The sequence below is a fragment of the Guptibacillus spartinae genome (assembly GCF_028610625.1).
GTDB classification, from domain to species: Bacteria; Bacillota; Bacilli; order Bacillales; family Guptibacillaceae; genus Guptibacillus; species Guptibacillus spartinae.
Window position 1 is genome coordinate 115,344 of the sequence record NZ_JAQQWU010000005.1, and the last position, 114,014, is coordinate 229,357.

Annotated in this window: 132 protein-coding genes, 2 pseudogenes and 2 riboswitches (1 of these 136 only partly in view); of the genes and pseudogenes, 36 read left to right on the top strand and 98 right to left on the bottom strand. The window is 41.3% G+C overall.

The features are described from left to right. Positions 1–368 precede the first annotated feature (368 nt). The 5 genes from PQ511_RS10945 to PQ511_RS10965 all read right to left on the bottom strand — a co-directional run bounded on the left by PQ511_RS10945 (position 369) and on the right by PQ511_RS10965 (position 4,512). Positions 369–956: a YdcF family protein gene (locus tag PQ511_RS10945; RefSeq protein WP_273851937.1), complete on the bottom strand. Its 588-nt coding sequence runs from the start codon at positions 954–956 to the stop codon at positions 369–371. Between the two features lie 220 nt (positions 957–1,176). Then, positions 1,177–2,088 carry an ABC transporter substrate-binding protein gene (locus tag PQ511_RS10950; RefSeq protein WP_273851938.1) on the bottom strand — a complete coding sequence of 304 codons (912 nt, stop codon included), beginning with the start codon at positions 2,086–2,088 and terminating at the stop codon, positions 1,177–1,179. A gap of 19 nt (positions 2,089–2,107) precedes the next feature. Beyond that, the gene (locus PQ511_RS10955) at positions 2,108–2,845 is read right to left on the bottom strand and encodes an ABC transporter permease (RefSeq protein ID WP_273851939.1); all 738 of its coding nucleotides are present in this window, start codon (positions 2,843–2,845) and stop codon (positions 2,108–2,110) included. Positions 2,846–2,849: 4 nt separating this feature from the next. Beyond that, a complete protein-coding gene (locus PQ511_RS10960; protein ID WP_273851940.1) occupies positions 2,850–3,842 on the bottom strand; it encodes an ABC transporter ATP-binding protein in 993 nt (330 codons plus the stop codon). A 16-nt stretch (positions 3,843–3,858) separates the two neighbouring features. Next, entirely contained in the window at positions 3,859–4,512 is a 654-nt protein-coding gene (locus PQ511_RS10965) for an ABC transporter permease (protein ID WP_273851941.1), read from the bottom strand. A gap of 472 nt (positions 4,513–4,984) precedes the next feature. Between PQ511_RS10965 and PQ511_RS10970 the strand changes: the two genes are divergently transcribed. Continuing rightward, entirely contained in the window at positions 4,985–8,017 is a 3,033-nt protein-coding gene (locus tag PQ511_RS10970) for an efflux RND transporter permease subunit (protein WP_273851942.1), read from the top strand. A gap of 141 nt (positions 8,018–8,158) precedes the next feature. Next, the gene (locus tag PQ511_RS10975; protein ID WP_273851943.1) at positions 8,159–8,689 is read left to right on the top strand and encodes a YceI family protein; all 531 of its coding nucleotides are present in this window, start codon (positions 8,159–8,161) and stop codon (positions 8,687–8,689) included. Between the two features lie 49 nt (positions 8,690–8,738). On the opposite strand, the gene PQ511_RS10980 is transcribed toward PQ511_RS10975, so the two are convergent. Then, positions 8,739–9,143, bottom strand: coding sequence for a VOC family protein (locus PQ511_RS10980; protein WP_273851944.1), 405 nt, complete (start codon positions 9,141–9,143; stop codon positions 8,739–8,741). 138 nt (positions 9,144–9,281) lie between these two features. Between PQ511_RS10980 and PQ511_RS10985 the strand changes: the two genes are divergently transcribed. Continuing rightward, positions 9,282–9,836: a CBO0543 family protein gene (locus PQ511_RS10985; RefSeq protein WP_273851945.1), complete on the top strand. Its 555-nt coding sequence runs from the start codon at positions 9,282–9,284 to the stop codon at positions 9,834–9,836. 9 nt (positions 9,837–9,845) lie between these two features. Here PQ511_RS10985 and PQ511_RS10990 read toward each other — a convergent pair whose 3' ends face one another. Further along, positions 9,846–10,394: an STM3941 family protein gene (locus PQ511_RS10990; protein WP_273851946.1), complete on the bottom strand. Its 549-nt coding sequence runs from the start codon at positions 10,392–10,394 to the stop codon at positions 9,846–9,848. Between the two features lie 139 nt (positions 10,395–10,533). Here PQ511_RS10990 and PQ511_RS10995 point away from each other — a divergent pair, with 139 nt between their 5' ends. Then, positions 10,534–11,661, top strand: a complete 1,128-nt coding sequence (locus PQ511_RS10995) for a GerAB/ArcD/ProY family transporter (RefSeq protein WP_273851947.1) — start codon at positions 10,534–10,536, stop codon at positions 11,659–11,661. Between the two features lie 14 nt (positions 11,662–11,675). On the opposite strand, the gene PQ511_RS11000 is transcribed toward PQ511_RS10995, so the two are convergent. Continuing rightward, positions 11,676–11,960 (bottom strand): LysM peptidoglycan-binding domain-containing protein, encoded by a 285-nt coding sequence (locus PQ511_RS11000; protein WP_273851948.1) that lies wholly within the window; start codon positions 11,958–11,960, stop codon positions 11,676–11,678. A gap of 245 nt (positions 11,961–12,205) precedes the next feature. Continuing rightward, a riboswitch (cyclic di-GMP riboswitch) is annotated at positions 12,206–12,288 on the top strand. An 11-nt stretch (positions 12,289–12,299) separates the two neighbouring features. Here PQ511_RS11000 and PQ511_RS11005 point away from each other — a divergent pair. The 3 genes from PQ511_RS11005 (at position 12,300) to PQ511_RS11015 (ending at position 14,157) form a co-directional block, all read left to right on the top strand. Then, a complete protein-coding gene (locus PQ511_RS11005) occupies positions 12,300–12,935 on the top strand; it encodes an HD-GYP domain-containing protein (protein ID WP_273851949.1) in 636 nt (211 codons plus the stop codon). Positions 12,936–12,987: 52 nt separating this feature from the next. Then, on the top strand, positions 12,988–13,155 hold the full coding sequence (sda, locus tag PQ511_RS11010; RefSeq protein WP_273851950.1) for a sporulation histidine kinase inhibitor Sda: 168 nt from the start codon (positions 12,988–12,990) through the stop codon (positions 13,153–13,155). 159 nt (positions 13,156–13,314) lie between these two features. Next, positions 13,315–14,157 carry an aldo/keto reductase gene (locus tag PQ511_RS11015; protein WP_273851951.1) on the top strand — a complete coding sequence of 281 codons (843 nt, stop codon included), beginning with the start codon at positions 13,315–13,317 and terminating at the stop codon, positions 14,155–14,157. 212 nt (positions 14,158–14,369) lie between these two features. Here PQ511_RS11015 and PQ511_RS11020 read toward each other — a convergent pair whose 3' ends face one another. Continuing rightward, positions 14,370–14,918 carry a 2'-5' RNA ligase family protein gene (locus PQ511_RS11020; protein WP_273851952.1) on the bottom strand — a complete coding sequence of 183 codons (549 nt, stop codon included), beginning with the start codon at positions 14,916–14,918 and terminating at the stop codon, positions 14,370–14,372. A 148-nt stretch (positions 14,919–15,066) separates the two neighbouring features. Between PQ511_RS11020 and PQ511_RS11025 the strand changes: the two genes are divergently transcribed. Continuing rightward, the gene (locus PQ511_RS11025) at positions 15,067–15,624 is read left to right on the top strand and encodes a DJ-1/PfpI family protein (RefSeq protein ID WP_273851953.1); all 558 of its coding nucleotides are present in this window, start codon (positions 15,067–15,069) and stop codon (positions 15,622–15,624) included. 32 nt (positions 15,625–15,656) lie between these two features. Here PQ511_RS11025 and PQ511_RS11030 read toward each other — a convergent pair whose 3' ends face one another. The 5 genes from PQ511_RS11030 to PQ511_RS11050 form a co-directional block, all read right to left on the bottom strand. After that, complete coding sequence (locus tag PQ511_RS11030) at positions 15,657–16,163, bottom strand: GNAT family N-acetyltransferase (protein WP_273851954.1); 507 nt, start codon at positions 16,161–16,163, stop codon at positions 15,657–15,659. Between the two features lie 28 nt (positions 16,164–16,191). Next, a complete protein-coding gene (locus PQ511_RS11035; protein ID WP_273851955.1) occupies positions 16,192–16,479 on the bottom strand; it encodes a hypothetical protein in 288 nt (95 codons plus the stop codon). A gap of 107 nt (positions 16,480–16,586) precedes the next feature. Further along, complete coding sequence (locus PQ511_RS11040; RefSeq protein WP_273851956.1) at positions 16,587–17,003, bottom strand: DUF4181 domain-containing protein; 417 nt, start codon at positions 17,001–17,003, stop codon at positions 16,587–16,589. A gap of 23 nt (positions 17,004–17,026) precedes the next feature. Next, the gene (locus PQ511_RS11045; RefSeq protein ID WP_273851957.1) at positions 17,027–17,329 is read right to left on the bottom strand and encodes a hypothetical protein; all 303 of its coding nucleotides are present in this window, start codon (positions 17,327–17,329) and stop codon (positions 17,027–17,029) included. Between the two features lie 93 nt (positions 17,330–17,422). Further along, the gene (locus tag PQ511_RS11050) at positions 17,423–17,605 is read right to left on the bottom strand and encodes a hypothetical protein (RefSeq protein ID WP_273851958.1); all 183 of its coding nucleotides are present in this window, start codon (positions 17,603–17,605) and stop codon (positions 17,423–17,425) included. A gap of 379 nt (positions 17,606–17,984) precedes the next feature. Between PQ511_RS11050 and PQ511_RS11055 the strand changes: the two genes are divergently transcribed. Further along, entirely contained in the window at positions 17,985–18,683 is a 699-nt protein-coding gene (locus tag PQ511_RS11055; protein ID WP_273851959.1) for a YetF domain-containing protein, read from the top strand. Between the two features lie 31 nt (positions 18,684–18,714). On the opposite strand, the gene PQ511_RS11060 is transcribed toward PQ511_RS11055, so the two are convergent. The 18 genes from PQ511_RS11060 to PQ511_RS11145 all read right to left on the bottom strand — a co-directional run bounded on the left by PQ511_RS11060 (position 18,715) and on the right by PQ511_RS11145 (position 34,791). Then, positions 18,715–19,062, bottom strand: coding sequence for a DUF4260 domain-containing protein (locus PQ511_RS11060; protein ID WP_273851960.1), 348 nt, complete (start codon positions 19,060–19,062; stop codon positions 18,715–18,717). Next, the gene (locus PQ511_RS11065; protein ID WP_273851961.1) at positions 19,055–19,495 is read right to left on the bottom strand and encodes a carboxymuconolactone decarboxylase family protein; all 441 of its coding nucleotides are present in this window, start codon (positions 19,493–19,495) and stop codon (positions 19,055–19,057) included. The genes PQ511_RS11060 and PQ511_RS11065 overlap by 8 nt, the downstream gene beginning before the upstream one ends. A gap of 38 nt (positions 19,496–19,533) precedes the next feature. Then, entirely contained in the window at positions 19,534–20,094 is a 561-nt protein-coding gene (locus tag PQ511_RS11070) for a DUF4256 domain-containing protein (RefSeq protein WP_273851963.1), read from the bottom strand. Positions 20,095–20,114: 20 nt separating this feature from the next. Continuing rightward, entirely contained in the window at positions 20,115–20,750 is a 636-nt protein-coding gene (locus tag PQ511_RS11075) for a lysozyme inhibitor LprI family protein (RefSeq protein WP_273851964.1), read from the bottom strand. Between the two features lie 35 nt (positions 20,751–20,785). Then, entirely contained in the window at positions 20,786–21,295 is a 510-nt protein-coding gene (locus tag PQ511_RS11080; protein WP_273851965.1) for a DNA topology modulation protein, read from the bottom strand. A gap of 292 nt (positions 21,296–21,587) precedes the next feature. After that, a complete protein-coding gene (locus PQ511_RS11085) occupies positions 21,588–22,946 on the bottom strand; it encodes a DUF2254 domain-containing protein (RefSeq protein ID WP_273851966.1) in 1,359 nt (452 codons plus the stop codon). Between the two features lie 247 nt (positions 22,947–23,193). Beyond that, entirely contained in the window at positions 23,194–23,790 is a 597-nt protein-coding gene (locus PQ511_RS11090) for a hypothetical protein (protein WP_273851967.1), read from the bottom strand. 14 nt (positions 23,791–23,804) lie between these two features. After that, on the bottom strand, positions 23,805–25,106 hold the full coding sequence (locus tag PQ511_RS11095) for a S41 family peptidase (protein WP_273851968.1): 1,302 nt from the start codon (positions 25,104–25,106) through the stop codon (positions 23,805–23,807). Between the two features lie 35 nt (positions 25,107–25,141). After that, positions 25,142–25,453 (bottom strand): hypothetical protein, encoded by a 312-nt coding sequence (locus tag PQ511_RS11100; protein WP_273851969.1) that lies wholly within the window; start codon positions 25,451–25,453, stop codon positions 25,142–25,144. A 110-nt stretch (positions 25,454–25,563) separates the two neighbouring features. Then, complete coding sequence (locus tag PQ511_RS11105; protein WP_273851970.1) at positions 25,564–26,010, bottom strand: hypothetical protein; 447 nt, start codon at positions 26,008–26,010, stop codon at positions 25,564–25,566. A gap of 156 nt (positions 26,011–26,166) precedes the next feature. Beyond that, positions 26,167–26,727: a GNAT family N-acetyltransferase gene (locus PQ511_RS11110; protein WP_273851971.1), complete on the bottom strand. Its 561-nt coding sequence runs from the start codon at positions 26,725–26,727 to the stop codon at positions 26,167–26,169. 14 nt (positions 26,728–26,741) lie between these two features. Further along, complete coding sequence (locus PQ511_RS11115; RefSeq protein WP_273851972.1) at positions 26,742–27,233, bottom strand: GNAT family N-acetyltransferase; 492 nt, start codon at positions 27,231–27,233, stop codon at positions 26,742–26,744. A gap of 21 nt (positions 27,234–27,254) precedes the next feature. Then, positions 27,255–27,416, bottom strand: coding sequence for a hypothetical protein (locus PQ511_RS11120; protein ID WP_273851973.1), 162 nt, complete (start codon positions 27,414–27,416; stop codon positions 27,255–27,257). Between the two features lie 251 nt (positions 27,417–27,667). After that, positions 27,668–28,402: a YqcI/YcgG family protein gene (locus PQ511_RS11125; protein ID WP_273851974.1), complete on the bottom strand. Its 735-nt coding sequence runs from the start codon at positions 28,400–28,402 to the stop codon at positions 27,668–27,670. Positions 28,403–28,464: 62 nt separating this feature from the next. Further along, the gene (locus PQ511_RS11130) at positions 28,465–29,316 is read right to left on the bottom strand and encodes a dimethylarginine dimethylaminohydrolase family protein (protein WP_273851975.1); all 852 of its coding nucleotides are present in this window, start codon (positions 29,314–29,316) and stop codon (positions 28,465–28,467) included. 179 nt (positions 29,317–29,495) lie between these two features. Then, complete coding sequence (locus tag PQ511_RS11135; protein ID WP_273851976.1) at positions 29,496–32,657, bottom strand: DEAD/DEAH box helicase; 3,162 nt, start codon at positions 32,655–32,657, stop codon at positions 29,496–29,498. 472 nt (positions 32,658–33,129) lie between these two features. After that, positions 33,130–34,428 carry a DUF5050 domain-containing protein gene (locus PQ511_RS11140; RefSeq protein WP_273851978.1) on the bottom strand — a complete coding sequence of 433 codons (1,299 nt, stop codon included), beginning with the start codon at positions 34,426–34,428 and terminating at the stop codon, positions 33,130–33,132. 12 nt (positions 34,429–34,440) lie between these two features. Further along, positions 34,441–34,791 (bottom strand): hypothetical protein, encoded by a 351-nt coding sequence (locus PQ511_RS11145; protein WP_273851979.1) that lies wholly within the window; start codon positions 34,789–34,791, stop codon positions 34,441–34,443. A gap of 157 nt (positions 34,792–34,948) precedes the next feature. Between PQ511_RS11145 and PQ511_RS11150 the strand changes: the two genes are divergently transcribed. Further along, a complete protein-coding gene (locus tag PQ511_RS11150; RefSeq protein WP_273851980.1) occupies positions 34,949–36,181 on the top strand; it encodes an MFS transporter in 1,233 nt (410 codons plus the stop codon). A gap of 51 nt (positions 36,182–36,232) precedes the next feature. Here PQ511_RS11150 and PQ511_RS11155 read toward each other — a convergent pair whose 3' ends face one another. The 22 genes from PQ511_RS11155 to PQ511_RS11260 form a co-directional block, all read right to left on the bottom strand. Then, entirely contained in the window at positions 36,233–37,240 is a 1,008-nt protein-coding gene (locus PQ511_RS11155; RefSeq protein ID WP_273851981.1) for a hypothetical protein, read from the bottom strand. Then, entirely contained in the window at positions 37,241–38,098 is an 858-nt protein-coding gene (locus PQ511_RS11160; RefSeq protein ID WP_273851982.1) for an ABC transporter permease subunit, read from the bottom strand. It abuts the gene before it with no gap. A gap of 209 nt (positions 38,099–38,307) precedes the next feature. Further along, positions 38,308–40,017 (bottom strand): ABC transporter ATP-binding protein, encoded by a 1,710-nt coding sequence (locus PQ511_RS11165; RefSeq protein WP_273851983.1) that lies wholly within the window; start codon positions 40,015–40,017, stop codon positions 38,308–38,310. A gap of 178 nt (positions 40,018–40,195) precedes the next feature. Next, positions 40,196–41,410, bottom strand: coding sequence for a multidrug effflux MFS transporter (locus tag PQ511_RS11170; RefSeq protein WP_273851984.1), 1,215 nt, complete (start codon positions 41,408–41,410; stop codon positions 40,196–40,198). Positions 41,411–41,575: 165 nt separating this feature from the next. Next, complete coding sequence (locus tag PQ511_RS11175) at positions 41,576–42,403, bottom strand: MerR family transcriptional regulator (RefSeq protein ID WP_273851985.1); 828 nt, start codon at positions 42,401–42,403, stop codon at positions 41,576–41,578. A 125-nt stretch (positions 42,404–42,528) separates the two neighbouring features. After that, positions 42,529–43,740, bottom strand: coding sequence for a Bcr/CflA family efflux MFS transporter (locus tag PQ511_RS11180; RefSeq protein WP_273851986.1), 1,212 nt, complete (start codon positions 43,738–43,740; stop codon positions 42,529–42,531). 336 nt (positions 43,741–44,076) lie between these two features. Beyond that, a complete protein-coding gene (locus tag PQ511_RS11185) occupies positions 44,077–44,931 on the bottom strand; it encodes an SDR family oxidoreductase (RefSeq protein WP_273851987.1) in 855 nt (284 codons plus the stop codon). 148 nt (positions 44,932–45,079) lie between these two features. Continuing rightward, entirely contained in the window at positions 45,080–45,364 is a 285-nt protein-coding gene (locus PQ511_RS11190; protein ID WP_273851989.1) for a hypothetical protein, read from the bottom strand. 16 nt (positions 45,365–45,380) lie between these two features. After that, positions 45,381–45,548, bottom strand: a complete 168-nt coding sequence (locus PQ511_RS11195; protein ID WP_273851990.1) for a hypothetical protein — start codon at positions 45,546–45,548, stop codon at positions 45,381–45,383. A 24-nt stretch (positions 45,549–45,572) separates the two neighbouring features. Next, positions 45,573–45,800, bottom strand: a complete 228-nt coding sequence (locus tag PQ511_RS11200; RefSeq protein ID WP_273851991.1) for a hypothetical protein — start codon at positions 45,798–45,800, stop codon at positions 45,573–45,575. 1 nt (position 45,801) lies between these two features. After that, positions 45,802–46,050 carry a hypothetical protein gene (locus tag PQ511_RS11205; protein WP_273851992.1) on the bottom strand — a complete coding sequence of 83 codons (249 nt, stop codon included), beginning with the start codon at positions 46,048–46,050 and terminating at the stop codon, positions 45,802–45,804. A gap of 129 nt (positions 46,051–46,179) precedes the next feature. After that, on the bottom strand, positions 46,180–46,368 hold the full coding sequence (locus PQ511_RS11210) for a DUF4083 family protein (protein ID WP_273851993.1): 189 nt from the start codon (positions 46,366–46,368) through the stop codon (positions 46,180–46,182). 1 nt (position 46,369) lies between these two features. Continuing rightward, positions 46,370–46,543 (bottom strand): hypothetical protein, encoded by a 174-nt coding sequence (locus tag PQ511_RS11215; protein ID WP_273851994.1) that lies wholly within the window; start codon positions 46,541–46,543, stop codon positions 46,370–46,372. Between the two features lie 131 nt (positions 46,544–46,674). After that, the gene (locus PQ511_RS11220) at positions 46,675–47,190 is read right to left on the bottom strand and encodes a DinB family protein (protein ID WP_273851995.1); all 516 of its coding nucleotides are present in this window, start codon (positions 47,188–47,190) and stop codon (positions 46,675–46,677) included. A gap of 143 nt (positions 47,191–47,333) precedes the next feature. After that, positions 47,334–48,074: a coenzyme F420-0:L-glutamate ligase gene (locus PQ511_RS11225; RefSeq protein ID WP_273851996.1), complete on the bottom strand. Its 741-nt coding sequence runs from the start codon at positions 48,072–48,074 to the stop codon at positions 47,334–47,336. A gap of 35 nt (positions 48,075–48,109) precedes the next feature. Further along, a complete protein-coding gene (gene fosB, locus PQ511_RS11230; RefSeq protein ID WP_273851997.1) occupies positions 48,110–48,532 on the bottom strand; it encodes a metallothiol transferase FosB in 423 nt (140 codons plus the stop codon). A 12-nt stretch (positions 48,533–48,544) separates the two neighbouring features. After that, positions 48,545–49,489: an MBL fold metallo-hydrolase gene (locus tag PQ511_RS11235; RefSeq protein WP_273851998.1), complete on the bottom strand. Its 945-nt coding sequence runs from the start codon at positions 49,487–49,489 to the stop codon at positions 48,545–48,547. 23 nt (positions 49,490–49,512) lie between these two features. Further along, positions 49,513–49,920, bottom strand: a complete 408-nt coding sequence (locus PQ511_RS11240) for a GNAT family N-acetyltransferase (RefSeq protein ID WP_273851999.1) — start codon at positions 49,918–49,920, stop codon at positions 49,513–49,515. Further along, complete coding sequence (locus PQ511_RS11245) at positions 49,883–50,473, bottom strand: cysteine hydrolase family protein (RefSeq protein WP_273852000.1); 591 nt, start codon at positions 50,471–50,473, stop codon at positions 49,883–49,885. Before PQ511_RS11245 ends, PQ511_RS11240 begins: the two co-directional genes overlap by 38 nt. Positions 50,474–50,809: 336 nt before the next feature. After that, positions 50,810–50,977: a hypothetical protein gene (locus PQ511_RS11250; RefSeq protein WP_273852001.1), complete on the bottom strand. Its 168-nt coding sequence runs from the start codon at positions 50,975–50,977 to the stop codon at positions 50,810–50,812. 95 nt (positions 50,978–51,072) lie between these two features. Continuing rightward, positions 51,073–52,422 carry a sensor histidine kinase gene (locus tag PQ511_RS11255; RefSeq protein ID WP_273852002.1) on the bottom strand — a complete coding sequence of 450 codons (1,350 nt, stop codon included), beginning with the start codon at positions 52,420–52,422 and terminating at the stop codon, positions 51,073–51,075. 24 nt (positions 52,423–52,446) lie between these two features. Continuing rightward, on the bottom strand, positions 52,447–53,130 hold the full coding sequence (locus tag PQ511_RS11260) for a response regulator transcription factor (RefSeq protein ID WP_273852003.1): 684 nt from the start codon (positions 53,128–53,130) through the stop codon (positions 52,447–52,449). Between the two features lie 159 nt (positions 53,131–53,289). Between PQ511_RS11260 and PQ511_RS11265 the strand changes: the two genes are divergently transcribed. Beyond that, the gene (locus PQ511_RS11265) at positions 53,290–53,655 is read left to right on the top strand and encodes a PepSY domain-containing protein (protein WP_273852004.1); all 366 of its coding nucleotides are present in this window, start codon (positions 53,290–53,292) and stop codon (positions 53,653–53,655) included. Between the two features lie 18 nt (positions 53,656–53,673). Here the strand turns inward: PQ511_RS11265 and secD are convergent, their stop codons facing one another. From secD to PQ511_RS11280, 3 genes are all read right to left on the bottom strand, one after another. Further along, positions 53,674–54,927 (bottom strand): protein translocase subunit SecD, encoded by a 1,254-nt coding sequence (secD, locus tag PQ511_RS11270; protein WP_273852005.1) that lies wholly within the window; start codon positions 54,925–54,927, stop codon positions 53,674–53,676. Between the two features lie 37 nt (positions 54,928–54,964). Next, positions 54,965–55,147, bottom strand: a complete 183-nt coding sequence (locus tag PQ511_RS11275; protein WP_273852006.1) for a hypothetical protein — start codon at positions 55,145–55,147, stop codon at positions 54,965–54,967. 72 nt (positions 55,148–55,219) lie between these two features. Continuing rightward, positions 55,220–56,161 carry an alpha/beta hydrolase gene (locus tag PQ511_RS11280; RefSeq protein WP_420541691.1) on the bottom strand — a complete coding sequence of 314 codons (942 nt, stop codon included), beginning with the start codon at positions 56,159–56,161 and terminating at the stop codon, positions 55,220–55,222. A gap of 148 nt (positions 56,162–56,309) precedes the next feature. Between PQ511_RS11280 and PQ511_RS11285 the strand changes: the two genes are divergently transcribed. Beyond that, a complete protein-coding gene (locus PQ511_RS11285) occupies positions 56,310–57,206 on the top strand; it encodes an ArsR/SmtB family transcription factor (protein ID WP_273852008.1) in 897 nt (298 codons plus the stop codon). 759 nt (positions 57,207–57,965) lie between these two features. On the opposite strand, the gene PQ511_RS11290 is transcribed toward PQ511_RS11285, so the two are convergent. From PQ511_RS11290 to PQ511_RS11315, 6 genes are all read right to left on the bottom strand, one after another. Then, complete coding sequence (locus PQ511_RS11290; protein WP_273852009.1) at positions 57,966–58,127, bottom strand: YvrJ family protein; 162 nt, start codon at positions 58,125–58,127, stop codon at positions 57,966–57,968. A 73-nt stretch (positions 58,128–58,200) separates the two neighbouring features. Beyond that, positions 58,201–58,419 carry a DUF2922 domain-containing protein gene (locus PQ511_RS11295; protein ID WP_166000532.1) on the bottom strand — a complete coding sequence of 73 codons (219 nt, stop codon included), beginning with the start codon at positions 58,417–58,419 and terminating at the stop codon, positions 58,201–58,203. A gap of 37 nt (positions 58,420–58,456) precedes the next feature. Then, complete coding sequence (locus PQ511_RS11300; protein ID WP_098442650.1) at positions 58,457–58,675, bottom strand: DUF1659 domain-containing protein; 219 nt, start codon at positions 58,673–58,675, stop codon at positions 58,457–58,459. A 164-nt stretch (positions 58,676–58,839) separates the two neighbouring features. Further along, entirely contained in the window at positions 58,840–59,679 is an 840-nt protein-coding gene (locus PQ511_RS11305; protein ID WP_273852010.1) for an aldo/keto reductase, read from the bottom strand. An 80-nt stretch (positions 59,680–59,759) separates the two neighbouring features. After that, the gene (locus PQ511_RS11310; protein WP_273852011.1) at positions 59,760–60,311 is read right to left on the bottom strand and encodes an NAD(P)H-dependent oxidoreductase; all 552 of its coding nucleotides are present in this window, start codon (positions 60,309–60,311) and stop codon (positions 59,760–59,762) included. Positions 60,312–60,685: 374 nt separating this feature from the next. After that, a complete protein-coding gene (locus tag PQ511_RS11315) occupies positions 60,686–62,053 on the bottom strand; it encodes a sulfatase-like hydrolase/transferase (protein ID WP_273852012.1) in 1,368 nt (455 codons plus the stop codon). 212 nt (positions 62,054–62,265) lie between these two features. Between PQ511_RS11315 and PQ511_RS11320 the strand changes: the two genes are divergently transcribed. The 3 genes from PQ511_RS11320 (at position 62,266) to PQ511_RS11330 (ending at position 65,976) form a co-directional block, all read left to right on the top strand. Then, on the top strand, positions 62,266–63,744 hold the full coding sequence (locus tag PQ511_RS11320; RefSeq protein WP_273852013.1) for a flavin monoamine oxidase family protein: 1,479 nt from the start codon (positions 62,266–62,268) through the stop codon (positions 63,742–63,744). A gap of 206 nt (positions 63,745–63,950) precedes the next feature. Then, entirely contained in the window at positions 63,951–65,396 is a 1,446-nt protein-coding gene (locus PQ511_RS11325) for an alanine/glycine:cation symporter family protein (protein WP_273852014.1), read from the top strand. Positions 65,397–65,625: 229 nt separating this feature from the next. Beyond that, positions 65,626–65,976 carry a glyoxalase superfamily protein gene (locus PQ511_RS11330; RefSeq protein WP_273852015.1) on the top strand — a complete coding sequence of 117 codons (351 nt, stop codon included), beginning with the start codon at positions 65,626–65,628 and terminating at the stop codon, positions 65,974–65,976. Positions 65,977–66,009: 33 nt separating this feature from the next. Here PQ511_RS11330 and PQ511_RS11335 read toward each other — a convergent pair whose 3' ends face one another. Together PQ511_RS11335 and PQ511_RS11340 are read right to left on the bottom strand one after the other, a co-directional pair. Next, positions 66,010–66,489, bottom strand: coding sequence for a site-2 protease family protein (locus tag PQ511_RS11335; RefSeq protein WP_273852016.1), 480 nt, complete (start codon positions 66,487–66,489; stop codon positions 66,010–66,012). A gap of 323 nt (positions 66,490–66,812) precedes the next feature. Then, positions 66,813–67,556 (bottom strand): SDR family NAD(P)-dependent oxidoreductase, encoded by a 744-nt coding sequence (locus PQ511_RS11340; protein WP_273852017.1) that lies wholly within the window; start codon positions 67,554–67,556, stop codon positions 66,813–66,815. Positions 67,557–67,711: 155 nt separating this feature from the next. Here PQ511_RS11340 and PQ511_RS11345 point away from each other — a divergent pair. The 6 genes and pseudogenes from PQ511_RS11345 to PQ511_RS11370 all read left to right on the top strand — a co-directional run. Then, positions 67,712–67,987 (top strand): annotated as a pseudogene (locus tag PQ511_RS11345) (NIPSNAP family protein); the annotation flags it as partial. A 54-nt stretch (positions 67,988–68,041) separates the two neighbouring features. Further along, positions 68,042–68,437 (top strand): NUDIX hydrolase, encoded by a 396-nt coding sequence (locus PQ511_RS11350; protein WP_273852089.1) that lies wholly within the window; start codon positions 68,042–68,044, stop codon positions 68,435–68,437. Between the two features lie 127 nt (positions 68,438–68,564). Then, positions 68,565–68,747: a hypothetical protein gene (locus tag PQ511_RS11355; protein ID WP_273852018.1), complete on the top strand. Its 183-nt coding sequence runs from the start codon at positions 68,565–68,567 to the stop codon at positions 68,745–68,747. A 17-nt stretch (positions 68,748–68,764) separates the two neighbouring features. Next, positions 68,765–69,193, top strand: a complete 429-nt coding sequence (locus PQ511_RS11360; RefSeq protein ID WP_273852019.1) for a hypothetical protein — start codon at positions 68,765–68,767, stop codon at positions 69,191–69,193. A 303-nt stretch (positions 69,194–69,496) separates the two neighbouring features. Then, on the top strand, positions 69,497–71,026 hold the full coding sequence (locus PQ511_RS11365) for a BCCT family transporter (protein ID WP_273852020.1): 1,530 nt from the start codon (positions 69,497–69,499) through the stop codon (positions 71,024–71,026). A 145-nt stretch (positions 71,027–71,171) separates the two neighbouring features. Then, entirely contained in the window at positions 71,172–71,948 is a 777-nt protein-coding gene (locus tag PQ511_RS11370) for a 3-hydroxybutyrate dehydrogenase (protein ID WP_273852021.1), read from the top strand. A gap of 64 nt (positions 71,949–72,012) precedes the next feature. Here PQ511_RS11370 and PQ511_RS11375 read toward each other — a convergent pair whose 3' ends face one another. Next, positions 72,013–73,302 carry a GntP family permease gene (locus tag PQ511_RS11375; protein WP_179886138.1) on the bottom strand — a complete coding sequence of 430 codons (1,290 nt, stop codon included), beginning with the start codon at positions 73,300–73,302 and terminating at the stop codon, positions 72,013–72,015. Positions 73,303–73,640: 338 nt separating this feature from the next. Between PQ511_RS11375 and PQ511_RS11380 the strand changes: the two genes are divergently transcribed. The 3 genes from PQ511_RS11380 to PQ511_RS11390 are packed head-to-tail and all read left to right on the top strand — an operon-like array spanning position 73,641 to position 75,965. After that, a complete protein-coding gene (locus PQ511_RS11380) occupies positions 73,641–73,880 on the top strand; it encodes a FeoA family protein (protein WP_273852022.1) in 240 nt (79 codons plus the stop codon). Beyond that, positions 73,867–74,613 carry a FeoB small GTPase domain-containing protein gene (locus PQ511_RS11385; RefSeq protein ID WP_273852023.1) on the top strand — a complete coding sequence of 249 codons (747 nt, stop codon included), beginning with the start codon at positions 73,867–73,869 and terminating at the stop codon, positions 74,611–74,613. Before PQ511_RS11380 ends, PQ511_RS11385 begins: the two co-directional genes overlap by 14 nt. Further along, on the top strand, positions 74,565–75,965 hold the full coding sequence (locus PQ511_RS11390) for a nucleoside recognition domain-containing protein (RefSeq protein WP_420541686.1): 1,401 nt from the start codon (positions 74,565–74,567) through the stop codon (positions 75,963–75,965). Before PQ511_RS11385 ends, PQ511_RS11390 begins: the two co-directional genes overlap by 49 nt. Positions 75,966–76,063: 98 nt before the next feature. Here the strand turns inward: PQ511_RS11390 and PQ511_RS23735 are convergent, their stop codons facing one another. Both PQ511_RS23735 and PQ511_RS11395 read right to left on the bottom strand, forming a co-directional pair. Continuing rightward, the gene (locus PQ511_RS23735) at positions 76,064–76,384 is read right to left on the bottom strand and encodes a DUF4306 domain-containing protein (RefSeq protein ID WP_420541687.1); all 321 of its coding nucleotides are present in this window, start codon (positions 76,382–76,384) and stop codon (positions 76,064–76,066) included. Between the two features lie 145 nt (positions 76,385–76,529). After that, a complete protein-coding gene (locus PQ511_RS11395) occupies positions 76,530–77,570 on the bottom strand; it encodes a zinc-binding dehydrogenase (protein WP_273852091.1) in 1,041 nt (346 codons plus the stop codon). Positions 77,571–77,695: 125 nt separating this feature from the next. Between PQ511_RS11395 and PQ511_RS11400 the strand changes: the two genes are divergently transcribed. Beyond that, entirely contained in the window at positions 77,696–79,084 is a 1,389-nt protein-coding gene (locus PQ511_RS11400; RefSeq protein WP_273852024.1) for an amino acid permease, read from the top strand. Between the two features lie 128 nt (positions 79,085–79,212). Then, positions 79,213–79,728 (top strand): hypothetical protein, encoded by a 516-nt coding sequence (locus PQ511_RS11405; RefSeq protein WP_273852026.1) that lies wholly within the window; start codon positions 79,213–79,215, stop codon positions 79,726–79,728. 44 nt (positions 79,729–79,772) lie between these two features. Here PQ511_RS11405 and PQ511_RS11410 read toward each other — a convergent pair whose 3' ends face one another. The 3 genes and pseudogenes from PQ511_RS11410 to PQ511_RS11420 all read right to left on the bottom strand — a co-directional run bounded on the left by PQ511_RS11410 (position 79,773) and on the right by PQ511_RS11420 (position 83,323). After that, positions 79,773–81,152, bottom strand: a complete 1,380-nt coding sequence (locus tag PQ511_RS11410) for a Glu/Leu/Phe/Val family dehydrogenase (protein WP_273852028.1) — start codon at positions 81,150–81,152, stop codon at positions 79,773–79,775. A gap of 150 nt (positions 81,153–81,302) precedes the next feature. Further along, positions 81,303–82,286 carry a Gfo/Idh/MocA family protein gene (locus PQ511_RS11415; protein WP_273852029.1) on the bottom strand — a complete coding sequence of 328 codons (984 nt, stop codon included), beginning with the start codon at positions 82,284–82,286 and terminating at the stop codon, positions 81,303–81,305. A gap of 140 nt (positions 82,287–82,426) precedes the next feature. Beyond that, a pseudogene (locus PQ511_RS11420) lies at positions 82,427–83,323 on the bottom strand (acetamidase/formamidase family protein). Positions 83,324–83,721: 398 nt separating this feature from the next. Between PQ511_RS11420 and PQ511_RS11425 the strand changes: the two are divergent. Next, the gene (locus PQ511_RS11425) at positions 83,722–85,143 is read left to right on the top strand and encodes an alkaline phosphatase (RefSeq protein ID WP_273852030.1); all 1,422 of its coding nucleotides are present in this window, start codon (positions 83,722–83,724) and stop codon (positions 85,141–85,143) included. Between the two features lie 65 nt (positions 85,144–85,208). Then, positions 85,209–85,892, top strand: coding sequence for a DUF4352 domain-containing protein (locus PQ511_RS11430; protein WP_273852031.1), 684 nt, complete (start codon positions 85,209–85,211; stop codon positions 85,890–85,892). 155 nt (positions 85,893–86,047) lie between these two features. On the opposite strand, the gene PQ511_RS11435 is transcribed toward PQ511_RS11430, so the two are convergent. From PQ511_RS11435 to PQ511_RS11465, 7 genes are all read right to left on the bottom strand, one after another. Continuing rightward, complete coding sequence (locus tag PQ511_RS11435) at positions 86,048–86,221, bottom strand: hypothetical protein (protein ID WP_273852032.1); 174 nt, start codon at positions 86,219–86,221, stop codon at positions 86,048–86,050. Between the two features lie 71 nt (positions 86,222–86,292). Next, positions 86,293–86,490, bottom strand: coding sequence for an IDEAL domain-containing protein (locus PQ511_RS11440; protein WP_273852033.1), 198 nt, complete (start codon positions 86,488–86,490; stop codon positions 86,293–86,295). 166 nt (positions 86,491–86,656) lie between these two features. Next, positions 86,657–86,860 (bottom strand): hypothetical protein, encoded by a 204-nt coding sequence (locus tag PQ511_RS11445; RefSeq protein ID WP_273852034.1) that lies wholly within the window; start codon positions 86,858–86,860, stop codon positions 86,657–86,659. A 5-nt stretch (positions 86,861–86,865) separates the two neighbouring features. Then, a complete protein-coding gene (locus tag PQ511_RS11450) occupies positions 86,866–87,234 on the bottom strand; it encodes a nuclear transport factor 2 family protein (RefSeq protein ID WP_273852035.1) in 369 nt (122 codons plus the stop codon). A 26-nt stretch (positions 87,235–87,260) separates the two neighbouring features. Next, positions 87,261–87,743, bottom strand: a complete 483-nt coding sequence (locus tag PQ511_RS11455; RefSeq protein ID WP_273852036.1) for a hypothetical protein — start codon at positions 87,741–87,743, stop codon at positions 87,261–87,263. 43 nt (positions 87,744–87,786) lie between these two features. Then, positions 87,787–87,981: a hypothetical protein gene (locus PQ511_RS11460; protein ID WP_273852037.1), complete on the bottom strand. Its 195-nt coding sequence runs from the start codon at positions 87,979–87,981 to the stop codon at positions 87,787–87,789. A gap of 174 nt (positions 87,982–88,155) precedes the next feature. Beyond that, entirely contained in the window at positions 88,156–89,583 is a 1,428-nt protein-coding gene (locus PQ511_RS11465) for a sodium/glutamate symporter (protein WP_273852038.1), read from the bottom strand. Between the two features lie 301 nt (positions 89,584–89,884). Here PQ511_RS11465 and PQ511_RS11470 point away from each other — a divergent pair, with 301 nt between their 5' ends. After that, positions 89,885–90,637, top strand: a complete 753-nt coding sequence (locus PQ511_RS11470; RefSeq protein ID WP_420541692.1) for a Cof-type HAD-IIB family hydrolase — start codon at positions 89,885–89,887, stop codon at positions 90,635–90,637. Positions 90,638–90,725: 88 nt separating this feature from the next. On the opposite strand, the gene PQ511_RS11475 is transcribed toward PQ511_RS11470, so the two are convergent. After that, positions 90,726–91,268, bottom strand: coding sequence for a FixH family protein (locus PQ511_RS11475; RefSeq protein ID WP_273852040.1), 543 nt, complete (start codon positions 91,266–91,268; stop codon positions 90,726–90,728). Between the two features lie 248 nt (positions 91,269–91,516). Between PQ511_RS11475 and PQ511_RS11480 the strand changes: the two genes are divergently transcribed. Both PQ511_RS11480 and PQ511_RS11485 read left to right on the top strand, forming a co-directional pair. Next, a complete protein-coding gene (locus PQ511_RS11480; RefSeq protein WP_273852041.1) occupies positions 91,517–91,939 on the top strand; it encodes an excalibur calcium-binding domain-containing protein in 423 nt (140 codons plus the stop codon). A gap of 68 nt (positions 91,940–92,007) precedes the next feature. Beyond that, the gene (locus PQ511_RS11485; protein ID WP_273852042.1) at positions 92,008–92,655 is read left to right on the top strand and encodes a class D sortase; all 648 of its coding nucleotides are present in this window, start codon (positions 92,008–92,010) and stop codon (positions 92,653–92,655) included. Positions 92,656–92,725: 70 nt separating this feature from the next. Here PQ511_RS11485 and PQ511_RS11490 read toward each other — a convergent pair whose 3' ends face one another. Together PQ511_RS11490 and PQ511_RS11495 are read right to left on the bottom strand one after the other, a co-directional pair. Next, positions 92,726–93,670, bottom strand: coding sequence for a ribose-phosphate diphosphokinase (locus PQ511_RS11490; RefSeq protein ID WP_273852043.1), 945 nt, complete (start codon positions 93,668–93,670; stop codon positions 92,726–92,728). A 264-nt stretch (positions 93,671–93,934) separates the two neighbouring features. Beyond that, positions 93,935–94,432: a DUF1648 domain-containing protein gene (locus tag PQ511_RS11495; protein WP_273852044.1), complete on the bottom strand. Its 498-nt coding sequence runs from the start codon at positions 94,430–94,432 to the stop codon at positions 93,935–93,937. Between the two features lie 146 nt (positions 94,433–94,578). Here PQ511_RS11495 and PQ511_RS11500 point away from each other — a divergent pair, with 146 nt between their 5' ends. After that, positions 94,579–95,430 (top strand): STAS domain-containing protein, encoded by an 852-nt coding sequence (locus PQ511_RS11500; RefSeq protein ID WP_273852045.1) that lies wholly within the window; start codon positions 94,579–94,581, stop codon positions 95,428–95,430. Positions 95,431–95,469: 39 nt separating this feature from the next. Here PQ511_RS11500 and PQ511_RS11505 read toward each other — a convergent pair whose 3' ends face one another. From PQ511_RS11505 to PQ511_RS11535, 7 genes are all read right to left on the bottom strand, one after another. Beyond that, complete coding sequence (locus PQ511_RS11505; RefSeq protein WP_273852046.1) at positions 95,470–96,435, bottom strand: aldo/keto reductase; 966 nt, start codon at positions 96,433–96,435, stop codon at positions 95,470–95,472. An 83-nt stretch (positions 96,436–96,518) separates the two neighbouring features. Then, a complete protein-coding gene (locus tag PQ511_RS11510; protein ID WP_273852047.1) occupies positions 96,519–96,950 on the bottom strand; it encodes a GNAT family N-acetyltransferase in 432 nt (143 codons plus the stop codon). Positions 96,951–97,038: 88 nt separating this feature from the next. Next, positions 97,039–97,842 (bottom strand): ABC transporter ATP-binding protein, encoded by an 804-nt coding sequence (locus tag PQ511_RS11515; RefSeq protein WP_420541688.1) that lies wholly within the window; start codon positions 97,840–97,842, stop codon positions 97,039–97,041. 18 nt (positions 97,843–97,860) lie between these two features. Beyond that, positions 97,861–98,862, bottom strand: a complete 1,002-nt coding sequence (locus tag PQ511_RS11520; RefSeq protein ID WP_273852049.1) for an NAD(P)/FAD-dependent oxidoreductase — start codon at positions 98,860–98,862, stop codon at positions 97,861–97,863. 12 nt (positions 98,863–98,874) lie between these two features. After that, the gene (locus PQ511_RS11525) at positions 98,875–99,909 is read right to left on the bottom strand and encodes a FecCD family ABC transporter permease (protein WP_273852050.1); all 1,035 of its coding nucleotides are present in this window, start codon (positions 99,907–99,909) and stop codon (positions 98,875–98,877) included. Further along, the gene (locus tag PQ511_RS11530) at positions 99,909–100,961 is read right to left on the bottom strand and encodes a FecCD family ABC transporter permease (RefSeq protein ID WP_273852051.1); all 1,053 of its coding nucleotides are present in this window, start codon (positions 100,959–100,961) and stop codon (positions 99,909–99,911) included. The genes PQ511_RS11525 and PQ511_RS11530 overlap by 1 nt, the downstream gene beginning before the upstream one ends. 63 nt (positions 100,962–101,024) lie before the next feature. After that, positions 101,025–101,981, bottom strand: coding sequence for an iron-hydroxamate ABC transporter substrate-binding protein (locus PQ511_RS11535; protein ID WP_273852052.1), 957 nt, complete (start codon positions 101,979–101,981; stop codon positions 101,025–101,027). A 330-nt stretch (positions 101,982–102,311) separates the two neighbouring features. On the opposite strand from PQ511_RS11535, the gene glnA reads away from it, so the two are divergent. Continuing rightward, positions 102,312–103,634 carry a type I glutamate--ammonia ligase gene (glnA, locus tag PQ511_RS11540; RefSeq protein ID WP_273852053.1) on the top strand — a complete coding sequence of 441 codons (1,323 nt, stop codon included), beginning with the start codon at positions 102,312–102,314 and terminating at the stop codon, positions 103,632–103,634. Between the two features lie 66 nt (positions 103,635–103,700). Here glnA and PQ511_RS11545 read toward each other — a convergent pair whose 3' ends face one another. Further along, entirely contained in the window at positions 103,701–103,871 is a 171-nt protein-coding gene (locus PQ511_RS11545) for an aspartyl-phosphate phosphatase Spo0E family protein (protein WP_273852054.1), read from the bottom strand. A 202-nt stretch (positions 103,872–104,073) separates the two neighbouring features. Continuing rightward, a riboswitch (purine riboswitch) is annotated at positions 104,074–104,174 on the top strand. Between the two features lie 69 nt (positions 104,175–104,243). Here PQ511_RS11545 and PQ511_RS11550 point away from each other — a divergent pair. Both PQ511_RS11550 and PQ511_RS11555 read left to right on the top strand, forming a co-directional pair. Further along, positions 104,244–105,536 carry an NCS2 family permease gene (locus PQ511_RS11550; protein ID WP_273852055.1) on the top strand — a complete coding sequence of 431 codons (1,293 nt, stop codon included), beginning with the start codon at positions 104,244–104,246 and terminating at the stop codon, positions 105,534–105,536. Positions 105,537–105,671: 135 nt separating this feature from the next. Continuing rightward, a complete protein-coding gene (locus tag PQ511_RS11555; RefSeq protein ID WP_273852056.1) occupies positions 105,672–106,103 on the top strand; it encodes a hypothetical protein in 432 nt (143 codons plus the stop codon). A 47-nt stretch (positions 106,104–106,150) separates the two neighbouring features. On the opposite strand, the gene PQ511_RS11560 is transcribed toward PQ511_RS11555, so the two are convergent. After that, on the bottom strand, positions 106,151–106,690 hold the full coding sequence (locus tag PQ511_RS11560; protein ID WP_273852057.1) for a flavodoxin family protein: 540 nt from the start codon (positions 106,688–106,690) through the stop codon (positions 106,151–106,153). Between the two features lie 141 nt (positions 106,691–106,831). Between PQ511_RS11560 and PQ511_RS11565 the strand changes: the two genes are divergently transcribed. Beyond that, entirely contained in the window at positions 106,832–107,710 is an 879-nt protein-coding gene (locus tag PQ511_RS11565; RefSeq protein WP_273852058.1) for a LysR family transcriptional regulator, read from the top strand. 75 nt (positions 107,711–107,785) lie between these two features. Here PQ511_RS11565 and PQ511_RS11570 read toward each other — a convergent pair whose 3' ends face one another. From PQ511_RS11570 to PQ511_RS11605, 8 genes are all read right to left on the bottom strand, one after another. After that, entirely contained in the window at positions 107,786–108,028 is a 243-nt protein-coding gene (locus tag PQ511_RS11570; protein ID WP_273852059.1) for a hypothetical protein, read from the bottom strand. Next, complete coding sequence (locus PQ511_RS11575) at positions 108,025–108,216, bottom strand: hypothetical protein (RefSeq protein WP_273852060.1); 192 nt, start codon at positions 108,214–108,216, stop codon at positions 108,025–108,027. Before PQ511_RS11575 ends, PQ511_RS11570 begins: the two co-directional genes overlap by 4 nt. 16 nt (positions 108,217–108,232) lie before the next feature. After that, complete coding sequence (locus tag PQ511_RS11580) at positions 108,233–108,499, bottom strand: hypothetical protein (RefSeq protein ID WP_273852061.1); 267 nt, start codon at positions 108,497–108,499, stop codon at positions 108,233–108,235. Positions 108,500–108,749: 250 nt separating this feature from the next. Next, on the bottom strand, positions 108,750–110,213 hold the full coding sequence (locus PQ511_RS11585) for a glycoside hydrolase family 32 protein (RefSeq protein WP_273852062.1): 1,464 nt from the start codon (positions 110,211–110,213) through the stop codon (positions 108,750–108,752). A 39-nt stretch (positions 110,214–110,252) separates the two neighbouring features. Then, positions 110,253–111,095, bottom strand: a complete 843-nt coding sequence (locus PQ511_RS11590; protein WP_273852063.1) for a carbohydrate ABC transporter permease — start codon at positions 111,093–111,095, stop codon at positions 110,253–110,255. A 2-nt stretch (positions 111,096–111,097) separates the two neighbouring features. Continuing rightward, complete coding sequence (locus tag PQ511_RS11595) at positions 111,098–111,973, bottom strand: carbohydrate ABC transporter permease (RefSeq protein ID WP_273852064.1); 876 nt, start codon at positions 111,971–111,973, stop codon at positions 111,098–111,100. Between the two features lie 63 nt (positions 111,974–112,036). Next, complete coding sequence (locus tag PQ511_RS11600) at positions 112,037–113,320, bottom strand: ABC transporter substrate-binding protein (RefSeq protein ID WP_273852065.1); 1,284 nt, start codon at positions 113,318–113,320, stop codon at positions 112,037–112,039. 210 nt (positions 113,321–113,530) lie between these two features. Then, positions 113,531–114,014: the 3' end of a LacI family DNA-binding transcriptional regulator gene (locus PQ511_RS11605; RefSeq protein WP_273852067.1), read on the bottom strand. The gene runs 485 nt beyond the window's last position; 484 of the gene's 969 nt are visible here — the last part of the coding sequence; its start codon lies beyond the right edge, outside the window — the gene reads right to left on this strand; its stop codon occupies positions 113,531–113,533.

Below are 114,014 nucleotides of genomic sequence, written 5' to 3' on the forward strand. Positions count from 1 at the left end.
TCTAGAAGAAAGTATTTAAAATCCATTAAATAATGAAGAGTTATGTCCATTTTAGAAACATTGGTTTCTTCAAGAACCACGCAGCATCTATTTCTTTTTCTCCATCTTCAATTTTCCTCCTATCAAATTACTTAGTCCTTTATAAGGATTCTTCAATTTCACACATTAATAACTTATCCATACCTTTGTTATAAGTCATAAAAACATTATAACCCTGCACGCTATCCCGTCTTTATAAAGTAAACGTTCCGATTGAATAGAACAATGAATCTTCTTGAATTGCCCCGTTAGTTGAATAACCACCAATTCTGCCTATATCTTTTTTTACTGAAACAGAAACATTTGCACACTTCTTAATGGAGTAAGTTTCATTGTCTTCCCTTATAAAAACGCAAATAAATGATGAACATCTGTATGTATATGTAAACGTAAATGATTCCTAATCCTATGACGAATTCTTTCGGCACTTTCGACTTTTCCAATGTATGATCAATTCCTAACCGAAACGCATATGAACTAGCTTTTCGCAAATGCCAAGGTGAGGTGACTATTACCGCTTTTTTCAGACCTCTCTCGTGCATGATTTCTCGTGATTTCACCAAATTTTCATAAGTGCCCCTCGCTTTTGTTTCTTGTATGATTTGGCTACCATCTACGCCTAATTCCACTAAGGCACTTGCCATGATTTCTGCCTCAACATGGTTATTTGCGACAGATGCCCCCGAACAAATAATGACTTCAGCAATTCCAGTGTGATAGAGATCTGTTGCTTTATTGATTCGTTCTCGTAAAATTGGAGTCATGCGCCCATCCTTTTTTGCGGGATAACCAAGTACAATCATTGCATCTCTTTTTTGCCCATGATTATAACCCGCTTTGTTAAAATGCTTTCGAATAACTATAACCCACGCCATAAAGCATATAAAAATCAAACCCAAAATATACAAGCCTATCATTTTACATTTCTCCTCTGACATTCTTTCTACCAATCGACAGATAATTTACTTTGTATTAGGTGCACATCGGATTTAATAACAATCATTTTTCCAACTAAACTTCCCAATTATGGAAGAAACACTCCTCTCTCTACAATACCATAATCAGTAAATCAAACCTCATCCCGTTAAGATATAAAAAATGCCCTGTGTCAATGCACAGGACATTTCGAACTTCATTTTATTCTTCCACCAATCCATTCTCCACAAGCCAATCATGGGCAACTACCGAAACGCTATTTCCTTCAATGTCTACTTTGTAATTCAATTCGCGCATGATGTCACTGTTTAGCTTTTCTCCTAAACGCGCTGTGATTTCTTCGACTTCTGGATATTTTTCGTAGACGTCCTCGTTAATGCTTACAGCTGCACGGTAGGGCGGGAAGAATGATTGATCGTCTTTCAGCGTCACAAGATCATATTCTACGATCGTTGCATCGGTTTCAAATGCGACCGATACATCCACCTGTTCGTTATCCAGAGAGCGCTGGGTAAGACCAAGATCCATAAGTTTAATTTGATTGGAACCGAATTCAAAGCCGTACGTTTCCTCAACGCCCGGTAAGCCGTCAGGACGGTTGGCAAACTCCGCATCTGAAGCCATCGTTAGCTCGCCAGGGTGTTCATTGACATACTTAGCGAGATCACTGATCGATTCGATGCCTAGCTCATTCGCCTGCTCTTTTCTCATCGCAAGCGCATACGTATTGTTGACATTTGACATGTTCATCCAGTGGATATCATTGTTTTTGGCGTCCAGTTCTTTTACCTTTTGAAAGGCTGCTTCTGGATCTGCAATCGGTTCTTCTCCCATGTATGTAATGAGGGCCGTACCCGTGTATTCCCACATCATATCAACCTGACTATTTTCAAGTGCTTTTCGAACAACCGTACTTCCGAGGTTGTTCATTTGCTTTACATTAAAGCCTTCTTCTTTCAGAAGAAAAGCAGTCATTTCTGAAAGTAAATATTGCTCCGTAAAATTTTTCCCTCCTACGGAAATCTGTTTCCCCCCGATTCCTACACTTGAACACGAAGCCAGCATGGAAAGGACGAGAATGATTCCGATGAGACGTAACAGCTTATTTTTCATACAAATCCCTCCCTACATCCTACGTTTCTTGTGGTGGCTTGGAACCTTTTGGAACGATTTTACGCTCAAGCAATCGAAGTAAGTAATCAACAAAAATGGCTAATAAGGTAACTGGAATGGCACCTGAAATTAAGTACCCGTTATCAAACAGCTGAATCCCTGTAAAGATCCATACGCCTAGTCCTCCGCCTCCTACTACATAAGCAAGCGCTGCTGTACCGATGTTTAAGACAACCGCTGTTCGAATACCCGCGAGAATGGAGTAAGATGCGTTCGGCAATTCAATTCGAAAAAGGATTTGAATTGGCTTCATGCCCATCCCTCTTGCGGCGTCGATTAAGTTCTCATCAATGGAATCAATTCCCGCCACCGTATTCCGATACATCGGAAGGAGTGAGTATATAAACAGCGCGAAGACAGCCGTTTTAAAGCCGATTCCTAAAATACTAATCATAAGGGCGAGGACAGCCAAACTTGGAATCGTTTGGCCAAGGTTTACCGTATTGGAAACGATCCACTCTGCTCGTCGAAAGCTTCTACGCGTCACGAGTATACCGACTGGTAGTGCGACAACGACAGCTAAAAGTGAAGACACGAGAACAAGCTGCAGGTGCTGTTTCAATAAGTGAAGAAACGTACCTGACTCGCTAAAAATATAGTCAAAATAGCTATTGCTAATTGCCCAAATAAAGAACACAGCAACGAGCGCATAGACGAGAATACTGACAATCCGACTCATTATTTTTTTCTTATTCATTTCCTCACCCTTTCTGTACCAGGGTAGGCTTTGCCTTGATTTCAAAGTGAAGGTACTTTTGAACAAGATCAATTGTAATTGCACCAAGTCGATGATCATCATCATCCACAACAATCACCTGATCCGCTTCTTGATTGAGGAGCATCGATAATGTATTTCGTAAATCGTGACGAATATGAATGGTGATCGTATCTTCAATCGTCTCATCTACGTTCACAAGCCCAATCACCTCTTGAAGGTCTTTAATCGTATGAAGACTTAAGCTCTTAATCGCGCGGTCTTTGCCAAAGAATTCTCTTACGAATTCGTTTTTAGGACGGACGAGCATCTCTGATGGCGTATCGTATTGCATCACTTCTCCACCACGTAACAACACAATTTTGTCAGCCATTTTAATCGCTTCATCAATATCGTGGCTAACAAATAGAATGGTTTTCTTCACTTCACGTTGGATTTGTAGAAATTCATCCTGAATCTTTTCACGAATAATAGGATCAAGCGCGCCAAACGGCTCATCCATCAGCATAACAGGTGGGTCAGCAGCTAGTGCACGAATAACCCCGATTCGCTGTTGCTGTCCTCCGGAAAGCTCATGAGGATACCGTTTCCCAAATTTCTCTCCGCTTAGACCGATCATTTCCATCAACTTATTAAAACGCTCGCGTTTTTCTTTCTTTTTCCATCCTAATAAATCAGGTACGATCATGACGTTCTCTTCAATCGTCATGTTTGGAAAAAGGCCGTTACTTTGAATGACATAGCCGATCTTTCTACGCAATGCAATCTGATCGAGGGACATCGAATCTTCCCCATCAATGGTAATGCTCCCATCAGAAATCGTTTCCAGACGGTTCACCATGCGAAGCAATGTTGTTTTCCCGCACCCAGATGGCCCTAACAATACGACAATGTTTCCTTTATCAACGGTGAAATCTACACCGTTTACAGCGGTTACGCCGCCCTCATAGGTTTTCGTTGTTTGATCAAATGTAATCATTTCTTCACCTCACTCCTTAGTTCGCAATGCTTTTTGGTGTATAGCGTTTTTGAATAAATAGCAAAATGCCATCGGCAATCATCGCCAGAATCGCCACCGCAATGGAGCCACTAATGATTAAGTAGTTATCTCCCCTTGAAATGCCCTGCGTGATCAAAACCCCAAGACCACCTGCGCCAATATAAGCTGCAATGACACCAATCCCGATATTCAAAACAACGGCTGTTCGAATGCCTGCCATAATAATTGGAAAAGCATTTGGAATTTCAACACGTAGCAGGCGCTGACTTGTTTTCATGCCAAGTCCTTTCGCCGCATCTCTCATTTCCGGACTAACATTTTTAATTGCGGTATATGTATTGCGTATAATCGGGAGCTGTGAATACAGAACCAGTGCGACAAATGCTGGCACAAACCCGATTCCCTGATTGACAATTGAAAAGACCGGAATCATGATACCGAATAAAGCGATACTCGGAATCGTTAGCATAACAGAAGCAATCTGCAATACTGTCTCTGCTAAATAATCATTTGTCGTTAAATAAATGCCAAGCGGAACGCCAATCATTAAGGCTACTAGAATGGCTAGGCCAACTAAAATCGTGTGCTCAATGGCTAAATCAAAGATTCGAGGTGCGTTCACCTCAAGAAACTTCATCCATTTGTCCAATAGGATTGCCTCCTTCTTATTTTTTCTCTTACATGCTGCAAGCTCATCCATATTAATTTCGTATTTTAGAAGTGGACTATATGTGTTTACCCTATTACTAAAGTACTAATCCCGTTTATTCTGAAAATGAGTAATTTTCTGTGTCAAAACATCTCCCATGTGTCGTGATATTGGCTAAAATCTGATTTTAATGGCCAAGATCGAAATTTATTGTCCAAACTGTGATTATATTGTCCAAAATTCCACTTTATTAGCCAACATCCAAAAGAAGCCGCGAAGCATATGTTTAGATCCCTTCGCGTACAATGTTCTTTGTAGTACAGTAGCCCCGACCGGCATCTACGTCTCGAGACCTAGTTAAACTTTAGACCGGGGACTGCTGTGGTTTCCAAGTAAATACAGTAAATTGAGTATGTACGAGGACGGCGTTTCAAAGCGGACTCACTATTTTAAGGAAACCGGGGGAAACTGTATGACTTCAATAACAAATTGGGCATTTAGAAACAAGGCTGCAATGACATTGTTTATTATCATTACACTGTTAGTCGGGGTGGTTAGCTACTTTCTCTTGCCAATGGAATTTTTGCCTGAAGCGGATAACCCGCAGGTAACGGTTGTCACACTTGGTCAGGGATATGACGCTGGGTCGATGACGTCTTCCGTCACAGAGCCTGTGGAACAAGCAGTGGCATCGATCAATGGGAAAACATCGGTGCTTTCAACTACTGGGGAAGGATTTTCGCAGATCGTTATTAACTTTGATGCCAAAACGAATATGAAAGAAGCGAAAAACAATGTGCAAGACGCTCTTTCCTCTCTTTCCTTTCCTGAAGGTGTTGGGAAGCCACAGGTATCGCAACTGAACACAACGATGATTCCAGTTGGGCAAGTGTCCATCACGTTTGAAGATGGGTTATCAAAAGCAAATATTGATCAAGTGAATGAAACATTTAAACCTCTGTTTGAAAATGAAGAGAGCTTATCAGCTGCAAGCATTGTTGGCGATAGCGGCTCTCGCATTCAAATTAATCTTGATGAAGAGAAGCTGACCAAACTTCAAATTCCAGTGAATGCGGTAATGGGTGTTCTTCAGGGACAAAACGTTTCCGCTACTGCCGGAAGTAGTAACATCGATGGTCAGAAAAGCACAATTACGGTCACGGATAATCTTACATCGATTGACGCACTGAAAAATTTACCCATTCCTCTCCAAATTCCAGATGCGCCAGAAGTTCAACTTAAGGATATTGCATCTGTCGAGGAGGTTAAATCCGAAAAAATGATCGCGCGTGTTGACGGAAAAGAAGCCGTCGCAGTTGTCCTTTTTAAAGAAAGTGACGCCAGTGCGGTTACGGCTGGAAATGAAGTGGAAGAAACAGTCAAAAAAATCAATAAAGATTATCCTTCCGTAGAAGCGACGACGCTTTTTACAACAGGTGATATGGTGAAAAATTCAGTTACAAGCATGGCTCGTGAAGTTGGGCTTGGCGCCCTGTTTGCTACGCTCGTCATTCTGTTATTTCTTCGGAAATTTAAACCGACACTCATTACGGCAATTTCAATTCCGCTCTCACTGGCTATTACGCTCCTTCTTCTCTGGCTATCAGGCGTAACTTTGAATATCTTAACGCTTGGCGGAGTGGCAGTAGCGGTGGGACGTCTCGTCGATGATAGTATCGTTGTCGTAGAGAACATTTTCAGGCGCAGTCAAAATGAAAAACTTTCAAAACAAATGGTGCTAGAAGCAACAAAGGAAGTATCCCGTGCTATTACCTCTTCGACCCTTATTACCGTTGCGGTATTTTTACCAATGGGACTTGTAAACGGATCGCTTAAAGCTTTTCTGCTTCCATTTGGACTTACTGTAACGTATTCTTTGCTTGCTTCATTACTAGTTGCTTTAACGGTCGTTCCGCTCTTAAGCAGAGTGATGTTAAAGAACACAACCTTGCCAGCACACAAAACACCTGATCGCTACCTAGGCGTCTTGCGCTGGTCGCTCAATCATAAATTTGTCCCTATTTTGCTAGCGGTACTCGTCTTCGGTGGCTCGATTGCCCTTTACATGACGATGCCAAAAGCAGCTACCGGTGCAAATGATGCTTCCATGGTATCTGTCAGCATGGTCTTTCCAAGCGCCACTCCTGAGGAAACAAAGCAGGATCGTATGGTGGATTTTGAAAAAACGCTAGCTGACTTTGAAGGTTATGATCATATGATTACGCAATATGGATCAAGCGAAGCAGATGCCCAGTACGGCCAGGTAAGCGATCCAGATACCGTTAACTACACGTTCATCATGAAAGAAGATGCGGATGCGGAGACATTTATCGATCAAGTTAATGAGGCGAAAAAGGATGAAAAGAACGTAACAATTGAAGCGAGTCCTTCATCCATGTTTGGCGGGTCTTCCAACTCTTCCATTACGTATGATGTGGTTGGAAACAATGCGAATGAAATTCTAACCGCTTCTGATCAATTGATGGAAGAAATGAAAGAAGTGGACGGTGTCCAGAAAGTTTCAAGCAACCAGGATAAAACCTCTCCCGTCTACACGATTCAAGTAAACACGGAAAAAGCCAATGCCCAGCAGACAGCCATGCAAATTCGAAGCCTGGTTAGTCCTCAGCCAATCGGGTCCATTGAGCTGAAAGAACAACAAACGCCAGTCTTTATTCATGCTGGAATTGATCCGGACTCGCTTTCGGAACTGAACGATCTTACACTCGCAACCGCAAATGGGGTTGTCCCACTTTCCCAAGTTGCATCCATTACGAAAGAAGAAAAGCCGAGCACGGTTCTTCATAAAGATGGGGATTTGTATGCGAGAATTACAGCAGAAGTTACACCTGAAAAACTTTCAGTTATTGCACAAGATATTGATGAAAAAGTACAGGATCTTGATTTACCAAGTAGCATCACGCTTGATACAGGCGGTGCTTCACAGCAGCAGGCTGATGACTTTAAAGATCTTGGCATCACCATGTTAGCTTCCATATTAATCGTCTACTTAATTATGGTGCTCACTTTTAAAACGCTTCGCGCACCACTTGCGATCCTCATGACACTTCCACTAGCCTCCATTGGAGCTGTGCTAGGTTTGCTCATTTCCGGTGTTCCGGCAGATGCTACCGCACTAATTGGCGCATTAATGCTCATCGGAATAGTTGTTACAAACGCCATCGTGTTAATTGATCGCGTGAAACAAAATGAAGAAACGATGATCATTCGTGACGCCATTATGGAAGCTTGTAGCACGCGTCTTCGTCCGGTCATTATGACAGCGATCGCCACCATTTGTGCGATGCTTCCACTCTTATTCGGTCATGCTGAAGATGGCAGTCTTGTCTCAAAATCTCTTGCAGTTGTTGTTATTGGTGGACTTTCAGGAGCTACGGTCCTGACACTTGTGATCGTGCCTGTGTTTTACGAATTGCTTTATTTTAGAAAATCAAAAAAGCAGCGTAAGCATGACATCGTTGTCGATGAAAAGGTCGCCAATTAGCAACTCTCCCACCGTATCCGGTCCAGGATACGGTGGTTTCTTCGACAAATATCTCGAAATAAAACATCTTGACTTCAAGATAAAAATGAGATATCTTTAATTCATACTAAAAAGCACACATTCTTGAGGAGGAATTTTATTATGACAACTTTAACACTTGATCAGGTTCACAGCAGTTTAGATTTTCAAATTAAGCATATGATGGTTTCAAAAGCAAAAGGGGAATTTACGAACTTTAACGTTGATTTCACTGGCGATCTAAATGATCTTACAGCTGCAAGCATTAAAGTCACTATACCAGTAAAATCGATCAACACAGGTAATGAAGACCGTGACGCTCACCTTCGCTCTGGTGATTTCTTTGAAGCAGATCACTATCCAAACATGGTGTTTGTTAGTAAGTCTATTACGAAGAAATCTGATGATGAATATGTCGTTACAGGCGACTTTACAATAAAAGGGGTTACGAAAGAAGAAACCTTTACTGTTGAATATAACGGTAAATCGAAAAGCCCATTAGATGGAAGCACTGTTGCCGGCTTTGATGTTTCTGGGAAAATCAACCGTGAAGCATATGGCATGACTTACAATGCAGCGATAGAAACTGGCGGTTTCTTGCTTGGCAAAGATGTTAAGTTTGAAGGTAACTTCGAATTTGTTGTGGCTGAATAAAAATCAACCTCATCCCACTTATAAAGGGATGAGGTTTTTCATTGTCTAGTTAGCCTTCTTCGCCCATATGCATCACTTCCCATAGATGTCCATCAACATCCTGAAAGCTCCAGCTGTACATAAAGCCGTGATCCATAACGTCATTTGAGGGCTTACCACCGGCAATGATCGCACGACGGACAATCTCATCCACTTCATCACGACTTTCTGCTGAAATCGCCATAATGACCTCTGTAGAAGAATTTGCATTCACAAGCTCTTTGTCAGTAAAGGTTTGAAAGAACTCTTCAACGAGTAGCATCACAAACGTATTCTCATTGAGGATCATGCATGTAGCATTCTTATCAGTAAATTGCGGATTGAATTCAAAACCTATTTCATTGAAAAATGTGATGGATCTCTCAAGATCCTTCACTGGTAAGTTAACAAACACCTGCTTCGCTGTTCGAACCATCTTATCACCTCTAATAAGGAATATAGCATGTTAATTCTCTACTGACTCCACACTTTCCTTTTCGTATGTAAAAGTTTCTTTAAACTGTAATAGCCAGACCTCCATCGTTAAATACTACCTGTAAAGGAGGTCTTCATCATGGATCGCGAGAAGCAATTTGAGCACATCGTATCGTTAAAAAAGGAACTGGAGAGTACGACAATTCAGTACTGGCGCCAGTTCTCTGACTATAGCACGTGGCAATTCTGGGTCATCTTAGCGATGCTCATTATCCCTTTGATCGTACTGTTTCTGTTTATTGACCGTAAGAAAATCTTTCTTCTCGGTTTTTTTGGTTTTTCCGTTCACGTTCTCGCTGCCTATTTAGATGCTTTAGGAGTACGAAAATCCTGGTGGGATTATCCTTATATCGCCATCCCACAACTGCCATCAAGCGTTAGTATCGACGCTTCTTTCATTCCAGTTTGTTTTGTTTTTCTCTATCAGTGGTGCCTAAATAAGGAGAAAAATTATTGGCTATATGGAACGCTTTCAGCCATTGCATTTACATTTATCTTTAAACCACTGTTAATTGGCTTACACTTATTTGAGCTATATACGAACTGGTTCGTCTTGTTAGCTGCCTATTTATTCGTCATTTATGCTGCAAAATTATTGACCGATCTCTTTATTAAGCTGTCAGAAAGGGCATAGAATTTGTTTTCATGCTCTTTCGTCATTGTAGTGCTTATCTTCTTCAACGATTTCGAGAATCCCCACTCTTTTTTCTAGCTCTTCAAGAAGAAGCTCCTTTTCCTTTAAATGAGAAAAAACAATATTATAGCGAGGATATCCCATCTTTACACTCATTCGGGAAAGTTTTGCTACCTTTTTAGGCATGAGGCTTGCGTAACGCTCTTCATCCTTTAAAACTAATCCAATAAACGTATTACTTTCAATCTGATAAGGAAGACAGCCTTCAATATCTTCCCATGGAAAGGTAATCTTTTCTGATGGTACAACGTAAAGTTGTAAAGATTCGGGTGTCATCACAACATGAGGTTCACCGGTCATTAGTTTCTTTGCATGCATCGTAAGAAAGAATAGAAAAAAAACGCCACAAATGAGCAAAATTAAGGCAATGAAGAAGCTTCCTTCTTCAAATAGAACATAGGAAAAGTACACTCCCGCTCCTCCAAATAACAAACTTCCAATCGTTAATAGTAGTAATCTCCCTTTTGATTCATAAAACGATATTGTTGCATCTTTCACTACTTCTCCTCCTCTAAAAGGTAAATTTACCTTTTTATACCCCTGTTCCATGCAACTAAATCCATTATTTTCTAAATAATAGAAACGGAAATAGCCAATGAATCGCATGTTTTGATCGATGCTGGGGATAGTAGTAGTAATGGCGGGACGGATCGGAGATGGAGTAGAGATGAAAACGAGCCAGCAAATTAATTCTGTTCAATTTCTCTTTATCATTTTCCAGACACAAGTGGGTGTAGGCATCCTTTCCTTACCAAGCACACTTCACTCTGCTGCAGGAAAAGACGGATGGATCTCAATTATTCTGGCAGGAATCGGCTTTCAATTCGTTATTTTCACACTTTATTTTCTGAGCAAAAGGTTCTCAACCTTATCGCTATATGAGTACGCTCCAAAAATTGTTGGTAAATGGATCGGAACATTGATTTCAATTGGATACATCATGTTTGCGGGATTAACCGCGATCCTTGTGCTACAGCTTTTTCAAATCTCCATCAAAACCTGGATTCTGCCAAGAACGCCTTCAATTATCGTCCTTTCCCTCCTTTCCGTCTCAGGAGCATACCTCGTCTCAGGAAGAGTAAAAGTGCTCGGACGTTTTAATCAATTCATCACTATTTTAGTCGTCCCTCTCATTGTCATGATCTTAATCACACTAAGGTATTCAGATATACGGTATATTTTACCCATTGCTGAAGATGGATTTATTCCGATTTTTAAGGCCGCACCTGAAGGCTTTTTTTCAATGATTGGATTTGAAATGGCTTTATTTGTCTATCCTTATTTGCAAAACAAAGGAAAGGCAGCTCTCGTAAGCTTAACCCTCTCAAATGTTGCTGTAACTTGCTTTTACACCATCATTACGCTTACTACGTACGCTTATTTTAGCCCCGGTCAGTTTGAAGCAATACAAGATCCTACCGTTTATATGTTAAAAGGAATTTCTTTTCTCATCATCGACCGGATTGATCTCTTATTTCTATCGATCTGGACAGTCTCCGTTTTAACCTCATTTGGATCATATTTGTATATCTCTTCAGAAGGGGTTAAAACCCTTACGAAACGAAAGAGCGCGTCGTTGCCCATTATCATAACCACTTTACTTATACTTGGTGTTTCACTTATTCCTCATAACATGTTCACTATTAAACCCCTATCAAACATTCATGCAACCGCAAGTTATTTTTTTGTATTCGGTATTCCGCTGATTTTATTGATCATTAGTTTAATAAGAAAAAAAGAGCTTACGAATGAGACTGATTCGTAAGCTCTTTTACTTTCTTAATTACAGTTGTAGGCTTTTAACCTTTGACCAACGTATATTTGGTTAGGATTTGAAATATTGTTCAGTGAAGCAAGATAGCTGGTTGATAACCCATATTTATAGGCGATTTGTGATAAGGTATCCCCGTATTTCACCGTATAATAAACCGGTCCATAACAACCAGCTGGCGCATTGACGACAGGACCTTTCGCTTCAACTGTTGGTGTACCTACTTGTACCGCGCCAGCTAACAACCCGACTGAAACAAATGAAATCGTTGCAAATTTTGCGAGCTTCTTCATTTTTTCTCCTCCTTGATATGTATATTTCCTCATCTGTTTTTCATCAAATGAGTATAGTAAAATCATAGCTCATATATGGATAATTTTGTATTGGGAAATTCATTCAATTCTTTACTAAAAAACCTATTGATTTATATCAGGGTTTCCCAATAGGGTTAATCTAATCGAACATAAATCTGTTAACAAATCCGTCTTTTTATGGTATTGATTAGATAAGGAATTTTCCTTTACTTTCATTAAAATAAATCAAAAGAGAATGCGATGAACTATCATTTTAGCTGGGCACTTGAATGGTAGGGAGCAAGTAGTGCAACCGGCTCCTTAAAGAGGAGAATGAACATGAAAAAGTGTACATTTCACGGGCACGCACAGCTATTTTCTTCCCAATCGTTACGTTTGATGGAACTTCTTCGCTATCACGATTTGCACACCTTTCATCACTCAGTACAAACCACCAGCTATTTTATTGATTTTTGCTTGCATCATCATTTTCAATCATTATTAAAGCCACGTATACTGCAATCCGTTCTTCTACATGACATTGGAAATTTGCTTATCGCAAAAGAACTCCTTTCCAAAAATGGACCACTAACCCTTTCTGAGAAAAATGAGCTCGAACAACATCCTGAACTTGGGCTGGAGCTTCTAAGTGACTATCCTGAAATAGAGATTGAGCCTTCCCTTATTTTGCATCATCACGAAAATCGAGATGGGACTGGCTACCCCGACCGAATGGAAAGTGATCAGCTACCGTTCGTGGTGAAAGTACTCCGTATAATCGATAGCTATACGGCTATGACAATGGATCGCCCCTATCGTCCAAAGCGTTCGGTTCAATCAGCTGTCGATGAAATCGTCCAAAATCATTATGTCGATGCCTCCTGTACTTCCTTATTTGTTACCTATATGGAAAAGCGATTAAAAGGAAAAAGGGTACTGCTTCATTACCTTGATTATGTTCCCAATCAAAAATGAGTAGCACATCTTTAATCGTTTCAATCACAACAAACCAAGGAGGTCATCGCACATGATGTTTCTCACAAATCGGGAATTAATGATTGCCTATTGTGATGCGCATAAGTTGCAATTAGATCATGCATTTATCGAAATGTTAACATCTGAAATCATACGCAGAGGACTCATTCCTCCTGAACCACATACAAACTGTTATGAAAATGCAAAATTGATACGTTAGTTGTAAATCAAAGAGCTTACTCGCTTAACAGTAAGCTCTCTAGAGCCGTTTAGCATTTTTTCCAATTGTTTTAAATTGACGCTTACATAGGTTTGCAATTTTTCCCACGAGGTACTAGTTAAAAGAACAGTTATGAACTTAAGAAGGGAATGAGCACTGATGAAGCAATCCATCCCAGAAATCACATTAAATGATGGTCTTACTCTACCAGCAATTGGGTTCGGAACTTATAAGTTAAATGGAAATAATGGTGCAACAGGAATTACTAGCGCGATTGATGTTGGCTACCGTCTCATTGATACTGCGTATAATTATGAGAATGAAGGAACGGTTGGTGAAGCGATTCGTCGTAGCACGATTCCACGAAATGAATTGCGCGTGACGTCGAAATTACCAGGGCGGTATCAGGAATACGATAAAGCTGTGACGGCTATTCAAGAATCACTTTACCGCGCAAATTTGGATTACTATGATTTGTATCTCATTCACTGGCCTAACCCGAAGCAAGGCCATTTTGTAGAAGCCTGGCAAGCGTTAATTGACGCTAAGAAATGGGGCCTCATTCGCTCGATTGGTGTCTGTAACTTCCTTCCTGAACACTTAGAACAATTGGAAAATGAAACGAGTGTGAAGCCTAGTATTAATCAAATTGAACTACATCCTTTCTTTAATCAGGAAGAACAAAGGAGATACCACGAGCGAAACAATATTCAAACGGAATCTTGGAGTCCTCTAGCACGAGTGAATGACATTTTGGAAAATGAAACAATCGCCCAGATCGCGAAACAGCATAACAAATCAGCTTCACAAGTCATTCTGCGCTGGCATTATCAATTAGGATCCATCCCGATTCCGAAATCTGCTTCTCCGGAACGTCAGCGTGAGAACCTCTCCATTTTCGACTTCCATTTAAACGAAACTGAAATGGGCATGATGGCTGAATTAACGCGTCCCAATGGTCGCATCAACGATCAGGATCCCGCTACCTATGAGGAATTTTAAGAACAAAAAGAAGGAAATCCCGATTTAAACAACACGGGATTTCCTTTTTTTAATCAAGCACCTCCCCTACTAGCATGCCATGCACCTACTAACAAGGAGTAAACTTCTTACGCTATACAAGTTTTAACATCTGTTACGTTCCATGACTCTATCCTTGATTCATTTGAATACGAGCAAAAACACCACATGTGTTGGTAATGAACGAAAAATCATTAGGTAAGGTGTTTTGTATAAATAACGGGGGCATTCATCCCTTCCTCGTCCTCTTCTTTTACTTCAATTAAAGCAACGGCTTCAATTTTGCCACGGAAAGGTTGAACTTCAGTAAAACAATACTGAAACACATTGGCTAAATCATCAGGCTCAAGCTGATTTGCTACGGTGCAATGGGGGATCCATTGACCAGGAAAATATAAGGAGTTCACACTTCCATTAAAGTCTTCAAAATGTTGATGGTGAGCGGAATGAATTGCGAGTAAATCTTTTGTTACAGTGGGGGCTATGAAAATCGTTCCATAGTTCAAGAATGAACTAACCATATTAAACATAATCTCCATTTTTTCAACCCGATCATAAAACGTATCGATTTCTCTTATGTATTCTTCCCGATCTAAATGCTCGTAACTTGCAAGCGTTATGTGGGGTCTCCCATCCTTCACTTCATCGATATAATAAGAAAGACCTTGTTCCTTCAGCTCTCTCCAGATTTCTTTCACCTTTGCTTCCGTCTCTTCATCAAAAAGTGCTATGAACCAGAACACGGTTTAGCCGCCTTTCTTGTTGTGATTTCTTTACTCCTAGACACAGTTCCAATTATTTCAAAATAACGAAAATGATTCAATTATAGATTCGAAATTATGCTAAAATTCTAATTAATAAAGCAAAACGATTTGAAAGGGTGAAAATACAGTGAAAGCCTTATTCTTTTTATACGATGGCTATGTTGATTGGGAAATTAGCACGCTTTCCTACCTATTTAGTGAAACCAATGTTGAGATTGAAACAACCGCTTTAACAAACGAAGTAACACACAGTGGGAATTTCACGGTGAGAGTAAGCCAGCCTGTTGAGCAATGTCAGGTTCAGCATTACGACATTCTCATCATTCCTGGCGGTGATCCTGAACCGCTACTGCATGAGGAAGAACTGCGTTCACTTATACAAGCTTTTGATCAACAAAACAAATGGATCGCGGCTATTTGTGGTGCTTCCACACTACTAGGAGCAAGCTCTGTATTAAGAAATCGGGCGTATTCAACCTCAATGGATACCTCAGAGTTTCCTCCCTATTTTCATTCGGAATTAAAAAGCAAAGCAGATGTGACGGTATGCGAGAACCTCATTACAGCGGAAGGAAATGCCTATATTGAATTCGCTATTGCTGTCGGAAAGCAGCTCAAGCTATTTAAAGATCGAGAAGATGAGCTTGAGACGGTATTATTTTTCAAAAATCAATTAAGGGGATAAAAGAAAACGCGCCGATCGGTCGCGTTTTCTCTTTATAATGACCGTCGATAACGAAGCGACGTATACACTTCTTCTTCAAGATTACTGTAACTCTCCTGTTCAGACTGTACCCTAAAGCCGACTGCTTCATAAAAGGGGATGCCCTTCACGTTCCCTTTCGAGACGGAAACCCATTGTTCTCTTGCCCCTCTTTGTAATTGATTCTTTGTTAATTCATTTAACAATTTCGAACCGATCCCTTCTCGCTTACGATTTGGATCTAAATAAAGAACAAATACTTCCCCTTCTTCTAATCCAATCATACCACCGCCAATCGCTCCCACAACGTTGTCTCCATCTAAAGCCACAAACCATCCGTTCCATTCTCTCGTCGTGTGAGTGACTTCTTTTAGAATTCGATCTCTGTTGTAAAAGTCACGTATCACTCGTTCGATGTATGCCTTCGCATGCGTTTCCTCATATGTGTCGCGGTATCCATTGGAGCAAACCGAAACGATTCCATTCACATGCTCAGTCAAAGCTTTCTTAACTACGATCACCCTCATCATCTCCTAAGGTAACACCAATTTATGAATTTAGTAACTTTCGATTAATGAAAATCGCAACAGCTGCATATAGAACGACCATTGCGATACCAATCACCAAACCTTTATAGTCAAATTCAACTAAACTAATTCCAATGGTTAGAATCCCTAATGGCAGAAAAAACAGCAGACCCACAATCGTTCCGAGTAATGACTTGTTTTCCACTATTTTTTCATTAAAACCTACGAGTAGCCACGTTTGTTTCTTCATCCCCACCAAATAAGAAACGATTAAGAGAGCCATTCCAATGATAAATAAGCCGACATTCATATCAAGGCCTCCCCTGGCTTTGTGGTTCTCTTCTCGACTCAAAAATAAGAAGGTTTTCCCTATTGATAAGAGTCCCTTTACAGCATATTAAAATAAATCCCACCAACTTAAATAAGTCCAAAAAAATCGGTGAAATAAAGTACAAGTGAGGAGGTCACAATCACCCCTAGTTGGAAAAGAGTAAAAAGATAATCATGTTTATTCTCCGCATAGCGTTTTTCCATAATAGCAGTCACCGTTTCAGAAATAACAATAAATGCAAACAGAATGATATGCGTTTGCAAATACCAGAGCGGATCTTGAGGAATACGCTCTAGGTTGATAACTAAACTAACGATTAATAACAACATGACTCCGATCCGTATTGTCCAATCAATTCTTCGATGCCTTGCATTCACATGATGATAAGAAAACATTTTTCTCTTATCTACCTGGAGCCACTTCCGCAAACCCTTGTTGCTATAGTGAAGGATCGCCCATAAAAGAAATAGAATGAATATGAGCTTTAGCCAAAACGTCTCCAATTCCACACTCCTTTTACAAATAGTCAAAACTGATTTTCAATGGAACTTTGTTCAAATACTTTCCAATGACCATTCATCATGGAAGTAGCGTACCTCATGACAATATAATGCTTTACTTGATCGTCCTCTTTCGTTTGGAGGTAATACGTATCTGAACCTCTATAATCAATCTCTACAATTTCCTCCCCTTTGAACTGATGGTCATCCGTAATGAACTCTCTTAGGCTCTTTTCTTCACTGAATTCTAAGAACGGGTTGTAAGGTCCAAGCGTCATTAGGATTAATAATAAAAACAAAACGGTTACGATTAGTACAATTTTCTTCAAGACGGTCACCTCAGTAAAAACTCTAGTTAGCAATGAGCTGGGTACCAACGGGATCAACCAATTGGAAATGATCCTTACAAAAAGAGGCTGCATTTAAACAAGTTTGTTCGTTATCATATAATTCGATGTTCCACTGAACACATTCGAGTCATTCACTTCTCGTTTTGAAAGGAATTGAAAAATCCATTGTCGAAATGGATCTACGGTTAAGGTAATGAAGAAAAGAACAGACAATACAGTCCCAATGTACGCTGTCATTGTTCGTTTCTTTTTCATTTCTCTCCTCCTATTAAGCCGGCTTAGAACGAGATGTAGCATTCTGTGCACTGTTGATCATCGTGTCTTTTATTCAAAGTGCCACAATGGGAACATTTCACGAAAAGGGTGTGTGGATTTAGTCCTTTATTTGCATGTAGAAATCGATCATACCCTTTAAAGGCGTTGAGGACAGTCACAACGATCGCAATTCCAGAAGTAAGTAACCGTCCAAACCTATCACTCCTTCGCAGAAAGAGATTTACATAAAATTCTTTTTATTCCATTTAATCTAGATACGATTTGGAATGGAGAGAAGTTTCATTAGGGAGAATTGTATGCAATTCTAAAACGAACACATCCTAAAGAGACATCATGCTTTTTAGAAAGGAGAAAAATAATGGGTGTTGGTGAATTGCTATTACGTCTTGCTCTATCCTTTATCTCTTTACTTTTATTAACAAGGATTATGGGTAGAAAAGAAATTTCACAAATGACCTTTTTTAACTTCGTTTCCTCAATTGCACTTGGAACATTAGGCGCCTCCCTCGCCATTGACTCTTCTTTAAGTGTTAGAAATGGAATAATTGCGCTCGTCGCATGGACGCTATTCACCATTCTTATGGGTTATGGTGACTTGAAGTCGAAATCATTTCGCATGGGCGTAGAGGGGAACCCAAGGATTGTGGTTCGTAACGGAGAAATTATGGAGAAAGAGCTTCATAAACTTCGTCTTGACATCGATGCCCTTAATCTCTTGCTACGAAAAAAGAACGTCTTTTCTCTGAAAGACGTTGACTATGCGATTTTTGAAACCGATGGAACGTTGTCCGTTTTAAAGAAAGAAACCAAACAACCGATCACCAAAGGAGATCAAGGAATCACCTCAAAAGCGCAAACCATTTATCCGATCCCTGCCCCCTTGATTGAAGATGGTCAACTAAACCATCAGTCTCTAAACGAAATGAAGGTAGATGAGGATTGGTTACTCCAACAACTACATGCAAAAGGGATTCAGTCAGTCTCCGATGTGTTTTATGCGGAAATACAGAAGGATGGTTCGCTATTTATTGATAAGCGTGATGATCGTTTACATTAGAAGCAAAAGACGTCCCTCGACGTCTTTTAGCCTAAACTTTTTGTAGGTGCGTATCTTTAAAATCTGAGAGATACTTTAAGCCATATCCTAACGTTCGATCCATGCCAATATGTGCCATCCATATAACGCTTAATGCGAGAAGTAAATCCTGCTTCAAACCAACACTTACCATAAGTAAGAGGAGTGGAATGACGTACGTATGACCGATATTATAGATCATCGAACCTGTTCCTTTGTTATGTACGTACCCAAGCATAAATAAGTCAGGGAGCAATAGACAAAGGAAGAACAGCCACCAGCTTCCGTCGATCAAAGAATAGAAATAGATCGAACCTATTAAAACGACTAGTCCTTCCAGATGTAACAATCCTTTACTCATGGAGCATCTTCTCCCATGGGGAATCAGCTGGTTCAAGCTTCATAAGAGCACCAAAGTGTTGCTGAGCGGTTGTAAAACAAATAAACGCAAAAAGCTCACTTATTTCTTGATCGGTAAACGATTCTTTCAATACGTTACTAATGGATGAGGGTACGTCTCCATTCAGCTTGATGTATACTTCCGCAAAGCCGACTGCTACCGAGGTTTTCTCATCGAATAAACGAGGATCTGGCTTCCCTTTCGCTTTGCAATATTCGCATCCGTTACTCTGTGCTAACGTTCTTCTTACCTGCTCCTTCAACGTCGAAGTGAGCGACTGATTACCTTCCAATACGTCTCCTAATTTCGCCCATGCCGTCATGGCCTCTGGGTTATGACCTAATAGTTGTTGAAAAGGTGTTGCTCCTAAAGTAGACTTTTCAATGATTGTCATCTTAATCTCCTTATCGTCACACGAGTTGACTCATTTCTTTAAACTATAAGCGAGCCACGAAACCCTCTGGCAGCATAGTAGGATTCTGCTCCATTATGATAGATGAAAACATGCCCAAAGCGACGATCGCCAAAAAGCGCACCGCCAAGCTTTCGCATTTCTGCGGGAGTTTGCACCCAACTTGACGTTTTCAAATCAAACTCGCCAAGTTTCTGTAACGCTCGGTATTCCTCTTCAGTTAATATCGCGATTCCCATAGAAGATGCCAGATCCATCGCGTTGTTTTCAGGCTTAAACTTTTTTCTTGATTCCAGTGCTTCCAGGTCGTAGCAAACACTTCTCCGTCCTTTTGGACTTTCCGGTGAACAGTCATAAAAAACAATTTCCCCGTTCTCATTTGCCCCCACCACATCTGGCTCTCCACCCGTTTTCTCCATTTCCTGTAATGACCATAATTTTTCAGGATCATTTAATAGCCTATCCTCAACAGTCGTCCATTCAACCTCTTTATGACGATCCATATTCTTCTCAAAACGTTGTTTTAAAGTTTGAAGTAAACTATCCCTTTCCTCAGGTGATCGTTCAGCACTCTTAGCCATTCGCTCATTCCTCCTTCAGGTTATTCCATATAAGTTTTCACTAATTCATAGCACCTTTTTTCTGTTAGATCGTTCTCGACTGCAACGTATTCTAATTGCTCCATCGTACCGCCTTCATATTTTAGAGAAGCCTTTTTGGCTGTTTTGTCGCGGTATTCGATCCATTCACGCTGTTCCTTTCTTAACTCTTCCATTTCGTCAGCAGGCAGCTGCTTCTCTAAGACGCCATAGATTTCATTTAATAATCCATCTAAAACATCAAAGCGCTCTCCTTCCATGTTTTTCATCGCATAGGTAGAATCATCATCCATCTGATTTTTCTTTTCTTCTAATTCCTTTGTAGCTTGATTCAACTTCTTAAGGTAGTCTTCCTTCAAATTTTCTTCATTTTCTGATGATGCTTCATTCTTTGCTTCTGTATCGGCCTCGGCTGCACTCGATTCACTTTCCTCTGTATCCGTTTGTTCAGAAGTGCTGCCGGCATTCTTGGAAGCATTCCCAGTCGACTCAGCATTAACTGAATCTTCGTTTGTGGCTGGCTGATTTTGTGATTGATTTTCCACTGCCGCCTCGGAGCTGGAATCGTCAGATGTATTTCCACAAGCAGACAATACTAGGGCACTTGTTACCATACCGATGATAAGTTTCTTTTTCATACAACGACCAACTTTCTATCATAATTTATGTATGACTATTCCTTTATCCTTTCCAAAAAACGTACCACTTCCTGTCTGGAACTTAAAATAAAAATGTTCTTTTCCTCCAGGCGTTTTCCAAGCTTGTCTAAAATCAAGGGCTTCTTCGTATTAGGGTAGTCCCAAATCCATTTCAAAAAGTTAAGATCCAGTCTCTCCGTGCATCCTTCTTTCATATCGGGTCTTGTTTTGTTACGGTATTTCAGCATCCTTTTGAAAACACGATACACACAAATCACCCTCGATTGATCAAGGAAGATAATGGTGTCAGCAGCGTCTAACCTCATCTCCATCGTGCCATTGTAATTTCCGTCAATGATCCAGCGCTCTTGTTTCATTACCTTTTTTTGAATGGTCATCTGTTCTTCTTTTGTTGTAGGTTCCCAATTGGGTTTCCAAAGTAAGCTATCTAAATGCCACACCTGAATATTTAGCTTTTCTCCCATTTGTCTAGCCAGCGTCGATTTCCCTGAGCCACCGGATCCGATGATCGCGATTTTATTCATCCTTACACCCCTTTCTCTGTAGCCAAACTGGTCAATAAAGAGAGTGTTGTTTCTCATTAGTTGAATAGATGTAGAGGAGCAGAATTAAGGTTAATAAAAAATGATACAGACTGAGACTATTCGTAAAATAGATTCTAGTTATAAAAATAAATCCCACTATTAAACGTTTCTCCAACCATCGGCCAGCCAAATCCCCCCCTCCCGTTACCAATTATTTCAAAGGAGAGGAAAGAACTCAATCTTTTCTTATAAAAAAGACCCTATCGGAGATAGGGTCCCGTTCGTTAACGGTTTAAGTAGAAGGTATCTTTGAAGCACTCTTTGAACTAACGCGTTGCAACATGTATTCAAGCAGAAACAGGTAGTCCTCTTCATTGTCCGTCACTTTCGCAAGTTCGGCTAATGGTTCTAAAATAGACAAACAATCGTTTTCATACAAGCTGTAATTATCAAAACCCAAAATCGTCTGACGAGCGAACTCCCAAAGGTCTTTGTGAGCCACCCGATCCATTGTTTTACTTAGCTGGGCGACCATGGTTAAGAGCGCCGTGATAATGATGGAGTTCTGGTCTGCATACTCTCGAATTGAGGCAAAACCTCTATGAAGGTAATAACCAAAATCCTTTTGATTTAAAATGATCCGAAGCTCCTGGTCCTCGTCGAACAAGTAGGGTGAGAAATTCTTAGATTGGCCAATGCTTTTCAATAAGTCTGCAATCTGATGGATTGTATTTGTAACGGTTAGTGGGTCATTGTGTCCCAACGCCTTAATCGCTACTTCAGCAAGCTTGATTAGACCGTACTCAAGATCTTGAATTTCTGTTTGTTTCACACCAATTTCAATCGACTTTAGGTAGTAATCGGGATTCATGACTTGTCCACGTTCCCAATACGTAATCAGGGGGGTGCCCGCGATCACAAAATCTCCAATTCTAACATCGAATTTTAGGAGGACATCGTCTCTGTTTGCTTGTTTCATTAATCTTGAAAAGTCTGCGACTTGCAGATAACCGGATTGGTTGGTTTTGATAACCTTTCCATCAGATTCTGAAGGGAGATCATCCTTCCCTACGTTCTTGTCAAGGTGATAGGGCTTTAATTCTTCCTCAAGAGACGCCTGCACCAACTTTGACTTGGTATTCATATTAAAACTGATGTTATGAACTTGCATCCAAGTGGCGGTATGGTTGATAAAATAAATAAACGTAATTGCAGCGGTAACGGCGGTTAGAATGGATAAGACCGGCGTTGCGACCACATATTCCTCTTCTCCATGCGTGACGTACAAGAAGTTTAAGAGCACGTAAATGAAACTACCATTAAAAATACCAAGAACGTGCTGAGTTGCTCGATCACTGACAAAGTTTACAAGCATTTTAGAAGAGAACTGCCCGCTAAACGTTGTCAAAGCAACAAGCAAGGAGTTTAGTGTGAACGCACTTAAGGTGAGCACGCCTCCTACAAGTGCACTTAGAAGTACCTGCAGGGTCTGTCCACTGAAACCAATTCCAACAGGGAGATACAAGCTAACATCGACGACATAATCGAGATAGTAAGTCAAAAGTGATAAGCAAACCGCTCCAACAATATACCAAAATGGCATAAACCAGATTGTTGATTTCAGTTCACTTTTTCGCTGTCGTCTCGACATCTTCAAATATTTTTTTATATAGTAAAGGAGCCCCATGTGATCACCATTCTATTCTTAAGAGTTTTTAATCCTTCTATTTCCTACCCTGAAAAGAAGGACATTAACCTGAATTTTAGTGTTTCCATTTATAGGTGAAAATACATAAGCTTCCCCAAGGCGCCATTACACTTAATTTTCATTGTACGTTTGGTTCTACATACCTACTAAAAAAAGCCTATCTCTTAGAAGATAGGCACTTACAGTCTTTCTATTGCTCATTTTTTATTTCGAGCTTAAATACAACAGCATATTCTGCCTCTTGAACGGATTTCGGTAGTGCTGTTTTCTCTTCATTAACCTCTGTTGATAACTCATTTTGACTTGTTCCAACGAGGTAAGCTAAATAGATAGGTTCGCCTCTTTTCAATGTGACTTTATCTTCTAGACTAACAAAGCTATAACTTCCAAGATCATCAGGAAGAAACTCAGTACCTCTCACATATCCGCTCGGTTCTCCGATTGTGAGAAAAGCCTCCTTTTCTTCCATTAGGAGCTGAAAGGAGTGAAGAGACTGATTGAATTCGTAGTCGTCAGAGTTTGAAACCGAAGAAATCATATCTTCTCTTTTTCCATTTTCATACACATCAATCGAAGTCTCCAGCACTTCTCCCTTCTTTAGATCACCATCAACGGTATAAAAGGTTTGAAAATCCACCCCCATTTGATTTACGATCGCTTGCTCCCGCTCAGATAAATCAGCAGGTTCAATCACTAACGAAGTCTCGCTTTTCGCTCCACCACTTTCTTCATTCCCACAAGCTGCAAGCAACAAGGCTAATCCTAAAAAAACGATAAGCCGCTTCATCTTCCGCCCCCTTTTCAGTCTTCTATTTCCTCCCTGTAAATCTCCTGAATGGCTCTGTTCAAGTCAACATCTTGTTGTAAATGTGAGGGAGTCCAGGGAACATAAATATCAGGTTGTACCCCTTTTCCACTCATCCCTTTTCCTTCCTCAACACGAGAAGACTTTGAAGTAGGATACATTAGTTGAAATCGATTATGCCACACTTCAAATGCAACGTTCGCGTAATCATTCATTCCTAAAGTAGGTCTGCCCATGACAGTCACCTTCGATGAATGGTTGCACGTTTCCACAAAGGAATCACCAGAACTTCCACAGTAAACGTCTGATAGAATGATCACCTTCCTAGGGCCAGGTTTGGTTTCAAAGACAAGGTCCTCTTCTAATTCGGATAAGTTAAGTTCGACAAACCCCTCTCCTCGATGATTTTCTAATTCTTTGATCATCATATAAATCTGACGGCGGGTTCCTTCATCTTCGATTGAAGTTAACGCGCCTTCAAGCATTTGAATCCGTAACCTTACATTTCGATCCGTACAGTTCGTCAAAATGGTTTCATCTAATAAATCACTAATGTCTACCTTTTCTCCATCGAATAGATAAGGCAACAATTCAAAATAAGCAAGATCACTCCCCCCTCTATTCAGTCGAACGTCAATAATGAGAAAGGGATAGGTTGATAGACTTTCCTCGTGACTACGAATCAATTGATGAATCGCATCATGATTCATAAAATCCGTTACCTTCAAATAAAGAATATCTTTCTGTAATTCTTGGATCTTGTATTCAGGTTTGTATGGAACCGGTTCGTATTTACTTAATGCTAAGGAGTACCTATCTCCTCGTTTCGATTCGATTTCCACTACGTTAAAGTCTAATAATACCGGTTCCCATTTTTGTCTTTCATGAATGGGCGTTCGAAGCTCTCGTTTATATTTTTCAGCTATTTCTGAAACCCCACTTCCATCTAGCGAAATGATCTGATCACCTCTCTGTAATTCCCCGACATTTGAAGATGTTACAAAAAGACCGTCTTCAAACCTTCGTACTGTGAATCCTATGTCCTTTTTCTGTTTATGAAGATCGGTAAATCCAGTATGTAAATCTTTAAAGTCCAACAAATAGCTTTGCACGAGGTTAACAAATTTAGTTTCATCCATATCTTTGCACTGATTTAAATAAACTGTTGGTTGATCCCAGTCCGCCTTATCCTTACAACCTGCGTAATCCTGATGCATCATATCGACGATGTCATGAAAGATTTCACGGTACGTTTCATCGTTTTCTTTCCTCAGCGTGCTCTCATTAAGTATGCTCAACGATTCTCTCACTCCTTAAAACTTTTTAACGACGTTTAATAGAAAGTCATAACCGTCAAAATCAAACTAATTAGCGTATAGAGGACGGAACCATAAAACACCGCTCCAACATTCACTTTTAGTTCACGATCCTTTTGAATTTTCCCTCCTGCTTCACTCGCTTCAAAATTTGTAACATTTGATAGAACTCCTCCGCTACTATTCAACAAATAAAGAATCACTGATAATCCGAGCCCAATTAGAAAACTCCAATTCACATATGAAAAAGAAAAGATTGCACTAGCTCCCCACACAATTAGTCCTATAAAAAGAGATGCAAGAATTGACTTACCGATTACTTTGTTCAAAAAAACCCTCCTACAATCTTTCATATTACGCATGACTTTCGATAAGGGTTAGCAGAATATTGGAACACCCGCGCTGATAATCGTGCCTACTGCTCACCAGCTGATTTCCTTTAGATAGCATGTTGCAAAACGTCTTTTATATTATTCAGATGTGTTACCAATGATACCGTCGGAACAAATACGTATAAACTGCCCTGAATCAAAACGCGCAGCCATGATTTTTTTCTCATGAGATCTAATGCTCCCCATAATAGGGCTAATAACAATGGGGTAAAAAAGAAAAAATACTGAGTTCGTTGTTGTTGAATGAGATCTTTCAGATACCCAACCGTCCATTCTTCTCCTTCTTGCGGTACATAGGTCATCCGGTCTTCTTCTAATCCTATTAAGTTATCAGACTGCAAAACGACTAAGTCGTCTTTTGTGTTAATCGTTTCATAACCGAGCGGCGAATATCCGAGTGGATACACCAGGAGATAGGACAAACTAACCGCAATCATGAAAAAGGCCAGATAGACAAGGAAACGCCTTCCTTTTCTTAAACTTTCTTCACTCATATTTCACCTCACATTTAACATGGCGCCAGCTCAACAATGATGGGCGCTCAAATACAGAATGGGTGCACCTAAATTGACTCACCCACTCGAAATAAGTCTTTTTCTCCTTACAAAAAAACCTTCTACAACGTAACCACTAAACTCTTGGATAATTCTTTACTTACTAAAATAGTCCCCAGAAACGATCGCATACATCTTCAAGTCATGAAACTCTCCCTTCGCGTACATGGCATTTCTCATGATGCCTTCGAACGACATGCCGACCTTTTCCATGACACGCTCTGAACCTTGATTCTCTACAAAGCAACGAGCCTGAATTCGTTCTAACTGAAGCTCTTCAAATCCAAACGAAATGATTTGCCCGGCGGCTTCTGTCATATAACCTTTTCCCCAGCATTCCTCTGAAAGCACATAGCCGAGTTCTGCTTTTCGATGTCGTTCTTGAATGGTAACAAAATCAATTGTTCCCACAAGTTTACCGGTCGCTTTCAGCTCTAGGCCCCACAGTGCTTTTGTCCCCTGCTCATATCCGTCTACTATGATTTCCATGAATGTTTTCGTATCTGCGAGCGACTGGTGCGTTTCCCAGCTCACGTGCTTCGATACGTTCGCATTCGAGCCATATGCAAACATATCGGGAAGATCATCTACGTTAATTTTGCGTAAATAAAGATGTTTTGTTTCAAAATGTGGTAACCCTTTCAATAATTCGTTCAACTAAAAAGCCTCCTCTACAAATCTAAACGATAAAAAAAGGTATCTACTTTCATGACAGGAAACGATTCAGGTAAATCCTTTTCACTAATTTTCTCAAATCTATTTTTTTCATAAAAGCGATGGGCTGCGAGAAACTGTGCAGTCGTTCCTAGAAAAATGCGCTGAATGCATTGATCCTTCGACCATTGCATGGCTTGTTGTAAAAGAGTAGATGCAACTTGAAACGTCTTTCCTCTGTATGTTTCATCAACGAACATTTTTCTAAGAGCGAGTTCATTGTTACCAATATCCAATAAGCCAATCGTTCCAATAACCTGCTGGTCGACTTTTGCGATCCAGAAGTTCCCTTTCCCGCTCTGATAAATCTCTGGTATGCGATACAAATCCGGCTGATCTTCTTCACTAATAGAAATTTGAAATTCCTTCTGTTGGATGTGAAGAATAAGCGCAATCACCTGCTTCTGATAATCCGTAGAATACGGTTGGATGGTAATGGTTGTATTCAATGTCTCCTCCATTTCTCACTATCAAATAAATCCAAATAGCCACTTCATAAGAATTAACGTGAACAGAATCAGAACAATACTTTTTAATTCAGCAGTTGGTGAAGGTTGCTCCTTTTTTTCTCGTACTTTTTGCCTATACACATTCTGTATTTTAAAGAAGTCCTTTTTCTTTTGACCCTTCATCAGAGTACCTCCCAGGAAAAAACCATCGTTGGTTCACCTTACAGGTAGGAGCCATTTTTCAGAAACCGCTTACCGGAGCTTCTCACTAGCGCGCGCTTACGTTTTATTTTAACATAATATTCCACCAGTCATTTTAAAATGAGCCATTCTCAATCACTCCTTAGAACTTCTTTTTCATCAAATGCAAATAAAACCTGAGCAGGGCTTCTCCCACTCAGGTTTTAAGTCTTTATCCTAATGAAATTCTAGCTTCAACGATTTTGATGAAGAAAAGGACATTTCCCTTCAATTGGTGTCACGTCATCTCCAATAAACGACTGCTTCCATTCATTGTGAGTTGGATCGCCGAAGTGACTGATATCCGGGTGCTTAGGAAGTTGATCCCATGCCTCGACACGAGCCCGAACTTTTTCTCGTGACATGATGCCCCCTTTTTCAGTACCCTCGAGCCCCTGAAAAATGGCGCGAGGTTGAAAACCTAGGATGAGGCTATTTCCAAGATTTCTTGTTTTCCGCTGCTTGTAAGCTGGCGCATTCCCAAATGTGAAGATCGGTTCTCCAGCAAAGTGAAAATCCCATAAGTAGTGCTCTGGATCTTTTGGTGCATCGCTTGGCCACGGAAAGCGATCGTGATTATGTAAATACTGAAGAATCTCCCAGAAAGAGGAGCGATAGTCTTCAATCGACTTTTCGCTACTTTCTGGTTCAACGAATATAAATAAGCCGTGTCTGATTTTGGTTGGTTTCTGAAATAAACTAAGAAAGCTCTCAACCGCTTCAGGTAAATGGGACCAATCGTTGTGCTCAATATAAGCATAGCGCAGCTCACCTTTAAGCTGAGCAGTTCGACCAAAGAAACAAGGAAATGTTGGGTCCGTTACTAATTTACTGAAGGTCTCATATTCTGTTTTCAACCACGTTGGAAGATCTTCACGTGTTTCAATATCCTCTTTCGTTAACAAATAGCGACTTTCGGTTTTTAACATTTTCACGTCTCCTTTTAGTAACTAAAATCCTCATAAAACGGCGATTCAGGTCCGCTAAAAATTCAGCCTCGTTCTAACGGAAGCGTACAGCAGCGGAAGGATCCACCAGATTTAATAATTTCCGAAAAATCTACCGGCAAGACGGTGAACCCTTGTGCAGTTAAGATGCGGTTCAATCGGTTATTCTGTGAAAGACTGACAATTTTTCCATCGCCGATTGAAAGCACATTTGGACCCATGTAAAACTGCTCTTCTTCTGAAACATAGATTAATTGAAAGCGAGATTCCAACTTTTTTAAATCATTCTTAGTAAAAGCAGGTGGATAGACAAGTGCTACTTTCTCACTGATAATATTAAACACACAATCAAGGTGAAGAATATCTTTTCTTAACGATAAGCCTTCCACTTTGTAAGATGGTAGACGCATTTGGAGTTCTTGAATGGCTTCTTGTGACGTTCGGCCACTCTTTCCAACCCAAACGGTTGATCCATCCACAACGACATCTCCGCCTTCAATTGAACGTGGTAACCCTTGCTGGTATGCGATCTCATGCTCTTCAAGATACGTAATGAAGTGATTCACTTCCGATTGCCGGACTTGCTCATTCATCGTAGCGACGAAAAGTTCGTCGTGAATCGTAAAACCAATGTCTCTTGTAAACACTTGTTCAGGAAGAGTCGCATCCGCTTGAATTTCACTAACCGTAACCCCATTTTCATCCAACACTTTTACAAACGCCTCGTGTTGCTCTAAGGCAAGAGGAATGTTGATGTTGCTATTTTCATAATGCTTTTGTGTTTCATTGATAATCTCTGTAATTCTCATATAGGATGGCTTGACAACCAGCACATTTTTCAGACGTGTATATTCGGACTTGCACTGAATTTCTTGGCCAACGGCGACTCCATTCATTATCCTAACCTCCACCAAATCTCACATTTTAAAACCTCAATTCCCTCTCATTCCGAACGTAAAACCTAATGGAAGAAATTGTTTTTATTACTCTTGTGTAAACATGTAAAGGTTAGAAAATGAAATATTTAAAGAGCCTGAAGCATTTTCTCCTTCAGGCTCTTCTCAATCTTTATCATCTAAGAATCTGTTAAGATCTCACGAATATCCTCTTCTGTTAAGGAGGTCTTTGCTTTTTCTTCCGAATCAATTAAAGCGGAAATGAGCTCGCGCTTTTTCTCCTGAAGTTCATTCATCTTTTCTTCAATCGTACCGCGGGCGACTAGCTTAATCACGTTGACCACTTTCTCCTGACCAATGCGATGCGTTCGGTCTGCCGCTTGTTCTTCCACGGCTGGATTCCACCATAGATCATAGAGAACGACCGTATCCGCACCCGTTAAATTGAGACCGGTTCCTCCTGCTTTTAGAGAAATCAAAAACACATCACGTTCGCCCTCGTTAAACCGATTGCACGTCTCCACCCGTTCTTCAGCAGGCGTTTCACCATCAAGGTAGAAATAACTTTGTCCCCTTATGGCTAGCTCTCTTCTGATCAGATCAAGCATTTTCGTAAATTGCGAAAAGATCAGCATTCTTCTTCCAGAACGTCTTGAATCTTCAATAATTTCTAGTAGCTGTTCGAATTTAGCTGAGCTTCCTTTGTAACCCTCGACGAAAAGGGCTGGATGACAACAAATCTGTCTGAGCCGCGTTAACCCAGCTAAAATCTTAATACGATTTTTGCGAATGGTATCACGGTCAAGATGCTTTAACGTATCGGTTCTTAGTTTCGCCAGGTATGCGGCGTATAGCTTTTTCTGATCTGGTAAAAGGTCCGTTAACTCTAGTGACTCGAGCTTTTCTGGAAGTTCTGCTAGCACATCTTCTTTCATTCTTCTCAGTAGAAAAGGTTGCACTCTTCTGGCAATTGTTTTCTTGGTTAAGTTGCTGTATGCTTTAATGCCTTTAAAAAGTTCAGGAAAAACAACATGATAAAGTGACCATAGCTCTTCAATGGCGTTTTCAACCGGTGTTCCCGTTAAACCAAATCGGTAGTCTGCTTTGATTTTCTTAACAGTACGAGCTGTTAGTGTTGAAGGGTTTTTAAACGCTTGAGCCTCATCAAAAAACGCTGTATGGAACCTTTGCTTTTCATACCAGTTACCATCACGCCGAAGCAGGGGATAGGACGTAATGATGACATCCATTGCACTGCCACTCTTTTGAAGCTTTGCTCGCCTTGACTGGTTGCCGTCAATGACCAGCGCCTGAATTTCCGGCGCAAACTTTTTTATTTCATTGAACCAGTTATACGTAAGGGAAGAAGGACAAACAATCAACACAGGTTTACGCTGGGTCCGAATACTTTCCAGCTCCGATACGATAAATGTCAGGCTCTGTAGCGTTTTACCGAGCCCCATATCATCCGCTAGCACCCCACCAAACCCATAGCTCGCTAGTGTTTTCATCCACTGGTATCCCTCTACCTGGTAATCGCGAAGCACGTGTACTAACGAAGCTAGCACGGGAAACGCTTCTGGGTCCGGATGGCGCAAAGTGTCTAGAAAAGCGCGAAACGATTCGTCTGCTTGAAAGAGGCTGTTCGTTTCTATAGCACCCATGAGACTGGCACTTTTCATCACCGGAATCGAGAAATAAGGCTCAAACGGTTCCTGTGGTGGAACAGACGTGAGAAACTCATGCATCTCTTCCATTTCTTTCGTTTCAAGCGATAAGAGCGTGCCGTTACGAAGACGGTAATATTTGCGCTTTTCTTCTAACGCGGCTAAGATTTCACGAACTTGGTTATCTGATATCCCATCCATGTCAAACTTAAATTCTAACCAATTCGTCCGTTCGCGTTTCTTCAGCTTCACGTTTATTTTTGGATAGTGTTTTTTCTGAACGAGACGATTTCGAACGGCCGTAGTCGCGTAAAGCTTCAAAATCGATTCAAGTTTTGGAACGGTATGGTAAAGAAATTCATATTCAAGCGCCTCATTTTGCATCATATAGCCGCCGTCTGTTTTTGAAAATCCGCTTTCTTCCATTATGTTTAAAATTTCTTCTTCTTTCTCGATATCTCGAATGATCGTCGATCCAGGAACGTCTCGCCGTTCTAGCGGCTGGATGACCACTTCATCATATTGAAATTCGAGCCCTGCCAGTAGCCTGTTTTTTAAGCGATCAAGATAAAGACGAGCTTTTAGCGGCGTTTTCATATACGTTTCGCGAAACGATCGTGAAAGTTCCACATGTCCCATTCGTTTCAAATCCGGTACAACCTTTTCCAGAAAATGATCCATTTGAGGGTATGGAATTGGGATTTGATTGGTCTCTGACGGAAGCATCTGCTTTAATTCAACGATGCGATTAAACTCGCGTCGTTCTAACTGAAACACCGTGCCCTGAAATAAAACCGATTGATATGCGTTCAAAGCCGTCAAGCGATCAAAACCTTTGATCGTAATATGACAGTTCTCTTTGTCCCCTCTGTCGACCAAAAATTGAAGTGGGAGGGATTCGTTCCCTACTTTTAACGGATCGTACAGCATCCCTTTATGTTCCACACGAGCCGAGCCAGTTACTAAAGGAAGCAAACTGCTCCAGGAAGATGGCGAAATCATTAACATGTCAGACCGATCTCCTTCAGCGTGCGAAATCGATTCTAGAAAAGCTGATTCATCACGAGCGACACGGATGAGATGATGAAGAATAGCGTCTGCTTCGTTTGAAAAACAGTGAATCTCTGGGTTATATGTCACCCACGGTGAGACCTCACTTATTCGCCCTTCATTCACATCACGTAAAAAGTCACGAATAAACGACACCTTGACTTGATCAACCGCGATCTCAATCCCCAGCAAATTCTGATCGCTCATCGAAACGGATTTAAACGTAAAGGTCACATTCAACACCTTACGTTTTTCAAAATAGCGTTGCTGGCCGCTCGTTTGTGCAGGCTTGTCAGTAAAGAGCGTCATAAAGTTCTCGCCTAGGCTATTCTGAGTTCCGTTTTGTTGTTCATGCCGAATGGCAATCATGACAGCCGCAATATGCTGACAATCTTTTTGAAAAGTAGCGAGCGATGGACAGCTACATGCTGCCTGAAGGTGTCCATTAAAATCTATTTTGATTGTGACACGAAAGTCTTCCACTCCATGAACAGTCGCATCATATTGGCCTGATGATTTTTGAAGAAACGATACTTTATCCGTTTGAAAATAAACCTCTCCCTTTTTAAAGGAGAGGTCCCCACACATTTCTTTTATAAGATTGTTGGTGATGTTACGCTCCATGTTATCCCGGTCCTTTTTCATTTGCTTGCTTCATTTTAACACAATGGATTGCCCATACGTCCCTTTCCTCCTGCTCATACACTATCGTACAGCAAGGAGGGAAGAGACGTTGCAAAGGTCATTTGATTATTCTTGTAAAGGGATCAGACAAGGCAGCTATTTTCCCGGTTATAGCTTCCACCATGGGCATTCCAGGGATTACCCGGGGTATGGGTATCGTCATGGAAAAAATCCTCAAAAACATCACTTTCATCACAGTGCATACCATTGATCTAAAAAAAGAATCCCGGGATGGACGGGGTGCTTGCTCATGGACCTGAAGGGGAGATTGCTCGACTAAGAGAGAAGACGCGTCGTTAACCGCGCACGATTCTCACGTCATTGGCCTCTGGGTTGATGAATACGGTCGCATCGAAGTTGTCTGCACTTCCTAAAAATAGGCCGCTCCATATTTCCTGGAGACGGCCTATCCTTACGATGTCTTATCAAATTTCGCGATGATCAACCCTACGAGGAGAGCAATGACACTACTTGGTAACATGCCAATCGCAAGGATACTGATCGCAATACCAGCCCATGGATTTGTTAGCGCAGCCACCACAAAGCTACTAATAAATACAGCAACAGCTAGAAGTATACTGAATATGCCCGTTCGATATGGCTTACCTGACTTTTTATTAAAGTAGATGGTTAACAGACTAAGCAAGACGGTATATAAGACCGCAATCGCAATTGAACTAGTTAACACGTTCAGCGTTTTTCTAACCCACTGACTGTTTGTAGATTCCGGAAGATCCATGTTCACTTCATTAACTTTTAACGAATCAATATCCACGGTTTTTAACGCATATTCTTCTGGGTGGTTAGCCCAATTTGTATACTCAAGAAACGCGATTTTGTTAGACTGATGGAAGAATTCAGGTGAAACGACAGAAGATTCTAATGTCGTAAGCTGCTTCGTCTCTTCTTCATTCAAACCTCGATAGTAAAGTTCATATTTGAATAACGAACTACCCTCAGATTCCTCTGATACGTTTGTGAAAGCAAAGGCGCGATTTGCTTCGTCATAATCCCAATCGTAAACTGCGCTAATCTCAGAAGGTACCCATTCTGCTCTTGTTTCTTTTTCACTTTTTACATTATATTCATAGATTTTATCGTGCTCACCTTTAAATAACGTGTAATAAAGCGCTGATCCATCCTGCGAAATGGCAAGGTGGTTCATTGTAAAATGATCTTCATCGGTTAACTTCTTTTCATTCTCTCCATCCAATCTAATTGAATGAAGATCATATCCTTCCTTTGTTTCTCCTTCTGCTTTCCCTACAGCCTCTGCCGGCATTCCCACATAAAAAATCTCATTATCTGAAAAGACGGCTTCTGTCACATGAATGGCATCACCCGTTAGTTTCTTATGATTCTCGCCATTCAAATCCGCTATGTATAAAGATTGAATCCGATCTTCATTCTCAGATAGATAAAGCAATTTCTCCCCATCTGAAGATACGGCCGGCTTACGGTGGCGTTCATCATTCGGGTGTGTGATTTGTTCAACTGCATCTCCATTTGTGTTGGCTCGATAGATCGCTTCTATCCCATCTTGATAATAGGAAAAATAGACATGACGATCATCTTCAGTTAGTTCAATCGAGTCACCCAATCCGGTATAACCAAGATAAGCATCCCCATCATGGACAAGATTATATGTAATCGCAGCCACAATCAGAATCAAGCAGACGAGACTTGCATACAAATATGTTTTTCGGTTCATTCCTTCTCCCCCTTACGTTGGTAGTCCCCAGAAATAAATAACGGTTACCATAAAAACAACAGTGGTTATTCCTTTTACCTTGCTCCTTTTCCCAATCATCACTGCAGTAAAAACCGTGCCCGGAAGGAAAAAAAGAAGGCCACTCATTTTTACCTTGTTTAAAGTGAGGGCATCTCCGATTGAGATAAGGAAAAGACCTAAACCAAGGAATCCCAATGAAAAAAGTGTTTTTAGTGTTAGAAACGTTTCTCTCACTTCTTTTTGTTCCACCTTCGAAAGCTTGACGTAACCAATGATCATCGCAGCGACTGGAAAACCGAATGCGATGAAAGTTGGGATGAGTGCATCGATAACGGAAAACATACTAATCCTCCTCCCCACATACTCAATCCAATTATTTCAAATAGTGGAAATAAACTCAATAATGATTCCAATTATTTTCATGTAAAAAATCAGTTTTACCCCGCTAAAATAGGGAATCTACTTTTTATCATAAAAATTGGTGTAGGAGGAAAAGAAAGTGAGTCATGAAACATTGTCAGTCGGTTTAGTCACTCCACCAGGATATCCAAAAAAACTTAGTGAACAATTAAGTGGTGAGTTGCCCCAACTTCTTCGTTATTACGTAAGAGATGAATGTGAATGGAACGTCGATTCAAGCGTGGACCCGCTCACTGGTGTAACGGAAAAACCTGAAGAAGTATTGGAGGCAGGTTGCAGAAGAAAAGAAAATGAAAATTGGGACTATATCGTCTGTTTGACGGATTTACCCTTCTTTGATGGAAAGAAACCCATTTTAGCAGAAGCGTCTACTGACAAAAAAGTAGCGATTATTAGCCTTCCTGGTTTGGGCTCTACCCCAATGGTGAAACGAATTCGGCAATCGATTCTACAACTTGTTAATGAAATGTACTATGGAAGTCCGGAAAAAGGTCGCGAAGAGGCCCAACAGCGGGTACAAGCGAAAAGCGATCAACAGAACGAGGAATTGAAAGACAAAGGATCAAAACAACTTTTCAAAAAAGGAAGCGTTGAGCGTTTATCTCCGATTAAACGAGTGACGAAGGAAGATGACTCCTCCATTGATGTACAATATATTGTAAAGTCTCGTATCAGCGGTGCTTTGCGTATTTTAACCGGAATGGTAAGAGCCAACCGACCGTGGGCCATTTTCCCGGCTTTTAAAAAGGTGATTATATTTGCCTTTGCAACCGGCTCTTACGCGCTTGTTTTTCCCACGCTTTGGCAATTAAGTAACAGCTACGGACTATGGAGAATGTTCATGTTGATGATCGCGTCTTCCTTTTTAATGGTCGGTTGGATCGTCATGGCCCATAATTTATGGGAAAAACCAAGACAGGATCGCGCAAAATACCTTCGAAAGCTCTATAACGTCGCTACGGTTTTAACGCTGCTTGTCACCATTGGGATCTATTACGTCATTCTATTCTTTATGTTTGGCTTAGCCGTTCTAGCCTTTATTCCAATGGGATTATTAGAATCGCAATTATCCGGACCAGTTGGTTATGATAACTATTTCTACATCACATGGACAGTGACGAGTATCTCAATCATTATTGGCGCCCTTGGTTCTGCACTTGAAAATGAAGAAGTGGTTCTTTCGTCTACGTATGGCTACCGACAGCAGCAACGTTACAAAACCGCTAATGAATCAAATGAAAGAGAAAAGGATTCACAGCAAACTCCGTTTCCGACCGAAATGAAAGCAAACAAGGCAAATGCAGAAAGGTGATAAACCAACTGGTTTGCCTTTTTTTGCGTATCAGCTCGATCACCGGTACGCTCATAGAGAATCAAACGCTTCTTTTTTATTCGTAACTTCCCCGATCCGCTTCTCCTTTTCTTCTACTCGATTCCTTCCGATCTGCTTCTTTTCAAACACGGATTCCATTCCTTCAACCATTAGTTTCAATGCCAATATCGCAAACGTAAAACAAAGAATGGGAACAAGCGGAATCCAATAATAGCTTGTATAAAGGAAACGAAAATTTGTACCAATCAGCCCCGACCATTCACTCGATAAGGAGACATATGCCGCTTTATCAAACATGTCTGTTTTTAGTTGAGCTCCACCAAATAAAAGATTTAAGATGCCTAAATGTGCAAGGAGAAGTAGCACCTGGATGACTTCCCGAACAAATAGTAAAAAAAGCTGTGGACGAAGATAGGGCATGAGGTGAACCTTTAAGAGATGCCATCTGCTCCCTCCTAATACTTTTACACTATCGATAAATTCTTTTCTTTGGAGTATGGCCACTTCTTTCGAAACGTTGATTAGGATAATCGGAATTCCAATCACAATTAGGACAATCATTTCAAAGATCACGCGTTCCGTAAACGTAGTCGAAAAGCCATCCCCATAGCCATCCTCTCTTAAAATAAAAAAGAGACTGAGATACGCTAAGATTGAAGCTGGAAAATAGTAAAATCCTTCAAACCACTGTTTCCCTTTTTGTAGGAAAGTAGGAAGGTAAAGTTGTAAAAGAATACCCGCTACACTGGAAATAACAAATCGAATAAGTGCAATCCCAAACGCAAGGCCAAGTGTGTATTTCGCGCCAATTAATAGAATAAAAAACAAATCTCGTGAAACGTGATCGGTACCGAACGGAGGAAGTTCCCAGGGCGCATAAGGAGGCTTCCCAGTAATTGTTCCATTCTCATCCGTCGTAATGCTCGCAACTGGGATATGGTTATCGAATACGATGCTATACACCAGGCTGGAAATAATAATGAGGACGATAAAGCTACCGCCTATCAGAAACCGCTTATTCTTTACCATGGCTTTCACTTAACTCGGCACCTCCTCTCCCGTTAGATGAGTAATCCATCGCTTCGCTAAGGCTTCTAGCAAGTACAGAGGTAGAAAAATCATGAGTATACCAAAGGTCACAATTTGCCCCGTCATATGGTTAATCATAAACCACGTCATGCCATACAAATTATAAATGACTTCAAGCATCACAAGATTGGTTAATAATAGAAGAATAACAGCTTTCGAGTGATTCACTACGCTTAAGAGGCAGTTCCTTGTCACATGTTTCCATAAAATTCTCCCCCGCGTTAAACCTTTGCCCAACGCAAGTTCAATGTAAGGTTTCATTAATTCATCTTCAAACATCAGTAGCATCATGCGATAAAGAAAGAAACACGGTAAAATCGCAAAAGTGAGAAGCGGTAAAACAATCGGTCGCTTAAAGGCCCCAACCACTTCAAACAAGAGAATCCCAGTCTCTCGATAAAAAGCGATAAAGCTTAGCTGGACAATCACGATAATTAAAATGTCTGGAATCGCTTCTAAAATCCCAACTGCCTTCTTTATTCCAACTCGAATGGAAGGTGGAACTAAAAAGGTCAAATACGTAAGCAGCAGTGCTGAAATAAGCGATAAACTAAAACCACCAAGCAAAATAAACAGCGAATAGCCATAGTATTCAAAGATAAGGGGAAAAATCGACCGTTCCACCCCGCTGCCAGCCGGAGATTCATATGTTAATTGAGTTAAGGTGATGAAGCTTTTTACATTTTCGACGACTTGAGTAAGAAAAAAAGTGAAGCTAACATTCATTCCATTTTGAAACAGGCTTGCAAGGCTACCAATCAGAATGATACTAAGTGCGATCGTAACCAAATGAAGAATTTTTTTCATGGATACCCTCCCATTCCCTTTGCTATTTATGACGGTAAGCCTAGGAAATGGTTGCAATGAACTTTCATTTAGGAGACAAAAAAGCCTGAGCCTAATAGAGCTCAAGATGCTTCATTTGTATCTATTTTAGAAGATCTTGGGGGCCGCCACATACGATAGATCAGAAAATAAAAAACGATCCCTACATATAATAGGAATCGTTTCATCTATCACCCAAATTGGGCTTTATGCAGACGGCTGTAAATGCCGCTTGATTCAATAAGCTCCTGATGGTTTCCTTGCTCGGCAATCCCGTCCTTCGTCACAACCATAATCCGATCAGCATTTTTAATCGTAGCAAGACGGTGAGCAATCACAAGCGTCGTACGCCCTTCTGTTAACGCTTCAAGTGATTTTTGAATGGCAACTTCCGTTTCAGTGTCGAGTGCGGAAGTGGCTTCATCTAAAATAAGAATCGGTGGATTTTTCAAGAACATGCGCGCGATGGCAAGTCTCTGTTTCTGCCCACCAGAAAGCTTCACACCTCTTTCACCAATCACTGTATCCAACCCGTCTGGCTGACGATAAATAAACTCATCTAGCTTTGCTTTCCGAGCGGCCTCAAGGATTTCTTCATCTCCAGCTGAAAGGTTTCCATAAGCGATGTTCTCGCGGAACGTTCCTGAGAATAGAAAAACGTCTTGCTGCACGATTCCAATCTGACTTCGGAGAGAAGATAGCTTCAGTTCTCTCACATCAATACCATTTATCGTTATTGCACCGCCCTGTATTTCATAAAAGCGAGGCAATAAACTACATAATGTTGTTTTGCCCGCTCCGGATGGTCCTACAAATGCCACCGTTTCACCAGGCTGTATGGATAAGTTGATTTGATTTAACACAGGCGCGTAGCCCTCATACCCAAACGAAACATTTTGATAGCGAATCTCTCCACTCAGCGCCATTTCAATCGCATCTTCTGAATCTTGAATATCTGGATTGGTATCGATAATCTCCGTATACCGCTTAAATCCAGCAATCCCTTTCGGATAGCTCTCAATGACAGCATTAATTTTCTGAATCGGCCCGATGAGAATGTTCGATAATAAGATGAATGCAACGAACTCTCCGTACGTGAGCTCTCCTGAAATCACGAAATAGGTACCGAACAGCAGCGTAAACAGCGTAACGACTCTCATTAAGAGATAGTTCGACATCACGTTCTGCGCCATGATTTTATACGATTGAAGCTTTGTTGAGCGATAGCTCTCATTGTTAGCACGAAACTTTTCTTGTTCATGATGTTCGTTCGCAAACGCCTGAACGACGCGAATCCCCCCGATGCTATCTTCTACGCGCGAATTAATTTCTGCGACATCCTGAAACATACGCCTAAACGTTTTTGTCATCTTTTTATTAAAGTAGATTGCGAGAATAATCAGCAGCGGTATAACTATGAAAGAAAGTACAGCAAGCTTCCAGTTGATCATCAGCATTAATCCAAATGAACCAAGAAGCGTCATCACTGCCACGAACACATCCTCTGGGCCGTGATGCGCTACCTCACCAATTTCCTCCAGATCTTTTGTAAGCCTTGAGATGCTGTGACCCGTTTTACTATTATCATAGTATCCAAATGATAGCTTTTGCATATGGGTAAACAGCTTCTGGCGCATATCGGTTTCAATGTTAATCCCGAGCTTATGCCCCCAGTAAGTAACGATAAAATGCAGGCCGGTATTGATTAAGTAAATCAGGAGCAATCCTGCACAAGCGAGTAGAATGATGCCCCAATTTCCCTCGGGCAGTAACCGATCGATGACCTGATTCACCGCAAGTGGAAAAGCAAGCTCCAACACGCCAACAATGATGGCGGATACGAAATCAAGAATGAATAACCATTTATATGGCCGGTAATAAGAAAAGAAGCGTTTGAGCAAATAAATTCCCCCTCTAACAAGATCAGTTTAATGACACTTTCACAATTGAGATCCATTATCAATTATAGAGTTTTCCCTGACTGAATACAATCTTTCTTCTCCTAAAAATGCCCCATTGAAAAAGAAGTGATTTCCTCCCTTAAAGGAAATCACTTCTTTTACCATCACAACCCGTTAGCTAGCGAATGTGCTTTTTTCGCACTAGAACAAAATAAGAACCAACCGCAATGAGCTCACACGCAGCGATCACAAGCGCCATCGGCAATGCCCCTTCTCCAAGCCCTACTAGCGGAGCTACCGCTGCACCGAGTAGAAAGGGTAGTAATCCTAATAGGGCAGATGCGCTACCCGCATTTCTCGACTGATTCTCCATCGCAAGCGAAAAGACGGTCGTATTGACGATTCCAACGCTAGAAACAATGAAAAATAACATGATGCAGACAAATACAACCGGGGCATTCATTGCAAAAAGAAGAATCAAGAACAGACTGCTCACAAGTGCGAGTAATAGTCCACATACGAGCGAGGTAGCATCCTTCACTTTACCTGATAATCTTCCTGTTACTTGAGTAGCTATGATAATCCCCAATCCATTCAGTGCAAACACAAGACTAAACGCTTGGGGAGAAAGTCCGTAAATCTCCTGAAGGACGAAGGTTGAGCCAGAAATATAGGCAAACATCGCGCTCATCACAAATCCCTGTGCGAGCATATAACCAACAAAAACACGGTCTTTTACTAACATCCCAAACGTTGTGATCACTTCTTTGAGTCCACCACTTTTACGTTGGTTCGTTGGAAGGGTTTCTTTTAAACCAAAAATGACAGCGAATACCATCACTGCTCCGATAACCGCTAATACGCCGAACACACCTCTCCAGGACATCAATTGAAGAAGTTGCCCTCCTGCGACAGGTGCAAGAATGGGTGCAAGACCGTTCACTAACATCAGCATGGAGAAAAATTTCGTTAGCTCTGATCCTGAGAACATATCTCTTACACTAGCACGAGAAATGACCATTCCTGCAGCACCGGCCAACCCCTGGATAAAACGTAAACCAATTAAGGTCCAAATTGAGGTGGTAAAGATACAGAGAAGAGAAGCAACAGTATAAAGCAATAGTGACATAACAAGCGGTTTTCTTCTTCCATGTATATCGCTGTATGGGCCTACTACAATTTGGCCGAACGCTAACCCAATTAAACAAGCCGTTAAACTTAGCTGTGCTAGGGAGGCGCTCGTGTGTAGCTCCCCCGAAAGAGCGGGTAAAGCTGGTAAATACATATCAATCGTTAATGGACCAAAAGCACTTAACGCACCTAAAATCACGATCATCAGATACAAATAGCGATTCGTAGTGGTTTCATTTATTGTGACATTCGCTTGATTCATAGCTTAAGAGGCTCCTTTCGTCTTTTCAACGAAAACAAGCATAAACCCTCCAGTAACTGTAGAGTCAAGAATAAGTGCTAAATTAAAAAATCAGTTCAGTTTAAACATGCCACCACGTAGAAGATGGTCAAACTGAACTGCTATCCTCTTCATCATTTAATCCCTCTACACCCCTCTTTTTCTCAAGGGGATTTGAATTTCTGTTAGCCGCTCGTTTTCTTGATGGGAGATAAAAGAATCAACGATTTGACGAAGGAGAAATGGCCCCGATGGTTCATAACCCACCTCGTCCATGTAGGATAAAATCCGATTATAATCGGATTGGTTACGCCCCTCATCTCTTGTGTGAATCGTGACATATGCGCCTTTTGGAAACGTAACAAGACGATCATGAGTGATGTCTGTGTTTTCCTCCAGGAAAATATAGACACCCTCAAATTCATTTAAATCTCCCTCCTTCACTCGCTCAACCGATACTGTTAATCCGACTTTCCCTACCATGACAGGGGTAAGGTGATTGATCTTCTTCTTTAACTTTCGAAGGACGTCTTCGATATCATTTAAAGACTGAAACTGTCCTTTCACTTCAATCACTTTTCGTTCTGGGAGAAATGAAAGTGTTGGTTTATGGACAATATGAATTTGCTTCGCCTCTTTAAGCTCTTTAATTTTCGCCTGCAATTTCTCATTCATCTTTCTCAATTCATTCATTTTCATTGTATTTATTTTTTCATATTCCATTAATGTCTGAATAAAGTCATCGACTGTGCTATGCTCGACTTTCTTCTTAATTTCTTTCAATGGCACACCCATTGTTCTTAAATACCAAATTGTATCCAATACTTGAAACTGCTCGGAACAATAATAGCGATAACCTGTTTGTTTATCTACTTCAAATGGTTGGAAAAGTCCGATTTCATCATAGTACCTTAATGTTTTCACGGGAATGTGATACAACTTCGCCATTTGTCCAATCGTAAACTTGTTCTGCATTTCATGACCTCATTTATGGATAAGTCTTATAGTTGTCTTATGTTAGTTGATTTTATCCTATCTAATTCTCTATGTGAAAAGCAACTGACATCAGTTTCCGATCAAGTCAAAAAAAGCGACCCCCACTAGGAAGTCGCTTGACTACGATGTTTTTTCGTAAGTGTAAAGAATGTAACCGCACCAATCGAAGACGTTGTAAAGAGAATCGCCCCCATTGGAACCGCGGTTGATTCATCAATTCCAACTAGCGGGGAAACCATTGAACCGAATAGCAGTGGCAGCATGCCAAGAACGGCACTCGCACTCCCTGCTCTGTGTCCTTGCTTTTCCATCGCAAGCGTAAACGTACTTGTAAGCACCATCCCCATTGCGGTCATGTAAATGAAGATTGGAATAACGAGCGTCGCAAGCGGCCCTTCAATAATCGTCATAACAAGTAAGAACGACGTTGCCGAGACCGCCGTAATGACTGCGGTTCGAAGCAAACTTCTTTCATGAAAATAGGCACTTAACTTACCGATCATAAAGCTTCCTGAAATAATCGCAAGCCCGTTGATCCCAAATAAAAGACTAAACAACTGCGGCGAAACGTTGTAAATTCCCTGGTAAACGAACGGCGTTCCGGAAACATAGGCGAAGCTACCGCCGTGTACAAACCCAATCGTTAACGCATAGCCGATAAAGGAGCGGTCTTTCAGTAGGCTTCCCATCGTGCGAACCGATTGCTTTACCGTGCTTGGCAACCTTTTTTCAGGCGGTAACGTTTCTGGTAGTCGGAGGCCAATGACCGTTACGATAATAAGTCCCAGAATCCCAAGGAAATAAAAGATCGTATTCCACGTCGCAAATGGTAGTAGTAAAATCGCGCCACCTGCGATTGGCGCGATCATTGGTGCTGTCGCATTGATCACCATCAACAGCGCGAAGAACTTCGTTAGCTCTCTTCCACTGAACACATCACGAACAACCGCACGTGAGAGCACCACACCTGCTGATGCTGTAAAGCCCTGAAGGAAACGGGCAATCACAAGTGTTAGAATGTTCGGTGCGACTGCACATAGAATGGAGGCAACCGCAAATAAGAAAATAAAAATCAATAATGGCTTACGTCTTCCCTGTGCATCACTATAAGGACCTATCACAATCTGTCCAACCGCAAGTCCGATGAGACAGGTTGTTAAACTAAGCTGCACAAGTGAGGCACTCGCATGTAAATCACTCGCAATTCCTGGAAAACTCGGAAGGTACATATCAATGTTTAATGGCCCCATAATTCCGAGCATTCCTAGTAGTAAAGCGAGTCCAATCCGTTCTTTTCCTGTTGGGTTATGAAGCATAAATGGTGACACCTTTCTCTTCTCTAGTTACACGTTCATTTGATTCTAGCAAACCATCATTTCCAATACAATCGATATGATTTCTTTTAGAAAATTAAAAACGATTCCTGCGGAGGCAGAAATCGTTTGACTGATCGTGCAAACTGAATTCTGCTCCCTCATGAACCCTGATCCATGAAGGAGCATTTTTTGGGGTAAAAGCGCGGAATGGCCAATAAAATGTGATTTTAGCCAATATATCTCGAATTTGGCCAATAAAATCTTAATTTGGCCAATATATCTCAGTTTTGGCCAATAAACGGCCACTCCGACGGTCAACCCGATCACGTCATGTGATCAGGAGGACATAAAGTCTCCGCCATTCACGTGAATGCACTGGCCAGTCATGTAAGAACCGTCATCAGAGGCTAATAAGACGTATGGTCCAAACAGTTCAGACGGTTGACCTGGGCGCCCCATGGGATTGTCCGTACCAAATTCCGCCACAGCATCTTCATCAAACGTAGATGGAATGAGCGGTGTCCAGATTGGTCCCGGTGCCACCATGTTCACGCGAATGCCTTTATCCACAAGGTTCGCCGCCATACTGCGCGTAAACGCTACAATAGCACCTTTTGTTGACGTATAGTCAATTAACACTTTATTTCCTGTGTAGGGATTAATCGATGTTGTATTAATAATCGAGCTTCCCTTTTCCAGATGAGGCACCGCGTACTTCGTCATATTGAAGACGGAATACACATTTGTTTTAAACGTTTGATCCCACTGCTCATAAGAAATGTCTTCAATACTTTCTGTTGGAAATTGAATCGCTGCGTTATTCACGAGGATGTCGAGCTTTCCAAAGTGATCAAGCGTTTTGTCAATTAAATCCTTACATTCCTTCTCCTCTGATACATCTCCTGGAATCAAGAGACATTTGACGCCTTCTTTCTCAACAAATTTCTTTGTTTCGTCCGCGTCACTTTGTTCTTTCTCAAGATAGTTGATCGCAACATTTGCGCCTTCTTTCGCATAGGCGATGGCCACTGCGCGACCAATGCCGCTGTCCCCACCAGTGATGAGCGCCACTTTGTTCTCAAGTTTGTGACTGCCTATGTATTCATGCGGTTGATTCGGCCTTGGCGTCATTTGCGATTCAATACCGGGTTGCTCTGCCTGCGTTTGTTTTGGTTGTCCGTTTTTGCTCACGATGTATCTCTCCTTTTTTCTTCCATAATGGTTAGCTTAATAATGCTGTTTTATTGAGATACCACGGAAGAAATAAGTGTAAACATTTGTAAGCGAAACCATACAGAAAAGGGTAAGAATGGATTAGTCTCCATCTTTTGCACCATGCTTAGAAACCGATGAAATAAGTCGTCCATACTGCCAGAACAGCTAGACCGCTCATTATCGCCAGGCCAAAATCCAACATCGCATGATTTGGGTAGCCATCGTTCAGATTCCTCATCCCGCTATGGACCATTCGTATGAACCAAAACATAAGTAAGAATCCATAACCAACATAATCATTAAAAGGATCCCGATCAAACCAAAATTGAATAGCTCCAATAAAGAGCGCTGCATAAATCAGCCCTCTTACAATCTTTCCACTCTTCTTTGACCATCTATTCCCTTTCATCCTCAGCTCCTTAAGCTCATTTTTTAATGATAAGCTGACCAACCACTCTGGCCAGTAATCCCGCAGCTAAAGCAAACACTATACTTATGACAGTGTGATTAGTCACGGCTTGTCCAACATTAAAACCAACCGCTATCGCAATACCGATTCCGACACCTAGGGCCAATCTCTGCTTTTGACTCATTTCACCACCTCCAACACTGAAATCCTACTCCTCCGCATCTCCATTACCAATCTCTTCTTCTACTTCCCCATCATACCGCCGACTCGGATGGTCAAGAATCGCTCGATACTTCCATAGTCGAATTTGTCTCAGTAAAAGGGCAACAAAAAGACCAGCCATTGCGATAAAAAGCCCCGCTTTATAGCTGGTTATCATAGAAATAACTAAGAGTAGACTCGAAGGGACCGCTATAATGATTTGTGTTTTTTTCATTTCATCCCTCCCCATAGATCTTTTTCCACTGAATTCCTAGTTGAATTAGTGCGATACAGGAAACCATCCAGAAAAGAGGATCTTTCAATGAAATCCCCACTGTCGATTCCCCACCTGTCCATTCCAGGCAAGCGATAAGGAGAAAAACATAGATTAGGAAAAAGAGGTGCCACTGAAATGAACTTTTTTCACTCTCATTATTCGTCGTTTTAACAAGGGCAAGCACGAGAACAGTTCCAATTAGTAACAAGAAAAGAATCCTTTGTGGGAAAAGGCCATTTAAACCATCCGTTGGAAAATAATCATTGATTAGTAACAACGTTAAAATCAGTAGAAAGACCCCTTCTAAACTTTTATGTAAGATACGTCATTCCTCCCATCAATCAGGCTGGGACTTGTTCCTTTCTAAGAGTTGGTCGACCTTTTGTTCAACACGATCCAATTTCGAGTTTCTCTTTTTCAAACGAATGATTAAAAACACCACTCCTGCGATCACCCCAAGTAGTAAGACAAATGAAACAAGTTGAAAGATAAGATCCCCTAAATGCACACTCGCCCCTATGATCATCTTATTTCTCCTTAACCGTATTTTTATTTTGTGTCGCTACACGGAAACATGCGATTAAACTCATAATTCCTACAAAACGCATAACCAAATTGCCTGCTTCTCCAAAGCTTTCAATGGAGATACCAAGTAAAACACTTCCAACCAAACATAGAAAAACAATTGTTATCCATTTCATGGCACCTCTCCTCCACACCTTAATTTTACCATTTATTTCATTACGCGTCAGATCATTTTCCAATAATAAGGAAATGTTACATTTAAAAAGACGACTTTTTGGGAAGTCGCCTTGTGTGTATCTAATAATAACTAACCCTTCTCAGGATAGTCTAAATAACAATTAATATCAGAGGGAGTTAACAGGTCCGTGTCGACCGGCTCATAACCAAGTGCTCTTGCAAGCGTCACAATTTGGCCTTTATGATGAAATTCATGTGTAATGGTATGTGTCAGTAACCAGAGCGGTGAAAGTTCTTCTTCCTCTTCCTGCCAGGATACTTTGCGACTGATTTTCTCATCAAAGCGCTCATCATATCCGTCTAGAAAACGAAAAACAAGCTGATCGACTCGTTCAAAGAGCGTTCTCATTTCATTTACGTCTGTCACATCTGATGCTTTCACTTTGGGTTCGCCAGTTTCAAGAGCAAAGCGACCGATCCAGCTTTGGTAGCATTCGGCGACATGGACATGAAGGTTACGAATGGAGCCCCAGCCGTACCCATCTACTTCTTTCAAATAATCCTCTTGTTCCATTTTTTCGCAAAAATGAAAGAGAACCTTACGCGTTTGTTTAACTAACTCATATTGCTCTTTTAATACGTTCATAGTATTGCCTCCTGTGTTATCCTGGAGTAACTTAACATCGTTACTCCAACGACCCTGTTCCATGTACTGTATATTCCTTTTTAGTGAGTTACTAAACCAGGAAATCCGCCAAGTTTCAACACATTGCCTACTCTATTTAAGATTTAGTTCGGCGCCCTACTAAGCGAATCTTGAATCGTGCTTTCAGCATTAAATGTATAGGATACACCGCTAATTTTGACAACCGGCCTGTTTGTTCCCCGCTGTCCCATAATGAGAGCTGCTGCACCGGCTAGAAGGTCACAAAACGTTTCCACAGATTGCTTCACCTCACCTGTCAGTGAATCAATTGTTTCACTGCTCCTTAAAGCCGGAACGCCATACAAACCAATCGCAATCTGAGTGGCTCCCTTCTTTTCAATTCGACCATCACTATCGGTTATCACGACACCTACCGTTACGTTACACATTCGTTGGATCGTTTCCCCAATTTCCCGGGCACTCTTATCAGCATCCTCAGGCAAAAGCATAATGGTTTCGGCATCAATTTTATCGATTCCTCCACTCGTTAACCGCATTCCATTTGGTAACCAGGCTCCGATATAATCATGAAAAACTTCAAGTTGATGACCTGATGGATCTTCTGTCACATCAATCATTTTTTGAATCACTCTTGCATCTTTTCTCGGGACTTTTGTATGGATACGCTTAGCCACTTCTCCAGCCGTAACATTGCTGAGCAACACCTCTCGTCCTTCTGCGGTTGAAATGACTTTTGAAGCGACGCACAAAATGTCACCATCCTCTAATGAAACTTCCGTACGTGTCACAGCATTGGCAATGATTTCGCCAATATGATCTCCTTTTTTTATCCACGGGAGAGTTGGAATTGCATCCATTTTCATACCTGAACACACCTACACCTTCTAAACTACAAAATTTATGATTCATAAAAAGTCATATGGTGTTTTTCTTCACGATAATAGTTCAACCGATCTTCTAATGTTCCCGTGTGAAATTCAAACTTGTGACCATCCGGATCTGTAAAATAAATCGATTGCTTGTCACGTTTATCACGCTCTCGACCTTCGAGAATGTTTACGTGAAGATCTTCTAGTTTCTGTGTCACTTTCTCCATGTCTTCTTTCCTAATCGTAAAAGCAGTATGCGTATAAGACTGTTCAATCTCTTTTCTCGGAATGTCCTTCTCCTCATTAAGCGCAAGCCATAACCCATTTAAATCGAAGTAGGCGGTTCGTCTTCCTTTTACAAGTAATTTTGCATCAAACACCTTTTGATAAAAGGCATTCGATCGCTCAAGGTCGGATACCGAAAATAAAAAATGATTGATTCCTTTAATCATGAAAACACCTTTCTAATCGTGATAGTGGTGATAGAGCATTGATAAATTCCCTTCGACTCCCTTTATGCCTTTCCAATGTTCGTAGGAAGGAGGCAATTGGAACTGAGCTTTAAAGTCGTCTAATGCCATCTCGTTCTTTAGTGCTTTTTTCGTTTCGCCAATCAAATAAGATATGTAGTTCTTCTGTGTTTCGAACAGAGAGGTTCCACTAATCTTTCCGTGACCTGGAAGGATTGTCTCCACTTCTAATTTTATTACGTCGTTTAAAATAGATACGAAACTCTCGGGATGATAAATAGGAACGTGAAGTTCTTCGGTCACAAGATCTCCCATAAAAGCGATCCTGTCATCCGGCAAGTATAAAAAAGCGTCACTTGGAGTATGGGCACCGCCCAAACAAATGAACTCAACCTTCCGTGCAGGCCCGTGTAGCGTCAGTTTCTTTTCAAAGGTAAGAGTCGGTAAAACAATAGTAAGCTCAGGTAACGCAGCCAATACTTTCGCCATTTCATCATATTGATTGGATAAGCTGATGTGTTGCGCGGGGGTTTTGGCCACTTCCATTTGTTTCTTTAACGCTTCTAAATACTGCTTTGTCTCTTCCTGCTCCGCTTCAAGGTTACCAATCACATGATGAGTTTTGCTTAATTCGCGTGTAGTGGACGTGGAAATAATCTCCGCATCCTCAAAAGCCTGGTTACCAAAAACATGATCGCCATGATAGTGGCTGTTCAACAGGTAGCGCGTTTCTTTTCCTGTGACTTGCTCTGCTAATTTCCTTAATTCACGTGCTGCTGCAGGCGTTGAGAAAGCATCAAAGATAAGCAGCTCTTCTCCAAGGTCTACAACCCCTGCATTGCTCCAGGCTCCCTGTCCCTCTTTTGCAACAGCTGCATAAACGCCTTCTTTCAATCTATGAAACGTAAAATAAGGCGTTTCAATCGGAATAGCACTCACTCGCTTCACCTCTTCAAGTCTTTCTACAAATAATAGGGTTCAAATTCTCGTCCTACTCCTTCAAGGCGACCATATACCTTATATCCCTGCTTTTCATAGAAAGAGAGCGCCTGAAAACTTAATGTATCCACCTTTATAAAATCACACTCTTTTTGACGAGCGATTCTTTCAGCCTCTTCCAAGAGCTTATGACCATAGCCATTATGTCGAAGTTCCTCATCCACCATAAGCGTATGAATTTCAAGCCAGTTCCAACAAATTTCAGCAAGCAGCCCACCGCGAATGACGTTTTGTTCATCCTGCAAATACAAATTCAATTCTTCGTATCGATTATGCAAATCCTCTGGGAAGTGACGGAGGTTATAGTGGTAGAGCATATTCTCAATCTCTTGCTTACCCGTTGAACCTTGGCGTGTGATCAGCATTTCCATAACTCCTTAGCCGCAACAGCTCTTCCGTCGTTACGACTGTCGCAAATTCTTTATGTAAGGTTGCTAATGTGAGCGCATGTACCTGTTCAGGATCATAGTAGTGACCCGTTTGATCGGTTAAGCCATACGCTGCGGTTGCGTCTGAGATTAAGTACGTTTGAAACCCTAAATTACCACTCATTCTCGTTGTGGTCGACACGCAGTGTGCCGTCGTGAGCCCTGTGATCACCACTTCAGTTAAGGCATGTTCATGAAGATAGGTTTCTAGATTCGTCCCGATAAAAGCACTGTTTACTTTTTTCGTGAAAATGGTTTCTCCTGGCTCAGGCTTCACAATGTCCTTGATTTCGTATCCTTGTTGGCCGTGGTAGAAAACAGATGATGGGTCATCTGAACGATGTTGAATAAAAATAACGTGATCTCCGTTCGCTCTCCAGGTGTCTAACAGCTTTCGTATCTTTTCTTCTGCTTGAGGGTTGTTTCGCTCACCCCATTTTGGATCCTCGAATGCTTTCTGAACATCTACAATGATAAGGGCCTGTTTTGCTTTCATTGGTTACCTCCTTGTGGAGTTGTAAGTATCCTTTATACTGTTTCGATAAAGAGGGGGAGGCACCTTCTTTTGATCAGTTGCGAATAGATGTGAAAAAGCTTCCTCCCAAGAGAGAAAGCTTACGAGCATAAATGCAGCGCTCATGATCATGGATGTTGGCGGCCGTTTTGTCTTCTCTTCTTTCAATAATGGTCGGCGTATATCCCCAATAACCATTATCAAAAAATAAGTAGAAGAAAAAATTACACCTCAGAAATCAAGAAGATTTGAGAGAATATCCCGATAAGGAGGTTCGCAAAAGTAAGCACCTGGATACTTATTGGAACAAGGACGGCCTTAAAATTCACTCTTCTCTTTTACCGCGGCTTGATTTTTTTCCAAAACTTCAATACGTTCTTCAAGCGCTCTTCGTGATCGTTTTACTTTTCTAACGATGAAATAAATGATAGCTACCGCAACGCCTATCCAAAAAAGTAATGGCAATAGGGCTAGAAAGATTGACACTTCTCCAACTCCTTTCGAGAAATTTCCTACAAAACGTACACGGAATTATTTTAACATATTTATCCAATGGATTAATTTCCTATACAGATGACGCGTCAGCTTTCACTTAAAATCGCGGGTAATGATACAGTAAAGGTACTGCCGATCCCTTCTTCACTTGCTACTTCAATCGTTCCATGATGATTCTCGACGATTTCCTTCGCGATCGATAGACCAAGTCCCGTTCCCCCTGTTTCTCGTGAACGGTTTTTGTCTACACGGTAAAAGCGAGAAAAAATCTTCGGAAGCTCGTTACGTGGAATGCCAATCCCTGTATCCGAGATACTTAACGTCACCTTGTCTTCTATCTCTTTTAAATCAACGGTAATGCTGCCTTCCATTGTGTATCTCTGAGCATTCTCCAATAAAATAACCACCACTTGTCTGAGCTGTTCACGATCACCTGATACCTTAATTTGCTCAAGTTTTGCGGTAATGGGTACATGTAAACGAGATTCAAATTGACTGACGACATGATCCACAACTTCTGTTAAATCCATCTTTTCGAGCGTTGTTTTCTGATGTTCATTTCTTGCAATAGTAAGCATCTGTTCTAAAATGTGCTTCATGCGGCTACTTTCATCATCCAATGCTTGTAGCGATGATTCTAAAACAGCGGGGTCATCTTTCCCCCATCTTTTAATTAAATTTAAGTGACCGCGAAATGCTGTTAATGGCGTTCTTAATTCATGGGAAGCATTCGAGACAAAACGCTTTTCTCTTTCAAACTGCTCCTCTACCTGTTGAAGAAGCTGGTTGAACGTACTCGCAAGCTCCTTTAATTCTTTCGGGTTGTCGGGTTCCGCAATCCGCTTTTGTAAATCAGATGATCCCTTCATTCGACCCACTTCACTTGTAATCTTCAGAAGCGGACGCAGTCTTTTCTTTGTAAATTGGTAGATAAGGATGGATCCCAGCAAAATGCTAACCAGTCCCGTAACAAGTAGAACGGTAAAGATCAGCTGAAGAAATTCAAGCTCATCTTCAAGAGGAACTTTCATATGAATAACGCCACTCGAGAATGGTGTTTCCTGTTTATAAAATAATCCTTCTTCTTTGTTCCAAATATATTGATCAAACATGGGGACAATTAGTTCATCATTCGAATCAAGCTCTTCCTCTTCTCCTACTTGTGCAAGGATTCTTCCCCCTTGACGAATTTCAACATCATAATCCGTATTGTCAGGATACAGCACTTCTTCAAGCGCCTTCTGAACATCGCTTTCGTCTGTAGCATTTACCAGCTGTTCTTCAATCACTTCGACCTCATCCCGTGTCGCTTCAAGTAAGAAATATCCAATCGAACCAAGGACAACAAGACCAATAATGATCAAAGCAATAATGAACTGCCACACATACCAGGCGGTAAATTGTTTTAACAGTGATTGACTTTGCCGTCTTCTCATAAACTTAACCTCCCATTCCTTACTTTATGAGGAACGTAGGATATAGCCAATCCCTCTAACGGTATGAATAAGCGTCGGCTCGTAGTCGCGATCCAATTTGTTTCGTAGATAGCGAATGTAGACATCGACGACATTCGTTTCTCCAACAAAATCATACCCCCAAACAGCGGAAAGAAGCCATTCACGACTGAGTGCCTCCCCTTCATGCTTCATGAGAAAAACAAGCAAATCAAATTCACGCTGCGTCAGTTCAATCTCGTTACCCTCCCGAATAACGCGACGACTTTTTAAATTGACTTCAAGATTCTCAACGACGATCTTATCTTCTTCTTTCTCACCTGCCCGAGCCCGTCTTAACACCGCACGTATCCTTGCGAGCAGTTCTTCGATTTCAAACGGCTTCGTAATGTAATCATCTGCGCCACGATCAAGCCCAAGAATTTTATCTCCCACATAATCTCTTGCGGTTAAGATAATAATCGGTACCTGACTCGTTTTTCGAATCCTTCTGCACACTTCAAGCCCATCAAGCTTCGGAAGCATCCAATCAAGAAGAATGACGCTCCATTCCTTTTCTTGAAATCGAGCCATGGCTTCCTCGCCATCTTTCGCCGTTGTCACCTCGTATCCTTCGTGTTCAAGCTCTAACTGCATAAATTGAATAACATTCACTTCATCTTCAACAATAAGAATGGATTCCTTCTCCACGCTCTTCACCTCTTTCCTCTATTGTACCTACCCTCATCTCAATAGAAAAATGAGAATTTCATGAGAGAATGCTCATTATTTTCTCATGCCGCTGTCCTTTTTTTATTAGACTCTTTCCTTATCATAGAGGATGTCATACAAAATAAAGGAGGAAACAGGATGAAATTCAAAAAAACACTTATCGTTGGCGGTACTGCACTAGGACTTGCTGGAGGTGCTTTTCTTTACCAGGGAACAGATGGGATGGAGAATGTGCTTGCTTCAGCCAACAACAATGAAAGCAAACTAATCGAAGAAGCGAAGATTTCAGAAGCGGAAGCTGAAAAGATTGCCACAGAAGAAGTGGCAGGAAAAGTAACCGAGAAAGATGTTGAGAAAGAAAACGGAACGATTGTTTATGAGTTCGACATCAAAACAGATGCTGGTGAAACAGAGGTTGAAATTGATGGGATGAGCGGTGAAGTGTTGCAAGTTGAAGTTGATGATGAAGTTGATAATCAGGATGAAACAAAGTCTTCCCAGTAATACTGGGAGACTTTTTTCTTATTTGTGGTGTCGGGTTTGCCATTCTACAACTCTCGCTTCGCCAATCATATAGAGTAGTAATCTTAACAAAGCATAGCATGTTAAGAACCCCGCAAAACTGCTGATTAAGAGCATAGTCGCGAACCCCTTCACACTACCAACTCCAAAAATAAATAGCCCTGCGGCAGCAATTAATGTGGTAAGATGCGCATCAGCTATCGTCTTAAAGGTACGATTTGAAGCAAACATGATCTTCTTTAACAATGGAGCAGGTGTTTCATATTCTTTCAGGCGCTCAAACGTAAGAATGGTTGCATCAACTGCCATACCGAGACCAAGAATGAAGGCGGCAAGCCCTGTTAACGTTAGAACCCCTTCTACAAAAACGAAAATACCGATCGCAAGGTAAAGATAACTAACCATACAGATGATTGAAACAAGTCCAAGCCAGTGATAGCGCCAAATCATGAACAGAAAAACAAGAAATAGTGCTAGAACGCCAGCTTTCACCGTATTTTGTAACGCCTGGTCACCAAGCTGACCGCTGACAGATTGGGAAGAAATTTCTTCTAATGGAGCAGGGAGATTGCCCGTGATAAGCACTTTTGATAGCAACTTTGCTTCCTCAGGAGAAAAATCGCTAGAGAGCGCCATTCCTCCTTTATTTGAAAGAGCTTTATCTAACCTACCATCAAAAATAATCTTTGAATCTTCTTTGTCTTTCTCCTTTTGATAAGAGTCTCCCGACACGTAATCAAGCCAGACAACAAGATGTTGCTTTTCATATTTTTGTGAGACGTTTTTCAAATTAATGGCATCACTAAAGTCAATGGTAACAACTTGAGCGGTATCCGCTGTGGATTGCGCCAACCCTACCGAAGAGAAATCTGATGAAGAAAACACAAGATTGTTAGCTGTATCTCGTATTGAAATGTTTCCTCCTATGGAAATAAACTCACGCGCTTCTTCCTGATCTTTCACTCCTGGCACTTGAATGCGAATGCGCTTTTCATCTTCCGTTGTAATAACTGGCTCATTAATTCCAAGTACATTAATACGATCGCTAATGAGAGAAGCCGTTTGCGACACAAGCTCTTCCTTTGATTCGCTGCTCTTTTCGTAAGGGTCCTGTACTTCATAGAGGATTTCAAAGCCACCTTGTAAATCGAGCCCGAGCTTCAGTTCTTCTAAAATGTTTTTAGAGGTTGAGATCATTAATAGGAAGATGATTCCGACCGTCATGACTATTGATAGGACCCAGCTTTTTTTCATTAGTTAACAAACACCTTTTTTAGATAAGTAGCGCCTCTTACTTCCGATACGAGCGGTACAATGAATTCCCTATGAACATGATAAAACCATAGCAAACCGCAATGATTGTAAACGGCGTAAGATCATCGTTCCTTACAAGGATCATGCCGATTAAGACAAACAGTAAGAGGCCGAGAAAATTGACGATCCAGTAGGGTTTTGAGAATAAGCCTGACTTCATTTTCAATCTCCCCTTCGATTTTCACACTCTCTTACTAGTACGATCCTCAAGTAATTTGGTTTCATTTTCCAATTAATCCTTCTTTGTATCCTGTTCTGTCACATACTGAACTGCCTCTTCTAACACAACTGGGAAGTCAGCTGGAAAAACGTGGCCCATCCCTTCTTTTACAATGAGTTGGCATGGAATCTGATAGGCTTCAAAAAGTTGAACCGCTTCTAATACAGTTTCATAGAAAGGATCTTGATCACCTGTCATGATGAAGCCTTTTACAAAAGGGTCTAGTTGTTTTGTGAGCGTTTCTTTCAATAACGCTAGGTCGAAAGCTGGAACGATGGCAATAAAATAGTGAAACTCTTCCACATCAGCTCGCAAACTCATTTGAGCTGCGATATTCCCGCCTTGAGAAGCTCCTGTGATGATGGGAACTTTTTCAGCAAGATGATGCTGTTGACTGAACGATTGATAGGTCGTTCTCACATCATTTATTGCGATGGTTGGGTCATCCCATGAATAGCACTGATAGCTGAAAAGTTGAGAGGATTGAGGAAAACCCATAAAGTAATGGTTCGTGATTCCGGGATCAGCCCACTGTTTGGAAAACTCTTCGATATTCGATCCTTTCCAGTGCAGTGGGAAGAGAACCGTCTCTGCCTCCTGGTTACCTAGAGTTGTGTAAAGCGCATGAGCAGATTCTTTTTCAGTTTCATACATTCGCTGGCATTCTAGCAAAATCGTTTTAAACTCAGCATAGGGTTTTAGTGTGCTTAAATCTGGATCTGCTGATAAAATTTCTGGATTCCACCATAAGCCATGCTCGATCACATCTTGCAATTCGGCCAGTGCCTCCTGATGTTTTCCTTCTAAGACGTACAAGCTTGCGATCCAGTGTCCTAAACGGTCGCGTTTCTGAGGGAACTTTTCTTTTGCTTCTTCCATTAACGTAAAAGCTTCCTTATTGGCTTTCTTTTCAACAAGATCAATTACCTGTCTTTGCAGTTCAATGAATGTTATTGTAAAAACCTCCCACCTTTTGAATTAGTTCAATATTAATTGAACTAACACATCTAGTCAATGAGTTAGTATAAATAATTTAGATTATTCTAATTTAGAACTCATTATGTTAAGCTAATAAAAAAGTTGAGTGATCGGAGGAATTTTTATGTCTTATAACGTTAGTGTGCTAGCCTCCCCAGTACATGAGCTTTTGTTAAGCTTTTCTTTATATAAAAGACAAACCCTTATGAAATATTTAGATCTTGGTTCTAAGTGGCCCGGCGAAGTAGAAGAATCGCTTTCCCTTGAATTGAAAGAGGCGATCGCATCAAAAGAGAACCTATTCTTTGAAGACTTACTCGTGCTGTTCATTGAACAATCTCCTTATAAGCATGACATCGATTCTTTTATTGAGTGGTTAGGGAATATGTCAGCCGGGGAGTTGTTTGAGCGGATCGCTTCTTCGCTCGACGATCATATGACGTTGCCTACAAATTTATTAGAGCAGCGAGATCGGTCGATTAAGCTTCTAAAGGAATGGAACAACGAATATTTTCAGTTTCATCGCGAGGGAGTTTTGGAGCGATTAATGGCAGATGCAGAGAGTAAACGAAAGATGCTAGAAGAAGAATCCGGTGAGGAAGTGGTTTTGCAAGCTAGTCGTTTTGTGGTGGAGTCGGAAATCGTTCAGAACGTATGCTTAATCCCGTCTCTCCACATTCAACCGATGGCCTTGATCGATCATTTGAAAGATACGCTTTATATTACTTATTCTGTGAAGGATCCTAAAAAGAAACGAAGTGAACTGCTCCTTTTCACGAAAGCACTTGGTGACGATAAGCGATTAAAAATCCTCGAATTTCTTTCATACGAGTCCCATACGTTCACAGATATTGTTTCTGAAATCGGGATGGCAAAAGGCAATATCCATCACCACCTTTCGATTTTAAGAGGAGCTGGATTAGTGAATATTCATATCAAGGATGAGCGGAATACATTTTATTATAGTACGAATAAAGAGATTGCAGAGGAATTTAGGATGTTGGTGAATCAGCTTCTTTAATAGTGCCTGGCACCACCCGAATATTGTTACTTGATGTCGAACAACATGCTAAACGTCATATGGTAATCGATTGTACTTTTCGTATCAAAACCTAACGTCAAACTCTGACCCACTCTCCCAAGCCCCTATCACTTTCCTCATCCTTCTCTATCTTTCCCTTACTCTTCTCTTCCTTAAGCTAAGATGCTCTAGGACTATTGAACCACTGAAGGCACTAGATCAGATAGGAAACATTGGACAGGGAATGACTACCTTTACAGCGCTGACGAAAAACATCAGCGCTGTAAAAGTAGCCGTCCTTTTTACTGAAGTATACTGAGACCTTCTGAGGTTTCCACCGTATCACCCGATTTGAACGCTTGAATTTCTTCAACAGCTCGCTTTCTACACATTAAACCAGTCCAATGTGCGTCATCTGCAAGCTGCTACCGTACCGTAGTACGCCTGGTTACCTACCCGAACCGTTAACGGCCGTTCACGCCATAGCTTCTCACCACAGAAACCGGGAACTGTGTTTGATGTAGAACGCTGAATTTTCTGCATCGGCTTCAGCTCACCTGACAAGTTTTGTTTTCGAACGTGTGGTAGGCATTCCACGTTCTGAGCAGCGGCGCACTTGAAGAAACCTCACCATTTCCATATTAAAAAAGAGAATGGGAAGCCGCTAATCGATATGAAGTTAGATTGTGTCCTATGTAGGATTCATGCTTAGAGAGAGGTCACGTTTAACAGTGAACTCTCTCCCCTTTTTTACAGAGATCACCCTGTTTTTTGATTCGAACTTCGAGCGTTTAAATGATCTGGAAGCTGCAGTATGGTATCGTTCAGCGTATCGAGCTTTTGCTCAATGCGGTGCAACAAGTACAGCGTCACCACAACCGGAAAACCAACATCACTGACCAAAGACATCCAGGACTCCATTCGTTCACCCTCCCTGTTCGTTTAGTTGCCTTGCTAAAAAGGAAGGACAAGTGCCCTTCCTCTTTTCAATCCATTAACCGATGATAATGTCGTTCTCATTGCGCTCAATGATACGAGCGCCTTTTTTGGAAACTAGATCGCCTCCGCTTGTTGTGAAACAGTTTTGTGCAAGGAGCGTATCCATCGCAGCGGCAATTGCAGCTGGATTCACCGGCTCGACTGGATCGCTTAATGTAATCGAGAACGGCTTATTGTCACGCGTGTTGAACTGAAGTTCGAGTGTTTTTGCCATGTTTGATTTCCTCCTTTCTTATCAATTTATCCGCTGATTACGCCTGAAGATCAGAAGAGTCATTGCGCTCAACTGCAAACAAATTGTGCTGCTGAAGTGGTGCTAGCGCTAGTGCGACTGCGAAAAGCGCATCAGGCGTAGCGGAAGTTTTCACATTGTTGAAGTTCTTGCTGCGGAAGATGGATTTACCGTTTTCGTCCACGCCCACTTCAAGTACCATGCGAAGCTGCGTATCCATTAGGGATGAGGTTGCCATGTTGATCACCTCCTTTCACCCTATATATCGCTTGGAAAGTGGAAAAAGGGGCATGGTGTGGAAAATAAATTTTTAGAACGAGAAAAAGCCGACCCCATGGCGGGATCGGCTTGCGTAACCAAATAAGAAGGACTGCATCAGGATGCAGCCCTTCTTCAAAGATCTTACATTTTAAAATCAAATTCATCAGGATGAGGGCCGCTACGAGCATTGTCGTTCAATGCATCAAGCTGCTTCATTTCTTCTGATGTAAGTTCAAAATCAAAAAGATCGATATTCGCTTCAATGCGCTTTTCGTTCATAGATTTTGGAATGGTAATCACGTTATGTTGCAGATCCCAGCGAAGAATCACTTGCGCTACGGATTTGTTATATTTCTCTGCAATCCCAGCGATTGTTTCGTTATCTAACAATTCACCAGCCATAAGTGGTGACCAAGCTTCCACTTGAATGTTGTGCTCTTCGCAATACGTTCTCACTTCTTCTTGCGTTAAGCGTGGGTGAAATTCGATTTGGTTAATCACTGGTGTGATTTCAAAGTTTGTGCGAAGATCCTCGAGGTGATTAACCTGGAAGTTACTTACCCCAATGGAACGTACGCGTTTTTCTTTATAAAGTGTTTCAAGTGCTTTCCAGGGCTCTTGATATTTGTTATCTCCTGGCCAATGAATCAAGTAAAGATCGAGGTAGTCAAGACCTAGTTTAGAAAGACTTGTTTCATACGCTTCAATTGTTTCATCGTAAGTAAGGCCATCGTTCCATACTTTTGAAGTAATGAAAAGCTCTTCTCTTGTGACAAGACCTTCTTTAATCGCTTCATTCACGCCTTGACCAACACTTTCCTCGTTACCGTAGATTGCTGCCGTGTCAATGCTGCGATAGCCTTTTTTAATCGCTGTTTTCACAGCTTCAACCAATTCCTGGCCTTGTTCAACTCGGAATACACCGTAACCTAGTTCAGGCATTTCAATATTATTGTTTAATGTTTTTGTTTGTACAGTCATGTTAAATGCTCCTTTCAAAAGTCCTTTAATGGTTTTCCCGAAAAATCAATTTTAAACCATCTCGGTGTGGAGAGAGTGGTTTACTTACCAAACACTTCTCTGTAATGATCGTGTAGTTTCGTTCTATAGTGCGCCATATTTGTTTCCTTCATCACATTATGAATCGAGTACGTTGGTAGCGGACGCATACCGACATATTGGTTCATTTTGTGAAGGTGATCGATGGCTTGATCAAGATTTCGTCCTTCAAAGAAGCTCTGTTCATTTCCAAACGCTGCCTCTGGTGCGTTCCATGTAAGAGAGAACATGTATTTCTTGTTTGTAAACATGCCGCCCTGACCATAGCGATCTGAGCCGATGAAGAAAATCTTGTCCATATAAACACGATCAATGTATTTCTTGAAGTTACCCGGGATGCTAAACCAGTAAATCGGCGTTTGCATAATGATCACATCAGCCCACTGCCACTTCTCGATTTCTTGATCAACATTGTATTCTTCATCGACGATTGTTGTTTTCACTTCGTAGTCTGAGGAGAGCACCTCGTTCCATTCATTAAAAATTGTTTGGTTTAACTCACCTTTGGACTTCGGAAAATACTCATGTCCATTAATCAATAAAATGTTCTTCATATGTGATCACACCTTTCTAGCTGTTTCGTACTTTCACAGTATAGAACCAGTGCAATCGAATAGGAAAGCGATAAAATTGTTACTTGGCGGTGCGTATGGAACTTTTCAGTGCGTGTCTATTATCATATATAAATGTCATTTAAATCCTTTTATATAGTGATTTATTCTTACAAAAGGGATTGATATTCATTATTCGGTTGGTTTTTCAGTTGATTAATTTGAGCATAAAGACCCAGTTCGTAGAAGTGCCTGTCACCACCCGGTATTTGTCATAAAAAGTCGAAAGCGAAAGCGCTTGAGCGCTTTCGCTTTCAATGTTTTCAATCCGTCTTTTCCCTCTCACTCTCACTTTCACTTTCCCTATCAATACGCGATCAAATTGCGACGTTCCTTTTGTCGCTCCTCATCGAAGTCAATCGCTTTTGACGCCGCTGCTCTTCTAAGATGAGCGCTAAAATCTTACGAATGTCTTTCGATTCCGGCGTTTCAAAATTCGGATCAGCAAGGTTTTTTTCTTCTAACGGATCGCGGGTGACATTGTATAGCTCGAATTCGTCGGGAGTTGGAGATGTCTTCGTTGTGGTCACCCATTTCGTTAATGATTCCTCCCCTGTCGGATCAGGAATGGCTTGCGATACAATCACATCTGACACACCTGGAATCCTCCAATATTGGGGATCATCATAGTATCGCGCGTATTTCCACACTTCCTGCAGCTTCTCTTCGCCAGTACGTAGCATCGTCACTACCCCTTCCAACTGATTCGGCTGCATGACGGATTCAACTAAATTCTCAGGAGCATCATTACGTTCTTGTCTTCCTTCATCTTCTGTCATAAAATAGATCGGTTCATTTGCCCGATAAAATCGCTTTCTTCCCGACAGTAGCGGAGTAAGATCTCTTCCAACAAGCGGACGAACTTCCGAATAATCTATGCTCAGTAACGTCTGAATCTCTTCCTCGTCAATTCCTGCGAGCCCTAAAATTGTTGGAAGAATGTCGACATGACTGGTTAGCATCGATGTGCTCCTTCTACTGGTAATGAGCGAGGGACTATGAATAATCAGTGGTACGTGAAGCGATTTTTCAGACACGTTATTTCTTTTTCTATTACGATTGCCAACCGTTCCTTTCCCTTTCTCCCCCTCAAACGATAAATAAAGAACGACCGTATTCAAGTAAAGCGCCGTCTTCTTCAACGACTGAAATACTTTCCTCATCTCACTGAAACTTTGATTCGAACGAAACGAACTGAAAATGATCCATGCCTTTGATGCTTCCGAATCTTCTCGTTCAAGATTCTGAAGCAGTTCTACAACTTCATTTGCATAAACCTCATCGCCCACCTCTTTCGTTACCATGGGGCTCTGATTGGAAGCCCTTCCATTCCGATAGGTCTCATAGCCCGCACGTCGCAAGTAATCGTCTATCAAAGGAACGGTTTTCGAATTCAAAGCAGAGTTAAACGCCGACCTATCAAACCCGCTCGTCTGCATCATCCCATGCAGGGAGGGATATTGTCCCGTATAAAGTGTCATTTCACTAGAGGCACAGGCGCAGCTGCCCACATAGTGATTTTTAAATTCAACTCCGTTAAGCACAAGTTCCTTCATAAAGAGATTTTTCTTTTCTATCGCTTTATCCTCTGATGGCTCACACGGCTGATCCACCATAAAGATGAGAAAATTTGGCATCTTACGCCCTATCGTAAACAGTGTAGGGAGAGGTTCCTGCCTGTTCATGTCGTTCCTCCTTCTATACAAGTCCGTCCCGCATCTGTTTGTTTTTTTGTAGTTTATGTTTACGCCCAGGAAACGGTTCTTCTTTCTAACCATTCTCTCCGCAATAGAAAGAAAAATTTCACATTTCATATCCTTTTTTTGTTAGTCATAGATTAATAAGGTGAATCCTTCTCCTAGTGAGTAAGGAGGTTTACGAGATAAGGAGGCTGTCTATGGCCAAACCATTTTCTTCATTACGCTATCCAGAAGATCTACTTTCTCTTATCCGAAAGGGGTTACCGGGAAAATGCGCTCCTAAACACGTCATCATCATTGGAGCCGGACTGTCAGGGCTCGTAGCGGGGTCATTGCTGAAACGAAGTGGCCATCACGTGACACTATTAGAAGGGAATGATCGCATTGGCGGTAGAGTGTATACACTTCGAAAACCTTTTTCCTTAAATCAGTACATGGACGCAGGCGCAATGAGAATTCCTGATAACCATGCACTTGTACATGAATACATTCGTCACTTTCAACTTCCTCTACACCCATTTTTAAACTCCTCACCGAAAGATCTGCTTTTTGTTAACAATGTGCTAACAACAAAGGGAGAGTATGAAAAGAACCCAGACATCCTTGGCTTTCCATTGAATGAAAGCGAAAAAGGAAAAACGGCAACAGAACTTTTTCTTGAAGCAACCCAGCCGTTTATCGACCTTTATAAGGCCAGTACAAAAGAAGAAAAAGAAGAGCTCGTAGCCAAGTATGGGGAATATTCAATGGGAGAATTTCTCCACTACAATCCCCTCGGGAAACCACTTTCCCTTAATGCAATTCGTGCGATCGGTGTCATGCTTGGCATTGAAGGATTTCCAGAGTTCGCTTTCACCGATATTTTAACGGACATTATTTATCCCATTTTCAGCAAAAAAATCACGTTCCATCAAATTGATGGTGGGAATGACCGCTTACCTCATTCATTCGTAGAAGAGCTAAAGCATCACATTTTTCTAAATCAAAAAGTGATTAAAATCAAGCAGTCAGATCGTGGCGTAAGTGTGACAACGCTCAATCCTAAAACACAGGAAAGATTCCGTGTGAAGGGAGACGTTGCCATTGTTGCCATCCCTTTCTCCGTTCTTCAATTTATTGATATTGCGCCATATCATTCGGTCTCATTTAAAAAATGGCAGGCGATTCGTGAATTAATCAATGTTCCAGCCGTTAAAATTGGAATTGAATTTAGCTACCGCTTTTGGGAGAAAAACAACGTTGGAAATGCACTGACGGATTTACCCATTCGGTTCAGTTATGTACCAGGAGAAGGCATTGGATCAGAGGGATCAGCTACCCTATTAGCCAGCTATAGCTGGGGAGAAGACGCTGTACTCTGGGGAAGCTTGCCTCCAGAAGAAATCACGCGGATCCTGTTAAAAGATCTTGCCAAAATCTATGGAAAAGAAGTATATGCTGCCTTCAAAAAAGCGGTTCCGTTTAATTGGAGTAAGAACCCCTATTCTGCAGGGTGCTTCACTCTTTTCACCCCTGGCCAAGAAAACAACCTTGGTCACATCATCAAACAGCCGGAAGGAAAGCTCCATTTTGCAGGAGAGCACACTTCTTCTTTTCACGGATGGATGGAAGGTGCCATTGAGTCTGGACTAAGGGCAGCTTATGAGATCAATCAGCTAAATGAGCCAATTAAATAGAGAACCTTTTATTGAGAATCGCTTCAGTGTAAGGAAGCGGTTCTTTTTGTGTGCAAAAAAGCGACTGGTAAGGATTACTACAAATTGTATAAATGTTGTAATTTGTCGAAATAGATTGTTAATTTGTCGAATCTATGTATAATTATAACTAGCGATAAATTTTCAGAAAAATAAATCAAATGACAACTAGAGGAGCGGTTTAGCTTATGGAAGGATTTCTAACGAGTATCATTGATGGTTCCAACAACATTCTTTGGAGTTATGTCCTCATTGCGGGGTTACTTGGACTCGGCATTTACTTCACGATTGCTTCGCGATTTGTTCAATTCCGATTTTTTGGCGAGATGTTTCGCGTATTAGGAGAAAAACCTGATTATAAGGATGGAGCAAAAAACATTTCCCCTTTTAAATCTTTCTGTGTCGGCGCAGCTACGCGAATTGGTACAGGGAACTTAGCAGGGGTTGCTGTGGCGATCACGCTTGGTGGGCCAGGCGCTATTTTCTGGATGTGGATGGTTGCCCTGCTTGGTGGAGCAACAGCTTTCATTGAAAGCACACTTGCTCAAGTTTACAAGGTGAAAGGTGAAAACGCCTTTCGAGGCGGCCCCGCTTATTATATTGAAAAAGGGCTGAACGCAAGATGGTTAGGAATTATTTTTGCTGTTCTGATTGCCATTACATTTGGTCTCATCTTTAATTCCGTTCAAAGTAATACGATCGCACTAGCGTTTGAGAATGCGTTTGGCATAGATCCATTCGTCATCGGTTTGATCATTACAGCTTTAACTGGCGTTGTCATCTTCGGTGGTGTCCATCGAATTGCAAACTTATCAAGTGTCATTGTGCCTGTTATGGCCATTCTCTATATTGCCATTGCCCTTTTTGTTCTTTTCATGAACCTAGCAGAGCTACCTTCAATTGTAGCAGTCATCGTTGGAAGTGCCTTCGGATTTGAACAAGCTGTGGGTGGGGCAATTGGTGCAGCGATTATGAACGGAGTAAAACGAGGACTATTTTCGAATGAAGCTGGTATGGGTAGCGCGCCAAACGCGGCAGCGACTTCTACGACTTCACACCCAGCGAAACAAGGACTGATTCAATCACTTGGTGTGTTTGTTGATACGATTCTCGTTTGTTCATCGACTGCTTTTATTATCTTACTAGCTCCTGTGTTTCGTACAGGGGACGTAACAGGAATTGAATTACTTCAAAACTCACTGAACGCTCATATAGGTGGATGGTCGGGAATTTTTATCTCAGTAGCGATTTTCTTGTTCGCTTTCAGTTCAATTATTGGCTCTTACTACTATGGCGAAACCAATATTGAGTTTATTAAAAAAAGCAAAGGAACGCTTTTTGTCTTCCGTCTCGCGACAATGGCATTTGTGCTGATCGGCTCGATTTCAAGCTTAAGTCTCGTATGGAAAATGGCCGATCTCTTTATGGCCTTAATGACAGTGATTAACTTGATTGCGATTGGTTTATTAGGAAAAGTAGCATTCAAGGTTTTAAAAGACTATGAAAGCCAGCGAAAACAAGGAAAGAATCCTGTCTTTCATCCTACTAAGCTAGGCATTCAACATGCCGATGCCTGGGTAGAGGATGAAAAAGAGATCGCAGAGGAAGTTAAAGAAGAGGAAGCCATTGGATAATGAAGTTGTGAAAGAGTCCGGGAACTGAACCGGACTCTTTCTTTCTGCATGCCCTTTATCCGCGGTAATTTACATATCCAAACTTCTTTACTCTTTTTTACAGATAGCCTTTTTAAAGAGGAAGATTCGTTATATGATGAGGATATGCCAGTCACCCTTGTCAGATTGCTTCACAGGTACCAATGAATTGGCTTGAAAACTATGAAGGAAAGGCAGGTTCTTTCTACTCATGATTACACCGATCTTTCGCATCTTTGACACGGAAAAAGCCACTGACTTTTATCGGGATTTCTTAGGATTTACGGTTGATTGGCGGCATCAGTATGAAGATAATATGCCTGAATACATTCAAGTCTCATTTCGTAACGCCCTGATTCATTTAACCGAACACCATGGCGATGCCTCACCCGGAAGTTCTATACGGGTAAAGCTAGATAATGTTGAAGATTATCATCACACACTATCCCAGAAAGAGTACGCCTACGCCAACCCTGGCATGAGGCATACTTCATGGAAAACCATCGAAATGACCGTCACAGACCCCTTTCTAAATCGGATTACGTTCTATGAAGATAAGTGAGCGGTGCCTGGCACCACCCGTTTCCTGTCGAACTTAGTCGATCGGGTCTTCTGCTTTCCCATGGCGAATGACATCATAGATGGCCATACCGTCACTTGGCTTGCCATCTTCATTTTTGTACGGCATTAAGGAAAAGAAAATGAAGTAGAACGAGAAATACACAAACTGTCTAAAGATAAGCGTTTTCGGTAAGACATCAGTAAGAATGAGGTAGTTAATGATCAGGATAAGAATGAGGTTAAAGAAACTACCAGCTAGATAAATCGACACATGAGCCCATGTTTTATCGTAAGTTAACTTATCATACTGACACCATCCTTCCATGAAATACTTCTTTCGCACTTCTAAGGGCCCAATATCGAACATTTTTTTCCCAGTCCCGATACAGAATTTTATTCTTCCTCCAAATAGTCTTGCTACAAGTACATGTCCTGCCTCATGCACCAATGTAACGATTGGTAGAATAATAAAGAAATTCACAAAAAACATTGGAATATCATGTAAAGTAAACATCGCAAACCTCCAGTTATTTTCCAGCATTTATTAAAGTCAGGTGTAAAGACACAAAAAAAAGCCGAAAAGGAATGGTTCTCCTTTTCGGCTTATGTCTGACGCTATTTGTTCAGATCATTGCTACCTTGTATCTAATTTTGTTGATTAGTTAAATTGAAAAGTTGTTGCTTTTTTCTCGCAATAGGCAAATAGAATAAGGCCAAACCTTTTATTTCAGCCTCAGTTTCACATTGTAACCTTACAATCTCCTAAAAATCAAGGAAGAGATGACCCCCATACGATCATGGCTTTCTCGCAACTACTACTCTGTTAGAGAAATGAAGTTAAACATCTGCAGACCCAAGCGTCATTCCCCCATCCACCACAATTTCCGACCCGGTACAATAGGAGCTTTCATCTGAAACGAGAAACGCGACCGCCCTGGCAATTTCCACTGGTTGCCCGATGCGACCGAGTGGAATAGTTTGATAAAATTCAGGAACCCCTTCTCCCTGTGTCGCCATTTCCGTCTCAACGCCACCTGGATGAATCATGTTAACACGGATCCCTTTTGGACCTAATTCAATTGCTGCTGATTTTGACATCGCTACAACAGCCGCTTTCGTAGCGGCATAGGCGGACGACTGTCCAATCGGGGCAAAGGCAGAAATGGAAACATTGTTCACAATGGAACCCTTCTGCTGTGCTTCCATGAAAGGAACCACCGCCTGCATACCTAAAAACACACCAAGCTGATTCACATTAATCAACTCTTGATACTCTTCTGTCGATAAGTCCATAAATGGTTTTCTTTTTAAAAGTCCTGCATTATTGACAAGGGCGTCTAATTGACCAAAATGAGCGTGAATTTTTTCTACCGCTCTCCTCCATTGCTCTGCTTTAGTCACATCCAATTGCACCGGGAAAGCACCTGGCCCGATCGACTCTGCTGCTTTCTCTGCTGCCTTTAGCTGACGAGCTCCAATCACCACTTTTGCCCCTAACGAAGCGAGGTGCTCACTAATGGCTTTTCCCTGGCCTCGATTTCCTCCTGTAATAAGGATAACTTGGTTTTCTAGATCTGGCATATGCTTCTCTCCCTTTACTTTCCTACTATAATACGTTAAGACTACCGAACTTATTAGCTCTTCACAAAATCATGTGTTTATAACAAAATTGCAAATTTATTGAAATTTTGAAATAATAACAGTAAATTCTAGATAAGAAATGGAGAGATCAACACGTGATTTATCGTAGAAAAACTTATACGGTTCAACCTCATAAAGTAAATGAATTTAACGATTTTTTTCATACATATCTTTATCCAAATCAACGAAAACACGGCGCCAAACTCATTGGTCGCTGGGTAAACGAAGATCAGAATGAAATTACAGCCACATGGCAATACGATAGCTATTCCCATTACGAAGAAATTGAACAGCGCATCCGAAAAAGCGATCTCCATCAAAAAGCACAAGCGCGAAGACAAGAATTGGGCAACCTTTTCCTTGAAAGTAAACAGGATTTCCTTACGTCAACAGCTGAACCTTACACGTATCATCCTCCTAAACATATCGTTTCAGCCGCAACGATTATTTTAAATGAAGCTAACGAAATCCTTTTAATAAAAGGACCGCGGAGAGGCTGGGAATTCCCTGGAGGTCAGGTCGAGGAAGGCGAATCGCTGTCCGACGCCGCCATTCGAGAAGCGAAAGAAGAATCTGGTGCAGATATTGAAATTGAAAAATACTGTGGCATTTTTCAAAATGTAAAGGGGTCGATTTCAAATCATTTATTTTTAGCTAAATACGTTGGCGGTGAATTGACCACATCCTCTGAAAGCCTTGAAGTCAGCTTCTTCCCTATTGAAAAAGCGCTTAGTCTCGTCACCTGGAAGAATTTTCGACAGCGTATGGAATATTGCTTGGATGAAAAACAACAACCATTTTATGTAGCATTTAATCAGTAAATTGTTAAGCAAGAAGTTAATGAATAAATCGTCCTGCATAAGTTATGCAGGGCTTTTTTATGTAAAAATTTGGTTTATCATGTTTTGTTTACAGGTATTTAGTAAGTATTTAGAAAAGGAGTCGATCATGGCTAAGATATTAAAGTTTATTATTGTCATCATAGTAGGGACTGCTGTGCTTTTCTTACTCTCCGTTAAGGATGGTCAACCTCTCTTTTCATCTAAAAACTTCTCAATGATTCTAGGCATTCTTACATTTTACGCCACCCTGTATCTATGGAAATTCTGGCGTCGTAGAAATAACCCATGAAAACTGGAGGTGTCCTCATGTTAAAGAAAAAAGCCCGCTCACCCGGCAAAGAATTTCTTCTTATGCTTCTTTTTTTCGCTATTCTTTTTGGTGGTGCCTTTCTTGCTTTTTATTATCTTGGATTTAACATCGGCTTTCCCATTTTCTTGATTCTTCTTATCGGTGTTGCTTACGTATCACGGCGAACAATCAAACAATCAGATAAAAACTTTCTCTCCCCTACTGATCGAAAATTTAATATGAAAAAGCATCCCTGGCTTTTTGGTATTCCTGCGTTTATTATTTTCTTTATAACTAACTATGTTCGTGATGATTATGGCTTAACTGCCGCCTTTATTCTGAGCCTTATTAACTTTTTCTTTAGTTTTGTGCTTTTCCTTGTCATCTATTACTTTAAGATGAAAAACCTTGGGTACCATCTAGAAGATGGCCGCTGGTCAAAGTAGCATTTTTTCAAGGACAGATCATAGCAATATTAAGGAGTTATCAACTTAAAAATCATGAATTTAAAACCGCTAATTCTTTGCGGTTTTATTTTGTTTTTATGGGGTAATAAAGAATTTAATGGACCGATTCGACTAATTTCGATTTTATTTTACAAAAAAGGGGGCTAATGGAATCGATTACCTGGTAATTTATCCTAAGATAATTAAGGGATGAAACAGATTAAAACTTCTCTCTTTACACCATACTAACGGTAGTGGTAGAGTAAGTAATTGTGTTTTAAAAAGCGATTAAAGGAGTCTTTTATGGACAATAAAGAAACTGGGCGTATTGATTGGCCCGTCTTTGGTATAAGCGGTGGGGTATTGATCCTCTTCGTGATTCTTGCACTTTTTGATATTTCTTTGGTTGAAAACTTGGTTAGCTCAAGCTTTGCCTGGTCCGCGAGGTTTTTCGGTGGGTTCTGGCAGGTTTTGATGCTAGCAACATTTTTTGTAGGAATTGGATTGGCCTTTTCTAAATACGGAAAAATAAAATTAGGTGGAATGGATAAACCAGAGCTTAGCTTATACAAATGGTTATCGATTATCATGGCGACGTTACTTGCAGGTGGCGGTGTGTTTTGGGCGGCGGCTGAACCGATGTACCACTTCTTGACCGTCCCGCCTTCTCAAGATGGAAAAGGCATTGAAGCAGGAACTCAGGGTGCGATTGATACTGCACTTGCGCAAAGCTTTATGCACTGGGGTTTCCTTGCCTGGGCCATTCTAGGTACAATCAGTGCTGTCGTGATGATGTACGGACACTATCATAAAGGTATGCCGATGAAGCCGCGTACGCTTCTCTATCCAATTTTCGGTGAAAAGCTGCGTCACAGCTGGTTTGGTACCCTCATTGATGCGTTTTCCGTTATCGCAGTTGCCGCAGGTACAATTGGACCAATTGGATTCTTAGGCTTACAAGCAAGTTACGGTCTACAAGAAATCTTCGGCATTCCAAATCAATTCAGCACGCAATTCTCAATTATTTTAGCTGTCGTCATTGTTTCAACGATTTCAGCAGTGACAGGGCTTTATAAAGGAATTCAATATTTAAGTAGCTTTAACGTTCGCCTTGCGATTGGACTAATGGCGTTTATCGTCATCTTTGGTCCTGGTGGCTTTATCTTCAATCACTTTATCTCTGGATTTGGTGTTTATGTTGATCAATTTGTTACGATGAGCACATTCCGTGGCGATACAGGTTGGCTTTCCTTCTGGACAGTCTTTTTCTGGGGCTGGTTCATCGGATACGGTCCAATGATGGCGATTCTAGTTAGTCGTATTTCAAGAGGACGTACAATTCGAGATATCATTATTGCTGTTTCGATTTTTGCACCAATTATCTCAACCTTCTGGTTTACCGTACTCGGTGGTTCTGGCATTTTCTTTGAACTTTCAAACCCTGGTTCGATCTCAGAAGCATTGAATGCAGCTGGTAATCCAGCAGCCATGTTCGCCATTACAGAACAATTCCCGCTGGCAAGCATCGTGTCACCATTGTTCTTGATTCTAACGATTCTTTTCGTTGTTACAACTAGTGACTCCATGTCTTATACCATTGCCATGGCGGTTACTGGTGAAGGCGATCCACAAAGATGGCTTCGCGTCTTCTGGGCGATTCTTATGGGAACTGTCGCAGTTATTCTTCTCATCACAGGAGACAGCGGTATTACGCAGTTACAGAACTTCATTGTGGTAACAGCTGTTCCAGTCTCGCTCATCCTTCTGCCAATGATTTGGCTCGCACCAAAAGTAGCGAAGGAAATGGCAAGAGATCAAAATATCATCAAGTAAAGCGTTTGGCCCTCTCCCCTTTGGGGAGAGGGCCATTTTAATGGTGCCTGTCACCACCCGCTATTCGTCGAAGGAAGTCGAAATATCTTGAGAAGAATTGGGTATCCTAAGAGCTGAGTTACTTATACTTAAGGAGGAGACAACGATGCTTGAAGGTAAATGTGCATTAATCACCGGCTCTGGTCAGGGAATTGGACTTGAGATCGCTACTGAATTTGCGAAAGCTGGCGCAAAGGTTATGCTTAATGACATTAATGAGGATACGCTGAAAGAGTCAGTGGAAAGCTTAACATCTCAAGGCTTTACCGTTGAAGGCGTTGTGGCAAACGTTGCGAAGGAAGAAGATGTAAAGAACGCGATTGAAGAAACCGTCAGGAAATTTGGTCGTATTGATATTCTTGTGAACAATGCAGGAATCCAGCATGTCGCTCCTATCGAAGAATTCCCAAGTGAAAAGTACGGGTTAATTCTGGATATTATGCTAAAGGGTCCTTTCTATGGTATCAAATATGCATTTCCAATTATGAAAGAACAAGGTTATGGCCGCATCCTAAATATGGCTTCTATCAATGGATTAATTGGTTTTGCTGGAAAAGCAGGATACAACAGCGCAAAGCACGGCGTCATTGGGCTTACGAAAGTAGCAGCTCTTGAGGGCGCAGACTACGGCATTACGGTCAATGCGATCTGTCCTGGTTACGTTGACACCCCTCTTGTTCAGAATCAGCTTGAGGATCTTGCGAAAACGCGCAATATCGAAAAAGAGAAAGCGTTAGAACAAGTCATTTATCCACTCGTTCCTCAGAAGCGTTTAATCCAGGTTCAAGAAGTGGCCGACTACTCCATTTTCCTTGTCAGTGAGAAAGCGAAAAGCATTACAGGTCAAGCTGCTGTTATTGATGGTGGTTATACAGCTCAGTAAAAAAAATCCCCCGCACGTCCTTTATCCTAAGGATGTGCGGGGGATTTTCCTATGTTCAGATAACTTAATTGATGCCCATCATCGCCAAGAAAATAATAGCGATCGTTGCAATCATCGGAATAATTAGTCCGACCACGAACACATCTTTATAAGAATCTTTGTGTGTTAGTCCTGTTACTGTAAATAGTGTTAAAAGCGCACCGTTATGCGGGAGAATGGATGCCCCGGAAGCTACCGCTGTGATACGGTGAAACGCTTCTAAGCTAAGGTTATTACTAATGGCAATGTCGTAGTATTCACTACCAAGCGCTTCAAGCGCAATTCCCATTCCGCCAGAAGCTGAACCTGTAATCATGGCTAATAGTTGAACAGCAAAGGCTTCTGAGAAATACGGGCTAAGTGGAATTGCAAAAATCAGGTCTTTTACAGCTTCAAAACCAGGTGATGCTGTTACGACAGAACCAAAACCAACGGCAGCACTCGTATTGATTGTCGCCATAACTGAGCCGGAAGCCCCTCCGTTAATGGCTTTAATGAACTGCTTGTAATTTTTAATATTAAAGAGCATAATGAGCAAAATTCCGATACCAAGAGCAATCAAAATGCTTAAGTTTTCAAATGCATTTAGCGTCACAACTACAGCGATGAGCGGAATCACAGATAGGATCCAGTTTGGAAGTTCATCTTCGTTAATGCTCTTTACTTCATTTGAACCTTTTGGTTCTGTAAATTCCTCACCATTTTTCGTAAGCTGCTTCTCACGGAACTTTAGATAAAAATAACCACCAACCGCCATTATTAAACCAGCGACAATTCCAAGAATCGGCGCCGCCATGGTAGACGTTTTAAACGTATTAATCGGGATAATGTTTTGAATTTGTGGTGTTCCGGGGAGAGCCGTCATCGTAAAGGTAAAAGCTCCTAAAACAAACGTAGACGGGAGTAACTTTCTTGATACGTTTGCCTGACGGAACATCGCCACCGCCAATGGATAAACGGCGAAGACTACGACGAAGAGACTCACGCCTCCATATGTAAGAATCGCTGCTGAAATCAGCATTCCTAGAATTGCACGTTTTTCTCCAATTAAGTTTGAGATTTTATAAGCAACGGACTGCGCTGCCCCTGTGTCCTCCATTAACTTCCCAAAAATCGCTCCAAATAAGAAAATTGGGAAATACGCTTTTGCGAAATCAACGAAGCCTTCCATATACGTTCCTGTATAGGATTCGAGAATATTCATTCCGCTCAACAATGCTACAATCCCAGATACCAATGGCGCAATCCAAATAATGGACCACCCTAGGTAAGCGAGGAGCATTAAGAGAGCGAGACCAACAATAATACTAATCATAGCTGATTTGCCTCCTCATAAATCTTCTGTCTGTCTTACTATGTCCAATCCTGGCAAATCTAAATCGACAAAAGCCGACTCGCAGGTGCCTGTCACCACCCGTATTTACTCGAATTCACTCGAATGATGTTACCCGTTTGCTTTAAAGGTGAAACGTAAAATAATACTTTTCACATATAACGAATAACATTCATAAAAGTAAGAAAGATCAAACGATTCTTTCAGAACAAATAAAAACCATTGACAAATGCCCCGGTTGTTACATACGATGTAATTATCAGTTTTGCCCTAAGGAAAAAGTGTAGACAAGAGCTAAAAGAGTAAACGGAGGACAACTAATGAACTTATATGAAGGGAATAAAGGAGATCGCATCCGCATTAAAGAGGTTGCCATTGAGGGAGTTATGAGAAGAAGACTTCTGGATTTAGGGTTCGTTCCTGGCGCCGTCGTTGATGTATTAAAGAAAAGTCCACTCGGAGATCCGATTGCCTTTCGCGTGAGCCATACAACCATTGCACTTCGAAAAGAAGAAAGCATAAAAATCACCGGGGAGTTGATACAAGATGACAACGAATGAGGTCTATCGGATTGCACTCGCTGGGAATCCGAATACAGGTAAAAGCACGCTATTTAATGCTCTAACGGGATTGAAACAGCATACAGGCAACTGGGCCGGTAAAACAGTTAGCCTCGCTGAAGGGTCTGTTCACTATAAAAAAAACACCTATCGATTAATCGACTTACCAGGAACCTACTCTCTGTATTCAAATTCCACCGATGAAGAGGTTGCGAGGAATTACATTGTGTTTGAGAAACCTCATGTCACTCTTGTCGTCCTTGATGCCACCTCACTTGAACGTAATTTAAATCTTGCTCTACAGGTGATGGAAATGACATCAAACGTAATTGTTTGTGTGAATTTGATCGATGAAGCAAAAAAACGTGGAATTGAAATTGATGAATTAAAACTCATGCGGCAGCTTGGGGTTCCAGTATTAAAAATATCCGCGCGAAATAAAACAGGTTTCCCAGCTCTATTAGATACGATTGATCGAATGATTCGTGGAGAAATCAGTACCTCCCCCTACGCCATTCAATACAATGATGAAACCGAAGGGAAAATTAGCCAGCTTGTACCTAACGTGAAAAAACTTGTGGGAGATCGCTTTCCATCAAGATGGATTGCACTCAGACTTCTTGACGGCGATACTTCTTTATTAGATGAAATACAAAAGAGAATGCACCAGGAGGAGGAATCAACGTGGAATACAGTCCAGAAAACGAGCGGCAGTCATTTAGAGAACTTCTAAATCAAGCCAATGAACTATCAACTTCCTCCCTCAGAGATGAAGTGGTTTCCAGTTTATATCAAACAAGTCAGCAAATATGTAGTAGAACAGTCCGTTTTACAAAAAGCAAAGAAGATAAGAAAACAGAGCGATTAGACGCCATTTTCACTTCACCAATTTGGGGTTTTCCGATTATGCTCATCATGCTTGGCCTTATCTTCTATCTCACGATTGCCGGCGCTAACGTACCATCTTCTATGCTTGCAAACTTCTTTACGTGGTTGGAAGACTATATTTCAATGGCTTTCTTTGCACTCAATTCACCCGACTGGCTGCACGGCGTTCTCGTTCTAGGCTTGTACCGAGGAACAACATGGGTGATCAGCGTCATGCTACCACCAATGGCGATCTTTTTTCCAACGTTTGCTTTACTTGAAAGCTACGGATATTTACCTCGCGTTGCATTCAATATGGATCGGCTATTTAAAAAAGTGGGGGCGCACGGTAAGCAGTCGCTCACGATGGCGATGGGTTTCGGTTGTAATGCAGCAGCTGTTCTGTCCACTCGTATTATCGAGTCTCCGCGTGAACGGATGCTCGCCATCTTAACAAACAATTTTGTACCGTGTAACGGTCGCTGGGGTACGCTCATCGTGCTCGCTTCTCTTTTTATGGCAGCTGGTTTTACAGGTGGAATGAAGACGCTCGTCTCCTCTGGCGTTATTGTCGGAATCGTGATTTTCGGTATTTTCGTTACGTTTGCTGTGTCATGGGTCCTATCTAAAACCATGCTAAAAGGCGTTCCAACGCATTATACATTAGAGCTACCACCCTATCGTCGACCAAAGTTTTTTGATACGATTGTCCGCTCTTCCCTGAATAAATCTTATGCCGTTCTTATGAGAGCGATCAAAATCGCTGCACCAGCTGGTATTCTCACCTGGGTATTTGCAAACATCTATATTGGTGACACGAGCATCTTTATGTATGGTGTGAATTTTCTCGACCCGTTCGCTCAATCACTAGGGTTAGATGGCTACATTATGCTTGCGTTTCTACTCGGTTTACCTGCAAATGAAGTCGTATTACCGATTCTGTTAATGGGCTATCTCTCGACTGGGTCCATGCTTGAAGTCGACAACCTGGCTGACTTAAAAAATATCTTTCTCGATCAAGGTTGGACGTGGTTAACGGCACTTAATATGATGTTATTTTCTTTGCTTCATTACCCATGTGGCACCACGTTAATTAACATCTATAAAGAAACAAAAAGTTACAAGTGGACATTTGTGGCCTTCTTGATTCCAACTGTGATTGCCATTGGCGTTACGTTTGCTGTTGCGCAATTGGTAAGAGGAATGGGTTGGGTTTAGGAAGTCCTTTCATTAGAAGAAGCACGCCCGCTGAATAGCGGGCGTGCTTCTTCATTTGTAGATCGTTTTATAGAAAGCGCGAACCTGCTCATCACTTGTTACGAACTCGTTATCTTTTTACCACCAACATAAGTCAGCTGTTTTTTCACAGAGTATACCAACAGACCAACAATGAAACAGACGGATAGCACACAAACTCCTGTCATCAGTGGCGCGACTTTAAATGCGTACAAAAACATGTCAATTTCATAGATATCTTTCGATGCCACAACCGTACCCGGTGTAAAAATAAGATGGCTTTTCCAATCCGGCAAAGTAGGTAATTGGCTCGCAGTCCAAGAAGTGGCCCAGTAGGAATACCCAAAAACACTAACTAGACAGAGCAACGAGTAAAGTTTGAAGAAACCCCTTTTCTTCACACCATCACCTCTATGATTTTATACCTTACTTATTCGCGAGGTGTGGGGTTCATTCCTGTATTCCCCTTAGATTGGTGACATTCTTTTATCCACCAAAAAATACCTATCTCCAGATAGGAAAGAGGTATTTCGATTGGTGTTGGACTCATTCTTCAGGAAGTAGCACGATCTTCCCTAATTTGCCCGCTTTTTTAAAGTAAAGCTGCGCCTCTCTCGCTTGTTCTAAAGGAAAGGTGCGATCAATCACTGGTGTGATTTTTCCTTCAGCAATGGCGTCAAGCATAAGCTTAAACTCAGCTCTTGTGCCTAATACAGAGCCATAGAGCGTAATGTGTTTTAAATACATTGTTCTAAAGTCAAGCTCTGTTTTTTGTCCTCCAGCAGAGCCAGATGTGCAAAACTTGCCGCCTTTCTTTAGGACATGAAGCGAAGTTGAAAACAGCGCATCGCCAACAACGTCTAACACAGAGTCAATTGGTCCTCCGTTTGCTTTAAGGATTTCTTCAGCAAGCTGATCGGATTTATAAGAAAGGACATGGGTGGCCCCAAGCTCCTTCAACTGATCTTCTAAAGCAAGATCACCTACAATGGCGATAACCGTAGCGCCAAATACGCGTGATGCAATTTGAACATTTAATGATCCCACTCCGCCGTTCGCCCCTGTTACCATAACGGTTTCGCCAGGCTTTGGCTGTATTTGTTCCACCATATGCCACGCTGTCATCCCACTTACAGAGAATACGGCGCTCTTTGTGAAATCTGGTAGAGGCATTTCATAGCAAAGTTCCGCTGGCCACACCACATATTCGGCATACCCGCCATCATACTCAGATCCAATGAAAGACATATCCTCTGAAATATGTTCGGATCCTGCTTCCCCGCTCGATGTAAACGGAAAGAGCACGACATTCTTTCCGATCATCTCCTCGCCCACTTCTTCGCCAGCTTTCACAATTGTACCGGTGATATCTGAACCTGGCGTTCTCGGAAATTGGACCCCTTCTGGGCGCCAACCTGATTTTGTTCCTGTTCCATATGCCCCTTCGCGCATCCAAATCTCCGTATTATTAATGGCACATGCCTTTACCTTAACAAGTACCTCATTCTCTTTCGGAACAGGAATCTCCCTATCCACAACTTCTAATTGATCTACATCACCATAGCCCATTACTTGAACTGCTTTCATCATGGTGCCTGTCACCTCCCGTTATTTGTCGCAATTTGTCATCATGATGGATATTATATCAGTTTCCTTCTCAAGATAGTAGGTAAAGGATTGAACACGAGAATGAAGAAAGTTGGTGAGCTTGTATGAGAAATGAACACATTGTCCAGCAATCCGTTCAGCGCACTCAGGAGAAGAAAGTAAAGAAGGGAGAAGATCATAAGCTTCATTGGTGGCAGTTAACACTGATTGGAATCGGATCGATTATCGGGGCCGGATTCTTCCTCGGGACGGGATTATCCATCGAGCGTGCTGGTCCGTCTGTTCTTTTCCTTTATCTTATAGCTGGTGTGATCGCCTTTCTCGTATTCAGTGCACTTGCAGAGATGTCGGTTCACGACCAAGAAACTGGTTCATTTAGAAAGTATGCGCAAATGGCATTTGGTCATTCAATGGGATTTATGAGTGGATGGATGTACTGGGTTTCTGGCCTCCTCATCATGGCAAGTGAAATTACGGCGCTTGGTCTCTTCACCCAATACTGGTTCCCACAAGTACCACTCTGGATTTTCATGATCCTTTATTCAGCACTTGGGCTCGGCATTAACCTCCTAGGTGTAAATAACTTCAGTACGCTAGAATCATTGTTTGCTGTTGTCAAATTAGCCACACTCATTGGATTTATTGGATTTGGATTACTCTTCTTATTCGGAATCGCTACTCCCGCTTCCGCCGGACAAACCGAATCAAGTTTCATTCCATTCTTTCCAAACGGGCTGATGGGCACATGGTCCGCCATGATTTTTGTTCTTTTTTCATTTGGCGGCATAGCCGTCGTCGGGTTGATGTCCAATGAACTGAAACATAAAGATGAAACACCTAAAGCAGGGCTTGCTACCGTTATCGCGCTGACCACACTTTACCTTTTATCCATTTTCTTTATCCTCTATATGGTTTCGTGGTCGATCATTAGCGAAGACGAAAGCCCATTTGTAACGGCGCTTTCTCAATTTCAACTCCCGTTACTCGGATCGATTTTTACAATCATCTTAATTACTGCCGCTTTTTCTACCATGGTTGGCGCTCTTTTTTCAATTACAAAAGTACTGGTTTCCCTAAGCCATGCAGGTGATGCCCCTAAAGTCCTAGATCACCACACGAAAAAAGGAGTCGCTATCCGTGCATTAGGCGTGAATGCGATCGCCCTCAGTCTCATGATCATTGTTTCCTATGTCTTACCCGATAAAGTATATGAATATTTAACAACTGCTGCAGGGATTATGTTAATTCTAAACTGGGTCGTTATCCTAGCTTCTCAAATCAAAAATCGCAAACAGTATATCGAGACGCCTTCAAAAAAACGTTATTTCAAAATGATTGGCGCTCCCTTCACCTCTTATCTAGGGATCGTTCTTATCTTCCTGGCCATTAGCGGCGCTGCTTTTCAAGAAGATGAACGCATCGGATTATTCATTAGTTTCGGAGTGATGGCCATCATTTTTGCTTCTTATCTTTTTGTTAGAAAAACGCACTGAATTAACGAAATGGCCCTAAGACGATTTGCCTCCCTCCCTTCTTTTTGTAGAAAAACATGACTTTTGCCTTCGTTTGAATAAAACGCTTACCGGGAACCGATAATTGTAACTGAAAGGAGTGGATATTGTTGGAAAAGAAATTCCCTATTCTTCTTGCGTCCTGCCTTCTATCAGGATCTCTTATAGCGGGTTGCGGATCAAACGGTGCTGAGGATAACAATAGTACACAAACCTCAAATAATTCGAGCATGGAAGAGAACAGCGCTTCAGAAAGTGAAAGTACAAATAATGAAGGAATGAATGACTCCAGCTCAGAGAGTGGGTCAGAAGAAACAATTGATCTAGATGTAGGGGTTGATACTGCGTTAACGAATCTTGACGAGCTTAAGGCAACACTTGAGAACAGTAGTGACGACATCACTGCCATTAATGAACAGACAAAGTCCCTAGAGGAAAACTGGGACAAGATGGAAGCACAAGTAGAACAAGAATTTCCTGAGGAATACAAAGACATTGAAGAAAGCCTTTATCCGCTCATTGATGAAGGCAAGAAGGATGAGCCTGATACAGGTAAAATGAACGAATTAATCGATGAAACGGTCATGAAGATGACAGAGTTTAAAGAAAAGCTGCCTGCTTCGTAAGACTCATAAAGAAAGCCCTCTCCCGGTTGGAGAGGGCTTTTCGTTTAATAAAGCTTTCCGTGACGATAAAGAATATTTGAAAGTTTCATCACCGTATGAATGTAGCAGTTTTGTCTAAGCGCAAAGGGATCACTGAAAAATTGGGGATAGATCTCATCCATCGTTTCCTTCATTTTTTTAAATAAAAGGGAAAAGACTTCTTCTTCACTATAAAACTGAGTTTCCCTTCCTTGAAGCCATTCGAAGTAAGAAACGATGACACCACCTGCGTTTGCGAGAATATCTGGAATAACGAGTACCCCATCTTCACTTAGCTTCCTGTCTGCTCCAAGCGTAATCGGGCCGTTCGCCCCTTCCACAATCATTCGCGCTTTCACTTGGTCGACATTGTCTTCATGAATTTGATCTTCCAGCGCTGCCAAAATAAGCACGTCTGTATCTAAATAAAGGACATCTGCCCGGTCTTGAATATCTGCCTTTATGTCATGCTCACTCAAGGCTTCTTCCGTAGTCGGCAAGTCTCCTTCATGATTAGACGTAAATTCAATCAGCGCCTTTATATCAAGACCATCTTCATTGTAGAGCGTAACGTTGCGATCGCTTACCGCCACTACTTTTGTATCCAGGTAGTTGCAGCTATACGATTCAAGCGCAGCAACGGAGCCAACATTCCCAAATCCTTGAATTCCGATCGTTAACTGGCGCTTCGAATGCTCAAGTGCCGTTTTCGCAAAGCGATTATCATTTTTCTTAAACCACTCTTCATTCTCTTTTACGAAATTATGAAGCATGTAGCGGAGCGTATAGTAGACGCCTTTTCCTGTTGCTTCTCTGCGACCTAGTGAGCCACCGTTTACCTGACTTTTGCCAGTAAAGCTTCCGCGGTAAGGCCGTCCTTGATGAATGCTTTTATATTCGCCCATCATCCAGTCCATCTCTCGTTCCCCAGTTCCAACATCTGGTGCTGGAATATCCTTATCCGGGCCAAGAATGTCACAAAAATTTTGCACGTACGTTTTTGAAATCGTATGTAGTTCTTTTTCCGAAAACTCGCGTGGATTAATGACGACACCGCCTTTTCCTCCACCAAATGGCACGTCATGAAGCGCATTCTTAAGCGTCATTAGCGTCGCTAGATTGATCACTTCATCTTCTTCAACTGATTCATGAAAGCGAATCCCCCCTTTGTAAGGACCTACCGCGTTATTATGTTGAACGCGAAAAGCAGGAATTCGTAATATCTTCCCGTTTTCTAGCGGAACGCGAAGAAAGGATTTTTGAATTTGGTTCGGGGTTGAGAGAATCGATTCAAGAGACTTAAACGCATTCTCACGATCTTCATCCTTGAAATTTGGTAAAAACGATTCATCTTCGAGTAGAGCATTTAATGATTCTTGAACAACTTCTCCATATTTACTAGCCAATTTCATCCCTCCATATTTTTGCTATTCTATTAATAACGTACCCGTTTGAATCTAGTTCAAACGGGCTAGATGAAAAGGCTTACTCTTTCTTTTTATAAGAAAGGAATCAAAAAAGCCGTCACACGTACATCTTGTGACGGCTAGAATTTTTTATCGATGATCAGCTGGAAAAGTAACACCAATTTGCTTTCGCGCTTCATCCATTACTTTAATAGATCGAAGAGAATGTTCATGCGAGTTAATCGTTGACTGACTCTTTCCCTCCTGAATAAGTTCAATAAATTCTTTCGCTTCATACATCATCGTATGAGACTGCGACTGTGTTAAGTCTTCGATCGATCCATCACGATAGTGGATTTTCACTTCCATCGGAGATCCGATTTTGTCGATAATAATACTCCCGTTTTCTCCTTGAATTTCTGACGGCAGGTGTGAATCTGTGATCTTTGAATACATGATTACCGCTTCTTTGTCTTCATACTTCAGCAAAATACTCCCTTCCCCATCAACGCCAGACGCAAGCATGACACCTTCCGCTTTAACCGACTGCGGCATCCCAAGCATGGAAACGACAGGATAGACACCGTATACACCAATGTCCATTAGTGATCCATTTGAGAACTCCGGGTTAAATGCATTTAAGACTGTGCCTTCTTTGTAAGCATCATAGCGCGAAGAATACTGACCATAATTCGCGACAAAACGTCGGATTTGACCAATTTTATGAAGGTTCTCTCGTACCATTTGCATGTTTGGCATGACAGTCGATTTCATCGCTTCCATTAAGAGAACACCGTTACGTGAAGCAGCCTCAACCATTTGTGCCACCTCTCGTTGATTAGACGCCATCGGTTTCTCACAAAGGACGTGTTTCCCTGCGTTCATAAAAATGATCGACTGCTCCGCGTGAAGCGAATTGGGGCTAGCGATGTAGACCGCATCAATTAGCTTGCTGTTTGCCATTTCTTCCAGACTCGTAAACGTCACCTCTGCACCATGCTTCTCAGCAAATGCCTGTGCTTTCTCCTCCGTTCGAGAATAAACCGCTGTAAGCTTAAAATCTCTAAGGTCATTCGCCCCCTCAAGAAAATTATCTGTAATCTTATTTGTTCCAACTACTCCAAAACGAATCATGTTCTATTCCTCCAATTCATTCAACACATTCGACAAGTGACAGGCACCGTGCTTAAGCGTGCTCCGTCCTTGCTCCGTGCTACCAAGTATATCTCAAGCGAGTGACAGGCACCACCCGAACGATGTCAGCTTATGTCGAATTAGATGAATCGAACGCCTAGCTGCTGCTCTAGCCATTTTGGTACAGCGAATCTGGCTGTCATTAAAGGATCAACAACCTGACAGATTTCCACCTGCCCAACGGCACTCATAAGCATGGTAGCTTCACTAACAGGCATACCAGTTTTCTCGATTACCCGATCGACCATAAGCTCTGTTGCTAGTTTTGCTGCTTCATCAAGCGTGGCCGCTGAAGCAATTTGAGTAACAACTTCAGCGTTTTCCAGCATCGGCTGAACAAGCTATTCTCCCTTTATCACTTCAAGCTTAACGGTTGCTTTGCCAGGTACTTCGATACCTGAAACGCTGACTTCCCCGTCTCCCATCGCTGCATGAAAATCACCTAATCCGAACAGGGCGCCTTCCGCGAAGACTGGAAAATAGAGCACCGCTCCCTCTGTAATCATCTTGTTATCCATATTTCCGCCATGCGCACCAGGCGTACCACACGAAACACCATCGCCTTCTGGGGCGACGCCAATTACGCCTATCATCGGATTTAACGGGATCCGAATATCATTAAAACGTGCAACCCTATTCTCAATTTGAATAATTTTTGACTCCATTTCCTCTAGACGATGCCCCATAACGCCAAGATCCGGTCCAACCACCATAACACCTTGATCTCCGATTTCAAGCTTTTCAATCGAAACCTTCAGCACATCACCCGGTTCTGCATCCTTCACGTAAATGGGACCGGTTGCCGGATTAACTCGATTCCAATCAATCCCCGCAATTTCGTCTTCCTTCGTCTGTAGCTGATTTTCAAAGCAATCATACGTGACGATTTCGATGCTAGTCCCCGAAGGAACAATTTTTACAGGTCGATGAGCTTTGTTAAATTCATAAATGACCGAATCGTTCATGAGTAAGTCCATGTCAAATCTCTCCCTTTTTAATATACTGATAATTTTAACAGTTTATCAGAAGGATTGTCTTCTCCAGACGCCAATCATTCTTTCTATGAAAAAAGTCGTATGAAAATAGCCGTCAAAAGGAGATTCCAAAAGCGATACTTATCCCCTCTCCTCGCTCCTTTTACCTATTTTTCGCAATACCACTTGCAGAATGAAGGCGTTATCATTACGCTCAGTAATAGATTCAATCCACGACCTCATTTTCAAAAAGAAACTTCTTTCGTGAATAACTACAAATTTTCGACTGTGACAATCGACCTTTTTATCTTAAAAGTATCCTTACAATCTATTAACATTCACTTCAAGTCTATCCGTTAGACTTTGATTTGTGAGAAAAAACGCATAAGGGGGAACTTCATTTGTTTAGTAAAAATGCGAAAAAGAAGCTGATTCCATTCGCTGTCATTTCATCATTGGCTGTGGCAGGTTTTGCAGGGGTAGGTACCGATACAGAAGCAAAATCGGAAAAAAATAAGCACGAAAAAAACGAAATCGAAAACGTTATTTTCTTAATTGGAGATGGCATGGGGCCAAGCTATACAACAGCCTACCGCTCTTTTATGGATGATAAATCAACACCTTACATGGAAAAAACAGCTTTCGATGAGTATTTAGTAGGTGCTCAAGAAACGTATTCATGGGACCCTGAAGAAAGTGTAACGGATTCTGCCGCCGCTGGAACGGCGATGGCTGCAGGAATCAAAACCTATAACGGTGCGATTTCAGTAGATATGGACAAGAACGAAGTTAAGACCGTTCTTGAAGAAGCAAAAGAAAATAAAAAAGCAACAGGACTTGTTTCCACTTCCCAAATCAATCATGCCACACCTGCATCATTTGGTGCTCATGATGAGTCACGCAATAACTACAATGACATTGCAGACGATTACTATGATGAAATGATTCATGGTGAGCATAAAGTAGATGTTCTACTCGGTGGAGGAACTTCTTACTTTGAGCGCTCTGACCGCAACCTAACGGAAGAATTTCAAGAAGACGGCTATAGCTATGTAACATCAAAGGATGAACTCGCAAAAGACGATAACGAACAGATCCTTGGCCTCTTCGCTCCAAAAGGAATGGATAAAGCGATCGACCGTACAGAAGATACGCCTTCTCTTGAAGATATGACGGATGCTGCGCTTGAGCGTTTGAGTGACGACAAAGACGGCTTCTTCCTTATGGTAGAAGGAAGCCAAATTGACTGGGCTGGTCATGATAACGATGCTGTCGCAGCCATGAGTGAAATGGAAGACTTCGAGAAAGCCTATGCTGCCGCAATTGAATTTGCGAAAAAAGACAAGCATACACTTGTTGTGACAACTGCTGACCATTCTACTGGTGGTTTCGCTATGGGTCGTGACGGTGAATACAAATGGGATCCAGCACCACTTAAAGCAGCGAAAAAGACGCCTGATTACATGGCAGCACAAATCGCTGATGGCGCAGATGTAGAGAAAACACTAACGGAAAACATTGACCTTGAGTTAACGTCTGAAGAAATCGCTTCTGTCGAAAAAGCCACTCAAACAAACGACGTCGTTGAAATTGACAATGCCATTGAAAAAATCTTCGACCTTCGTTCAGGAACGGGCTGGACAACAGGCGGACACACTGGCGTTGACGTGAATGTCTATGCATACGGTCCACACTCCGAGAAGTTTGCTGGCCTGCATGATAACAATGAAACAGGTCAAATGGTGATGGACTTACTTAACGAAAAGCATGGAAAAGACCACGGTAAGGATCATAAGAAAGACCACGATCACAAAAAAGACTAGTAAGTCAGATTTCCCCGTTGCTTCAACTAGCAGCGGGACTTTTCTTTAATAGGAGGCCTCTTCAAATGAAACACGTCATCACGATTACCTTACTTTCAGCATCACTTTTTCTAGCTGGCTGTGCTGCGAATAATGCGAATCAACAGGCTAGTTCACAAACTGAGAATGCAACTACGGCTACGAAAACATCCGATGCAAAGGCAGAGCATAAACAACAAACAGAAGTAATCGATAGTCCTCAGGCTCCTGACGACAGCTCACTCACTAAAGTCGGAAAGTCTTATCAGGACGCAGATGGATCGATTACTTTAAAAGCAAAATCTGATTATGATGAGAAAACGGAGATTGGGGATATGGCATTGACCGTTTCAGATGTGAAGGTGATGTCCTACTCTCCTTCTCCTGACTTGATCGACTTTTTCCATGGCTATTCCAACGATGAAACCACATTTAATTATGTAAAGATTCGCGTCAACGTGAAGAACACGTCAGATCAAACGGTTAATTTCGCGCCAGTTTCAGCGCTTAAAACGAGTGATGGAGAGAAAAAAGGATTCGACGATGACTTTTACCTGGAGAACCTATACGGAGATTATGAGCCTGGCGAAGAAAGAATTGGTCAGCTTGGTTTTGTTCTGAATACGACGGACCTTGGGAATCTTGAGTCAATGACCATTCATACAAGTGATGTGTTCGATCCAACTGGAGAAACGCTCATGAAGGGCAAAGCCATCACCGTCCCTTTCTAAAGATGCCCTTCGGGGTGTCTTTTTTTCGTTTCGCGGAATAAAAATGTTTTTCGCGGAATTACTAGATGTTTTCGCGGAATTCATCATCTGTTTCGCGGAATTATGGACATGATCGCGGAATTCCCCTTGTCCCACAAAAGAAATAGGCACTTAACTCATCCATTCTTAACGCTTCCAACCGTTTTATAGCCTTTTTTCAGAAACCAGAGAAAATACGTCGCAAATGATAGACCAAGTCCACCGAAAAGAAAGACGGATTGGAGCTTGTACCCCTTGTTTTCACTAACCCAATTCATCACATCATAAAAAACCGCCGCTAAATCTAGCATCAACATCTCCTCCTGAGTGTGTGAATACTAGATTATAAGCAAGCGGTTTAACATATATACCAACTTTTTCATTATGTGAGTGAATTAAGACGATCAGATAACTGCATAAACGTTTCACGGTCGCGACAATCGAGCGCCTCGTCAATTTCTTTCTTTAATGTATCCTGCTTTTGTTCGATACTGGAAGCATTGATGTGTTCGAGTAGTTGCGCGACAATCTCCTGTCTCTTTTCCGAAATTTGATTCTGGTAGACTTTTCGATTCTCCATCATCCCATCCTCCATTCATATTGATAGAAACGCTTCTACGTTTTCTATGCGATTAATTACAGTTTAACCGATTTTCACAAAGTTTAAACAATAGTTTAGAAGATTCTAATAAATAAGGTCGAATTTTGTACTATTTTACTAGGCTAAGGAAAGATTCGCCTTTTACTTACATCGTTTCACTGCGACCTTTCTTATAAAGACAATAGCCTTCAAAGAAATAATAAAACCCTGCAAGGAGACACCCGATAAACGAAATGAAATGAAACCCTAGTAAACCGTACTCTTTATGAATGAGCAAATCTAAAGATCTTACGGATGATAGGAGTAGTAAGCTCCCGATCAAATAGTTCACCCATGGTTTGTTCAACATATGCTTCAAATCCCCTTTTGCTCTTCAATGATAAAAGAATGAATTTGTTTAATCATCCCGTCTTTGTGTTTATTAAAGCGGTACGTATCACAAAAGGCATAGATTTTTTCACCTTGCTCCGTATTCACATGAATTTTCCCTTCAACTGCTGCCGTAACACCATGGGTGATCATGGTGTCGATGCTTAAGGTCACATTGTCATGTTGGTGCATACGATTCAACGCCTCTTCAAACGCCGCCTTTCCTTCGATCTTCTCTTCACCAATTAGATGCCACTGCACATCATCCGTTACGCTCGCGAGGACCGCATCTCGATCGCCACTCATGAATGCTTCATTGAATGCTCTTAGAAATGTCTCTTTTGCTGTCGCCATTTTTTACCTACCTCCCTTATTGAATCCTACATCCAATTAATCCCCCACAGGCTTTGAAGAAACGCCATATAAACGGTTAAAAGCCCTGTTACGATTAGCAATACCCCGATGAGAAAACGAAAAGCACGAATTTTCTTAAGAGTTACCATGCAAACAATTAGAGCAATGAATGAACAAACATAATAAACAAAAAAGAGTTCAAAAACGGTGTAAGGCCCCATAAATAAACCAAAGACAGCAAACTGAAGGTCAAACGCTAAAATCGAGTAAGAAAGCCATTTATAAGAACTCTTATAAATTAAAAGCGTAGCGATCGCAAGGAAAAACGAAACTAAAAGAAGAATGAAAAACGACCACTCATAGACGAAAAACATCGCTTCGCTCGAAACAGCTAGAAAATAGCCAATAATCGATAGTGGGACAATCATGAATAGAAGGAGCGCATTTATTTTCACATAGCTTAATTCTGTTAGTTTTAAATCCTCATGACTCAGTTCCGGTGTACTCAACCAAATCCCCCTTTGCTTAATATAGGATCTTGAGGAAAGAACCTCACTCTACTTTTTCCTTTTTATCTATTCTTTTTCCTTCCGCTTTTTTAAAAAAGTAATACAGTCCGACGCTTAATCCAAAAAGCGCGAAACAAAGGTAGAGAGAAAGGTTCCACTTAACATGACCAAAGACAAGGACGGGAATAACTAAAATGACCATTTCATAATGAATAAAATCGCTAAGTTTTTTCAACACGGCATCCACTCCTATCAAATTGAACTTTCAATAAATAGGACGATGTAAAACGTGTAACGTTTCATCGATTTGCGATATTTATAAAAATCAACTGGTAGAGAGGATAGCTGACTGAAAGCCTCCCTCCTTCCCAAGCGAAAACGCCATTCCTGAAAGCAGAAATGGCGTTACTTTTTAGTTATTTTTTATATGCTTTCCTTTACCAAAGTAGAAAAGACCAGAAACAATGCCGATGATGACCATTATACTCGCGAAAATCAACCCAGCAACCGCCCCAAATTGAACGATGAAGGGCACGGAAAGTGCTGTGACAAGTCCACCTCCAAGGAAAGGTTCATAAACTAGCTGCTTATAACCGAATGCTTCAAATGCTGGTGATTCATTTTCAGGATCAACAATTCGCATGAGCAATAAGCCTGTTGCCGTCACCCCCATTGATTGACCAAAATCACCAATGCCTCGTTCAAACCAGTAGTCTGGAATAATTTTCGGGGCGAGGATAAGAAAACCGAATAAATTCCAGCTGATTCCCGCTACAGCAAGAATTAAGAATGGCACAAGATACTCACCAATGACGTCAAGAGAGACGGTAGCAATTGCGGTAATGATTAACACATCAAGGGCTAGCCCCTGAATTCGGTTAATCATGCGGCGATCGACAAGGTTATATTTATCTTTCTTGCTAAAGAAGACTTGAAGAATAATCCCACCGAACATGGCGATCGGAAATAGTGGAATATACTTCATAAAGCTTGAGCCCGTCCAATTAGTGATTGTTATGCTTTCTAGTCCAATTAATCCTTGAAGGATCAACCAACCGATCAAGATGGCTATCATCACAATGGCGAGGTGAAACGAAAGGGGTTCAATCGATTCAGGACGAGTCGTCATTTTACCTGCGGGTTCACGATTCTGGTATTCCATAATCCCCTGCTTACGCAGTTCAGAGAACCCATTCACGTCCTTGATGACTTTCGTTTTCCCTCTACGAACTGCCCAGTTAATAAGAATAATACCGAAAACAACCCCTGATAACACCCCTACTGTAGCAAGACCGATTGCCAGGTCAAACGCCTCTTCAAAGCCGAGCTCTTCAAATGTACTTGCCATCCCTGCTGCTGTCCCGTGTCCACCTTCAAATGCGACTTCAATTAGAGCACCCGCCATAGCAGGTATATCGAAAAATGGAGTTAAGATGAGAATGGCGACTAGTAAACCAATCACGTATTGTCCCCACCCAATTGCCCAACCGAAAGCTAGCTGCGGACCACCAAATGTCCAAATGTCATGGAGCTTTGGCATGGTGGCTCCAAGAAATAGCGATGCAAAGACAACATTAATCATTAATCCAGGAAGTGCAGACCATACGTCAATAATGGTTGCTGTCATAATTCCATTCGCTAAAAAATGGTCTTCTGAGACGAAATTTAGCATGATCTTCCCGAGTACCTGTGGCCCAAGAAGCAATGCGACAAATCCACCTATTATGGAGGAAGGAAGAAATAAGTTCTGTAATCCTTTTACTTTTAAACGGATCATTTTTCCAACTAATAGAAAAACGCCGATATACAACAATGCGAATCCAACCTGTTCCGGATTCATGATCTTTCACCTCTTTGGTATTTATAATTCCTCAGCTTATGAGGCGCGTCACAAAAATTGATGATGCGGTCCACTCCTTCACTTCCTCGCATGAAAAACAGTAAAACTTATTTCGGGAAATTCCTTCTCATTTTTTTTGAGGGATGAAGTAGTCTGTGAATTTTAGACTCCTCACGAGCTCTTACGGTCGACAAAAACCACTTGTTAAAATGTGTGGTATAATCGGTAAATCTGAAAAATGTACCAAGTTGCAAATACTACAGTTCGACATCATTTTAGTTTAAAATGGAGAGAGCGAAAAATAGGAGTGGTAGAGATGGAAAAAGAGATTAAACTAATCGCCTTAGATATGGATGGCACACTTGTCAATCATGACGGAGAGGTGTCAGAAGAAAACGAAGCGGCTGTTCAGAGAGCGAAAGAAAAGGGCATTCACGTTGTGTTAAGCACGGGACGTTCTTTGCCTTTCTGTCGTGACATCGCCGAACAGCTGGGACATTCTGCTTATTTAGTGACAGTAAACGGCGGACAAATTTATGATAAAGAGCTTAATCTTGTCGAAAGCACGCATCTAGATCATCAGCTTGTCGAACGGTTATGGGAATTAAAAGAAAAGCATGACGTGTATTTTTGGTCTTCTACAACAGAAGGCGTATTTAATACACAAAAGCCTTTTGAACGTGAGATCAATGATTACAATTGGCTGAAATTTGGCTTTGATATTAAAGATGATGATATCCGAAAAGTGATTGCAGATGAAGTGATGGCGAACGAAGCATTGGAAGTAACGAACTCTAGCCCAACGAACCTTGAAATCAATCCGGCAGGCGTAAATAAAGCTGCTGCCTTAATGAAGGTATGCGACTGGCTTAATCTTTCGATGGAAAACGTCATGGCCGTTGGCGATAGTATGAACGACATCGCGATGATTCGTGAAGCTGGCTTTGGCGTTGCCATGGGCAATGCGCAGGACCGCGTCAAAGAAGCCGCGAACTGGGTGACGAAAGACTACACCGAGCACGGCGTCGCTCACGCCATCGATCGAGTGCTTTAATGGTGCCTGGCACCACCCGATAAAGCTCATTAAATGTCGAAAAAAGGCGCAGTGGAGAAAAACTCCACTGCGCCTTTTTTTCATATTCCTATTTCTCCGCGACTTCAAGCACATATGGTTTATGTGTATGAAGCTCTTCCCCCTTCTCCACATGAACTTTCAGCTTGTACGTTCCTGGATCGGAAATTTCTGTAGCTCCCTCATACATACCTTCACTGTTCTCTTCCGCATCTGAGTAGGTATGCTTCTCCTCTCCCTCTTTCCAGTACTCAAAACGCACATTTGCTTCAGTAAGTGGTTGCTCCGATTCGGTTACGGTCGTTATCAGGACAGTTGGATCCACCTCATCATTCTGAAGTGAGATGCCTACATGACCTCCATGACCATGCTCTTCCTCATGTTCACTCTCGTCTGACTGATCTTCAGTCATCCTAATCTTAAACCCAGCATCACCCGCTTCTTCTGCTACGCCTCCTTCCTTCTCTACCGCACTGTTTGCCTCGTTATTGGTAGCGCTTGTATGGCTCATCTCCTCATTACTTGCTTTACCAGTATCACTATCACCTGGACCTGAACATGCGCCAAGTGCTACTAAACAGGCAAGTCCTACGGCAACTGAGCTTTTTTTCATCTACTCTCTCTCCTATCCACTTTTTCTCTTTATATGAAGCTAACGAAAAATCCCCCTCTCATGGATCACTCTCCCCATCAAAAATAAATAAACCATCCTTCTCCCATACTTGTGAAACTTATTTTCCAACTGTAGTAAAATTTTCTCTTTATTCTATCTATTCTGACAAATTACATGACGTTTAGATTGGAAGCTGTTACCATATAACAAGGGATGGCAAAAAAATACTTAATCCGGGGAGGAAGAAGATGAAAAAGCTCGTATCTTTGTTGGCAACTTTCTTATTGGTCTTCGGCTTTTCAAATGTAGGGTATGCGGATGATGACAAGAATTGTGATGACTTCTCTTCTCAAGAAGAAGCGCAAACGTATTATGAAAACAACGACCCAGATACTGATCCAAGTGATCTTGACCGTGATGATGATGGACAGGCGTGTGAGAATTCTTCCTACAGTGGCTCTGATTCTTCTGATGAAGAAGCAGCTACTAGCGACGACAGTGCATCTTCGGATGATGAAATGACAAGCGAAGAAGATAGCTCTTCAGACTCTGCAGAAGAAGGTGCTGAGATGGCAGAAACGGCTACAAGCTACCCATTGTATATGGTACTTGGACTTGCAATCGCTGCATTTGGCTCACTCCTTCTATTAAAAAGACGCGTACATTCTTAAGACACATACCATCCCAACGAGATAGGCCATCTGCGCCTATCTCCATTTTTTAAAGAAGGTGATGAATGGTGATAAAGAAACTCAGCTTACTCCTCATCGTCATTGGCATCCTGCTGTCAGGATGGAGCGGTTATGAATGGTGGAGCCAAAAAAATGCCGTCACATTCGAACCCGAAAAAGCGCAGGCGATTTCAAATGACTGGAAGGATACCGCTTATCAAAAAACGGTCAATCGAGAAGTGGTTCAAACGAGTGATGTTCTCTCATCAAAAACACCGATTTCTTTCAAAACAGGAGAAAAAATTGGCGAATTAACCATACCGGAATTAGGCTACCTCTATCCGATCTACTGGGGAACGGACGAACAGACGCTGAAACAAGGTGTTGGTATGTATGACACAAAATTCACAACGCTACCTGATGAAGCGGGCCACACTGCACTTGCAGGGCATCGCGATACAGTCTTTGACGGTCTTGATCAACTCAAAAACGGGGATCGCCTCTACGTGACAGTAGATGAGACAACCTATGAATACCAAATTCGTAAAACCTGGATTACAGATGAACAGGATCGTAGCGTTATTGTCAAAAAAAACTCGCCCACCCTCACGCTCACAACGTGTTATCCGTTTGATTACCTCGGCTCAGCGCCAGATCGATACATCATTCAAGCAAATTTAATTCAAATCGATGACGGGAGTGACCCACAATCCTGAGTCACTTCCTATTCGCATTGTCGCTTCTCCATAAAAAAAGAGAACTGCTTTAACAGTTCCCTTCAAAACGTTATCGAATTTGACTAATGGATAGCTTTTCTTGCACAATGCGAATCGCTTCTGCCAACAGAGGAGCGATTGAAAGAACCGTAATTTTCTCAAGATCATCAGCTTCTGGAAGAGCAATTGTGTTTGTTACAACCACTTCTTTAATCGTAGACTCCGCAATTTCCTCCGTTGCATGACCGGAGAGCACGGGGTGGGTAAACGTAGCGTAAACTTCCTTCACGCCGTTTTCTTCCAGTATACGTGAAGTGAACGTTACATTTTTACCCGTATCAATCATATCATCTATGATAATCGCCGTTTTTCCACGCACATCCCCAATGACGTTTACTGTCGATGGTTCACCTGTATCATAGGAACGACGATCAATTAAAGCGATTGGCGCGTCAAGCAAGGATCCGAGCTTACGAGCACGAAGCGCACTACTGTTATCTGGTGCCACAACCACTACATCTTCCAAATTCTTCTTCTCAAAATATTCAGCTAAGATGGGAATACCGGAAACCTGATCCACCGGGATATTAAAGAAACCTTCGATTTGATTCGCATGAAGATCAATTGTTAGTACGCGTGTTGCGCCTGAACGCTCCAACATATTCGCGATCAACTTTGCTGTAATGGGCTGTCTTGGTCCTGTTTTACGATCCTGTCTCGCGTACCCGTAATAAGGTAACACAACATTAATCGTTTTAGCAGATGCTCGTTTTAATGCATCGATCATAATCAAGAGTTCCATTAGGTAATCATTTCCTGAGCCTGCGATTGATTGAACCAAGTATGTATCGCAACCACGGATGCTTTCCTCAACGTTCATGTGAATTTCACCGTCACTAAAGCGTTTAACGGAACAATTTCCAACTTGAATTCCAAGCGTCTCAACAATTTCTTGAGCCAACTCTGGATTTGAGTTCAAAGCGAACACTTTCACATCTTCTTCCTGGCGTAGCATAGCGTAGCTCCTTTATCTTTCGTTTATTCCATGATCAATACAGCACCTTAATCAAGACGTCCACTTAAGATGCCCTTACCATATAAGCTGTATGAATGTCATACGTATGTATTTAGTTTAAACTTCCTTTCCACTATACCATACACAGAAGGAGAATTTCTGCAGATTTTTTTGGGAATTCACCCAAAAAACCAATGAATTATTTACGATTATGAACTGTATGCGCTTTACTTCTTATAATTAGAATTTTTCGCAGATTATCCTCTACCTCCACCTAATCGAATGCACCAAATACAGAAAAATGGCGCTAAAGATCATCGTAAGAAAGAGAGGCATCACCCACCAGACCAAACCTTCTTCCAATCCCTTTGCGATTTGTACACACTCCACTGTTAAATAGGCAAACAAGAATGCGATTGTATTTTTCAAAAAACGCATGAGGACAACGGCACTTCGATATTGTAGAGCTGCATTTCCCTCAGTAATTTTCACCACATAATTGTATCTATGAGGATAGCGTTCAAGTATAGTGAAAACTCCCCATATCAAAATGCCAAGCCCAGGCATAAGAATAATAGCCGTCTTTGATCCCCAATTATCTGCCTCACCTGCTGCATTAAAATGAACGGGAACACGATTCGGTATTCCGGACCATTCCAACGAAAGATAGATGATGCCTAGAATCAGAAATGTAAGTGCTACTATATCCATGCATTTTTGGAGGAGCGTCTTATCAACCTTTATCCTTGGACGATTTTCCATATGAACCCTCTCCTTTCATCCTAATAGATTTACGTATAAACGATATAGAAAGTTCCAACAATTTGCTTCTAATGCTTTTCATACTATAGAATGGACAAGAGAGACGACTCATTTCCATATAATCGTTTTAAGGAGAGTAATTGTGTATGACGAATGAATATAATCTAGACTCAACAGAGTTTCATTCACTGAAAACCGCTTCTAAACGATTATTTAAGTTAATCACCGATCGTTTAAATGTGAATACCGCGTACGTGACGAAACGTGGAGAAGACGCCATGACTGTTGTAAGCTCTTTCAATGAAAGGGAAGAAATTATACCAGAGGGATATGCTGTAGAATATAGCGGTACCTATTGCCGTTTAATTTTTAATAATGAAAGTAGTGTCATGCATACGCCCAACTTAGAACGTGATGAGTTCACGAAACAACTAGAAGTTACGTCACAATTAAAAGTAAAAGGATTTCTTGGTGTTTCATTAACAGATCGAAACGGAAAAATCTTCGGCACCTTATGCGTCATGGATAAAGAAGAGAAGGCATTTAGTGAAGAAGATATCGCCTATTTAAAATCGATGGCTGAAATTCTTGCTTACATCATTGACCTCGATCAAACTAAGTACAATTTGGATTTCTTAAGCGTACCAATCGTTCCAATTACAAAAGGAATTGCCATCTTAACACTGCAAGGTGTAATCGATGAAAGAAGAGCCGAGAACATCATTCAACAAGTCCTAGAGTATGGTGCTAGTCAGCAAATCAATCATTTTATAGTAGAATTATCAGGCTTAAAAATTATTGATGGGTATTTTCCAGTAACCCTTGGAGACCTTTTCAAATCCATTCAACTGATGGGAATTGAAACGATCATTACCGGGATTACCCCGACCATTGCCCAACAGGAAGTAGCCAATGAGCAGCTTCCTCACTTTAAAACCGTTCAAAATCTTGAAGCCGCTCTTAGCTACATTGGGTTTAAATTAGTCGAAAAAGAATAGCAAATGCCGCAATCGACCGAGATTGCGGCGTTGTATTCTTTACATCTTCGCGACTTTCCTTGATTCTTCATCAATTCGGTTCATTTCCTCTAGGGTTAGTTTAAATCCTAATACCTTCACATTATCTTCTGCATGCTTTAACTTCGACGCGCCAGGAATGGCCACAACCGTATGATCATGAAAATGAACGAGCCAATTTAACGCAACCTGACCTGCTCCGACACCGTAAGAATGCCCAATCTCTTTTAATACATTGATTAGCGGCAAGGTTTTAGCTAATCCCTGCGGTTTAAATTGAGTCATGTGTTTACGTGGGCCTGAAAGATTTGCGACAAGTTCAGGATTTTGATGGAACTTTCCAGTTAATATCCCCTGCTCGAGTGGGGAATACGCAATGATGGTGATGCCATTTTGCTTAGCAAGGTCCAGCACTCCATTCGTTTCAATCCGTCGGTCAAGTAAGCTATATTTCATTTGATTGGATGCAAGCACAATGTCATGACGCTTCAATTCTTGGATGGCTCGATCCATTTTATCTCGATTAAAATTACTTACACCTACCGCGCCAATATCGCCTTTTTTCACAAGCGATGCCATTTGCTTCATTTCTTTTTCTGGAGATGAAAAAGAAAACGGTTGGTGCACCTGATAGAGGTCAATTCGACGGCCATTTAGAGCATCTTTCCGCTTTTGGATCGTACTTGAAATGGAGCCAGCCGTCCGAAGAAGCGGCCACCATTTTGTCGCAATGAGCGCATCCTTTTCCTCAATCCCAAGGCGTTTTAATGCACCAGATAAGGCTTCCTCTGATTTTCCTTTTCCATAAGCTTCCGCCGTATCAAACCAGTTAATCCCACCATCAAGGCTCATTTTCACAATCGCATCCATGTCTTTTTCTGAGATTGTTGAAAAGTAACTTCCGATCATCCCACTTCCCTGACTGAACTGCCACGTTCCAAGTCCAATTGGCGAAATCTCATACTCTGTTTTACCTAGTTTCCTCACGTTACGCCACATCCTTCATTTGTCTTGGACTAAGTATAGCACCGATTTATGGAAATTCGTTAAGATCATGCCTTTACAAAGGTTTACGCCATGAATTCCTTTCTAAACACAAAGCTAACTTGATCATAAGACATTTTTTCTCTATAAAAACGATGTGCTTCTTTCTTTTGAAGTCCTGACGATAGCGCCACCGATTGATACCCGTTCTCTACTGCCCAGTTTTCAACAAAGGAAAGAAGTTTACCTCCATATCCTTTCGAACGGTGTTGTAGGCTCGTGACGAGATCACAGACCCAGACAAATCTTCCATAGTAGAGCGTAATCATCGGCTTAAATCCAGTAACCGCAACAAGTTCATCTCCATCATAAAGCCCATAGAGTCGATACATGTCTTTCTGATGCGCTTCTTCAACTAAATCAAGATATGTCTTTTCATCCAAATGCTGACGAAGCTCTTGCATCACTCGAAATGCTTCACGCCACTGATTTTTCGTTCTCATTTCTTTAATCATCATGCCCTCCTATAGTTTAGCGATAACTAGGTATTCGCTAGAAAAGAAGATCATCCTTTCACAAAAAAACCTGCACCATAAGAGGAGCAGGTTAAGTTGATATTTTGTAAACTTGGTCTTCACACAACCCATAAGGCAAACAAAGCGGCTGACCTGAACGTGGGTCGTATATGATGTCGCTTCGAACACCAAACACTTCTTCCAATATCTCAGACGTCATCACATCAATCGGCGTTCCTGCTTTCATTACTTCTCCCTTTTTAATCGCCACGATGTGATCCGCATAACGACTCGCGTGATTTAAATCATGGACCACCATGACAATCGTTCGCTTTTCTTGAGCATTTAGCTTTTGTAAAAGCTCAAGCACCTCGAGCTGATGCGCCATATCGAGAAATGTTGTTGGCTCATCGAGAAAAAGTATTTTCGTATCCTGAGCAAGCGCCATCGCAATCCAGGCACGCTGGCGCTGACCGCCTGACAGTTGATCAATCGGACGGTTGGCAAATTCACCAATCCCCGTCATTTCAATTGCCCATGCAATCTTTTCTTTATCCTCAATCGTTAGTGCTTTCAACCCTTTTTGATGAGGAAAGCGGCCGTATGTAACAAGTTCAAGCACCGTAAGACCTTCTGGAGCTGTAGGGTTTTGAGGGAGAATCGCTAACTCTTTCGCAAGATCGCGCGTTTTTTGCTCATGGATCGCTCGCCCATCCAGATAGACCGTTCCACTTTTGGGCTTCATTAACCTGGATAATGTTTTTAGAATGGTCGACTTTCCTGAACCATTCGCCCCTACAAGAGCTGTAATCTCTCCTTCAGGTATGGCTAGATTCAATTGATCCACAATGATCTTGTCCTGATAACCGATCTTAAGATTTTCTGTTTCAATCACCACGCTCACTCCTTCCGCTTATACTTCTGCAAATTCTTTGTGATGGGTTGAATACATCGCCATTGCTTCTGCATCAGGATCAAGAAACGCTTTTGCACTATTTAGAGCTTTGGGTCCCTCCGCAAGTCCTCCAGCGATGAGCGTTAATCGGTGTGGATAGGTGACGATATCTCCGACTGCAAAAACACCGCGTATACTCGTTTCCATTTTTGCATCGGTAACGACTTTTCCATCGTTCATCGTCATGCCCCAATTTTGGATACCGCCTAAGTCGAGATCAAAGCCATGATTAACAAGAAGTGCATCAATCGAAACCGTTTCTTTTTCTCCGGTGTCAATATGAGTCAAAACAACCTGCTCAATGTGCTCTTTACCAATCACGTCAGAGACATAACACGAACATTTCACGTGCGTTTCCGATTTGTTCAACTCTGTGATACTACTTTCATGACCGCGAAAAGCCTCTCTGCGATGAACGATCGTCACTTTATCTGCAATCGGTTCAAGTCGATTCGCCCAATCGATCGCCGAGTCGCCTCCTCCAGATATCATCACGTGCTTTCCTCGAAAGTCCTCGACACGCTCGACGGTATAATGAAGGTTTCCCCCCTCAAAATGCTCCGCACCATCAACTGGTAGCTTTTTCATGCCAAGCGTACCGTGACCAATTGCCAGGATAACTGATCGAGTGTAGTGGCGTTCACCGTTGTGACTCGTCAGAATAAACGTGCCGTCTTCTCCCCGCTCAAGACCATCTACTCGCTCTCCAAAAACCATTGTTGGATCAAAGGTGCTCGCCTGTGCGTTCAACTGCTTGATTAAATCCGCTCCAGAGACGCCAGGAATGCCACCGATATCTCTTAGAATTTTCTCTGGATAGAAATAAGTCACTTTTCCGCCAACTTGCGGAAGGTATTCAATAACCTTCGTCTTTAACTCACGCATGCCGCTATAAAAAGCGGTAAATAAGCCAATGGGTCCTCCACCAATGATTGTCACATCATAGATTTCATTTTTCACATCGTTCGCCTCCTAAGCTTTTGATCTTGCAAGTAAATATAAAAAGTACGGTGCTCCGATAATCGCCACCATAATACCTGCATGAATTTCAGATGGTGCGAGAATCGTTCTGCCAATCGTATCAGCGACTAAGAGAACCAGTGCACCTGCAAGAGCCGATAGCGGTAATAGAAACCGATGATTATTTCCCACTAACTGTCTTGCAAGATGCGGACCAACAAGACCAACAAAACCAATCCCTCCACTTACCGACACACAAGCAGATGCAAGGGCAACGGAAGCACCAAGAAGTAAGAACCTTTCTTTCTCTACTTTCACGCCCATTCCAGTCGCAAGCTTCTCTCCAAAATTTAGTCCATCTAGCGTTCTCGCTTTATAGAAAATGAAAGAAAACAATACTAAGATCCACGGCAATAGTGTGAGAACATGAACCCACGTCGTCCCCCATATTTTCCCTGCAAGCCAAACAGCGATAAATTGATAATCAAAGGGATCCATCCGTAGCGTTAGAATCGTGATAAGAGCACCGATACCTGCTGCGACCGCAATTCCATTTAGAATCAACCGCTGTGGCATTAACCCTTCTTTTTTGCTATATGAGAGTGCATAAATGATGACGGCCGTGACACACCCACCAACTAATGCGAGAAACGGCATAAGTAAGATCGGCGCATCTGTTGTTTTCGGGAAAAAAGAGATAAATAAAACAACCATTAAAGCGGCCCCACTATTGATTCCGAGTATGCCCGGGTCTGCAAGAGCATTCCGTGAAATGCCTTGAAGGATACAGCCAGAAACGGCTAGACCAGCGCCAACCAGAATGGCAATCACAATTCGTGGCAAGCGAAATTCAAATAAGATTAACGACTGTTTCTCTGTGCCACTCCCAACCAACGTTTTCACTACCTCACCAGGACTTAATTTCGTTAATCCTGTATTTAAGCTAATAAAAAAGGTTGCCATGATGAGGAAGAGGAAAATCCCCATCATCACATAGCGCCTGCGGTTTCTTTTCCGCTGGACGTAAAATAAAGAATCGCCATTCATCACAACTCCCTCCCTTCACGTCTTGCTACGAATAGAAAGAATGGGACACCGACAAGAGCGAAAATCGCACCAATTGGCGTTTCATATGGGGCATTGATGAGTCTTGCTCCCATGTCAGCAACGATCATAAATAATCCGCCAAGAACCGCGGAGCATGGAACAATCCAGCGATAATCCACACCAACAAGGAACCTTGCGATATGAGGAATCACCAGACCAACAAATCCAATTGGACCAACTGCAGATACGGCAGCTCCGGCAAGAACAAGAACTACAACTGCAGCCAGCACTTTGATTAATTTAGTGCGCTGCCCAAGGCCTACAGCCACATCTTCTCCGAGACTAAGTAATGAAATGGACTTGGATAGAAAGAGAGCTACAAGTAGCGCAATGACAATCCATGGCAACAACAGTTGAATTTGCGGCCATTTCAAACCAGCAGTGCCTCCTGCAAACCAAAAAGCAAGATTCTGCGAGAGTTGATAGTGGATGGCAACACCTTCACTAACTGCTGTAAAGAGGGCACTAACTGCAGCACCTGCTAGTACTAACCGAACCGGTGATAAACCATTTCGTGAGAGAGATCCGATACCGAATACGAGTGTTGCCCCGATTCCAGCACCAATGAAAGAAACGAACATTAGGTTGGTATAGGATAGACCAGGAAAAAAAGCGAAGCTAAGCGCCATCATCAAGGTAGCTCCTGCATTTAAACCAAGTAACCCGGAATCAGCAAGAGGATTTCGCGTCACTCCCTGCATGATTGCTCCAGCAACGGCAAAACTTGCGCCAATTAAGATGTCGGCAACAGATCGAGGCATTCGAAACTCACGAATGATCGAATGTTCGGTTGAAGTTGGGTTAAACTGAAAGATTGCCTGCCAGACCGTCATCAATTTAATATCTGCAGCACCCAGTGCAATTGATAGCCCAAGACTTAAAATCAGACCCACACCTCCTGCCACAAGAATGAATATTGCCATGACAGGTCGCGATTGAACGGAGAGCTGTCCTTCTATTGTATTTGCCATCTGTTCAGCTTTCTTTGACATGTGATGACTCCTTGCTTTATGTAGTGAAAATTAGTCCTGGTACCTGGCACCAGGACTTCATATTTACTTATTGTTTTCTTTTAAAGTGTTTACGATTAGCTCAAGCTGACCTTCTACTGCGATTGGATCATAATAGTACATATTGTCAAAATTCATTTCATAAAGATGACCGTTCTTCACAGCGTCAAGATTTTTCCAGAGGGCGCTTTCTTTCGTTTCCTTTAGCACATCTTGATTATCCTCAGCGGCATACTCGGTATAAAACATATGATCTGCCTGGTATTCAGGTAAGACTTCAAGCGAAATCTTTTTCCAGTTATCGCCTTCAATCACGTCTTTTTGAATCTTCTCAGGTGCTTTTAACTCAAGTGCATCATAGATGACTTGACCACCGCGCCCAAAGTTATCTCCAAAAACATAGAAATCTTTTGTTTGCACTTCATATATCCCGACCGTCTCATCTTCACCGATCACACCGTCTAATTCTTCCCTTGCTGCTTCTGCTTTTTCATCGAATTGGTTGATCCACTCTTTCGCAGCTTCTTCTTTTCCTGCAATTTCACCCATTGCGGTTACTTCTTCATCTAAAGAATCGTATGTTCCAAACGGCATAAGCACTGTTGGCGCTATTTTTGACAGCAGATCATATTGTTCTTGATCCGTTACGACAATTAAATCTGGATCTAACGATGTGACCTTCTCTACTGAAGGTGGCGTGCCGATATCTTCAATACCTGCAATTTGTTCTTCCGTAAAATAAGGATTATCAAGCACAAATTGATCTGGTGCTCCCACTGGCGTCATTCCAAGCGCGAGGAAATAACCAACGTAATCCGTTGCCACGATTCGTTCAGGATTTTTTGGTATGTCAAACTCCTGTCCATCTGGTAATGTGAAGGTTTTCATCTCTCCACCGCTTTCAACCGCTTCACTTTTTTTGTTCTCATTACCACAAGCAGTTAGTATAAGAACGAGCATTAACATCAAAATAAGAGTAATTCTCTTTTTTGTCGCTTTCATTGTATGTAACCCCCTAAATGATATTGAGATTCATTATCATTTAGAATGATAGCACCTTCTTTTCTCCATGTCTACACGATGTGATTCATTTTACTTCTCTAAAAGCGCTAAGCGGTGCACCTTGTTAGCGTTTTCAAAAACTTTTAGAAAAACTTTCAAGAGAAAAAGTGGTTTACGACGTTCTCACTAAGGTTATTAATACACACATATTCAAGTCATCATTTCGTGTTGAACTTTTATGTTAGGTATCCTTACATAAAAACACAATTATCTGTAAATATCATTAGAATGAACACTAACAAAAAAATTAAAGGTGAGGTTAATTAATCCATGACATTAACAAAGAATAGTATTCAACAGGACATCATGAAGGAAGCAAAAGAAAAGAAAGTCGAATTTATTCGACTTGAATTTACGGACATGCTTGGTGAAACAAAGAACGTTGAACTTCCAATTGAAGAATTGGAAAGTGTGATGAACAACGAAGCAATGTTTGACAGCTCTTCCATTGCTGGTTTCTCTGACATTCAGGAAAGTGATATGTATCTCTTCCCTGACCTTGAAACATTCAAAGTCCTACCGGACGCTGTTGATCAGGATTGTATCGCTCGCTTTATTTGCGACATTCATACACCAGATGGTGAACCATTCGAAGGTGACCCACGCTTTATTTTGAAAAGAGCGATGAAGGAAGCTGAAGATATGGGCTATACGGTTAACGTTGGTCCAGAACCAGAATTCTTCCTTTTCAAACTAGATAAAGACGGTTATCCAATTCGCAAGATGAATGACCGTGCAGGTTATTTTGATGCTTCACCTAAAGATAAAGGTGATCAGGTACGTCGTGATATCGTTCGTACGCTTAAGAAATTCGGTTTTGAAATGGAAGCTTCTCACCACGAAGTTGCGCAAGGACAGCATGAAATTAACTTCCGTTTCGATAGCGTGATTAAAGCGGCTGATAACATCCAAACGTTTAAGAACGTTGTGAAAGATGTTGCAACTAGCCATGACTACCATGCTACGTTTATGCCGAAGCCAATTGCTGGTGAAAACGGATCTGGTATGCACTGCCACCTTTCCCTTTTCACTGAAGGTGAGAGCGCGTTTTACGATGAAAACGATCCAGACGGCATTTCGAAAACGATGAAGCAATTTATGGCGGGTATTCTTTCACATGCCAATGGCCTTGCTGCCATTACAAACCCGAACGTTAACTCATACAAGCGCCTCGTTCCTGGTTATGAAGCACCAGTAAGTGTGGCATGGTCTCACTCGAACCGAAGCTGTATGATCCGCGTACCTACAACGCGTGGAATGGGTACTCGCTTTGAGATTCGTAACCCGGATCCAACAGCGAATCCTTACCTTACACTTGCTGCCGTTATTCATGCAGGTCTTGAAGGGATCCGTCATGATCTTGATGCTGGCGCACCAGAAACACGTAACCTTTATGAAGTTAACACAGATGATGTACCAACACTTCCAACAAACTTGAAGGAAGCGATCAAGTCACTTCGTGAAGATAAAGTTGTTATGGAGGCTCTAGGTGACCATACTTCAAAAGTGTATATTGAAGAAAAAGAAAAAGAATGGATCGAATACTCCCTTATGGTAAGTCAATGGGAAGTTGATCGCTACATGAATAAATAAACCAACCCAAAAAGGAGCATCCTCTAAATACGAGGATGCTCCTTTTTACGTTTTATGGAAAGTGTATTAATGATGGCATTTGTATTCTTTTAGCTTTTGATACTGAATAATTTTCTCATCTAATCGTTTACTCAACAGAAGAATTTTCCCACTTGAGTAATCATCTACGTCTTGTCCTAGATCATAAAGCACCATTCGCAACGTCTGAATTTCGTTTTCTAGGTTCTGCAGCAACATAGCGCTCTCCCTCTATATTTGTCTTATATTTACATTACCATAAAATAGGCTCCTACGTTCTGTATTCTCACAAATTACATAATTTTTAACATTTCCAGATTTATTATTATATTTGTAATGCAAATTAGAAAACAATGAATACTAAGACATTAACAAAAACGATTGACCCGTCTTTTTTTCATTGTTATGATTCTCGTTATAAATTTATCATATGACTAAACCTTGTATAAGTTCAGGAATAGGGCCTGAACGTTTCTACCAGCTACCGAGAATGGCTTGTCTACAAGGATTTATGAAGATTTTCATATTTCCTTGTGATGATGCTCTGGTTTCTGGCCAGAGCTTTTTTTATTTGAATCAGGAGGGTCTACCATGAAAAACTTCTTCCAGTTCGCTGAACGGGAAACAAATTATCGTAAGGAAACGTTAGCCGGGATAACAACCTTTTTATCCATGGCTTATATATTAGTTGTGAATCCGATTATCTTAAGTGAAGCCGGCATTGATAAAGGAGCGCTCTTTACTGCCACTGCTCTATCTGCAATCGTTGGGTCATTGCTTATTGGAATTCTTGCTAACTTCCCTGTAGGGATCGCGCCAAGTATGGGGCTTAACTCGTTCTTCACTTTCTCCGTCGTCATCGGAATGGGGATTGATTGGGAAATTGCTCTTACAGGCGTGTTTATTGCCGGCATTATCTTTATGATTCTTAGCTTATTGAAAATTCGCGAGAAAATTATTAACGTGATCCCAAAAGATCTTAAGCATGCCATAGCTGCTGGAATTGGCTTTTTCATTGCGTTTGTAGGGCTTAAAAATGCAGGCATTGTCGTCGGAAACGAAGAAACGTTTATTTCAATCGGTCAGCTAACAACGCCAACAACCGCTTTAGCTGCTTTTGGTTTTGTTATTACACTGATGATGCTGATTCGTGGCATTCGTGGCGGAATCTTTTATGGAATTGTGATTACCACCATTCTTGGCATGATCATCGGGCTTGTTCAGATTCCTACTTCAGTGGTGGGACAGGTTCCGAGCCTTGAGCCTACATTCGGCGTGGTGTTTCAACATTTAGGAGATATTTTTACACCTGAAATACTAGCTGTTATTTTCACGTTCCTATTCGTTGCTTTCTTCGACACGGCGGGTGCTCTTATCGCTGTTGCCAGTCAGGCTGGCCTTATGAAAAATAATGAAATTCCAAATTCGGGTCGTGCGTTACTTGCCGATTCAACTTCAGGTGTTGTCGGAGCGATCTTCGGCACATCAACAACTGCCTCTTTCGTTGAATCATCTGCTGGCGTTGCCGTTGGGGGTCGAACAGGCTTCACATCCGTTGTCATCTCAGCCTGCTTCTTCATTGCGCTGTTCTTCTCTCCTATACTTGGTGTCATTACACCAGAAGTAACTGCTCCCGCTTTGATTATCGTTGGTGCCCTTATGGCAACAGAGGTCAAGCAGATTGATTGGAGCCGATTAGAAGTCGTCATTCCAGCTTTTGTGACGATCATCATGATGCCTCTTACGTTCAGCGTTGCAACAGGAATTGCACTTGGCTTTATTCTTTATCCTTTTGCAATGATCGCAAAAAAAGAATGGAAGCAAGTACACCCGATTATGTATACGCTCGGCGGCTTATTTATTCTTTACTTCATCTTTCTATAAGATTTTTGAAGGGACATTTCGGCCGAAATGTCCCTTCCTTTGTTTTGCCTATGAAAAATAGTGGTAGTATACCGTTGGATAGTTTAAAATAGGGCATTAGCAAAAGCTTCACAAAAAAGGTAGTGATAAAAAAACATGTTATATATATGGGACGTCGAAAAAATCATTAAAGACACGCTAGAAGAGCATCAACTAGCGATTAACTATGAGTTCAACAACGAGCTATCCGCTCCAATGAGCTATAACGTATCGACCAATACGATCAAGTTTAATTACTTACAAATGAACGGCTACCAAGCAAAAGTGAATTTTAAATTAAAAGAAACGGAAGAAAACATCGCTTTAATCCTGCTGTATCACGAAATTGGCTATTACTTAGACTTTAAGAAGCACCGCCACGACCTTCGCATCTTAATGTATGAAGATGAAGAAGTTCAGCAGGAACTTCTCGCAGAAATTGAAGAAAACGCCTGGGAACAAGGACGGAAGTTGATTCCTGAGGATTTAAAAGAATCCTATGACCAATTACGAGAGATCGATCAACAGTTTCAAAACGCACAACCTTAACGTGAAAAAAAGGACGAAACCAATTTGGTATCGTCCTTTTTTGTATCCTAACGTTGAAATTCGTTTCGCCACTGCTTTGCTTTTTCTAATGCTAGCCTGTCATCCCTTACCTCACCTGGTTTAACACCTGTACCAATCACATAATCTACAAACTCCATGTTCACAAATTCAAAAATGTAGTTAAACTGTTGAATGAGCGGCAAACCTTTTACTTTTGCACTGCTCCCACCTGTCACAACCACATACGCTTTTTTCTTTGTTAGCTCTTCTTTTAAATTCAACTTCTCATCACGAAGATATTGCGACCAGCGATCGAAGAAATTCTTCATCGGCCCACTCATACCATACCAATAGAGGGGTGTTGAAAAGATGAGAACATCATGGGATAGCAAAAGATCAAGCAATTCTTCATAATCATCCTCAACTGGTGAGAAACCAGCTTCAGAATGACGCTCGTCAATAATGGCATTGATTTGTTTATCTGCAAGAGAGACGACGGTGTGGTCCGTCCCTTCAAGGATTGTTTCAGTTAAATATTGTGAATTTCCATCTTTCCGCGTACTTCCTAATAATGCTAGAATCTTCATAGTCAATCTCCTTTATGTAAGCTTCCACTATCGCCTACTTCTTAATGATATTCAGATAATGGCAGTATATCATTGCACAACCCATCAATGTTATCTATAATATTTGATGCTAACGATCGAAATATTTGATGGAGGTATCGAATGGATGTAAGTTATTTATACACATTTCATGAAGTCGCCAAATCAGGAAGCTATACACAAACGGCTGAAGAACTTGGTTACGCCCAGTCTAGCGTGACCGCTCAGATTAAAAAGCTAGAAGAACATTATCAAGTGAAGCTATTTGAGCGAGTTGGAAGAAAAATGAGATTAACGCAACCCGGGGAGCAGCTTCATGCTTATATCAGTGACATGATTAAGCTACTAGATGAAGCGGATGCAACACTACGAAAAGATACCAACTTAAAGGGAACCATTCGGATTGGAACAGGTGAAACCGTTGCCGCCTATTACATCACTCCTTATATTAAAGCCCTTAAAGAAAACCATCCCGAATTACGAATCCGCCTTGAATCAGGACAATGCCAAAATTTAATTGGTGGCACAATTGATGGCGCCTACGATGTTACGATTTTATTGGATCGTTTGCAGAGACACCCTGACTTAAAAACGGTCCCAATCCGTCAAGAAGAAATGGTGATGATTGCACCTCCTCACCACCCTTTCACTAAGCTCGCTACGTTGGAGCTAGAAAAATTAGCAGAGGAAACACTGATTCTAACGGAAGAAGGTTGTTCCTATCGCGTACTGTTCGAACAAATCCTAAGCGAAGAAAACATACAAGCAAAGTCTATTATCTCATTCAGTAGTCTAGAGGCCATTAAACAATGTGTGGCAGATAACCTTGGAATAGCACTCCTACCTAGGATTGCAGTCGAACGAGACGTTCAAAGTAATCGAGTCGCCATCGTCCCATTTAAGCACCCTATTCCCATTTATATGCAAGTCGTCTACCAAAAGCGCAAATGGATGTCGGTACCACTTAAACAATTCATCTCATTATTAGGCGATAAAAAGTGAACTTCAAACGAAGAAATATCTTCTTAACAAAGATGTTTCTTCGTCATCAAAAATACTCCGCTTTTATAATGATGGCTAGTTAATAAATTGCACAAGTCCAGCTGTAATGGAAATCACGCTAAGTCCCAAAAAAAGCAGCGTCACTTTCTTCTGCTTCTTCGTTTTCTCTTTGATGTAAACGAAATAAAGTGAGGCGAATACAGCAACACTGATGCAAAGTCGAAACAAAGATTCATGTTCTCCTGTAAACCCTAGCCAAGTGATGCTACTCGTAGCCACGATCATGATGAGTAAGATCAATGCTCTTATGTACTTCATGATTTCCCCTCTCCATTACGCCTTTCCTTTAGCACAGCTAGAATGACAAATATTCCTCCGACGCTCATGGAAACGATGACGCCGAAGTCCATTCCAGCACTGTTTTTATTTAATTTATAAAGAACGATTAGGTTAATGATTGTAAGGCATACGAGCAATATTTCCACTAAAAAACCTTTTATCTTCATTTTATCCCCTTTCTTCTTAAGAAGCTTTTTCATCTGGCCCCGGCATCTCTTTTAGAAAATAGGCGCCTAGAAATAGAAATAGCATTGACCCTAGTAAACTATACAATCCGAGAAATCCGAACCAATACCCCAAGGGATTAAGAGCCGCACTAATCATAAAACAAATAGGAGAAATAGCAGATCTTATTCCCGTTAAGCCCGCTCGTTTTCTTCTAGTCACCTGAACATAAATCCCTATTATAAAAACGATTACGAAAATAATCGTTAAGACGATTTCAAGCATTTCATTTTTCTCCTTTCATAGTAAATCGCTTTCTTTCTTTACGATTCATAAGTAGTTAAAGTTTCACTCCTTTAGAAAGTGAATAAAATAGTGAAAATCATTTGGCTGAGTCGAACTGCTCTTTAGTACAGGTGTACGTGTCGATAAATTCTCCATTGATAAGCTTTCGTTAATTTGAATGGAAAAAGATCGTCCCGTGGAATAATCTACTGGGACGATCTTTTTTACTTGAGTTCTACAATATTTGTATTCATTTGCTTTCTGACTGGATTGGTTTACCGATATACCAATTGTGAAGCTTAACTTCACCATCCATCGAGTTAAACGAAAGGGATTCACATGGATGATCTGGATAAACCAAACTAGTTAGTGCATACTGGCCCTCGTTAATAAATAATTCTATCGAAGAAGAATCGATTATTATTCTGAAATTAAGCTTTGTCATATTATCGATTTTCACTTTCTGATCACTAATAAAATTTGTTGAGAAGTCAATTATACCTGAATCTTTACGCACTAGACGTACTTCCTTGTTATTGTAATCGATTTCAATTTTAGTGAACTGGTCATTCGAATGATTCAAAACGATTTCAAGCTGTGCAGCATCTTGCCTTTCAATCGATAGTGAACAATTTACATATGACTTTCCTATTTGAAAAGTCCTTGTTCCATTTGCATAAATCATTTCTTCATCCAAGGCTACATTCAAGAAATAGGACTCCAGTTCTTTTACTGGCAATTGATACACATAATATTCTCCTTCTATTTCTTGAAGAGAGAGTTCTCTTGGAAGAGTCATTTGGCTTCTCCACCCATTCGTCGGTACCTCATTTGCATAGCGCCAGTTACTCATCCACCCTAGATAAATTCTTCGACCATCCTTTTCCGGAATATCAGAAAAACTTACTCCTGCGTAGTTATCTTTACCAAAATCTAACAAACAACTCGAATCTTGATCTGATGCAAAGGTTTGACCATCAAATTCACCAATAAAATACTGTGTTTGTGATCCGGTTTCAAAATCAGGATTATCGCCAACACTTACGAAAAGCACCCATTTTTTTTCGTTACTTTCAGACACCTTTAGCTGAAATAAATCGGGACATTCCCACACCCCATGATGAAGCCCAATCCCCTCTCCAAATTCACTTTCAAACTCCCAATCAATTAAATTAGGTGACGAGTAGAAGCTAATTGTTTGCCCTGTCGCTAATACCATGATCCATTTGTTCGTTTGTTCATACCAAAATACCTTTGGATCTCTAAAATCAATTTTTGATTCACTTGCTAGCACAGGATTCCCCTCATACTTTTTCCAGGTTCTCCCTCGATCACTACTGTATGCGATGGCCTGAGTCTGATTCGGTTCTTCCCCTTCTTTTCCATCAAGATGATAAGTGAAGATAGCTACTAATCCTGGTTCATTTGGAAAGAAGCCGGTCGTATTTTCCCAATCTACGACAGCACTCCCTGAAAAAATCATTCCCACCTTATCTGGATATAAGGCAATATCAAGCTCTTCCCACTCTATTAAATCTTTACTAACTGCATGTCCCCAATGCATTGGTCCCCAGATCGTACTATACGGATGATATTGATAGAACAAATGATACTCTCCATCAAAGAAAACTAATCCATTTGGGTCATTCATCCAGTTGTTTTGGGGTGCAAAATGTAGATGTGGTCTGTGCTTTCCTAAAGCGTTTGTTTTCATTTGTCATCCTCCATTTTGATAGATATCATTTTTAGCAATTTATTTAATTCCAGTTCCTGATCCGCCAAGCCCTTGCAATAAGTATTTCTGCGCTACGATGTAGACAATGATGAGCGGAATAGTCGAAAGGGTAAGGATTGCCATCACCTGATTGGTATAAACAGGAGGGGTTGAATTAATATTAGTAATGGCAACTTGTAGTGGGAACTTTTCTGTATCTGTTAAGACCATTAATGGCCATAAGTAATCATTCCAACTTGCGATAAAAGAGAGCGTTCCTACTGTTGCGATCGCTGGTTTAGACATAGGTAAAATAATCTTCCAAAAGATTGTCCAATAGTTCGCACCGTCCAATTGAACAGATTCAATAATTTCATCTGGAACAGCTTTGAAGAAATTTCGAAAAAGGTAGATAAATAACATATTTGCAAGCATCGGCAATACAACTGCTAGTCTAGTATTTAGGATTCCAAGCTCATGTGCGACGGTAAATTGTGTAATGATCAGTGTTTCCATTGGGACTATTAAGAGTGACAAAAGCAAGCCAAATAGAAACTTTTTTCCAGTGAAGTTAAATTTGGCAAACGCATACCCTGCCATCGCATTGACTACGATTGAACCCGCGGTGACAATAACTGCGTACATGACGCTATTAAACACATATTTCAATACATCAAATCTTGCAAATAAATCTTGATATGTTTGAAACCACTCTGAAGGATTCACTGAAGGAAAGAATGATTGAATCGTTCCCATATCAACATAGATGTCTCCTTCAGGTTTCATTGAGGATGCAATCATCCAGATCATCGGAAAAATAAAAATAGATGCTAATAGAATGAGAAACGTATATTCTATAACTCTCTTAACCGGCGTGCTCATGATTAATCATCCCCCTTTGATAGCTTGTTTTGAACAATTGTTATCAATCCAATGACAACTCCAAAGACAACCGTCATAGCACTTGAATAACCAATTAAGCGATCCGAAAATCCTGATTGATATATATAATAAACTGGGGTCATCGTGGAATTCATTGGTCCTCCTTGCGTCATCACCATTGGCTGAATGATCAACTTAAATGCTGCTATAAAAGTTGTAATCATAATTAATAAGGTTGTCGGCCTTAACAGCGGCAGGGTAATGTGAATAAAATTTTGCCATTTGTTTGCGCCATCAATTTTACTAGCTTCATAAACACTGCCAGGAATATTTTGAAGACCAGCCAGAAAGATCAACATCTGGTAACCAGCACCTTGCCAGGCAGATACAAATACGATGGTATAGAGAGCTTGTTTAGGACTCGAAAGAAAAGGCTGGGGATCGATTCCCACTTTTTCCAGTAGAACGTTAATCAGTCCTTCAGATGGATTTAATAAATACAGCCATAGGACCGAAATAACAACTAAAGATAAAACCACTGGCGCAAAATAAGCTATTTTAAAGAAGATGTTTCCTTTTCTATTCTTATTGATCAAAAGCGCCAAGCCTAAGGCAGCTCCGATTTGGATTGGAATAACACAAACAACAAAGAGAACGATGTTTTTTAAGCTTTCTAAAAATATAGGATCATTAAAAATTTCAATAAAGTTAGCTAACCCAACAAATTGTTTGTTGTCTGGGGTTAATAAATAATAATCAGTAAATGCGTAGTAAATGGCCATTAATGCTGGAATGATTAAAAATAACCCCATTAATACCAGCGCAGGAGATAAGAATAAGTATGCGGGTAGATTCATACTGGAATTAAACTTCTTCATCTTTGATGTCTCCTTTTAAATGTAAACCGACCTGAATCAAGACAGGTCGGTTTACGAATTCTATTATTGTAACGCTTTATCAATTTGTGAAGCCTTGTCGTCGAGCAGTTTTTGAATGTCTTGATTTTCTTCAAAGTAAGTTAAGTCACTAATCGTTTCCTGGAACGTACGACTCACTTTTGGATATTGAGGAAGTACCGGTCGTGCATGTGCCGATTTTGCATTTTGATTAATTAGAACTTGCATTTGAGGCGAAACTTCTTCTCTAATTTCTTCAATGACAGAAGTCGCAGCTGGTAAGACACTATTCTCCAAACTGATTTTCGTAAGTGCCTCTGTTGTCGTTAGGAAATCAATAAGCGCACCGGCCGCTTCCTCCTTATCGGTTGTTGCTGACATCGCATATTGCCATGAGCCGGATGGGGAAACTAATTCGTTTGTTTCAGGTGATGTTGGATAAGGCATTACGCCATACTCTATATCAGGGTAACTACTGTTCATTTCAGCAATCGTCCAAGAACCTGTCATCATCATTGGATATTTACCTGTTTGAAATCCTTTTTCTACAGGAGTCTTCGTCGTGTATCCTTTTTCAACCAATCCTTGGATGAAACTCATTGTTTTTACGCTATTTTCATCATTAAATACCCCGGTTGCCTTCGTTCCATCTTCAGAGACAATGTTTCCACCTTGGGACCATAGAAAAGGCGTAAAAGCGTACATTAACCATTCACTTTGATCCTTTAAGCCCATGTCAATAGCTGGTTGATTATACTCTTTGACAAGGGTTTCACTTAAATCTTCAAACTCATTCCAGTTCCACGGTTCTTCAACTGTTGGAAGGGTTGCTAAATCAATTCCTGCCTCTTCTAACATTTGCTTATTATAGAAAATTCCTACGCCTGATTCTGAATAGCCAACGGCATATAATTGATCATTATAAGTCCCTTGCTGAATAATACTTGGTAATAAATCATCTTTATTGCTGATATAGTCTCCGATTGGGGCAATCATACCCGCCTCTGCATATGCAGCAGTGTTTGGGCCATCAAGAGTTAGCACATCAGGTAATGAATCCGTTGTCAAAGCTGCGTTTATTTTATCCTCATAACCACCACCGCTTCCACTTCTAGGAATAAATTCAATTTTGGCTGTGTAGCCATCTTCATTTTCTTCGTTAAATTGATCAATAAGACTTTGCATTGCTTTACCTTCAGCTGTTTCATTTGAAGTATGAACCCACATGGACACTTCATTTGCGTTTTCGCTTGATGTCTGCTCATTACTACATGCTGTGACCACCACTGCTAAACACATACAAAAAACTAGTAAGATTAACTTTTTCACTTCTTATTCCCTCCCCTTTTAAATAACGAAAATGACTTTACTTCATAAAACCATGACAAGAAAAATCCATACTATTAAGACTGCAGCAAATGTAACCGCCTACATTCATTATAATATGTCAACCGGTTTCACATGTCAACCGGTTGACATAAATTATCTTAAAAATGTGACTACTACTTCGAAAGAAAGAAGCGTGGGAGTTTATCGCTCTTACTTTCTAGTAGTATCACTTTCGATTAATCTTACGGGTATGATCGTTTCTGACTGAAAATCCTCTTCATTATTGATCTGCTTTAACAGTATTTCTAATGCGATTACGGCGATATCTCTTATAGGTTGCTCAACGGTACTTAGTTCTGGAAGTAATAACCTTGTCGTTTCTGTGCCATCATATCCAATCACCTTTAATTGCGTTGGGATATCTATTCCCCTTCTCCTCGCCTCTTGCATCACTCTTGAAGCAATTAAATCATCACTAGCAAAAATACCATCTACCTCCGGATTTTCATTAAATAAGCGAGAAAAAACGGAATCATTTGAATCATATTCATACGTAAGCGGTGTCAATTGATTGTTTTTCATAACCTCTTCATACGCTTTCCGCCGCTTGTTTGCTGGAGTTTCTAACGAAATCGGCCCATTAATATGAATGATTGTTTTACATCCTTTATTAATTAATAATTGTGTGGCTTTT

Bases quoted from the DNA above. Each gene is read 5' to 3' on its own strand.
- PQ511_RS11105 (WP_273851970.1), bottom strand. From the start codon at position 26,010: ATGAGTGAAGAAAGTTTAAGAAAAGGAAGGCGTTTCCTTGTCTATCTG.
- PQ511_RS10985 (WP_273851945.1), top strand. From the start codon at position 9,282: ATGGATCGCGAGAAGCAATTTGAGCACATCGTATCGTTAAAAAAGGAA.
- PQ511_RS11140 (WP_273851978.1), bottom strand. From the start codon at position 34,428: ATGAACCGAAAAACATATTTGTATGCAAGTCTCGTCTGCTTGATTCTG.
- PQ511_RS11330 (WP_273852015.1), top strand. From the start codon at position 65,626: ATGATTACACCGATCTTTCGCATCTTTGACACGGAAAAAGCCACTGAC.
- PQ511_RS11375 (WP_179886138.1), bottom strand. From the start codon at position 73,302: ATGATTAGTATTATTGTTGGTCTCGCTCTCTTAATGCTCCTCGCTTAC.
- PQ511_RS11170 (WP_273851984.1), bottom strand. From the start codon at position 41,410: ATGAATCAAGCGAATGTCACAATAAATGAAACCACTACGAATCGCTAT.
- PQ511_RS11120 (WP_273851973.1), bottom strand. From the start codon at position 27,416: ATGAAGGGTCAAAAGAAAAAGGACTTCTTTAAAATACAGAATGTGTAT.
- PQ511_RS10960 (WP_273851940.1), bottom strand. From the start codon at position 3,842: ATGATTACATTTGATCAAACAACGAAAACCTATGAGGGCGGCGTAACC.
- PQ511_RS11190 (WP_273851989.1), bottom strand. From the start codon at position 45,364: ATGAAAGGGAATAGATGGTCAAAGAAGAGTGGAAAGATTGTAAGAGGG.
- PQ511_RS11475 (WP_273852040.1), bottom strand. From the start codon at position 91,268: ATGAAAAAAAGCTCAGTTGCCGTAGGACTTGCCTGTTTAGTAGCACTT.
- PQ511_RS11335 (WP_273852016.1), bottom strand. From the start codon at position 66,489: ATGTTTACTTTACATGATATTCCAATGTTTTTTGTGAATTTCTTTATT.
- PQ511_RS11570 (WP_273852059.1), bottom strand. From the start codon at position 108,028: ATGAAGTACATAAGAGCATTGATCTTACTCATCATGATCGTGGCTACG.
- PQ511_RS11080 (WP_273851965.1), bottom strand. From the start codon at position 21,295: ATGAATAAAATCGCGATCATCGGATCCGGTGGCTCAGGGAAATCGACG.
- PQ511_RS11530 (WP_273852051.1), bottom strand. From the start codon at position 100,961: ATGTCAAAGAAAGCTGAACAGATGGCAAATACAATAGAAGGACAGCTC.
- PQ511_RS11595 (WP_273852064.1), bottom strand. From the start codon at position 111,973: ATGAAGAAGTTTAATTCCAGTATGAATCTACCCGCATACTTATTCTTA.
- PQ511_RS11490 (WP_273852043.1), bottom strand. From the start codon at position 93,670: ATGCTACGCCAGGAAGAAGATGTGAAAGTGTTCGCTTTGAACTCAAAT.
- PQ511_RS11265 (WP_273852004.1), top strand. From the start codon at position 53,290: ATGAAATTCAAAAAAACACTTATCGTTGGCGGTACTGCACTAGGACTT.
- PQ511_RS11305 (WP_273852010.1), bottom strand. From the start codon at position 59,679: ATGACTGTACAAACAAAAACATTAAACAATAATATTGAAATGCCTGAA.
- PQ511_RS11000 (WP_273851948.1), bottom strand. From the start codon at position 11,960: ATGAAGAAGCTCGCAAAATTTGCAACGATTTCATTTGTTTCAGTCGGG.
- PQ511_RS11055 (WP_273851959.1), top strand. From the start codon at position 17,985: ATGGGTGTTGGTGAATTGCTATTACGTCTTGCTCTATCCTTTATCTCT.
- PQ511_RS11500 (WP_273852045.1), top strand. From the start codon at position 94,579: ATGACGAATGAATATAATCTAGACTCAACAGAGTTTCATTCACTGAAA.
- PQ511_RS11295 (WP_166000532.1), bottom strand. From the start codon at position 58,419: ATGGCAAAAACACTCGAACTTCAGTTCAACACGCGTGACAATAAGCCG.
- PQ511_RS11510 (WP_273852047.1), bottom strand. From the start codon at position 96,950: ATGATGATTAAAGAAATGAGAACGAAAAATCAGTGGCGTGAAGCATTT.
- PQ511_RS11430 (WP_273852031.1), top strand. From the start codon at position 85,209: ATGAAACACGTCATCACGATTACCTTACTTTCAGCATCACTTTTTCTA.
- PQ511_RS11560 (WP_273852057.1), bottom strand. From the start codon at position 106,690: ATGAAGATTCTAGCATTATTAGGAAGTACGCGGAAAGATGGAAATTCA.
- PQ511_RS11565 (WP_273852058.1), top strand. From the start codon at position 106,832: ATGGATGTAAGTTATTTATACACATTTCATGAAGTCGCCAAATCAGGA.
- PQ511_RS11370 (WP_273852021.1), top strand. From the start codon at position 71,172: ATGCTTGAAGGTAAATGTGCATTAATCACCGGCTCTGGTCAGGGAATT.
- PQ511_RS11575 (WP_273852060.1), bottom strand. From the start codon at position 108,216: ATGAAGATAAAAGGTTTTTTAGTGGAAATATTGCTCGTATGCCTTACA.
- sda (WP_273851950.1), top strand. From the start codon at position 12,988: ATGATGTTTCTCACAAATCGGGAATTAATGATTGCCTATTGTGATGCG.
- PQ511_RS10975 (WP_273851943.1), top strand. From the start codon at position 8,159: ATGACAACTTTAACACTTGATCAGGTTCACAGCAGTTTAGATTTTCAA.
- PQ511_RS11130 (WP_273851975.1), bottom strand. From the start codon at position 29,316: ATGAATGGAGTCGCCGTTGGCCAAGAAATTCAGTGCAAGTCCGAATAT.
- PQ511_RS11465 (WP_273852038.1), bottom strand. From the start codon at position 89,583: ATGAATCCGGAACAGGTTGGATTCGCATTGTTGTATATCGGCGTTTTT.
- PQ511_RS11245 (WP_273852000.1), bottom strand. From the start codon at position 50,473: ATGAAAGCAAAACAGGCCCTTATCATTGTAGATGTTCAGAAAGCATTC.
- PQ511_RS11175 (WP_273851985.1), bottom strand. From the start codon at position 42,403: ATGCAGAACAAGTTTACGATTGGACAAATGGCGAAGTTGTATCACATT.
- PQ511_RS11415 (WP_273852029.1), bottom strand. From the start codon at position 82,286: ATGATTCGTTTTGGAGTAGTTGGAACAAATAAGATTACAGATAATTTT.
- PQ511_RS10995 (WP_273851947.1), top strand. From the start codon at position 10,534: ATGGCGGGACGGATCGGAGATGGAGTAGAGATGAAAACGAGCCAGCAA.
- PQ511_RS11275 (WP_273852006.1), bottom strand. From the start codon at position 55,147: ATGAAGTCAGGCTTATTCTCAAAACCCTACTGGATCGTCAATTTTCTC.
- PQ511_RS11315 (WP_273852012.1), bottom strand. From the start codon at position 62,053: ATGAACAGGCAGGAACCTCTCCCTACACTGTTTACGATAGGGCGTAAG.
- PQ511_RS11145 (WP_273851979.1), bottom strand. From the start codon at position 34,791: ATGTTTTCCGTTATCGATGCACTCATCCCAACTTTCATCGCATTCGGT.
- PQ511_RS10955 (WP_273851939.1), bottom strand. From the start codon at position 2,845: ATGAATAAGAAAAAAATAATGAGTCGGATTGTCAGTATTCTCGTCTAT.
- PQ511_RS11310 (WP_273852011.1), bottom strand. From the start codon at position 60,311: ATGAAGAACATTTTATTGATTAATGGACATGAGTATTTTCCGAAGTCC.
- PQ511_RS11590 (WP_273852063.1), bottom strand. From the start codon at position 111,095: ATGAGCACGCCGGTTAAGAGAGTTATAGAATATACGTTTCTCATTCTA.
- PQ511_RS11125 (WP_273851974.1), bottom strand. From the start codon at position 28,402: ATGTTAAAAACCGAAAGTCGCTATTTGTTAACGAAAGAGGATATTGAA.
- PQ511_RS11035 (WP_273851955.1), bottom strand. From the start codon at position 16,479: ATGAATGTCGGCTTATTTATCATTGGAATGGCTCTCTTAATCGTTTCT.
- PQ511_RS11550 (WP_273852055.1), top strand. From the start codon at position 104,244: ATGAAAAACTTCTTCCAGTTCGCTGAACGGGAAACAAATTATCGTAAG.
- PQ511_RS11435 (WP_273852032.1), bottom strand. From the start codon at position 86,221: ATGCTAGATTTAGCGGCGGTTTTTTATGATGTGATGAATTGGGTTAGT.
- PQ511_RS11180 (WP_273851986.1), bottom strand. From the start codon at position 43,740: ATGCTTCATAACCCAACAGGAAAAGAACGGATTGGACTCGCTTTACTA.
- PQ511_RS11290 (WP_273852009.1), bottom strand. From the start codon at position 58,127: ATGGAGTCCTGGATGTCTTTGGTCAGTGATGTTGGTTTTCCGGTTGTG.
- PQ511_RS11320 (WP_273852013.1), top strand. From the start codon at position 62,266: ATGGCCAAACCATTTTCTTCATTACGCTATCCAGAAGATCTACTTTCT.
- glnA (WP_273852053.1), top strand. From the start codon at position 102,312: ATGACATTAACAAAGAATAGTATTCAACAGGACATCATGAAGGAAGCA.
- PQ511_RS11555 (WP_273852056.1), top strand. From the start codon at position 105,672: ATGTTATATATATGGGACGTCGAAAAAATCATTAAAGACACGCTAGAA.
- PQ511_RS11480 (WP_273852041.1), top strand. From the start codon at position 91,517: ATGAAAAAGCTCGTATCTTTGTTGGCAACTTTCTTATTGGTCTTCGGC.
- PQ511_RS11385 (WP_273852023.1), top strand. From the start codon at position 73,867: ATGACAACGAATGAGGTCTATCGGATTGCACTCGCTGGGAATCCGAAT.
- PQ511_RS11090 (WP_273851967.1), bottom strand. From the start codon at position 23,790: ATGAAGCGGCTTATCGTTTTTTTAGGATTAGCCTTGTTGCTTGCAGCT.
- secD (WP_273852005.1), bottom strand. From the start codon at position 54,927: ATGAAAAAAAGCTGGGTCCTATCAATAGTCATGACGGTCGGAATCATC.
- PQ511_RS11495 (WP_273852044.1), bottom strand. From the start codon at position 94,432: ATGGAAAATCGTCCAAGGATAAAGGTTGATAAGACGCTCCTCCAAAAA.
- PQ511_RS11195 (WP_273851990.1), bottom strand. From the start codon at position 45,548: ATGAGTCAAAAGCAGAGATTGGCCCTAGGTGTCGGAATCGGTATTGCG.
- PQ511_RS11360 (WP_273852019.1), top strand. From the start codon at position 68,765: ATGTTAAAGAAAAAAGCCCGCTCACCCGGCAAAGAATTTCTTCTTATG.
- PQ511_RS11210 (WP_273851993.1), bottom strand. From the start codon at position 46,368: ATGATCATAGGGGCGAGTGTGCATTTAGGGGATCTTATCTTTCAACTT.
- PQ511_RS11535 (WP_273852052.1), bottom strand. From the start codon at position 101,981: ATGAAAGCGACAAAAAAGAGAATTACTCTTATTTTGATGTTAATGCTC.
- PQ511_RS11355 (WP_273852018.1), top strand. From the start codon at position 68,565: ATGGCTAAGATATTAAAGTTTATTATTGTCATCATAGTAGGGACTGCT.
- PQ511_RS11050 (WP_273851958.1), bottom strand. From the start codon at position 17,605: ATGAAAAAGAAACGAACAATGACAGCGTACATTGGGACTGTATTGTCT.
- PQ511_RS10945 (WP_273851937.1), bottom strand. From the start codon at position 956: ATGATAGGCTTGTATATTTTGGGTTTGATTTTTATATGCTTTATGGCG.
- PQ511_RS11585 (WP_273852062.1), bottom strand. From the start codon at position 110,213: ATGAAAACAAACGCTTTAGGAAAGCACAGACCACATCTACATTTTGCA.
- PQ511_RS11365 (WP_273852020.1), top strand. From the start codon at position 69,497: ATGGACAATAAAGAAACTGGGCGTATTGATTGGCCCGTCTTTGGTATA.
- PQ511_RS11135 (WP_273851976.1), bottom strand. From the start codon at position 32,657: ATGGAGCGTAACATCACCAACAATCTTATAAAAGAAATGTGTGGGGAC.
- PQ511_RS11525 (WP_273852050.1), bottom strand. From the start codon at position 99,909: ATGAATGGCGATTCTTTATTTTACGTCCAGCGGAAAAGAAACCGCAGG.
- PQ511_RS11300 (WP_098442650.1), bottom strand. From the start codon at position 58,675: ATGGCAACCTCATCCCTAATGGATACGCAGCTTCGCATGGTACTTGAA.
- PQ511_RS11440 (WP_273852033.1), bottom strand. From the start codon at position 86,490: ATGGAGAATCGAAAAGTCTACCAGAATCAAATTTCGGAAAAGAGACAG.
- PQ511_RS11255 (WP_273852002.1), bottom strand. From the start codon at position 52,422: ATGAGAAGACGGCAAAGTCAATCACTGTTAAAACAATTTACCGCCTGG.
- PQ511_RS11160 (WP_273851982.1), bottom strand. From the start codon at position 38,098: ATGAAAAAAATTCTTCATTTGGTTACGATCGCACTTAGTATCATTCTG.
- PQ511_RS11580 (WP_273852061.1), bottom strand. From the start codon at position 108,499: ATGCTTGAAATCGTCTTAACGATTATTTTCGTAATCGTTTTTATAATA.
- PQ511_RS11285 (WP_273852008.1), top strand. From the start codon at position 56,310: ATGTCTTATAACGTTAGTGTGCTAGCCTCCCCAGTACATGAGCTTTTG.
- PQ511_RS11400 (WP_273852024.1), top strand. From the start codon at position 77,696: ATGAGAAATGAACACATTGTCCAGCAATCCGTTCAGCGCACTCAGGAG.
- PQ511_RS10950 (WP_273851938.1), bottom strand. From the start codon at position 2,088: ATGAAAAATAAGCTGTTACGTCTCATCGGAATCATTCTCGTCCTTTCC.
- PQ511_RS11380 (WP_273852022.1), top strand. From the start codon at position 73,641: ATGAACTTATATGAAGGGAATAAAGGAGATCGCATCCGCATTAAAGAG.
- PQ511_RS11015 (WP_273851951.1), top strand. From the start codon at position 13,315: ATGAAGCAATCCATCCCAGAAATCACATTAAATGATGGTCTTACTCTA.
- PQ511_RS11065 (WP_273851961.1), bottom strand. From the start codon at position 19,495: ATGACAATCATTGAAAAGTCTACTTTAGGAGCAACACCTTTTCAACAA.
- PQ511_RS11340 (WP_273852017.1), bottom strand. From the start codon at position 67,556: ATGCCAGATCTAGAAAACCAAGTTATCCTTATTACAGGAGGAAATCGA.
- PQ511_RS11075 (WP_273851964.1), bottom strand. From the start codon at position 20,750: ATGAAAAAGAAACTTATCATCGGTATGGTAACAAGTGCCCTAGTATTG.
- PQ511_RS11215 (WP_273851994.1), bottom strand. From the start codon at position 46,543: ATGAAATGGATAACAATTGTTTTTCTATGTTTGGTTGGAAGTGTTTTA.
- PQ511_RS11395 (WP_273852091.1), bottom strand. From the start codon at position 77,570: ATGAAAGCAGTTCAAGTAATGGGCTATGGTGATGTAGATCAATTAGAA.
- PQ511_RS11085 (WP_273851966.1), bottom strand. From the start codon at position 22,946: ATGTCGAGACGACAGCGAAAAAGTGAACTGAAATCAACAATCTGGTTT.
- PQ511_RS10970 (WP_273851942.1), top strand. From the start codon at position 4,985: ATGACTTCAATAACAAATTGGGCATTTAGAAACAAGGCTGCAATGACA.
- PQ511_RS10980 (WP_273851944.1), bottom strand. From the start codon at position 9,143: ATGGTTCGAACAGCGAAGCAGGTGTTTGTTAACTTACCAGTGAAGGAT.
- PQ511_RS11225 (WP_273851996.1), bottom strand. From the start codon at position 48,074: ATGAAAATGGATGCAATTCCAACTCTCCCGTGGATAAAAAAAGGAGAT.
- PQ511_RS11240 (WP_273851999.1), bottom strand. From the start codon at position 49,920: ATGGAAATGCTGATCACACGCCAAGGTTCAACGGGTAAGCAAGAGATT.
- PQ511_RS11070 (WP_273851963.1), bottom strand. From the start codon at position 20,094: ATGGCTAAGAGTGCTGAACGATCACCTGAGGAAAGGGATAGTTTACTT.
- PQ511_RS11325 (WP_273852014.1), top strand. From the start codon at position 63,951: ATGGAAGGATTTCTAACGAGTATCATTGATGGTTCCAACAACATTCTT.
- PQ511_RS11200 (WP_273851991.1), bottom strand. From the start codon at position 45,800: ATGAAAAAAACACAAATCATTATAGCGGTCCCTTCGAGTCTACTCTTA.
- PQ511_RS11060 (WP_273851960.1), bottom strand. From the start codon at position 19,062: ATGAGTAAAGGATTGTTACATCTGGAAGGACTAGTCGTTTTAATAGGT.
- fosB (WP_273851997.1), bottom strand. From the start codon at position 48,532: ATGATTAAAGGAATCAATCATTTTTTATTTTCGGTATCCGACCTTGAG.
- PQ511_RS11220 (WP_273851995.1), bottom strand. From the start codon at position 47,190: ATGAACGTATTAAAAGAGCAATATGAGTTAGTTAAACAAACGCGTAAG.
- PQ511_RS11445 (WP_273852034.1), bottom strand. From the start codon at position 86,860: ATGTTGAACAAACCATGGGTGAACTATTTGATCGGGAGCTTACTACTC.
- PQ511_RS11450 (WP_273852035.1), bottom strand. From the start codon at position 87,234: ATGGCGACAGCAAAAGAGACATTTCTAAGAGCATTCAATGAAGCATTC.
- PQ511_RS11545 (WP_273852054.1), bottom strand. From the start codon at position 103,871: ATGTTGCTGCAGAACCTAGAAAACGAAATTCAGACGTTGCGAATGGTG.
- PQ511_RS11005 (WP_273851949.1), top strand. From the start codon at position 12,300: ATGAAAAAGTGTACATTTCACGGGCACGCACAGCTATTTTCTTCCCAA.